The sequence below is a fragment of the Vibrio sp. 378 genome (assembly GCF_033339435.1).
The window spans coordinates 403,700-486,262 of record NZ_JAWOUO010000003.1 but is presented as its reverse complement, the minus strand read 5'-3'; the positions used below and the strand labels follow the sequence as shown (position 1 = coordinate 486,262).

The 82,563-nt window shown below is 45.5% G+C and carries 87 protein-coding genes (1 of these 87 running past the window's edge); 64 read left to right on the top strand and 23 right to left on the bottom strand.

From position 1 onward, the window contains the following. Positions 1 to 131: 131 nt before the first annotated feature. Positions 132 to 1,385 (bottom strand): uracil-xanthine permease family protein, encoded by a 1,254-nt coding sequence (locus R7Q48_RS08805; RefSeq protein ID WP_005389855.1) that lies wholly within the window; start codon positions 1,383 to 1,385, stop codon positions 132 to 134. A gap of 365 nt (positions 1,386 to 1,750) precedes the next feature. Here R7Q48_RS08805 and R7Q48_RS08800 point away from each other — a divergent pair, with 365 nt between their 5' ends. Then, positions 1,751 to 2,959 (top strand): DUF2066 domain-containing protein, encoded by a 1,209-nt coding sequence (locus tag R7Q48_RS08800; protein WP_151515044.1) that lies wholly within the window; start codon positions 1,751 to 1,753, stop codon positions 2,957 to 2,959. Between the two features lie 140 nt (positions 2,960 to 3,099). Here R7Q48_RS08800 and R7Q48_RS08795 read toward each other — a convergent pair whose 3' ends face one another. Genes R7Q48_RS08795 through R7Q48_RS08780 form a run of 4 tightly spaced genes read right to left on the bottom strand, consistent with a single transcriptional unit; the run spans position 3,100 to position 5,951 of the window. Next, positions 3,100 to 3,540, bottom strand: coding sequence for a DUF2069 domain-containing protein (locus R7Q48_RS08795; RefSeq protein WP_005380407.1), 441 nt, complete (start codon positions 3,538 to 3,540; stop codon positions 3,100 to 3,102). Positions 3,541 to 3,562: 22 nt separating this feature from the next. Further along, a complete protein-coding gene (wrbA, locus tag R7Q48_RS08790) occupies positions 3,563 to 4,132 on the bottom strand; it encodes an NAD(P)H:quinone oxidoreductase (RefSeq protein WP_012841512.1) in 570 nt (189 codons plus the stop codon). After that, the gene (arsC, locus tag R7Q48_RS08785) at positions 4,133 to 4,483 is read right to left on the bottom strand and encodes an arsenate reductase (glutaredoxin) (protein WP_005380410.1); all 351 of its coding nucleotides are present in this window, start codon (positions 4,481 to 4,483) and stop codon (positions 4,133 to 4,135) included. 16 nt (positions 4,484 to 4,499) lie between these two features. After that, a complete protein-coding gene (locus R7Q48_RS08780; RefSeq protein ID WP_213867008.1) occupies positions 4,500 to 5,951 on the bottom strand; it encodes a tetratricopeptide repeat protein in 1,452 nt (483 codons plus the stop codon). 257 nt (positions 5,952 to 6,208) lie between these two features. Between R7Q48_RS08780 and R7Q48_RS08775 the strand changes: the two genes are divergently transcribed. Both R7Q48_RS08775 and R7Q48_RS08770 read left to right on the top strand, forming a co-directional pair. Beyond that, positions 6,209 to 6,445 carry a sulfurtransferase TusA family protein gene (locus R7Q48_RS08775; protein WP_165439040.1) on the top strand — a complete coding sequence of 79 codons (237 nt, stop codon included), beginning with the start codon at positions 6,209 to 6,211 and terminating at the stop codon, positions 6,443 to 6,445. A gap of 1 nt (position 6,446) precedes the next feature. Continuing rightward, positions 6,447 to 7,520 (top strand): AI-2E family transporter, encoded by a 1,074-nt coding sequence (locus R7Q48_RS08770; protein WP_005389843.1) that lies wholly within the window; start codon positions 6,447 to 6,449, stop codon positions 7,518 to 7,520. A gap of 77 nt (positions 7,521 to 7,597) precedes the next feature. On the opposite strand, the gene bcp is transcribed toward R7Q48_RS08770, so the two are convergent. Together bcp and R7Q48_RS08760 are read right to left on the bottom strand one after the other, a co-directional pair. Then, a complete protein-coding gene (gene bcp / locus R7Q48_RS08765; protein ID WP_005380418.1) occupies positions 7,598 to 8,068 on the bottom strand; it encodes a thioredoxin-dependent thiol peroxidase in 471 nt (156 codons plus the stop codon). A gap of 16 nt (positions 8,069 to 8,084) precedes the next feature. Beyond that, entirely contained in the window at positions 8,085 to 8,627 is a 543-nt protein-coding gene (locus R7Q48_RS08760; RefSeq protein ID WP_005380420.1) for a glycine cleavage system protein R, read from the bottom strand. 475 nt (positions 8,628 to 9,102) lie between these two features. On the opposite strand from R7Q48_RS08760, the gene dapA reads away from it, so the two are divergent. Further along, complete coding sequence (gene dapA, locus R7Q48_RS08755) at positions 9,103 to 9,981, top strand: 4-hydroxy-tetrahydrodipicolinate synthase (RefSeq protein ID WP_005380422.1); 879 nt, start codon at positions 9,103 to 9,105, stop codon at positions 9,979 to 9,981. A gap of 66 nt (positions 9,982 to 10,047) precedes the next feature. Next, the gene (gene bamC, locus R7Q48_RS08750) at positions 10,048 to 11,067 is read left to right on the top strand and encodes an outer membrane protein assembly factor BamC (protein WP_005380424.1); all 1,020 of its coding nucleotides are present in this window, start codon (positions 10,048 to 10,050) and stop codon (positions 11,065 to 11,067) included. A 106-nt stretch (positions 11,068 to 11,173) separates the two neighbouring features. On the opposite strand, the gene R7Q48_RS08745 is transcribed toward bamC, so the two are convergent. The 4 genes from R7Q48_RS08745 to R7Q48_RS08730 are packed head-to-tail and all read right to left on the bottom strand — an operon-like array spanning position 11,174 to position 13,592. Further along, positions 11,174 to 11,377: a DUF2897 family protein gene (locus tag R7Q48_RS08745; protein WP_005380425.1), complete on the bottom strand. Its 204-nt coding sequence runs from the start codon at positions 11,375 to 11,377 to the stop codon at positions 11,174 to 11,176. Beyond that, a complete protein-coding gene (locus R7Q48_RS08740) occupies positions 11,374 to 12,072 on the bottom strand; it encodes a M15 family metallopeptidase (protein ID WP_318132258.1) in 699 nt (232 codons plus the stop codon). Before R7Q48_RS08740 ends, R7Q48_RS08745 begins: the two co-directional genes overlap by 4 nt. 14 nt (positions 12,073 to 12,086) lie before the next feature. Further along, positions 12,087 to 13,223, bottom strand: a complete 1,137-nt coding sequence (gene dapE, locus R7Q48_RS08735) for a succinyl-diaminopimelate desuccinylase (protein ID WP_318132257.1) — start codon at positions 13,221 to 13,223, stop codon at positions 12,087 to 12,089. Positions 13,224 to 13,241: 18 nt separating this feature from the next. Further along, the gene (locus tag R7Q48_RS08730) at positions 13,242 to 13,592 is read right to left on the bottom strand and encodes an ArsC family reductase (protein ID WP_005380431.1); all 351 of its coding nucleotides are present in this window, start codon (positions 13,590 to 13,592) and stop codon (positions 13,242 to 13,244) included. A gap of 291 nt (positions 13,593 to 13,883) precedes the next feature. On the opposite strand from R7Q48_RS08730, the gene R7Q48_RS08725 reads away from it, so the two are divergent. After that, positions 13,884 to 14,171 (top strand): winged helix-turn-helix domain-containing protein, encoded by a 288-nt coding sequence (locus R7Q48_RS08725; protein ID WP_005380433.1) that lies wholly within the window; start codon positions 13,884 to 13,886, stop codon positions 14,169 to 14,171. Positions 14,172 to 14,205: 34 nt separating this feature from the next. Here the strand turns inward: R7Q48_RS08725 and R7Q48_RS08720 are convergent, their stop codons facing one another. Next, on the bottom strand, positions 14,206 to 14,538 hold the full coding sequence (locus R7Q48_RS08720) for a DUF4156 domain-containing protein (protein WP_005380435.1): 333 nt from the start codon (positions 14,536 to 14,538) through the stop codon (positions 14,206 to 14,208). 3 nt (positions 14,539 to 14,541) lie between these two features. Beyond that, complete coding sequence (locus tag R7Q48_RS08715) at positions 14,542 to 14,895, bottom strand: DUF2956 domain-containing protein (protein ID WP_005380437.1); 354 nt, start codon at positions 14,893 to 14,895, stop codon at positions 14,542 to 14,544. Between the two features lie 144 nt (positions 14,896 to 15,039). Here R7Q48_RS08715 and R7Q48_RS08710 point away from each other — a divergent pair, with 144 nt between their 5' ends. From R7Q48_RS08710 to fliJ, 19 genes are all read left to right on the top strand, one after another. After that, a complete protein-coding gene (locus R7Q48_RS08710; protein ID WP_025768263.1) occupies positions 15,040 to 15,525 on the top strand; it encodes a DUF2919 domain-containing protein in 486 nt (161 codons plus the stop codon). A 46-nt stretch (positions 15,526 to 15,571) separates the two neighbouring features. Further along, on the top strand, positions 15,572 to 16,474 hold the full coding sequence (locus R7Q48_RS08705; RefSeq protein ID WP_005387715.1) for a Dyp-type peroxidase: 903 nt from the start codon (positions 15,572 to 15,574) through the stop codon (positions 16,472 to 16,474). 146 nt (positions 16,475 to 16,620) lie between these two features. Continuing rightward, a complete protein-coding gene (locus R7Q48_RS08700; protein ID WP_005380443.1) occupies positions 16,621 to 17,760 on the top strand; it encodes a flagellin in 1,140 nt (379 codons plus the stop codon). Further along, entirely contained in the window at positions 17,753 to 18,034 is a 282-nt protein-coding gene (locus R7Q48_RS08695; RefSeq protein ID WP_318132256.1) for a hypothetical protein, read from the top strand. The genes R7Q48_RS08700 and R7Q48_RS08695 overlap by 8 nt, the downstream gene beginning before the upstream one ends. Continuing rightward, on the top strand, positions 18,025 to 19,158 hold the full coding sequence (locus R7Q48_RS08690) for a flagellin (RefSeq protein ID WP_005380447.1): 1,134 nt from the start codon (positions 18,025 to 18,027) through the stop codon (positions 19,156 to 19,158). Before R7Q48_RS08695 ends, R7Q48_RS08690 begins: the two co-directional genes overlap by 10 nt. 288 nt (positions 19,159 to 19,446) lie before the next feature. Further along, positions 19,447 to 20,577: a flagellin gene (locus tag R7Q48_RS08685; RefSeq protein ID WP_005380449.1), complete on the top strand. Its 1,131-nt coding sequence runs from the start codon at positions 19,447 to 19,449 to the stop codon at positions 20,575 to 20,577. 92 nt (positions 20,578 to 20,669) lie between these two features. Further along, complete coding sequence (gene flaG, locus R7Q48_RS08680; protein ID WP_005380451.1) at positions 20,670 to 21,104, top strand: flagellar protein FlaG; 435 nt, start codon at positions 20,670 to 20,672, stop codon at positions 21,102 to 21,104. Positions 21,105 to 21,125: 21 nt separating this feature from the next. After that, on the top strand, positions 21,126 to 23,120 hold the full coding sequence (gene fliD, locus R7Q48_RS08675) for a flagellar filament capping protein FliD (protein WP_154205107.1): 1,995 nt from the start codon (positions 21,126 to 21,128) through the stop codon (positions 23,118 to 23,120). 3 nt (positions 23,121 to 23,123) lie between these two features. Beyond that, positions 23,124 to 23,429: a flagellar protein FliT gene (locus tag R7Q48_RS08670; protein WP_005380456.1), complete on the top strand. Its 306-nt coding sequence runs from the start codon at positions 23,124 to 23,126 to the stop codon at positions 23,427 to 23,429. Between the two features lie 12 nt (positions 23,430 to 23,441). After that, entirely contained in the window at positions 23,442 to 23,852 is a 411-nt protein-coding gene (fliS, locus tag R7Q48_RS08665; protein ID WP_005380457.1) for a flagellar export chaperone FliS, read from the top strand. A 287-nt stretch (positions 23,853 to 24,139) separates the two neighbouring features. Beyond that, positions 24,140 to 25,606, top strand: a complete 1,467-nt coding sequence (locus tag R7Q48_RS08660) for a sigma-54 dependent transcriptional regulator (RefSeq protein ID WP_005384490.1) — start codon at positions 24,140 to 24,142, stop codon at positions 25,604 to 25,606. A 199-nt stretch (positions 25,607 to 25,805) separates the two neighbouring features. After that, the gene (locus tag R7Q48_RS08655) at positions 25,806 to 26,837 is read left to right on the top strand and encodes a sensor histidine kinase (protein WP_005380459.1); all 1,032 of its coding nucleotides are present in this window, start codon (positions 25,806 to 25,808) and stop codon (positions 26,835 to 26,837) included. Between the two features lie 36 nt (positions 26,838 to 26,873). Continuing rightward, entirely contained in the window at positions 26,874 to 28,283 is a 1,410-nt protein-coding gene (locus R7Q48_RS08650; protein ID WP_318132255.1) for a sigma-54 dependent transcriptional regulator, read from the top strand. A 122-nt stretch (positions 28,284 to 28,405) separates the two neighbouring features. Next, complete coding sequence (gene fliE / locus R7Q48_RS08645) at positions 28,406 to 28,717, top strand: flagellar hook-basal body complex protein FliE (RefSeq protein ID WP_005384482.1); 312 nt, start codon at positions 28,406 to 28,408, stop codon at positions 28,715 to 28,717. Between the two features lie 14 nt (positions 28,718 to 28,731). Beyond that, positions 28,732 to 30,474 carry a flagellar basal-body MS-ring/collar protein FliF gene (fliF, locus tag R7Q48_RS08640; protein WP_005380462.1) on the top strand — a complete coding sequence of 581 codons (1,743 nt, stop codon included), beginning with the start codon at positions 28,732 to 28,734 and terminating at the stop codon, positions 30,472 to 30,474. Then, the gene (gene fliG, locus R7Q48_RS08635) at positions 30,467 to 31,522 is read left to right on the top strand and encodes a flagellar motor switch protein FliG (RefSeq protein WP_012841526.1); all 1,056 of its coding nucleotides are present in this window, start codon (positions 30,467 to 30,469) and stop codon (positions 31,520 to 31,522) included. The genes fliF and fliG overlap by 8 nt, the downstream gene beginning before the upstream one ends. A 71-nt stretch (positions 31,523 to 31,593) precedes the next feature. After that, positions 31,594 to 32,394 (top strand): flagellar assembly protein FliH, encoded by an 801-nt coding sequence (gene fliH, locus R7Q48_RS08630; RefSeq protein WP_109169799.1) that lies wholly within the window; start codon positions 31,594 to 31,596, stop codon positions 32,392 to 32,394. Positions 32,395 to 32,397: 3 nt separating this feature from the next. Then, entirely contained in the window at positions 32,398 to 33,717 is a 1,320-nt protein-coding gene (fliI, locus tag R7Q48_RS08625) for a flagellar protein export ATPase FliI (RefSeq protein WP_006741701.1), read from the top strand. A gap of 6 nt (positions 33,718 to 33,723) precedes the next feature. Then, positions 33,724 to 34,167, top strand: a complete 444-nt coding sequence (gene fliJ, locus R7Q48_RS08620; RefSeq protein ID WP_318132254.1) for a flagellar export protein FliJ — start codon at positions 33,724 to 33,726, stop codon at positions 34,165 to 34,167. A gap of 40 nt (positions 34,168 to 34,207) precedes the next feature. On the opposite strand, the gene R7Q48_RS08615 is transcribed toward fliJ, so the two are convergent. Further along, positions 34,208 to 34,522: an NIPSNAP family protein gene (locus R7Q48_RS08615; protein WP_005380475.1), complete on the bottom strand. Its 315-nt coding sequence runs from the start codon at positions 34,520 to 34,522 to the stop codon at positions 34,208 to 34,210. Between the two features lie 280 nt (positions 34,523 to 34,802). Between R7Q48_RS08615 and R7Q48_RS08610 the strand changes: the two genes are divergently transcribed. The 31 genes from R7Q48_RS08610 to R7Q48_RS08460 all read left to right on the top strand — a co-directional run bounded on the left by R7Q48_RS08610 (position 34,803) and on the right by R7Q48_RS08460 (position 63,627). Further along, entirely contained in the window at positions 34,803 to 36,656 is a 1,854-nt protein-coding gene (locus R7Q48_RS08610) for a flagellar hook-length control protein FliK (RefSeq protein ID WP_318132253.1), read from the top strand. A gap of 85 nt (positions 36,657 to 36,741) precedes the next feature. Beyond that, positions 36,742 to 37,245: a flagellar basal body-associated protein FliL gene (fliL, locus tag R7Q48_RS08605; protein ID WP_005380477.1), complete on the top strand. Its 504-nt coding sequence runs from the start codon at positions 36,742 to 36,744 to the stop codon at positions 37,243 to 37,245. A 7-nt stretch (positions 37,246 to 37,252) separates the two neighbouring features. Beyond that, positions 37,253 to 38,299: a flagellar motor switch protein FliM gene (gene fliM, locus R7Q48_RS08600; RefSeq protein WP_005380478.1), complete on the top strand. Its 1,047-nt coding sequence runs from the start codon at positions 37,253 to 37,255 to the stop codon at positions 38,297 to 38,299. Positions 38,300 to 38,357: 58 nt separating this feature from the next. After that, the gene (gene fliN / locus R7Q48_RS08595) at positions 38,358 to 38,768 is read left to right on the top strand and encodes a flagellar motor switch protein FliN (protein ID WP_005380479.1); all 411 of its coding nucleotides are present in this window, start codon (positions 38,358 to 38,360) and stop codon (positions 38,766 to 38,768) included. A gap of 1 nt (position 38,769) precedes the next feature. Continuing rightward, positions 38,770 to 39,183: a flagellar biosynthetic protein FliO gene (gene fliO, locus R7Q48_RS08590; RefSeq protein WP_025767169.1), complete on the top strand. Its 414-nt coding sequence runs from the start codon at positions 38,770 to 38,772 to the stop codon at positions 39,181 to 39,183. Further along, positions 39,170 to 40,039, top strand: a complete 870-nt coding sequence (gene fliP, locus R7Q48_RS08585; protein WP_136977001.1) for a flagellar type III secretion system pore protein FliP — start codon at positions 39,170 to 39,172, stop codon at positions 40,037 to 40,039. The genes fliO and fliP overlap by 14 nt, the downstream gene beginning before the upstream one ends. A gap of 24 nt (positions 40,040 to 40,063) precedes the next feature. Beyond that, on the top strand, positions 40,064 to 40,333 hold the full coding sequence (fliQ, locus tag R7Q48_RS08580; RefSeq protein WP_005380488.1) for a flagellar biosynthesis protein FliQ: 270 nt from the start codon (positions 40,064 to 40,066) through the stop codon (positions 40,331 to 40,333). An 8-nt stretch (positions 40,334 to 40,341) separates the two neighbouring features. Continuing rightward, positions 40,342 to 41,124: a flagellar biosynthetic protein FliR gene (gene fliR / locus R7Q48_RS08575; protein ID WP_005384463.1), complete on the top strand. Its 783-nt coding sequence runs from the start codon at positions 40,342 to 40,344 to the stop codon at positions 41,122 to 41,124. 3 nt (positions 41,125 to 41,127) lie between these two features. Beyond that, positions 41,128 to 42,258: a flagellar biosynthesis protein FlhB gene (gene flhB / locus R7Q48_RS08570; RefSeq protein ID WP_005380490.1), complete on the top strand. Its 1,131-nt coding sequence runs from the start codon at positions 41,128 to 41,130 to the stop codon at positions 42,256 to 42,258. Between the two features lie 210 nt (positions 42,259 to 42,468). Then, positions 42,469 to 44,568, top strand: a complete 2,100-nt coding sequence (gene flhA, locus R7Q48_RS08565) for a flagellar biosynthesis protein FlhA (protein WP_025998722.1) — start codon at positions 42,469 to 42,471, stop codon at positions 44,566 to 44,568. A 28-nt stretch (positions 44,569 to 44,596) separates the two neighbouring features. Further along, complete coding sequence (gene flhF / locus R7Q48_RS08560; protein WP_033907111.1) at positions 44,597 to 46,114, top strand: flagellar biosynthesis protein FlhF; 1,518 nt, start codon at positions 44,597 to 44,599, stop codon at positions 46,112 to 46,114. A 14-nt stretch (positions 46,115 to 46,128) separates the two neighbouring features. Next, positions 46,129 to 47,016: a MinD/ParA family protein gene (locus R7Q48_RS08555; RefSeq protein ID WP_005380498.1), complete on the top strand. Its 888-nt coding sequence runs from the start codon at positions 46,129 to 46,131 to the stop codon at positions 47,014 to 47,016. Next, positions 47,009 to 47,743: an RNA polymerase sigma factor FliA gene (locus R7Q48_RS08550; protein WP_005380499.1), complete on the top strand. Its 735-nt coding sequence runs from the start codon at positions 47,009 to 47,011 to the stop codon at positions 47,741 to 47,743. Before R7Q48_RS08555 ends, R7Q48_RS08550 begins: the two co-directional genes overlap by 8 nt. A gap of 45 nt (positions 47,744 to 47,788) precedes the next feature. Then, positions 47,789 to 48,157, top strand: coding sequence for a chemotaxis response regulator CheY (cheY, locus tag R7Q48_RS08545; protein ID WP_017635949.1), 369 nt, complete (start codon positions 47,789 to 47,791; stop codon positions 48,155 to 48,157). A 118-nt stretch (positions 48,158 to 48,275) separates the two neighbouring features. Next, the gene (locus tag R7Q48_RS08540) at positions 48,276 to 49,016 is read left to right on the top strand and encodes a protein phosphatase CheZ (RefSeq protein WP_005380502.1); all 741 of its coding nucleotides are present in this window, start codon (positions 48,276 to 48,278) and stop codon (positions 49,014 to 49,016) included. Between the two features lie 9 nt (positions 49,017 to 49,025). Further along, positions 49,026 to 51,260, top strand: a complete 2,235-nt coding sequence (locus R7Q48_RS08535) for a chemotaxis protein CheA (protein ID WP_138939535.1) — start codon at positions 49,026 to 49,028, stop codon at positions 51,258 to 51,260. 29 nt (positions 51,261 to 51,289) lie between these two features. Beyond that, positions 51,290 to 52,402: a protein-glutamate methylesterase/protein-glutamine glutaminase gene (locus R7Q48_RS08530; protein ID WP_005384458.1), complete on the top strand. Its 1,113-nt coding sequence runs from the start codon at positions 51,290 to 51,292 to the stop codon at positions 52,400 to 52,402. Between the two features lie 8 nt (positions 52,403 to 52,410). Next, the gene (locus tag R7Q48_RS08525; protein ID WP_318132252.1) at positions 52,411 to 53,190 is read left to right on the top strand and encodes a ParA family protein; all 780 of its coding nucleotides are present in this window, start codon (positions 52,411 to 52,413) and stop codon (positions 53,188 to 53,190) included. After that, the gene (locus R7Q48_RS08520; protein ID WP_170897468.1) at positions 53,180 to 54,244 is read left to right on the top strand and encodes a chemotaxis protein CheW; all 1,065 of its coding nucleotides are present in this window, start codon (positions 53,180 to 53,182) and stop codon (positions 54,242 to 54,244) included. The genes R7Q48_RS08525 and R7Q48_RS08520 overlap by 11 nt, the downstream gene beginning before the upstream one ends. A 35-nt stretch (positions 54,245 to 54,279) precedes the next feature. Next, entirely contained in the window at positions 54,280 to 54,774 is a 495-nt protein-coding gene (locus tag R7Q48_RS08515; RefSeq protein WP_005380507.1) for a chemotaxis protein CheW, read from the top strand. 13 nt (positions 54,775 to 54,787) lie between these two features. Then, a complete protein-coding gene (locus R7Q48_RS08510; RefSeq protein WP_031777229.1) occupies positions 54,788 to 55,282 on the top strand; it encodes a DUF2802 domain-containing protein in 495 nt (164 codons plus the stop codon). Positions 55,283 to 55,571: 289 nt separating this feature from the next. Further along, the gene (gene ccmA / locus R7Q48_RS08505; protein WP_005380511.1) at positions 55,572 to 56,189 is read left to right on the top strand and encodes a cytochrome c biogenesis heme-transporting ATPase CcmA; all 618 of its coding nucleotides are present in this window, start codon (positions 55,572 to 55,574) and stop codon (positions 56,187 to 56,189) included. A gap of 1 nt (position 56,190) precedes the next feature. After that, positions 56,191 to 56,859: a heme exporter protein CcmB gene (ccmB, locus tag R7Q48_RS08500; protein WP_005380512.1), complete on the top strand. Its 669-nt coding sequence runs from the start codon at positions 56,191 to 56,193 to the stop codon at positions 56,857 to 56,859. A gap of 109 nt (positions 56,860 to 56,968) precedes the next feature. After that, on the top strand, positions 56,969 to 57,712 hold the full coding sequence (locus R7Q48_RS08495; protein WP_005380513.1) for a heme ABC transporter permease: 744 nt from the start codon (positions 56,969 to 56,971) through the stop codon (positions 57,710 to 57,712). An 11-nt stretch (positions 57,713 to 57,723) separates the two neighbouring features. Then, positions 57,724 to 57,930 (top strand): heme exporter protein CcmD, encoded by a 207-nt coding sequence (gene ccmD, locus R7Q48_RS08490; protein WP_005380515.1) that lies wholly within the window; start codon positions 57,724 to 57,726, stop codon positions 57,928 to 57,930. Further along, entirely contained in the window at positions 57,927 to 58,412 is a 486-nt protein-coding gene (gene ccmE / locus R7Q48_RS08485; RefSeq protein ID WP_005380516.1) for a cytochrome c maturation protein CcmE, read from the top strand. Before ccmD ends, ccmE begins: the two co-directional genes overlap by 4 nt. Then, positions 58,409 to 60,385 (top strand): heme lyase CcmF/NrfE family subunit, encoded by a 1,977-nt coding sequence (locus R7Q48_RS08480; protein WP_017635943.1) that lies wholly within the window; start codon positions 58,409 to 58,411, stop codon positions 60,383 to 60,385. Before ccmE ends, R7Q48_RS08480 begins: the two co-directional genes overlap by 4 nt. Position 60,386: 1 nt before the next feature. Continuing rightward, positions 60,387 to 60,941: a DsbE family thiol:disulfide interchange protein gene (locus R7Q48_RS08475; protein WP_005380518.1), complete on the top strand. Its 555-nt coding sequence runs from the start codon at positions 60,387 to 60,389 to the stop codon at positions 60,939 to 60,941. Then, the gene (locus R7Q48_RS08470) at positions 60,938 to 61,423 is read left to right on the top strand and encodes a cytochrome c-type biogenesis protein (RefSeq protein WP_005380519.1); all 486 of its coding nucleotides are present in this window, start codon (positions 60,938 to 60,940) and stop codon (positions 61,421 to 61,423) included. The genes R7Q48_RS08475 and R7Q48_RS08470 overlap by 4 nt, the downstream gene beginning before the upstream one ends. Then, positions 61,423 to 62,637, top strand: a complete 1,215-nt coding sequence (gene ccmI, locus R7Q48_RS08465; RefSeq protein ID WP_256902985.1) for a c-type cytochrome biogenesis protein CcmI — start codon at positions 61,423 to 61,425, stop codon at positions 62,635 to 62,637. The genes R7Q48_RS08470 and ccmI overlap by 1 nt, the downstream gene beginning before the upstream one ends. 216 nt (positions 62,638 to 62,853) lie before the next feature. Beyond that, positions 62,854 to 63,627: a VacJ family lipoprotein gene (locus tag R7Q48_RS08460; RefSeq protein ID WP_005380523.1), complete on the top strand. Its 774-nt coding sequence runs from the start codon at positions 62,854 to 62,856 to the stop codon at positions 63,625 to 63,627. Positions 63,628 to 63,701: 74 nt separating this feature from the next. On the opposite strand, the gene R7Q48_RS08455 is transcribed toward R7Q48_RS08460, so the two are convergent. The 4 genes from R7Q48_RS08455 to R7Q48_RS08440 all read right to left on the bottom strand — a co-directional run bounded on the left by R7Q48_RS08455 (position 63,702) and on the right by R7Q48_RS08440 (position 68,184). Continuing rightward, on the bottom strand, positions 63,702 to 65,018 hold the full coding sequence (locus tag R7Q48_RS08455) for an outer membrane protein transport protein (RefSeq protein WP_005380525.1): 1,317 nt from the start codon (positions 65,016 to 65,018) through the stop codon (positions 63,702 to 63,704). 309 nt (positions 65,019 to 65,327) lie between these two features. Beyond that, a complete protein-coding gene (locus R7Q48_RS08450; protein WP_005384451.1) occupies positions 65,328 to 66,587 on the bottom strand; it encodes an outer membrane protein transport protein in 1,260 nt (419 codons plus the stop codon). 297 nt (positions 66,588 to 66,884) lie between these two features. Beyond that, positions 66,885 to 67,616: a DUF3379 domain-containing protein gene (locus tag R7Q48_RS08445; protein ID WP_005380527.1), complete on the bottom strand. Its 732-nt coding sequence runs from the start codon at positions 67,614 to 67,616 to the stop codon at positions 66,885 to 66,887. Then, positions 67,609 to 68,184 (bottom strand): sigma-70 family RNA polymerase sigma factor, encoded by a 576-nt coding sequence (locus R7Q48_RS08440; RefSeq protein ID WP_005380528.1) that lies wholly within the window; start codon positions 68,182 to 68,184, stop codon positions 67,609 to 67,611. Before R7Q48_RS08440 ends, R7Q48_RS08445 begins: the two co-directional genes overlap by 8 nt. 720 nt (positions 68,185 to 68,904) lie before the next feature. Between R7Q48_RS08440 and fadI the strand changes: the two genes are divergently transcribed. Together fadI and fadJ are read left to right on the top strand one after the other, a co-directional pair. Then, complete coding sequence (gene fadI, locus R7Q48_RS08435) at positions 68,905 to 70,212, top strand: acetyl-CoA C-acyltransferase FadI (protein WP_005384447.1); 1,308 nt, start codon at positions 68,905 to 68,907, stop codon at positions 70,210 to 70,212. Next, positions 70,212 to 72,323 carry a fatty acid oxidation complex subunit alpha FadJ gene (gene fadJ, locus R7Q48_RS08430; RefSeq protein ID WP_005384446.1) on the top strand — a complete coding sequence of 704 codons (2,112 nt, stop codon included), beginning with the start codon at positions 70,212 to 70,214 and terminating at the stop codon, positions 72,321 to 72,323. The genes fadI and fadJ overlap by 1 nt, the downstream gene beginning before the upstream one ends. 62 nt (positions 72,324 to 72,385) lie before the next feature. On the opposite strand, the gene R7Q48_RS08425 is transcribed toward fadJ, so the two are convergent. Both R7Q48_RS08425 and R7Q48_RS08420 read right to left on the bottom strand, forming a co-directional pair. Further along, positions 72,386 to 72,640 (bottom strand): hypothetical protein, encoded by a 255-nt coding sequence (locus R7Q48_RS08425; RefSeq protein ID WP_005384444.1) that lies wholly within the window; start codon positions 72,638 to 72,640, stop codon positions 72,386 to 72,388. Between the two features lie 167 nt (positions 72,641 to 72,807). Next, the gene (locus tag R7Q48_RS08420) at positions 72,808 to 75,585 is read right to left on the bottom strand and encodes an insulinase family protein (RefSeq protein ID WP_318132251.1); all 2,778 of its coding nucleotides are present in this window, start codon (positions 75,583 to 75,585) and stop codon (positions 72,808 to 72,810) included. 374 nt (positions 75,586 to 75,959) lie between these two features. Here R7Q48_RS08420 and sixA point away from each other — a divergent pair, with 374 nt between their 5' ends. Continuing rightward, entirely contained in the window at positions 75,960 to 76,424 is a 465-nt protein-coding gene (sixA, locus tag R7Q48_RS08415; protein WP_005380537.1) for a phosphohistidine phosphatase SixA, read from the top strand. Between the two features lie 96 nt (positions 76,425 to 76,520). Here the strand turns inward: sixA and smrB are convergent, their stop codons facing one another. Beyond that, a complete protein-coding gene (gene smrB / locus R7Q48_RS08410) occupies positions 76,521 to 77,051 on the bottom strand; it encodes an endonuclease SmrB (RefSeq protein WP_005380539.1) in 531 nt (176 codons plus the stop codon). 62 nt (positions 77,052 to 77,113) lie between these two features. Between smrB and prmB the strand changes: the two genes are divergently transcribed. Further along, entirely contained in the window at positions 77,114 to 78,046 is a 933-nt protein-coding gene (prmB, locus tag R7Q48_RS08405) for a 50S ribosomal protein L3 N(5)-glutamine methyltransferase (RefSeq protein WP_318132250.1), read from the top strand. Between the two features lie 180 nt (positions 78,047 to 78,226). Continuing rightward, positions 78,227 to 79,312, top strand: coding sequence for a chorismate synthase (gene aroC, locus R7Q48_RS08400; RefSeq protein WP_031780893.1), 1,086 nt, complete (start codon positions 78,227 to 78,229; stop codon positions 79,310 to 79,312). Between the two features lie 223 nt (positions 79,313 to 79,535). Here aroC and R7Q48_RS08395 read toward each other — a convergent pair whose 3' ends face one another. Further along, a complete protein-coding gene (locus R7Q48_RS08395) occupies positions 79,536 to 80,159 on the bottom strand; it encodes a trimeric intracellular cation channel family protein (RefSeq protein WP_005380544.1) in 624 nt (207 codons plus the stop codon). Positions 80,160 to 80,491: 332 nt separating this feature from the next. Here R7Q48_RS08395 and R7Q48_RS08390 point away from each other — a divergent pair, with 332 nt between their 5' ends. The 3 genes from R7Q48_RS08390 to R7Q48_RS08380 all read left to right on the top strand — a co-directional run bounded on the left by R7Q48_RS08390 (position 80,492) and on the right by R7Q48_RS08380 (position 81,982). Then, positions 80,492 to 81,022 carry an elongation factor P hydroxylase gene (locus tag R7Q48_RS08390; protein ID WP_005380546.1) on the top strand — a complete coding sequence of 177 codons (531 nt, stop codon included), beginning with the start codon at positions 80,492 to 80,494 and terminating at the stop codon, positions 81,020 to 81,022. Between the two features lie 25 nt (positions 81,023 to 81,047). Further along, the gene (locus R7Q48_RS08385) at positions 81,048 to 81,311 is read left to right on the top strand and encodes a YfcL family protein (protein WP_005380548.1); all 264 of its coding nucleotides are present in this window, start codon (positions 81,048 to 81,050) and stop codon (positions 81,309 to 81,311) included. 146 nt (positions 81,312 to 81,457) lie between these two features. After that, positions 81,458 to 81,982 carry an NADPH-dependent FMN reductase gene (locus R7Q48_RS08380; protein WP_005380552.1) on the top strand — a complete coding sequence of 175 codons (525 nt, stop codon included), beginning with the start codon at positions 81,458 to 81,460 and terminating at the stop codon, positions 81,980 to 81,982. A 76-nt stretch (positions 81,983 to 82,058) separates the two neighbouring features. Here R7Q48_RS08380 and mnmC read toward each other — a convergent pair whose 3' ends face one another. After that, on the bottom strand, positions 82,059 to 82,563 hold the final stretch of the coding sequence (gene mnmC / locus R7Q48_RS08375) for a bifunctional tRNA (5-methylaminomethyl-2-thiouridine)(34)-methyltransferase MnmD/FAD-dependent 5-carboxymethylaminomethyl-2-thiouridine(34) oxidoreductase MnmC (protein ID WP_256902983.1). 1,514 nt of this gene lie beyond the right edge of the window; the window shows 505 of its 2,019 coding nt (coding positions 1,515–2,019); the start codon falls outside the window, past its right edge — the gene reads right to left on this strand; its stop codon occupies positions 82,059 to 82,061.

The following is an 82,563-nucleotide window of genomic DNA, read 5'->3' as shown; positions in this document are numbered from 1 at the left end:
ATTGGCGCTGGACTAAACAAAGGCCCCCTTTTAGGGGGCTCACACAAAGCCACCTTCTTTAGAAGGTGGTAATTTACATCTACAAGAGGAGAAGAGTAAGACACGCCAACTAATAAAGCGGCGCAAACGAACTATTTCGCGCTTTCTTCTTCCATTTGCGCGTTATCCACAACGTGGTTTTCACCTAAATCGTTTGGTAGCACAAGGTTAAGAATAATTGCCACGATACCGCATAGGCTCACACCTTGTAGACTGAACTCACCAATACCGAAAGCCATACCACCAATGCCAAACACAAGTGTTACGGCAACAATCACTAGGTTACGAGACTTATGTAAATCAACGTTATTCTTGATCAGTGTGTTGAGGCCTACCGTTGCGATGGAGCCGAACAGCAGAATCATGATGCCGCCCATAACAGGAACTGGAATCGTTTGAAGAACCGCACCTAGCTTACCTACCAATGCAAGTACGATTGCGGTGATTGCTGCCCAAGTCATGATCACAGGGTTAAATGCTTTGGTTAGCATTACCGCTCCTGTTACTTCACTGTAAGTGGTGTTTGGTGGAGCACCCACCATCGAAGCTGCGATAGTTGCCACCCCGTCACCTGCGATTGTGCGGTGAAGGCCTGGTTTTTTCAGGTAGTTTTTACCTGTAACGTTTGAGATAGCAAGCATGTCACCTACGTGCTCAACCGCAGGTGCGATAGCGACAGGAATCATGAACAAAATTGCGTTGATATTGAACTCTGGCGCGGTGAAGTTTGGCATGGCTAGCCAAGCCGCTTGTTCTACGGGAGTGAAATCAACCACACCGTAGAATAGAGAAACAGAGTAACCAGCAAGAATACCACCAACAATAGGAACGAGCTTCAAAAAGCCTTTTGCAAAAACGCTGAGTACAATGGTTGTGAGCAGTGAGACCGCCGAGATAATGATCGCAGCATCACCATTAACTAGCTGTGCCGCTCCATCACCAGTTTTACCTACCGCCATGTTCACTGCTGTTGGGGCAAGGCCAAGGCCGATAACCATGATCACAGGGCCAACGACAACGGGCGGGAGAATTTTATGGATAAATCCAACACCGCGCACTTTGATCATCGCCCCTAGAGCCACATAAACTAAGCCCGCTGCCATCAAGCCGCCCATTGTTGCACCGATACCCCAAGTTTGGATACCGAACATAATAGGAGCAATAAACGCAAAAGAAGAGGCAAGGAAGATGGGAACAGAACGTTTAGTCATTAATTGGAAGAGGAGAGTACCGACACCGGCACCAAAGAGGGCTACGTTTGGATCAAGGCCAGTTAGGAGCGGCACAAGCACCAAAGCACCAAAAGCGACAAAGAGCATTTGAGCGCCTTGTAACGCGTTTTTCATAATAATTCCCTATTTTCAAGATACGCAGACAAATCCGGCGAATACTATCATCCTGCAATCGTTTGCAATGTTGCATAGATCAAACTTTCGATTGAATTTTTCCCATAAATAGCACTTTTGAGAGTTGCTTGCTTGCAAATTGTCCTCTTTTACGTGTCTTGCGTGAAGATGAAAAATGGACAGCCTAACTTGTTGAGATAGCTTAATAAGCAATGAGTTTATTATAAAAAATAGCACTGAAGCGCTGGTTGAGGCCCGAGTTAACAAAGCTGGTCATAATACAGACAATTTACTCAGTACTTACCTTGCTCAAGATTTGATAGTTGCTTATTATTCGGGTTCTTGTTCAGAGGATTATAAAAACTATGCGCTATTTAGCTCTCTTACTGATAGGTTGGTTGTCCCTACCAGTATATGCATTAACTCAGGTGGATATCTATCGTGCCGAAGTGGTTATCGACAGTGAGCAGAACGACGGTGAGTCTTTGGCTCGTCAACAAGGTATGCAGGATGTGATTGTTCGAGCGACCGGTTCTCAATCCTCTTTAAGCAATCCAGTGATTAAAAAGGCACTTAGCTCAAGTGCGCGTTACATTTCTCAACTGAGCTATGGACAGGTTGATGGAAAAGCGAGCTTAAAAATGTTGTTTAACAACGACCAAATCAGCTCTCTTTTAACACAAGCACAATTGCCATCTTGGTCGCCAAATCGTGCCAATATTTTAGTTTGGATGGTTGAAGAACAGGGTTACGATCGTAACATTGCGTGGGAACATTCTGAATCTTCAAATGTTGCAGCACTTCGTAGCGCAGCGAAACTAAGAGGCCTACCAATCACTATCCCGGTTGGGGATTTTGATGATGTAACCGGTGTTAATGTCTCTGATCTTTGGGGCGGCTTTATTGAGCCAATTGGTCAAGCCAGCCAGCGCTACCCAGCTGACGCCGTTTTGGTTGTACGAGCTCAAGGTGAACAAATTCGTTGGACACTCTACGACCAGTCGCCAACGAGAATTGTAGAAGCGCAACGTTCTCCGCGTAGCGGGTCTGCATCAGGTGCTAATGCTATTGCAGAAATGGTGGATGGCATCGCAGACTACTATGCAAGTAAGAGTGCAGTTGTGGTTTCAGGAAAGTCTTCAAAAGCGCTAGCAGTGAAAGTCCTTAATGTAACCTCTGCAACGGACTTCTTCCGTTTAGAGAATGCGTTAAAACAACTTAATTCGGTTGCGGGTACAGAGATTAAGCGTGTTCAAGGGGACGAGTTAACGCTCAACATCCACCTTTTGGCATCACAACAAGCTTTTGAGAAAGAAGCTTCTTCTATTTCTCAATTAATGGTTTTTGAAGATCCTTTAGGTGAAGTTGATGCCCCAGCTTCAACTCAAGAAGAAGAGCCATTGGTTCAGAGTAATGAAGCAAAAGACGCCGCGACGCCAAAAGAAGCGCAGCCTGAAGTACCAGTAGATATTGTGGCAGAAGCAAGTGACGAAACACAGCCAACTCAGCCGATGATTGTGGAGCCTGTCCGAGAACAGTATGACTTGATCTACGAGTGGCGCTCGGCATCGTAATCTCCTTGGTAGCGTTCCAGGCGTGAAACGCAAGGATCAAAGACCAATGTGGTAAGCATAAAAAAGAGTCGCAATAGCGACTCTTTTTGTTTTCTAAATTCGTATTCGAACCAATGATCAGTGATTGACTGCGATTGGCGTTATTTATTGAATTTCGCTTTTTCTTCTTTTTCTACTTGAGAGAGGCGTTTCAACTTAAGACCTAGCTCTTTGCCTCTCGCTCTAGCAAACAAAATATTACCAGCGAAACCGAGTGAAGTCAGTATCAGTTCCACTGCCGCAAGCCAGCGTTCACCCCCATCCACATAAAGGATGGTCAGAGCATGCAAGAAATACAGCATAAGAACAAAGTTAGCCCAAGCATGAGTGTAAGGCTTACCAGCCAAAATACCAGGCAACGGAAGTAATAGCGGAATACACCAAGCAATAGCAAGTGTTGTGCTGCTGAGGTGAGGGTGAGGGGACAACGCAAGCTGCCAAATAGCGACCCAGGCCAATAAGGCTAAGTTGCCAAATAAAGCCAGGTAACGATAGGTTTTAGCCTGTGTACCGAGTGGTGTTTGGTCTAAAGAGTCAGACATCGATTAACTATCCTTGATTTTACTAACAGACTTTTAGTTTTAACGCTGCAGTTGCCAGCCTTTTGCCTAATTGTTGTGCCAGACGAATCTCTTCACTGCTGAGGGTTGCCTCATGGCCTACACTGCTGGCGCCATACGGAGTGCCTCCGGACTGCGTAGTGTGTAGCTCTGGTTCGGCATAAGGAATGCCCAAAACCATCATCCCGTGATGCAATAAAGGGGTCATCATGCTTTGTAACGTTGTTTCTTGACCACCATGCATCGAAGAGGAAGAGGTAAAGACACAAGCTGGCTTATCGATTAAGTCACCACTGACCCATAAAGATGTAGTCTGATCCCAGAAGTGCTTTAAAGGCGCAGCCATGTTGCCAAACCAGACGGGACTGCCAAACGCTAGACCGTCGCACGTTTTCAGTTCCTCTAGAGTAACAATTGGATCAGAAGGGGAGTGTGAGTGAGGTGACAATTCTTCAACTGTACGCAAAATTGCTTGGCATTGAGGAGTCGATTCGACTCCTCTTGCTATCTGTCTTGCCAGTTGTTTTGTTGAGCCGTGACGGCTGAAATACAAAATAAGGATCTGGCAATCCATTTATAGAATATCCAACACTTGCTCTGGTGGTCGACCAATTTTCGCTTTGCCGTTGGCAACTACCACCGGACGCTCAAATAATTTTGGATTTTTCGCCATTGCTTCGAACAATTGCTCATCGCTAACAGAGTCTTCGCCTAGGCCAAGTTCTTTGTATTCGCTTTCTTTGGTGCGCATCATTTCACGTACAGATGAAAAGCCAAGTTGTGCGTACAGCGCTTTTAGCTCATCTACGTTAAGTGGTGTGTCTAGGTATTTGACGACTTCCGGTGTAACACCATTTTGCTCAAGCAGTTCAAGTGTTTGACGACTCTTTGAGCAACGAGGGTTGTGATAAATCACGACTGACATGGTTTTCTCCATTTCGTTATTGTAATGCCATGAATCGATCTCTTTGGATCATGAGTTGGTCAATACGGGCATCGTATCGAGCTTGCTCTAAGCTGCCCAACTTGGCCATTTTACTTGCTTCACTATAATATTGAATCGCTTTATTCCAGTTTGCTCGCAACGCCAAAATTTCCGCTCGCGCAGCCAACTCTTCATCACTACGTCCTAGCGCGTGGTAGCTCTTCGATATTAGGTGCCAGCCATTTGTATCTTCAGGATAGTCATGAGTGTATCTTTGAAGAACTCGCGTGGCTTGATCGTTTTTATTGTCCTCAAGTAGCGCATTGGCGTAGTTAATGGTCAATACTTTATTTTGAGGGTTCCGAGATAACGCTTTGCGGAGCATCTCGGTTGCTTTTTCTGGCTGCTTCTTCTCGATGTATAAATCCGTCATAGCGTCCAAGTAAAACGGGTTACTTGGGTCTTGTTCCAGTAACTTTTTCAAAATTGGTTCCGCTTGAGATAGGCGTTTATTGTCTAAATGCACGAGTGCTCGACCATAATCAAAAGCAGGTGTAATGTCCGCAGAGGCTTTCTTTTGGGTTCTCTCAAACCAGCTCAGGGCGGCTTGTCCATCAATGCCAGCGTAACGAGCGACAATGCGCGCGCGAGCTAGATGATAGTTTATTGAAGGCACAACACGCATTGGAGGATAGGTTCTTGCTCGCGCACGGCTATCGGTAATTCGATCTTCAGGCAGAGGGTGAGTCAGGAGCATTGGTGGCGGTTTACTCGCATAACGATACTCATCAGCAAGACGGCCAAAAAACCTTGGCATTGCTTGAACATCAAAACCGGCTTTTGCTAGTGTCGAAATACCAAAGCGATCCGCTTCTTTTTCGTTTGCACGAGTGTAGTTGATTTGACTTTGCATGTTGCCCGCGGTTGCTGCTGTAATTGCAGCCATCCCCGCTTCGGGTGAGGCAATTGAAAGCAGTAGTGCCCCCGCAAGTGCGGCTAATGTGGCCGGAGAGCGGCGTGCTTGTTCTTCCATACTCCGAGCAAGATGACGTTGTGTGACGTGCGCTATCTCGTGAGCGACAACAGAGGCCAGCTCACTTTCTGAACGAGCATGAAGAAACAACCCAGAATGCAGTGCTACATAGCCACCAAAAAACGCGAACGCGTTGATATTACGGTCGCGAATCATAAAGAAGTGGAACGGCGTTTTTACATCATTCGCATTGGCCACTAATTTGTGCCCAAGAGAGTCAATATATTCATTGATGACAGGGTCATTAACGATAGGTTTACTGGCTCTGAGCATACGCATATAGGCGTCGCCATAAATCAACTCTTGGTCTATTGAAAGCGTGCCACCAGCAGCTGTGCCAATGTCTGGCAAGTCAATGCTATTGGCATAAGTTGTCGGCGAACTGATGGCAGCAGCAAGACATAAGCAAACTAGCGAGCGAGTGCGTTTTAACATACGTTTAAAAGGTTCTCCAAAATACATAAGCATGTGGTTACAGGTCGAGAGCCTATTAACAGCGCCACATACGTTTTGGTTATCCGTGAGGATATAAGCTAACAGTAAGACCGGAAATAAATGAATTGGTTTCGTAAATTATTTTATATCCGAGCTCTTTCAGCATGTGGTTAAATCATGTCAGAAGTGCTAGCACCAGCTCAAAAAGCCGTTACAATACAACCCTATCATAAGTGCAGAGCAATACAATGGAATCCATGTTACTTGATTTGCGTGAGCAACGTTGTCCTATGGCACTGTTACTTGCAAAGCGTCATGCTGCTGAGGTCTTTCAAGGAGAAGCAAAGCAGTATCATCAACTTGTCATTCAAGTGGTGGACAACAGCTCTAAACGAGACATTGTGAACTATCTTAGTGCCCAAGGGTACTCTGTTGATTGCCAATCTACATCAGAGCACTACACATTGACTGTCTTCAATAAGGAATCCTCATAAGATGTTTGAAATGGTTAGTCGTTGGTATAAACGACGTTTCTCTGACCCTCACGCAGTAAGTCTCGTCGCGATCTTGCTGTTTGGCTTTATCACCATTTACTTCTTTGGACACTTGATTGCGCCATTACTTGTCGCGATCGTTTTGGCTTATCTACTTGAATGGCCAGTTGTCAAAATGTGTCGTATGGGCGTGCCGCGCACTTTGTCGGTTATTATCGTGATCTTGGTCTTTGTCGGGTTAATGTTAATTGCGTTGTTTGGCTTGGTTCCGACGATTTGGACTCAGGTCGGTAATCTAATTAACGATATTCCGAACATGTACAACGGGCTACAAAAGTTTATTGTCACATTGCCAGAGCGCCATCCTGAACTAGCCAATTTAGAAATAGTAGAAACCGTGGTGACGAACGCCAAAAACCAAGCACTGGGGCTGGGTGAAAGTGTCGTCAAAGGGTCGCTTGCTTCATTAGTTAGCATTGCAACGCTAGCGGTATATTTGATCTTAGTGCCACTCCTTATCTTCTTTTTGCTTAAAGACAAAGAAGAAATGCTGCGAATCGCAAGCGGTATTCTGCCGAAAAACCGTAAATTGGCGAATAAAGTTTGGCATGAAATGAACGAGCAGATATCAAATTACATTCGCGGTAAAGTGTTAGAGATTTTAATCGTGGGCGGTGTGAGCTACGTAACTTTTGCCCTTTTAGATCTTCGTTACTCGGCGTTGCTTGCCGTAGCCGTTGGTCTATCGGTTTTGATTCCTTATATCGGTGCGGCGGCTGTTACTGTACCTGTTGCTATCGTTGGTTTGTTCCAATGGGGTTTAACGCCTCCGTTTTATTGGTTGTTGCTTGCTTACGGTATTATCCAGGCGCTTGATGGTAACGTCTTGGTTCCTGTTCTGTTTTCCGAGGCAGTAAACTTACACCCAGTTGCTATCATTGTGGCTGTATTAGTCTTTGGTGGGCTATGGGGTTTTTGGGGGGTGTTCTTCGCCATTCCTTTAGCGACATTAGTCAAAGCCGTATGGCATGCATTACCAAGCACGGAAGAAAACGAACCTGTCGAACAAGAGTAGTTGTTACCAAAGGTACAATGGTTAAAAGAAAGCCCAGCAGTTTGCTGGGCTTTTTGTTTGTAGAAAAACAATAGCGTTTAAGCGTTTTCGTTTAAGTAGTTTAATACGACTTCGTGGTGATCTTTGGTTTTGAACTTGTTGAACACATGTTCGATCACGCCTTCTTCATTGATCAGAAAGCTAATGCGGTGAAGACCGTCGTATACTTTGCCCATGAATTTCTTTTCGCCCCAAACGCCGAACTGGTCAGCAACGGCATGATCTTCATCGGAAAGCAGAGTGAAGTTTAAATCATCGCGCTCGATGAACTTGCCTAGGCGCTTTACAGGATCGATGCTTACGCCGAGTACCACCACGTTATGTGCATCGAGTTCAGCTTTGATGTCACGAAGGCCTTTTGCTTGTGTAGTACAACCCGGCGTCATCGCCTTAGGGTAAAAGTAGAAAAGTACTTTCTTGCCTTTAAAGTCTTCAAGAGAAACGGTATTTCCGTCTTGGTCGAGCAAAGAGAAGGCTGGCGCTGGCGAGCCTGCTGTCAGCGTATTCATTTTGATTTCCTTTACTTTATAGTGTGTTTTTAATGAAATTCAGAGAACCTTGTACGTTGAGCGACTTACAAAGTTCATCGAAGTCTTCTTGTAACTGCATCAAATTAAAATCCGCGCTTACAGATGCAGTAATCGCAATATGAAACTGGTCAGAATCGAGTTGAATTTTCGACTTGCTGATGGTTTGCGCGCTAAGAGAGTCTAAACCAATCTGCTGATCAGCGAAGAACTTAGTAAATTTTTCAGTTAGCCCAGGGCGGTCTTCAGACTCAATAAACACTTCCATGGTGTAGCTGTTATCGAGCAGTTCGTGCGCCGCTGTGCGTTTCATGATCGTAATAAGGTCATGTTCTTGGCCAAGCAGGGGCAATTGCGTTTCAACTCGAGTCACGCTGCTGGCGTTCCCAGTCAGGAGCATGATCAGCGTAAATTCGCTGCCAAAGATAGCGATACGGCTATCGACTATGTTACAACCAGCTTGAGTAACGAGCTGTACGACTTGGTTACAAATGCCTGGACGGTCCGTTCCAACTGCTGTAAGTACCAGATGTTGCTTCATAAATGAGCTTCTTGTCCTTTCTTCAATAGAGAGATGTTAGCACAGATATTGCGAAGAAATATCGAGCCAGTTCTTTTTTAGTCTATAAAAAGCAGGAGGATGTTGAGGGGAGCGGTGGGAAATAAACAGTAAATGCAGGCTACAGGATAAACAAAACGTTTGCATGATGTGCTTGCCTATTGTCTGGCCGTTTTATTCACTTAGATCTGACTTGGCTAACAAGACCAAAGAGTATATTTTCCTTGCTTGTGCTCTTCAGTATTTTCCAAATCACTGATAGATTCTAAAGTCACTCGAAAGCCCAACACGATTATCAATATTGCCGTTAATCAAACCAAATAGAGCAATTAAGTTGCTAGACCTCTAACAACTGATAATTATTCATTCATTTGTACTTTGTAAGCGAGTTTACGCTCTTGTGTTTTTCAATCGCATTACAGTACCATGCAGAAAGAGTTAAATGAGGGAGATAAACATGTTTTCAGGAAGTATCGTAGCGCTGATTACGCCATTCAAAGCAGATGGCGAAGTAGACTTTGATGGTCTGCAAAAGCTAGTAGAGTACCACGTTGAAGCGGGTACAGACGGTATTGTGGCAGTAGGCACAACAGGTGAGTCAGCGACACTGACCATTGAAGAGCATGTGAAGGTCGTTAATAAAACTGTTGAGTTTGCCGACGGTCGCATCCCTGTGATTGCTGGCACGGGTGCAAATGCAACCCATGAGGCAGTAACATTTAGCAAATTACTGGCTGATTCTGGTATTGCTGGCTTCCTGAGTGTGACACCGTATTACAACAAACCAACTCAAGAGGGTTTGTTTCTACATTACAAAGCAATTGCCGAAGCGAGTGATGTGCCTCTAATTTTGTACAACGTACCAGGTCGTACAGCTGTTGATATGCAGCCAGAAACAGTGGCACGCTTGTCAAAGCTTGATAATATCGTAGCTCTAAAAGATGCAACGGGCGATTTGGAACGAATTGCAATTCATCGTGAACTTTGTGGCGAAGATTTTATCTTACTAAGTGGCGATGATGCGACAGGGCTGGATTTTGTGAAACTTGGCGGCAATGGTGTTATCTCGGTAACGAACAATATTGCAGCTAAAGACATGGCAGACATGTTCCATTTGGCAAGTGAAGGTAAGTACGAAGAAGCAGAAGCGATTAACCAACGCTTGATGACTCTACACAAAAACCTTTTCATCGAAGCAAGCCCTATCCCAGTAAAATGGGCAGCGCAAAAGCTTGGTTTGATTGAAGAAGGTGGTTTGCGTCTTCCTTTAACTACGCTTTCTGAAAAATCGCAGCCGATCGTCGAGCAGGCGCTAACAGACGCCCATATTTATTAAGATTGAGTTACTAGGATTGAAGTTCATACTGGGGGCCAAAGCGCCCTCGGTGTTTTAGGAGTATAGATGAAGCTTTCAAGCCAGTTAGTGTTAAGTTCATTAGCTGTATTCGTATTGACTGCCTGTTCAGGTGGTGCCAATCAACGTCGTCAAGCAAAAGATGACTTCGAGTATTTGAACTCCCCCAATTTGGGTGAGTGGAATGTCCCACAGGGTGCACAGCCTCAGTTTTACCCTAACTACGAGATCCCTCAGGGTAACTACGCTGGTGGTGTCGGTAAAGATGTCGACATTCGTCCACCTCAACAAGTCCTAGAGCTTATTCCCGGTGCACGTCTAGACCGCAGTAGTGATGGTGAAGTGACACTTTGGCTACTTCGTAAAGATGAACTAGATAAAGTTTGGCAAACGGTGCAAAACATGGTCGCGGCTAACGAGATTCCAGTTGAAAGCCAAACAGACTCTCGCATCGAGACAGGATGGGTGACTTGGGATTCGCCAGATGAAGAGCTAGAAATTGGCAGCCGATATGAAATCGTACGCGCTGAAGCAAATGGTCGACACGGCTTTAAGGTTAGCCTTATTGACTGGCGTGAAGGCAATCAAGTGAAAGAAGTAACGGCGACCAACCGTGAGCGCTACAATGTGTTCATGACGAACTTGGTCACCGCTCGCTACGATCAAGAAGTGCGTGAAGAAGCACAGCGTAAAGCGCAAGAGTTGGTTAAACAGATCCCAATCACAATGGGTAAAGACCGCAGCGGACTTCCTGTGATTATCGCGCGTGCGCAATACAACATGCTTTGGCAGCGTCTGCCTAATATTCTACCTAAGATGGGCTTTAAGATTGAAGAGCGTAGCCAGTCTCAGGGCACAATCACTGCGAAATATGCGTCTCCGGATGATGAATTCTGGAACGATATCGGCGTTAAACCAGTGGAGTTAGCCGCTGGTAAGTACACATTCTTACTTGGTGATTTAGGCAACCGTACGTCTATCAATATCACCGACTCCTCTGGCAAGCCAGTAGAAGAAGAGTTTTTGAAATCACTAGCGCCTGTATTGGCTGCAACAGTGAAGCAGTAAACAAAGCGAGCTTAACGCGGCGTGTTTACTTAATGATAGAAAAGGGACCTAGTGGTCCCTTTTTTGATGTTTAGATTAAATGTGTCGAGATGAAGCTGGTGAGTAACTAACGAGGCTCGTTTTTGTTTTTATCTTCTTCAGCGTAGCGCTGTTTATCCAATGTGTTCAGCTTATCTAAATCGTTCTTACGGCTTTTATCCATCTGACCAAACTTCATTTTTGCGGTGTATTTGAGTGCGGCAATATTACCAATGACCACGCTCAACACTACAATAATAATGACCCAAGGATTGGTTAGTATTTCTATCATAGAGCCTCCGGCGGCGTGATATTGTGAATAAATTTGGCAACGACGTTATCCAAATTATTCAGTATGACGTCAATCCCTGCAATGTTGTTGGTCTGATTTTGTTTAATCAACTGGCTGCTGAGTACATCAAGCGTCAACTGCTCGAGGCATTGCTGCCCGACAGCGCGGTGACTAATGTGCCAAGGCTCAATCGAAACGCCACCTAAATCGTGCTGATAAGGAAAGAAGAAACCGAACCGACCAAGGTTGGCTTTTAACCATTGGTAGAACGCCTGCTGGTGGCCTTCAAGATACTCCCAAGGTTCCAACTTGAGTTTGGTGTCAGCAGGCAATAAATTGCGCGCATAGACATCAAAATCACAACCCCAATGATGACGACTTCCTCCGGGCAATGCCGACCAGCGCAAAATGGCCATCAATTTCTCTTCGTCATTTAACTCTGCTTTATTCAAAGGGCGGGAGTTTATGTCGAGAATTGGCAACTCACCAGAAAACTTCCCGTTCCAGATGGCTTTTTGGCGATTAAAGTCACGAAAACCACTGGCGATTTCCATTTTGAAACCTGCTTCGGTTGCGGCATTAATCATCTTCAATAAGTCATTGACTACTTTAGGGTGAAGCATAAATGCCTTTTGCCCCACTAGTGTGGATTGAAGATGGGAATCAGTGATTCCGGTGAGTTGCTCTGGTGTCATTGTGTTCTCGCTGATTACTTCGCCAATAGGTGTTTCAACGTGTTTTCGTACATGTCCGTCAACTTTTCAAGATCGTCGACTTTCACACACTCGTTCACTTTATGAATCGTAGCGTTAACAGGGCCTAACTCTACGACTTGACCTCCCATTCGAGCAATAAAACGACCATCAGACGTACCGCCAGTTGTAAGTAGCGCTGGCTTCGTATCATTGACTTCGGCCACAGCAGCTACAACTGCGTCTAGCAGTGCGCCCGTATCGGTCAGGAATGGGTCACCGTTGAATGTCCATTTTAGGTCGTAGTCCAGCCCATGCTTGTCCAATGTTTCGGTAACACGCTGAACAATTGCGTCATTGTTAAGCTCAGTACTAAAACGTAGGTTGAACTGAACATGGAACTCGCCAGGAATAACATTAGACGCACCAGTGCCAGCCGATACATTCGGGATCTGGAAACTGGTCGGTGGGAAGTAATCATTCCCTTTGTCCCATTCTGTCGTCGCGAGTTCATGAATCGCGAGTAGAGACTCGTGCACTGGATTGCTGGCTAGGTGAGGGTAGGCCACGTGACCTTGTGTTCCTTTTACCGTTAAATCACCAGTGATGGATCCACGGCGTCCATTTTTCACTACATCGCCAACCACGTCGGTGCTGGATGGTTCACCAACAATACACATGTCGATGTTCTCACCACGTTCCATCAACGTTTCTACAACGCGAACGGTACCGTTGATAAATGGCCCTTCTTCATCTGACGTAATTAAAAAGCCAATTGAGCCTTTGTGATCTGGGTTTTCGGCGATAAAGCGTTCAACTGCAACAACCATAGCGGCGAGTGACCCTTTCATGTCAGCTGCGCCGCGGCCATACAAGTAACCATCAATAATGGTCGGTTCAAACGGATGTGTATTCCAGTGTTCCAATTTGCCAGCTGGTACCACATCGGTGTGGCCAGCAAACGCAAATAGCGGCGCTTCTGAACCACGTCGAGCCCAGAAGTTCGTGGTGTCTTCAAATACCATCACTTCAATTTCAAACCCGAGTGCTTTTAAGCGCTCGATCATCAAATCCTGACAACCTGCGTCTTCCGGCGTTACGGACTGTCTACTGATCAGATCTTTAGCAAGTGCCAATACTGGACTGTCTGTCATCCTTGAGTATTCCTTTATTTAAGAGTTGAAAATGCTAGCGTATTGATCAGCTTTAAAACCGATATGAAGTTGATCATTCACTTTTAAAATTGGGCGTTTAATCATCGCAGGGTTTTCTACCAAAAGAGCGATGGCGTTTTCCTCGTTAAGTGTGTCTTTCTGCTCTTGCGCTAATTGGCGGTAGGTTGTGCCACGTTTATTGAGCACCTGTTCCCAACCTAAAGCGCGACAAAATTCACTTACCATTTCTGCATCAATGCCTTGCTTACGGTAGTCATGGAAGTCGTAAGCAATATCCTCGGCTTCTAACCATTTCTTGGCTTTTTTGATCGTATCGCAGTTGGGAATACCAAACATGGTAATCGACATAGTGTTTCCTTTTTCTTTGTTCTATTTTTCACTGGCGCGGTTAAGACGCACTTAAGTGATTTGGGCTGTTAAAGCATCCTATCAAGAAGCAATCAAACTGACAAAATGCGGTGGAAAATATTTTCAGATAGATTGAGATAACTAATGTCACATAACTTATTTACGATGAATGCGCTATAAATCGAATAAAAATTCGTCTAAATCAAATGGAAAAGTCGAGTTATTGATCAAACGCAACACCTCGCTGAGCAAAAACGAAATAATGAATCAGCACAATTTTAGGAGGTGTCAATGGAATTGAGTCCTGTTTTTGCAAGGCGGCTATATTTGGCCTTGTTGGTGGAAAACCTAGAAAGGCCGAATGTGCCAAAGTTGATCGAAAAAACGGGGTGGCCTCGTCGTACTATTCAAGATGTACTCAAGGCGTTACCTGGGATCGGCATTGAACTCATATTCGTTCAAGATGGCCGACGTCATAATGACGGCTATTATCAACTTTCAGATTGGGGGCCTTTTGATAGCCAATGGGTTCTAGAGCGGGAGAGAGATATCGCTAGCAGTCTTGGATTTCGTGCATAAGCCAGCAATTGCTGGCTTTTTTCATATTCAGGCCTCATCCATTGCAGCGGTAGGCGGAACCCAGTACGCTAAATGAAGTGATAAAATCTTGTGGGGAAACCATAAAAACGGTGTCCGCATCGATAGCCGCTGCATTGTTTTTTAAATCGTTCATCGCGCCTTGCATCATCGCGTCATTAGTCATGAAAATGTAGTTATACCAATGGCCTTCACTTCCAGTAACTTCGCCTTTGTATTCGCATCGCTCAGGGTCGAATTGCGCGTCAATGCGAATATGAACATCTTGACTTTGAGCATGAGTAAGATGAGAAGGCATCGTGCAACCCGTTAGAAGCACGACAAAAAGTCCAAGTAACAGGCGTTTCATTAGCTATTTCCCCAATACTATGTAAGCAGCAAAGCCAATCCAGCTCAGGACAAGTAGTGTCCAAGGCAGTTTGCTTGATGAATGGTTTGGCGCATCGTCGGTGATATTGTCTTGTTCGATAATCTCTTCATGCTGACGTTGTTTTTCACGTTGCTGTTTTTTCTTCGCTTTATCGGCTTGGCGGTTGCGCTCTTTTTGTTGTTTCTTATATTGCGCGATGCCTTTTTCGATACCTTGAGCGATGAGCTTGGTTTGCTCTTTGGTTTGGCCGGGCTTTTGCGTGGATTTAGCAATTCTCATCGCTTCGGCTTGTGTTTCTTGAGAAGGCACAGGGGTGGCAGGAGTTCTTTTTTTCATGTTTCTCATCAACGTCGCTGTAAATCTTTGTTTAGTTTACCTGTGTAAGGTGCTGAAATGAACTTCAGTTCTCATCTTTGTTGGCTTGCAACTCTGAAACGATAGGTTAAAGTGACGTTTTTATCACATAAAGAAGAAGATGTTGTGCGCTATTCGTTTGACCAATATGACGCTCATGGATTTTTAAAGGCGCCGATCATTTTATGGGTGGGATGGATGTTTCTTGTGCGTTCATGGGTGGTGTTTGCCATGGCTGGTGTAAGTCGTGATAGTGGCAGTAAGCTACTCGCTATTGTTTACCCAGATTCAAGTACGTTGTATTTAGGTTTGGCGATGGGCATTCCAAGTTTGCTTCTTATGTGGTTAATGGGGCTTCGTCATCCCGACAGAGGATGGGTAAACAGAATTACTCGCTATGGTCGCGAGATCACTTTGATCTTGTGCGGTATTCAACTTGCTCAGACCATGTATCATGTGTACCTAGAACATGGAGTGTTTAATTGGGCAAACGCCCTTACCATTACCTTATTAGCTTGGTTTATGATCTATCTTCTAAATGGAAGATGGGTAAAAGACTGTTTTCATGTGCCACAATTGGCGCACGATGAACAGCAGCATTCAAAGAATTAAAAACAATAACTTCCCACTCTGGGGCAAAGTAATAGAGGAAACCTCAATGTCACAAGCTCAAACGGCGATCGTGCCAGAAGCCGGGCCATTTGCACTGTACACTCAACTCAAAGTGAACCAAAACCGTGAAAACGTATTAGAAAAACTGAAAGCACTGCCAAAGTTGGTGGAAGAGTTAAACATTACCCAGCCGGGTGCAGCGCTGACGCTTTCTATCGCATTCACAAAATCGTTTTGGGAACACCTTAATGTAGACGCGCCAGAAGAGCTTATTGATTTTACTCAACTTGGCGAAGGTGACATCGTTGCTCCAGCAACAGACGTAGATGTACTGATTCACTGTCACTCGACTCGTCACGACTTGCATTTTTACGTGTTGCGTAAGTTCCTAGAAGAGACGGCACAAGATGTCACCATTGTGGACGAAACATATGGGTACCGTTACCTTGATGCTCGTGATATGACAGACTTCATTGATGGCACAGAAAACCCGAAAGGGGAGGCTCGCGCTGATGTGGCTCTAGTAAAAGAGGGCCCATTTGCTGGAGGCAGTTATGTTATGGCTCAGCGCTTTGAACATAACCTTGCCGCTTGGAATCGATTGAATGTCAAAGCGCAAGAAAAAGTGATTGGTCGTACCAAGCCAGACTCTATCGAGCTAGAAGACGTTCCTGCTGCATCACACGTTGGTCGCGTTGATATCAAAGAAGAAGGTAAAGGTTTGAAGATTGTTCGCCACAGCTTACCATACGGGACGGTGACAGGGCCTCATGGCCTGCTGTTTATTTCTTACTGCAATACACTTCATAACATTAAAGTGATGCTAGAAAGTATGTACGGCGTGACAGATGGTAAAACAGACCAAATGCTTCGTTTCACAACAGCGGTAACTGGTGCGTACTTCTTCGCTCCTTCGCAAGAAATGCTCGCGGAGCTAGCCATCAAGTAAGTTCTCAGACTTCATTTCTTAAGCCCTCCAATGGAGGGCTTTTGTTTTCTATTTTTATTCCAATCTCTTTTCAAAAAAACACTAAACTTTTCTGTTACTTGGTCGATAAGTACTCAAAGCCTTAATTTATTTGGAGTCTGTGTCTCGTGGCTATCACCGTTAATACCAATGTGGCAGCACTCGTCGCACAGCGTCATTTGACCAGTGCAACGGATATGCTGAATCAATCCATGGAGCGTTTGTCTTCAGGGAAGCGTATTAATAGCGCAAAGGATGACGCTGCGGGTCTGCAAATATCCAACCGCTTGCAATCACAAATGCGTGGTTTGGATGTCGCGGTACGTAACGCGAATGACGGCATTTCCATCATGCAAACTGCGGAAGGCGCGATGAATGAGGTGACCAATATCATGCAACGTATGCGTGATTTGTCGCTACAGTCAGCCAATGGTTCAAACAGCAAAGCGGAGCGCACTGCACTGCAAGAAGAAGTTTCTGCTTTAAATGATGAGTTAAGTCGTATTGCAGAAACGACCTCCTTTGGCGGACGTAAATTGCTGAATGGCACATTCGGTACATCGTCTTTTCAAATCGGAGCAACGGCTGGTGAAGCGGTACAAATTGGCCTGCGGACCATGCAGCCGGAATCTTTAGGTAGCTTTTCAATGAGCTCATATCAAAGAGTCAGTTCAGATTGGACGGTTCAAAACGGAAATAATGAAATTGTTATCAGCTACCGTGATAACAATTTTGAAGAGCAGGAGATCCGTATTGAAGCTAAAGCTGGCGACGATATAGAAGAACTCGCGACTTACATTAATGGGCAAACCGATAAAGTGAAAGCGTCTGTTAATGAGGAGGGGCAACTGCAGTTACTCATGTCCCACAAGGACGCCATAAAATACCCTGGACCAACCTTCAGTGGTGGCCTGGCTGATGAGTTAGAACTTGGCAAGTATGTCACCGTAAATAGAACGGTAGATAGTATTGATATTAGCACGGTCGGTGGCGCTCAGATGGCGGTCGGCATTTTAGATGATGCTTTGAAAACGGTAGATGGCAGTCGTGCGGAGTTAGGCGCGTATCAAAACCGCTTTAATCACGCGATCAATAATCTAGATAATATCCACGAAAACTTAGCCGCTTCCAACAGTCGTATCCAAGACACTGACTATGCCAAAGAAACTACGCAAATGGTGAAGCAACAGATTTTACAACAGGTCAGTACTTCTATTCTGGCACAAGCAAAACAAGCGCCAAACCTAGCATTGACCTTGCTTGGCTGATGAACGGCCTTGCCCGAATTTAACGCAAAACCTGCCTGTATCGACAATTCGAAAAGAAGCTTTAGCGAAAAATGAAAGTTTTTTTTGCTTTTTTATCCGCTTTGTCACGATTACCCCTCCAAACGAATTATTTTCAAAAAAATCTAAAATTTTCTCTAAAGAAAACAGGGCATGCGCCGTTAATAAAAGTAACTTTGAGAGAACTACTTGGTTTTCCGAGACGTCGGAAACCGCTACACCGGAAAATCAATTGGAGAAATCACCATGGCAGTGAATGTAAACACTAACGTATCAGCGATGACCGCTCAGCGTTACCTAAACAACGCAAACTCAGCTCAACAAACTTCTATGGAGCGTTTGTCTTCAGGTTTTAAAATCAACAGCGCAAAAGATGACGCTGCGGGTCTACAAATCTCGAACCGTTTGAACGTACAAAGCCGTGGTCTGGATGTAGCGGTTCGCAACGCGAACGACGGTATCTCGATTGCACAAACTGCTGAAGGTGCAATGAACGAGACCACTAACATTCTTCAACGTATGCGTGATTTGTCTCTACAATCAGCAAACGGTTCAAACTCGAAAGCAGAGCGCGTTGCGATTCAAGAAGAAGTGACCGCGCTAAACGACGAACTAAACCGTATCGCAGAAACCACTTCTTTCGGTGGTAACAAGCTACTAAACGGCACACACGGTGCGAAATCGTTCCAAATCGGTGCAGATAACGGTGAAGCAGTGATGCTTGAGCTAAAAGACATGCGTTCAGACAACAAAATGATGGGCGGTGTGAGCTACCAAGCTGAAAGTGGTAAAGGTAAAGACTGGAACGTTGCTGAAGGTAAGAACGACCTAAAAATCAACCTAACGGACAGCTACGGCCAAGAGCAAGAAATCAACATCAGCGCAAAAGCGGGTGACGATATCGAAGAGCTTGCGACTTACATTAACGGTCAAACTGACCTAGTGAAAGCCTCAGTAGACCAAGACGGTAAACTGCAAATCTTTGCTGGCAACAACAAAGTCGAAGGCGAAGTCGAGTTTTCAGGCGGCCTATCTGGTGAGCTAGGTTTGGGCGAAGGTAAAAAAGTAACGGTAGATACTATCGACGTAACCTCAGTTGGTGGCGCACAAGAATCTGTTGCTATCATCGATGCGGCACTGAAATACGTAGACAGCCACCGCGCAGAGCTGGGTGCATTCCAGAACCGTTTCAACCACGCAATCAGCAATTTGGACAACATTAACGAGAACGTGAATGCGTCGAAGAGCCGTATCAAAGATACTGACTTCGCGAAAGAAACGACGGCAATGACCAAGTCACAAATTCTATCGCAAGCGTCAAGCTCAATCCTTGCGCAAGCGAAACAAGCGCCAAACTCAGCGCTAAGTCTGCTAGGTTAATTTCAAACCTAAGATGAGAACCTCATTGGCTCGTGGTGAGAGATGAGCGAGTAAACCCAGCTTCGGCTGGGTTTTTTTCTGTCTTTTGGGGCCCCAGGATTTCTGCGAATCACGACATTAGAGCTTCATCACATTTCAGTAAGCCAAAGAAAATAATCGCAAAAAATTGAAAATTTCTTCTAAAGGATATTCATCGGTCGCCGTTAAAGGGACTGAGAGAAATGAGATGTACCTAAGTGAGGTGAGAGACACGACGGTACATTCACTAAAGCCTTAAGGAGATCAATTATGGCGATTAACGTTAATACTAACGTTTCTGCGATGACTGCACAGCGTTACCTAAACCAGGCAGCTGACGGTCAACAAAAATCTATGGAGCGTTTGTCTTCGGGTTATAAAATCAATAGCGCGAAAGACGATGCTGCAGGTCTACAGATTTCAAACCGTTTGAATGCACAAAGCCGTGGCCTAGATATGGCAGTGAAAAACGCAAACGACGGTATTTCTATTGCACAGGTTGCTGAAGGTGCAATGAATGAATCTACCAACATCCTACAACGTATGCGTGATCTTTCGCTTCAATCGGCGAACGGCTCTAACTCAAAAGCAGAACGTGTAGCGATCCAAGAAGAAGTAACAGCGCTAAACGACGAGCTAAACCGTATTGCTGAAACTACCTCTTTCGGTGGTAACAAGCTTCTAAACGGTACTTACGGTACTCAATCTTTCCAAATCGGTGCGGACTCAGGTGAAGCCGTGATGCTTTCTATGGGTAACCTACGCTCAGACACTTCAGCAATGGGTGGTAAGAGCTACGCAGCAGAAGAGGGTAAAGACGCATCTTGGACTGTTGGTGAGAAAACAGAGTTCAAAATGAGCTACACCAACAAGCAGGGTGAAGAGAAAGAGCTATCAATCAGCGCTAAGCAAGGCGATGATATTGAGCAGCTAGCGACATACATCAACGGTCAAAACGATGATGTAAAAGCCTCTGTTGGCGAAGATGGCAAACTACAAGTATTTGCTTCTTCTCAAAAAGTTGAAGGTGATGTTGAGTTTTCTGGCAACCTAGCAGACGAGATCGGCTTTGGTGGCCCGAAAGACGTAACAGTGAAAGACATCGACGTAACCACAGTAGCTGGCTCTCAAGAAGCAGTAGCGGTTATCGACGGTGCTCTTAAGTCCGTAGACAGCCAACGAGCTTCACTCGGTGCTTTCCAAAACCGCTTCAACCACGCAATCAGCAACCTAGACAACATTAACGAGAACGTTAACGCGTCTAAAAGCCGTATTAAAGATACTGATTACGCGAAGGAAACCACTGCGATGACTAAGTCGCAAATTCTTCAGCAAGCAAGTACTTCAATCCTGGCTCAAGCGAAGCAGTCTCCATCTGCAGCGCTAAGCTTGTTGGGCTAAGTGGTAAACCCAGCCTGAGGTCAACACCTTAGTGCTGGGGCACCAAAGCGATAGATTCTATCGTTAGCCCATAAGGTGGAAGGGAGATTGTAATGGATATATCCTCCTACGCATCGAACATCCAGCCTTACGGCACGCCAAATGGCACAAAGTTTGCAAATAAAAATGGCAATGATATAGGCACGTCTAGCCCAGCAAATTCAAATGGTGAGATTTCGCCGCAAAAAGCGAAAAACACCGAATACGACTTCTCTGTTCAAGCTGCGCTCGAGATGGCTGAAAGCCGTCAAGAACTGAACAAAGAAGAACGTGAAAAATTGGTCGCGCAAATGAATGAATTTGTCACGTCCATAAACAAAGGAGTCGCATTTCGAGTGGATGAAGAATCCGGACGAGATGTGGTGACGATTTATGAAGCCAATACCGGTGACGTGATTCGTCAAATTCCTGATGAAGAAATGCTAGTGGTATTGCGTCGCCTAGCTGAGCACACAGCCAACAGCGGGTTGTTGACTGAAAAAGTGTAAGTCGTTTTTAGAGGTGATTTGATGAGTTTAGGCCCTTTGGGGATGTCTGGCGGCATGGATATTAATTCCATGGTCAGCAAAATTGTGGATGCCGAACGCGTACCAAAGCAGCAACGCATCGACAACGAACGCACGACAATTAATGCCAGTATCAGTGCTTACGGACGACTCAGAGAATCATTGGATACGATGAAAAATCTCATGGCGAACTTTCGTCAGGAGAAAGCATTTGCCGTTCGCACTGTCGAAACGACCGATGACAATATCGTATCTGCCACGGCAACCACAGATGCTATCGCTGGCAAATATGCTATCGATGTGTTGCAGCTTGCTCAGAGCCATAAAGTCGCTTCTGACGTATTGCCAGAAGACGCAAAATTTGGCCCTGGTAAGCTGCAGATTTCGCTTGGTGATGAGCGTTTTAATATCGATGTTCGTTCCCGATCTAAGCTCATCGATGTCGTACGTGGCATCAATGGCGCTAAAGATAACCCTGGCGTTCGTGCATCTCTTATTAACGACGTCGAAGGTCCACGCCTTATCCTTGCTTCTAACCTCTCTGGTAAGGATCATCAAATCAGAGTCAGTGTGGAGGCAGAAAAAGGCAACCCTCTTAAATATTTCGAATACCAAACACTTGAAGACCGCGTCAACGCGCTTGAAGAAGCTCGTTCAGCGGCGGAAGATGTCTTAGGTCCTCTTAAATTTCCGGAACAACCAGCAGAAGAGCTGGATGCAAACGGCAATCCTCTACCTCCAGAAGAGCAAAAAGCGGCAGACGATGTACAAGATGATGCATCGCAAGCGCCAATCTCTGCGGCGGGTGCAGAAGCAGCCAAAGCTGGTCAAGAAGCCATTGATGAAGCCAACCGACGCGCGAGTTTACGCCCTGAAGACAGAATTCCAGGGTGGACAGAAACTGCGTCAGGTACTTTGTTGGACTCTTATGAAGAACCAGAGCTCGAACTCGACGAAAAGGCAATAGAGAAGGCACCAGATGTACCAGGCTGGAATAATGCCGCATCGGGCACCCTAACCGATTCTTACGTTACGACGAAAGAGGCTAAGCAGCTTCTTGAGCAAGAAAAAGCGGAAATCGAGCAAAAAATTGCGAGTGAAAAGCAAGCGTTAGACGAAAAAGTGGCACGTGGTGAACTTTCCGAAGCGCAAGCTAAGCAAATTCATCGCGCTAAACTTGATCCTCAAGAACGTGAGCGTCTGGAAAAAATTGATGAAGCAGAAGCGAAAATCGCAAAGGCACAATCTGCTTTTGAAGAATACCTTGGAATGACAGAAGTACAAGCAGGGCAAGATTCAGAAGTTCTGCTTGATGGAGTGGCAAAGCTATCTAGCCACAACAATGTGATTGAAGATGCGATCGAAGGTGTTGATTTAACGCTAAAAGGCAAATCAGAACCGAATAAACCGCCTGCTGAAATTGGTGTCGAGTACGACCGTCAAAGTGTACGCAACGATATCGAAAACTTTGTGGCAGCGTATAACTCGTTTTATCAAACCTCCCAAGCGTTGGCGAGTGTGGATCCGGTAACTGGTCAAAAAGGGCCGTTGTCAGGTGACAGCACCGTACGCAGTGCAGATTCACGATTAAAATCGGTCTTTTCTACTCGAATCGATAAAGCACCTGAAAACCTAAAGTCCTTAACAGAATTTGGCATTACGACCACACGTCAAGGCACCCTAGAAATTAACTATGACATGCTAGACCGCCAGTTGAACAATAACTTCAACGAGTTAGAAAAGTTCTTCGGTGGCAACACAGGTTTTGCTAAACGAGTAGAAGATGCGATTCACGGTATCACAGGTATTACAGGCAGTATTCGTACTCGAGAAAAAAGTCTCACAGAACAAAATTACCGTTTGAGTGACGATCAAGCGGCATTAGATCGCCGCATGGAAAGCCTAGAGAAGCGTACTCATGCGAAGTTTACCGCGATGCAAGATGCGACCGGTAAAATGCAGGGCCAGTTGGGCGCTTTGATGAGTGCGTTGGGTTAATAAATGCAAAAAGAACTCATGGAAATTAGTGATATAGATCAACTAATTACGCAAGAATTAGAAAAAATTGATTTTAATGCTGAAGAAATTCTTCGCTTGGTCGATATCAGGGAACGGTTATTGCAAAACCTGTTACCAATTATTCATCAAAATCCTTTGGTTAAGCAGGATGCAGAGTGGCAAGCATTGCTAACTCGTACCAAAAGAATTGTCGAGCTGATGCAATCGGAAACGTCAAAGGTCGGAAAAGAGCTCCATAAGTTTCGTTATGGCCAGCGTTCACTTCAGCAGTACAAAAAATTTATTTAAAAGAGGATTACTATGCGCGGTTCTTTGCAAGCATACAAAAAGGTATCAGTCGACAGCCAGCTTAGCGCGGCTTCTCCGCACAAAGTCATTCAAATGCTTATGGCTGGTGCGATTGAGCGCCTTATTCAAGGTAAAGCAGCCATGCAAGCAGGCAATATTCCAGCAAAAGGTGAGCGCTTAGGTAAAGCGTTAGACATCATTATCGCGCTACGCAGCTGTCTATCTATGGATGACGGTGGTGATATTGCTTCAAACTTAGATTCACTGTATGAGTTTATGATCACGCAAATTTCTGCTGCTAACCATCAAAATGAGCCTCAGCTGATCGACGACGTTATCGACATTATCCGTGAGATCAAGTCCGCTTGGGACCAAATCCCAACAGAGTTTCATAATCTTACCGCTGCTGAAGTTGGTATTTAATAGTCAAAACAATGCGTTAAGATACTAGACGAATATATTTGTCAATTGCGCAACGAGTTGTGTAGCAAAGTTTCTATCAAGCTCACACCTCTCCATTGCTTGGTTGCCTTATTTTTATATTCAAATAAAATAGAAGCCATTAGTAGCCCTAATGGCTTTTTTGTTGCTGATTTTCCTATTTTGTCTATCGTAAATTGAGTGTGGTGGTTCTGCCTTCTTTAGCACCCAATTGCGCAAATCAAGGTTTGGCCGCAACGCACCTAAAATAAAGGCAATCATTCTTACTTATGCATGGTTTGGCAAAGCTGCTTGTAATTGATGATGACGCATCAAGTCGTTTAAATTTAAGCAATATATTGGAATTTGTTGGAGAAAATTGCGAAGCGGTCAGTTCTGATCAGCTCAGCGATGTTGATTGGTCTAGCGTATGGTCGTGCTGTATTGTTGGTAATATTCCAGCAGGTCAAGCGGCGAGTACGGTTATCTCTCATTTAAACAGCGCTTACCACATCCCTCTTCTAGTCATGGGCCGTTTTCCTTTGCCTGTTGATGATCTTCCAAATTTTGTTGGTGAACTAGAGCTGCCGCTTAATTACCCACAGCTTAGTGAAGCGTTACGCCACTGCAAAGATTTTCTGGGGCGAAAAGGAGTGAATGTTGTTGCTAGTGCACGCAAAAACACGCTTTTTCGCAGCTTAGTTGGTCAAAGTAGAGGTATTCAAGAAGTTCGACACCTGATCGAGCAAGTATCAAACACGGAAGCAAACGTGTTGATCTTAGGTGAGTCCGGTACGGGTAAAGAAGTTGTTGCGCGTAACATCCACTATCACTCTTCATACCGCGATGGCGCATTTGTACCTATTAACTGTGGTGCAATACCGCCTGAGCTCCTAGAAAGCGAATTATTTGGTCACGAAAAAGGCGCGTTTACTGGTGCGTTAACTGCCCGTAAAGGTCGATTTGAGCTCGCAGACGGTGGCACTATCTTTCTTGATGAGATTGGCGATATGCCAATGTCGATGCAAGTAAAGTTGCTTCGTGTATTGCAAGAACGCTGCTTTGAACGTGTAGGTGGCAATAGTACCATCAAGGTAAATGTTCGAGTTGTGGCGGCGACACACCGTAATCTAGAAAATATGATTGAAGAAGGCACGTTCCGAGAAGACTTGTTCTATCGTCTGAACGTGTTTCCGATTGAGATGCCAGCGCTGAAAGAGCGCAAACAAGATATACCATTGCTGCTGCAAGAACTGATGACACGTTTAGAGGCGGAGGGCGGACAACCTATCTGTTTTACACCTCGTGCAATCAACTCACTGATGGAGCATAACTGGCCGGGCAACGTACGCGAGTTGGCTAATCTTGTTGAGCGAATGATTATTCTGTATCCAAATAGCTTAGTGGATGTAAACCATCTACCAACCAAATATCGCTACAGTGACATCCCAGAGTTCCAACCAGAGAGCAATCCATTTGTTTCGGTGGAAGAGCAAGAGCGTGATGTATTCCAAGATATCTTCTCTGAAGATTTTAGCTTTGAAGATCAAGACGACCTTGATCACAGCATGAACGCCCCGCAAGCGCTGCCACCGGAAGGGGTTAATTTGAAAGAGCTGCTGGCTGATTTAGAAGTTAATATGATCAGCCAAGCATTAGAAGCGCAGGGTGGCGTTGTAGCAAGAGCGGCGGACATGCTGGGTATGCGACGTACTACGCTGGTGGAAAAAATGCGTAAGTACAACTTACAGCGCTAGGTAAAGTGAAGTTTTAAGACGATATCTGAATAATCACTTGGGCTGGTTAACATCGCTTTTCTGGCATCCAAAACCGTTATCTCTGAGTGTCAACTTATTGTCGATGGCTTAACGTCCTGATAAATATAAAAAATAGCTTGGTACGCTAATTGCTTACCAAGCTATTTTAGTTTTAGCGGCGATATTTCGACAGGCAGTAATGGATAACAACACCAATCAATCCCATTTAGATTCCGTAGAGAATCAGGTTGAGCGCTACAAACAGGTGCTCGATGTGATGCCTGCTGGAGTGATTTTGCTCGATACGTACGGAGTAGTGCGTGAAGCAAATCCAGAAGCGCACCGAATTCTTGAGATTCCACTGGTTAACGAAAAATGGTTCAACGTTATCCAGGCGGTGTTTGACCCACGTGAAGATGATGGCCATGAAGTTTCCCTGCGGAATGGCCGTAAAGTTCGACTCGCCATCTCGGCGTCCACAACAGGTCAATTGATCCTGATTACCGATTTAACCGAAACCCGTTTACTTCAAGCTCGTGTCAGTGATTTACAGCGCTTATCGTCGTTAGGACGTATGGTTGCGTCGCTTGCTCACCAAGTAAGAACGCCGCTGTCGAGCGCTATGTTATATGCATCCAATTTGGGAGCGCCAAATCTTCCTCCAGCGACAAAAGATCGCTTCCAAACCAAATTAATGGATCGACTGCACGATTTGGAAAAGCAGGTTAATGATATGCTGCTTTTTGCTAAAGGTGGTGATAATAAAGTCATTAAGCCATTTACGATTGCCCAGTTGGTAGCGGAATATCAGCCGATGGTCGAAACCGCGCTAAAAAACAACAGTATTGATTACTGCCTAGAAGTGGAAGAAGAACAAACTGAACTACTAGGCAATGCGAACGCCATTGCATCCGCATTGAGTAATCTGGTCATGAATGCGATTCAAATGTCTGGTAAAGAATCGCAAGTCGATATTTTTTTCCGCCCGGTAAATGGTGAGTTACGCATTTCTGTGCAAGACAGCGGACCGGGTGTGCCTGAAGAACTGCAAGCCAAAATCATGGAGCCATTTTTTACCACACGTTCTCAAGGAACTGGATTAGGGTTGGCAGTTGTTCAAATGGTTTGCCGTGCCCATGACGGTCGATTGGAACTTATTTCAGAGCAGGGTGATGGAGCCTGCTTCACCATGTGCATTCCGCTAGAGCGAGTGCAAACAGAAGCGCAATAAGCGGCTTTTGGTAATAACAATTTCTGGAGAATCATAATGGCGCAAAGCAAAGTGCTGATCGTAGAAGACGATGAAGGTCTTCGTGAAGCCCTAGTCGATACTCTGGCTCTGGCAGGGTATGAGTGGTTGGAAGCGGACTGTGCTGAAGGTGCACTGTTAAAGCTGAAATCGAATACGGTTGATATCGTCGTTTCTGATGTGCAAATGGCGGGTATGGGTGGCTTAGCTCTGCTCAAAAGCATCAAGCAGAATTGGCCTAACTTACCAGTATTGCTAATGACGGCGTACGCCAACATTGAAGATGCCGTGTCTGCAATGAAAGATGGCGCGATCGACTACATGGCGAAACCATTTGCACCAGAAGTGTTGCTAAATATGGTCAGTCGTTATGCACCGATAAAAAGTGATGACAACGGTGACGCTATCGTTGCTGATGAGAAAAGTCTACGTTTACTCGCGTTGGCCGATAAAGTGGCACGTACAGATGCGAATGTTATGGTGCTAGGTCCTAGTGGCTCAGGTAAAGAAGTGATGTCGCGCTATATTCACAACGCGTCAAATCGTAAAAATGGTCCTTTTGTCGCAATTAACTGTGCCGCGATTCCTGACAATATGCTCGAAGCAACACTGTTTGGCTATGAAAAGGGCGCATTTACTGGTGCTGTTCAGGCATGCCCAGGAAAGTTCGAACAAGCGCAAGGTGGCACAATCTTGCTTGATGAAATCAGCGAAATGGACTTGAACCTGCAAGCGAAGTTATTGCGTGTTCTACAAGAGCGCGAAGTAGAGCGCCTAGGCAGTCGCAAAAGCATCAAGTTAGATGTTCGTGTGTTAGCGACGAGTAACCGTGATCTTAAGCAATACGTGTCAGAAGGAAACTTCAGAGAGGACTTATATTACCGCCTGAATGTATTCCCAATTGCGTGGCCTGCACTTAAAGAACGTAAAGGCGATATTGCACCGCTTGCCAAGCATCTTGCTGAGCGTCATTGCAGCAAAATGGGCATGCCAGTGCCTCAATTCTCGACCGTTGCGTTAGAAAAACTATTGCAATACCCTTGGCCGGGTAATGTTCGTGAATTGGATAACGTGGTTCAACGAGCGCTGATATTAAGTGAAAATGGCGACATCGATGCAGAGCACATTTTGCTCGAGGGCGTAGATTGGCAAGATGCCAATAGCTTGCAACACGTGGTGCAAAATGCAGATATGGTCGTGCCCAATGTTAAGCCAGTTGCTCAAGCTGAGAGTGTCAGCCGCCCAGTAACTGGTGGAGAAGGCTTAGGCAGCGAGCTGCGCGATCAAGAATACGCCATTATTTTGGAGACTTTGGTTGAGTGTAATGGTCGACGCAAAGAAATGGCGGAGAAACTGGGTATAAGCCCTCGAACCTTGCGCTATAAGCTTGCCAAAATGCGTGATGCTGGTATAGATATCCCGAATTAACACAGACAACGGCCATAAGACAAAAAGTGTAAGTAAATTGATTGCTAATGTCTTATGGCACGTTAATTGCTGTGTCAATAATCAGTTTTGTTAATAGTCAATCTTTTGGCTTAGAGGTGCTAATGAAAATTGATGGTATTCAGGCAGAAATGCGCGCCATGATGGTAGAAGCAACCAATACGGCTCCTACTGCAAGTGGGGCGAAAGTTGGAGCAGATTTTAACGATCTCCTAACTAAAGCCATCAATAACGTAAACACACTTCAAAAAGCATCTGGTGATTTACAAACCCGTTTTGATCGTGGTGATGCCGATGTATCCCTTTCTGACGTTATGATCGCTCGTAACAAGTCTAGTGTCGCTTTTGATGCGACGGTTCAAATTCGCAATAAACTCGTTGAGGCATATAAAGACCTCATGAACATGCCAGTGTAATTTAGGTAATAAGTGTGGCAGACAAGTCTACAGATTTAACCGTCACTGAAGGCGGCTCAGATGGTGCACTGGTAGCAAGTTCCGATGTGGATGTGGAGAGTCAAAATCCAGATCTAGAGGAGCGCAGTGCGTCAAAATTCGATATGGCAGTGGGCGACCTCGATTTACTTCGTCAGGTTGTGCTTGTGCTGTCGATATCCATCTGTGTTGCATTGATCGTGATGCTGTTCTTTTGGGTCAAAGAACCGGAAATGCGCCCACTTGGTGCGTATGAGACCGAAGAATTGATCCCCGTTCTGGATTATCTGGACCAGCAGAAAATCAATTATAAGCTTGATGGCAATACTGTTTCTGTTGAATCGAGTGAGTACAACTCGATCAAACTTGGCATGGTTCGTTCCGGCGTTAACCAAGCTACAGAAGCAGGCGATGATATTTTGCTGCAAGACATGGGCTTTGGTGTTTCACAACGTCTTGAGCAAGAGCGTCTGAAACTCAGTCGAGAGCGCCAATTAGCTCAAGCAATTGAAGAGATGAAGCAAGTTCGCAAAGCACGAGTGTTATTGGCACTGCCAAAGCACAGCGTGTTTGTGCGTCATAACCAAGAAGCGTCTGCGTCGGTATTTTTGACATTGTCGACAGGCACTAACCTTAAGCAGCAAGAAGTGGATTCTATTGTCGACATGGTAGCGAGTGCCGTGCCGGGAATGAAAACTTCTCGAATTACCGTCACAGATCAGCATGGCCGCTTACTCAGCTCAGGCTCCCAAGATCCTGCTTCTGCGGCGCGACGCAAAGAACAAGAATTAGAACGCAGCCAAGAGCAAGCGCTGCGCGAAAAAATTGATTCCGTACTATTACCCATTTTAGGTTATGGCAACTATACGGCGCAGGTTGATATCCAAATGGATTTCAGTGCGGTTGAACAAACTCGCAAACGTTTTGATCCAAACACCCCTGCGACCCGCAGTGAGTACGCACTCGAAGATTACAATAACGGTAACATGGTAGCGGGTATTCCGGGTGCGTTGAGTAATCAGCCTCCAGCGGATGCCTCTATTCCGCAAGATGTGGCTCAAATGAAAGATGGTTCTGTCATGGGACAGGGTTCGGTGCGTAAAGAATCCACGCGTAACTTTGAGCTTGATACCACCATCAGCCATGAGCGTAAGCAGACGGGGACGGTTGCTCGTCAGACAGTTTCTGTTGCGATTAAGGACCGTCGTCAGGTCAACCCAGATACGGGAGAAGTGACCTATACCCCTATGTCCGAATCGGAAATTAATGCTATTCGCCAAGTCTTAATTGGTACGGTCGGTTTTGACCAAGGCCGTGGTGATTTGTTGAATGTACTGAGTGTGAAGTTTGCAGAGCCTGAGGCTGAACAGCTGGAAGAACCACCAATTTGGGAGCACCCTAACTTCAGTGACTGGGTTCGTTGGTTCGCAAGTGCATTGGTGATCATTGTTGTCGTATTGGTATTGGTTCGCCCAGCAATGAAGAAGTTGCTTAACCCTACAAGTGATGACGAAGACGAAATGTACGGACCAGACGGCTTGCCGATTGGCGCGGATGGTGAAACTAGCCTGATTGGCAGCGACATTGAAAGCAGCGAACTGTTTGAGTTTGGTTCAAGTATTGATTTGCCAAACCTTCATAAAGATGAAGATGTATTGAAAGCGGTTCGCGCTCTGGTCGCGAATGAACCTGAACTGGCTGCTCAAGTAGTGAAAAACTGGATGAATGACAATGGCTAACGATATCGTACCTCAAGATGACAACGCCGCGGGAATGCCAGTTGAGCTGGATGTCTCAACCATTACTGGCGAAGAAAAAGCAGCAATTTTGCTACTGAGCCTCAATGAACAAGATGCCGCTGGCATTATTCGTCACCTAGAGCCAAAACAGGTCCAGCGTGTAGGTAGTGCGATGGCTAAGGCGAAAGATCTCAGCCAAGACAAGGTGTCAGCCGTTCACCGTGCGTTTTTGGAGGACATCCAGAAATACACCAACATCGGCATGGGCAGCGAAGACTTCATGCGTAATGCACTGGTAGCGGCTCTTGGTGAAGACAAAGCCAACAACTTGGTTGACCAGATCCTGCTTGGTACGGGTTCAAAAGGCTTGGATTCCCTGAAATGGATGGACCCACGCCAAGTGGCGAGCATTATTGTCAATGAACACCCACAGATTCAAACAATCGTACTGTCTTATTTAGAAGCAGACCAATCTGCAGAGATTTTATCTCAGTTCCCTGAGCGCGTGCGTTTGGATCTGATGATGCGTATTGCCAACCTTGAAGAAGTTCAGCCATCGGCACTGGCAGAGCTGAACGAAATCATGGAGAAACAGTTCGCGGGTCAAGCTGGCGCTCAAGCAGCCAAGATTGGCGGCCTGAAAGCGGCAGCGGAGATCATGAACTATCTAGACAACAACGTCGAAGGTTTGTTGATGGAACAGATTCGCGATCAAGACGAAGACATGGCGACGCAAATTCAAGACTTGATGTTTGTCTTCGAAAACTTAGTCGAAGTGGACGATCAAGGTATTCAGAAATTGCTGCGTGATGTACCACAAGACGTGTTGCAAAAAGCACTTAAAGGTGCCGACGATTCTCTGCGTGAGAAGGTATTTAAGAACATGTCGAAACGAGCGGCTGAGATGATGCGTGATGACATCGAAGCGATGCCGCCAGTTCGCGTGGCGGATGTCGAAGCGGCACAGAAAGAAATCCTGGCGATCGCTCGTCGCATGGCCGATGCAGGCGAACTCATGTTGTCTGGCGGTGCGGACGAATTCTTATAATCTCTATTGCTCCGCGATTATCCTATTGCGGAGCGCCCTCACTTCTTAATCGAATACATAATAGGTAACCCATGGCTGGCGAAAGAAAACGTGGATTTATCCGTCCTGATGAAGATGATTCGATGATCGAACCACAACGTTGGGGGTTGCCTGATTACGGCGAGCCCAAAGCCAAGCAAGCAAAACAAACCGCGTTTAACTATGACCCGGGTTGGGTACCGAATCTTGAAGAGCCAGAAGAAGAGCAAGCACTTGAGCTAACCGAAGAGCAGATAGAGCTGATCAAGCAAGGCGCTTATCAGGAAGGTTTGTATCAAGGTCAAGAAGCAGGCTTTAAGCAAGGTTACGACAAAGGCAAAGAAGAAGGCCTGCAAGCGGGCCATACTGAAGGGCTGGAGCTTGGAAAAGCCGAAGGCGTGACCGCAGGTCAAGAATATATTCAGCAGCAAGTCGAAACCTTTATGAACTTAGCGAATCAGTTTGCTCAGCCGTTAGAGCTAATGAATGCTCAGGTTGAAAAGCAACTGGTGGACATGGTGCTCTGTTTAGTTAAAGAAGTCGTGCATGTCGAAGTACAAACCAACCCTCAAATTATTTTGGACACGGTTAAGCAGTCGGTTGAAGCGCTGCCAATATCAGGTCATCCCATTACCTTGCACCTGAATCCAGAAGACGTTGCGATTATTCGCTCAGCTTACGGCGAAGAAGACCTTGATTGCCGCAACTGGACGTTGGTTGCTGAGCCATCACTCAATCGAGGCGACGTCCAAATTGAAGCGGGTGAATCAAGCATTAACTACCGTATGGAAGAGCGCGTCAAAAGCGTGTTGCACAGTTTTTGTGGTGCAAACCGTCATCAAGAGGGTGAGTAATCCATGCAAGCATTGGCTGACCGTTTAAGAAACTACAAAGTTGAAGGCTTAACGACGCGCCCAGTTGCCTCTGGCAAACTGGTTCGAGTGGTTGGGTTAACGTTGGAAGCGACAGGCTGTCGCGCGCCAATTGGCAGTTTATGCTTAGTTGAGACCATGTCCGGTCAGATGGAAGCCGAGGTCGTCGGTTTTTCAGGTGATAACCTATTTTTGATGCCAAGCGAGCAAATTACGGGCATTTTGCCTGGCGCTAGAGTGACGCCATTAACCAGTGACGCTGGCTTGCCTGTTGGCATGGAGTTGCTTGGTCGCGTGATTGACGGGGTTGGTAATCCGCTTGATGGACTTGGCCCGTTGTATACCGATCATCGCGCCTCTTTTAATGCTGAGCCAATCAACCCGCTGGCTCGAAAGCCAATTTCAGAGCCACTTGATGTGGGCTTGAAAGCGATTAACGGATTATTGACGGTAGGTAAAGGTCAGCGTATCGGTCTGTTTGCCGGCTCTGGTGTGGGTAAATCGGTCACGCTTGGCATGATGACGCGAGGTACAACCGCACAAGTTGTTGTGGTCGGTCTGATAGGTGAGCGTGGACGCGAAGTTAAAGAGTTTATCGAAGAGATTTTAGGTGAGGATGGACGACGTCGCTCTGTCGTTGTGGCTGCGCCTGCCGATGCTTCACCATTGATGCGTTTGAAAGGCTGTCAAACCGCCTTAACCATTGCAGAGTACTTTCGCGATCAAGGTTTGGACGTTCTGTTATTGATGGATTCCTTGACTCGTTTTGCGCAAGCACAGCGTGAAATCGCCCTTTCTGTTGGTGAGCCGCCTGCGACAAAAGGCTATCCGCCATCTGTGTTCGCCAAGCTACCTGCTTTGGTTGAGCGTGCGGGTAACGGAAGCGCCGAACAAGGCTCAATTACGGCGTTCTTTACCGTTTTGACCGAGGGCGATGATTTACAAGACCCGATTGCGGATGCATCGCGGGCAATTCTTGATGGTCACATTGTGCTGTCACGTGAAATGGCGGATGCAGGTCATTATCCTGCGATTGACGTCGAAAAGTCGGTGAGCCGTGTTATGCCGCAAATCACCACTGAAGAACATGTTCTGATGTCGAAAGCGGTACGTCAGGTCTTGTCGATTTGCCGCAAGAACCAAGATTTGGTCTCGATTGGGGCGTACAAACCGGGCACCGATCCTGCTATCGATGGCGCGTTTACATTGAAGCCAAAGTTAGACGAATACTTACAGCAGAGTATGAAAGAATCGGTGCCATACGATATGTGCGTCAACATGCTTAGAAACATTTTGGGCGGGTGATAGCGCATGAACAATGCGATGGAGTTCCTACTTGAGCAGACTAAAGAGCGTGAAGATCAAGCCGTACTTGCGCTGAACAAAGCGCGCTCTGAACTTGAAGATTATTACCGTCAGGTTGAGCAAATCGAAAAGTATCGCCTTGATTATTGCCAACAGCTTATCGACCGTGGGCAGGCAGGCTTAACGGCAAGCGAATATGGGCATTTAAATCGCTTTCTCACCCAGCTAGACGAAACGTTATCTAAGCAGAAACAAGCAGAAAGTCATTTCAAAGAACAGGTAGAAAACTGTCAAGAATATTGGTTAACCGTGCGTAAAGAACGCAAATCCTATGAGTGGATGATAGACAAACGCGAAAAAGAGAAACAACTTGCTGAAGCTAAGCGCGAACAAAAGCAAATGGACGAGTTTTCCACCTTACTTTACAGTCGAAAACCACATCGTTTCTAAAGGTTATCGGTTCGATATTGCATTACGGTGTTGCAGTTGACTACATCTCTACCGATTCAAGTAAGGTAACTTTGATTGAGTCTTGTTCAATTAGCTCAAATACCTTCGGTCGAATCTCGCGAACCCACCACTCGTTGTATGTTTTTTCGTAGAGAGCCTGGCGTGCTTGTTCATTGTCGAACTCTCGAAGCCAAACAAAATAGTCATGTCCATCATCACCAGTGTGGACGTAAGTATTCAGTACACGCATGCCTTGTGAGCGTTGATAGGGCAACAGTTCTTCCTTCATCCAACTTAGCCACTGTTCTGTTTTGCCTGCTCTGATTCTATATTGGCGTAATTCTGTGATCTTCAAAGTGATTCCTTAATTGTTAAGCCAAGTGTCTGTTTACGCTTATCGTTTTTCAAAGTCAATCAAGTAGCTGTACATCATGTTAGGAACCAGGTTATCGGATAGTATTGTTGATGTTTGTTCCATAAACATGCCATCTATTAGCTTGCCGAGAATTGGCTCAATATTGTGGTGTGATTTTTGCATTTTAGCTGTCAGTGTCGGGTCTTTTTGACCTTAGTTTGCCGCCAGTATTGCTGCCTGCCAGCGATATACTCAGAGCCACGAGAACGAGAGTTTCTAAATGAGTGTGAATTTGTCCCATGTATCTGTGACTACCAAGACGCCAGTTTCTGATGTGTCCGCTAAAGCGTCCGCAGAGAGCACTGAGAGCAAGGGATTTTTAGAAACGTTAACCGATGCGTTTGCTGGTAAACAAAAGCCCGAAAAAGTAGCAACAGAATCGACAGTGGTTGAAGAAAAAGAAAGAGCGGATGTAGGCAGTACTTCTTCTGCTAACGTCTCGGACGAATTGTTGGCGCAAGAAAGCCAAGAATCCGTCAGTGACGAGCCCCATGGTTTTGATGAAATATCAGCAAACAAACCGAATGCAACCTTAAGTGAAGAAGCAAGTTTACAAAAGGCGAGTAACAGCACACCTTTGGAGAATGATGTTGAAGCTATTGAAAAAGTGAAATCAACATCAATCGATACGAGCAACCCATCAAATACAGTGGACGTAAAAAGCACGATGGGCGAAGGACAACAGCTTCTTGGTCGAATTGAACAAGCGAATCAAACCCTGAATGCGAGTAATGCATCCATCGATAGTGGCAAAGTTTTGCCTCAGAGCGCGAATTTAGTGCATTCGTTCCACGAGCAAGCAACCGTTTCGACACACCTTGATGAGCTGGCTTTGAATGAAACGCCATCAGTTCATTCGCTTGAACAAGCACAGATGATCCTAGGACAAGACTTAGAGCCAATTTTAGATAAGAATGGTCAACCTATCGATGTCGACAAACTTTCGCCTGAGTTTGCTGCTTGGCAAGAGCTAGCGAAACAAGCCAGCCATCCGACGGCTAAGAGCGCAGTCAGTGGTGAAGTAGCTAATGATCTGTCGCCGTTGTTAACAGACGTTGATGGTTCCAACATCGACGCGCTTCCACGAGTCTCCTTGGATGAACTTGAAATTATAGATACCAAGTTGGCGCAAGGAAAAGCACTGACTCAGCAAGAAGCTCAGATCATTGAAGGTTTGAAACAAGGAAGGATCACGGCGGATATTCCTGATCAAGACCTTGCCCAATTTGTTGCGCTCCCTAATGACATTAAACAGATTCTCGCAGAGCAACAAGTACAACATAATTTAACTCGCCAGGCTGGACCTATGGCAGTGTCTCAGCAAATCCAGCATACAGCGGCTCAAGTACCCCAGCCACAAACTGCTCATAGTGGAGATAAAGTCGCATTATCTCCAACGCCCGATATGTTGATAGCCGCGCAAGTGCCGACGTCGCTTCAGGGTGTGAAAGACGGAGAGATTAGCCAGAAAGTGATGAACGCAGCATTGGCGACTGGTGCGCTAAAGGCGACTGCGGATAAACAAGATAAGCCGGACCTCCAACATGGCTTCGCTGGACAGCTTCAGGCTATGGCAGGTCAGCAAGGAATTAATGTGCAGCAACAAGCGCGTATTGATGCTGCACCACAAGCTCAGCTTCCGTTGCAACTAACTAAAGAGCTAGCTAACGAGCAAGTTGCGGAAAAAGTGCAAATGATGATGTCGAAGAATCTGAAAAATCTCGATATTCGTCTTGATCCACCAGAGTTAGGTCGTATGCAAATTCGTATGACCATGAATAACGACGTTGCCAATGTACATTTTACAGTGAACAACCCGCAAGCTCGTGACATTATTGAACAGACGCTCCCTCGTTTGAGAGAAATGCTAGCGCAACAAGGTATGCAGCTGGCTGATTCTTCCGTCCAGCAACAAAACAGCGGGCAACAGCAAGGTAGGTATACTGCTGAACAACATGGTCAAAGCGCGCAAAGTGGCGGTTTTTCTGGACAGTCCGAAGAGGGTTTTGAATCTGATGTCAATCTGGATTTGAATGTCGCTTCAAAGCGTGATGGAATTAGTTTTTACGCATAAAAGGCCGTTTAACGGCAATGGAATACGGTTACCAAGCAACTTACTAAAACGTCTTGGTAACTCAAAAGAACAATAAGAGACAAGAATGGCAGAAGAACAGTTACAAGGGGCCGATGCGCCGAAAGGAAAAAGCAAGTTACTTATCATCATCATCGCTGTTGTAGTATTACTACTTGGTGGCGGGGCAGCGGCATTTTTTCTAATGGGCTCTGATGAACCTGCTCAGGCTGAATCGTCTCAACAGGCTCAAGTGAAGGCATCGGATGCTGCGCCCATCGCGTATGTGAATCTTCCTCAGGCATTTGTATTTAACGTTACTGGGGATAGCCGCGATAGGTTGGTTCAAATTAAAGCGCAGTTAATGGTTCGCGGTGCAGAAAATGAAGAGTTGGCGCGGTATCATTCGCCACTGATTGAAAGCTCTATGCTATCAACGTTTGCTTCCGCGACGGTTGATCAATTGCGCTCTCCTACAGGACGAGTGGAATTGCGCGATCGTGCTTCCGAAGATATCAAAGCAGCGCTGAATGCTGCGGTCGGTAAGCCAGTGATTGAAAAAGTACTGTTTACAGATTTTGTTATTCAATAGGTAAAACGTGACCGATCTATTAAGCCAAGACGAAATTGATGCGCTATTGCATGGGGTTGACGATGTTGATGACGTCGATGAACCGATAGAAAACGACACTGAGGGTGCCGTCAATTTTGATTTCTCGTCGCAAGACAGAATCGTACGTGGTCGAATGCCGACGCTCGAACTTATCAACGAGCGCTTTGCACGGCACATGCGTATTAGTCTGTTTAATATGCTGCGTAAAACGGCAGAGGTGTCGATCAATGGCGTGCAGATGATGAAGTTTGGTGAATACCAGAACACATTGTACGTGCCAACCAGTTTGAACATGGTGCGTTTTCGTCCGTTAAAAGGCACTGCGTTGATCACCATGGAGGCTCGTTTAGTCTTTATTCTGGTAGAAAACTTCTTTGGCGGTGATGGTCGATTCCACGCCAAAATCGAAGGCCGCGAATTTACCCCAACGGAACGCCGCATCATTCAGTTGTTACTGAAAATTGTATTTGAAGATTATAAAGAAGCGTGGTCGCCAGTGATGGGGGTAGAGTTCGAATATCTCGACTCTGAAGTAAACCCAAGCATGGCAAACATTGTCAGCCCGACAGAAGTGATTGTCGTGAGTTCATTCCATATAGAAGTTGACGGCGGTGGCGGCGATTTTCATGTCGTTATGCCTTACTCCATGGTTGAGCCTATCCGTGAACTATTGGATGCAGGTGTTCAGTCCGACAAGATGGAAACGGACGTTCGCTGGAGCTCAGCACTACGTGAAGAGATCATGGATTGTCCGGTTAACTTCCGCGTGAACTTGCTCGAAAAAGACATTTCTTTGCGTGATCTCATGGAGCTGCAACCGGGCGATATCATCCCGATTGAAATGCCAGAACATGCGACGATGTTTGTAGAAGACCTACCGACCTATCGCGTAAAAATGGGTCGATCGGAAGACAAATTAGCGGTGCAAATTTCTGAGGAAATTGAGCGCCCACATGTCGTCAAAACAGATTTAGCTTTCTTAGGTAAAGACATCATGTCCGAGCTTGAGAGTGAAGACGATATAGACCATTAAGATACCTTATTAAATAGACATGCTATGGCATGAGTAAGGCGTAACACAGGATAGAAAAATGGAACCAAGTGACGATCAAAAGCTAGCAGACGAATGGGCAGCCGCTCTTGGCGAAGACCCGTCTGCCCCTTCTGTAGACGTAGATGAAGTATTGGCTGCGCCACTGGAAGAGCTAAAAGACACTTCAAGCCCAATTAGCGAAGATGAGCGTCGTAAACTCGACACTATTATGGATATCCCGGTGACGATTTCGATGGAAGTCGGTCGTTCTCAAATTAGCATTCGGAACCTGTTGCAGCTTAACCAAGGTTCGGTTGTTGAGTTGGATCGTCTAGCCGGTGAGTCGCTCGACGTATTGGTTAACGGTACTTTGATTGCTCACGGCGAAGTCGTGGTCGTCAACGATAAGTTTGGTATCCGTTTGACGGATGTGATCAGCCAAACTGAACGAATTAAGAAGCTGCGTTAAGATGAGTCGTTCAATCAAAATGCGATTGAAGCAAATCACTGGAGCACTGAGCTTAATGCTAAGTGCTCCTTGTGCATTTGCTGCCGCACCAAATAATCTGGATCTTGCGACGACACTTGGCTCGCTTGTGCTTGTAATCGGCGTGATTCTTTTGCTGGCTTGGTTGCTGAAACGTATGCAAGTGCCAGCGATGGGACAACAAAAGGGCTTGCGTATAGTGAGTCAGTTGCCAGTGGGTACAAAAGAAAGAATCGCAGTAGTTCAAGTGGGTGAAGAACAGTTTTTGGTTGGGATTACTAGCCAATCGATCCAAACTTTAGCCAAGTTAGATAAGCCACTGAAAGAGGAAGAGTTGGCGACCAATGCTTTTGCGACTCAATTTAGCCAGCTGATCAAAAAACATGACAAAGGGTAATCCAATTCGTTTGCTCCTGAGTACGTTGTTACTTTTTGTCGGCGTGCTGTTTTCTTCATTTACCTTTGCTGAAGCAGAGGAGTCAGCGCTGCCAGATAACTTAGCCGATGGAAGTAGTGTTACAGTTCAGGCTATGCAAAGTGATACTGGTGCTAGCCGTTCTATGTCCGTTTCTAGTGGCGGTGGTATTCCAGCATTCACCATGACCACGAACCCTGATGGCAGTGAAGACTACTCAGTTACACTACAAATTTTAGCGTTAATGACCATGCTTGGCTTCTTGCCTGCCATGGTGATTCTGATGACCTCGTTCACTCGAATTGTGGTGGTAATGTCGATATTGCGTCAGGCAATGGGTTTGCAACAAACGCCTTCTAATCAGGTTATTATTGGTATTGCGCTGTTTTTGACCTTTTTTGTTATGTCTCCTGTCCTGAACGAAATCAACGACAAAGCTGTTCAGCCTTATTTGAACGAGCAAGTCACGGCGCGAGAAGCGTTTGATGCTGCACAAGCGCCAATGAAAGCATTCATGCTTAAACAGACGCGAATCAAAGATTTGGAGACGTTTGTAACCATGTCAGGAGAGCAAGTCGAGAATCCAGAAGATGTATCGATGGCGGTATTGATTCCGGCTTTTATCACCTCAGAGCTAAAAACTGCATTCCAAATTGGCTTTATGCTCTTCTTGCCGTTTTTGATTATTGACCTTGTAGTCGCTTCGGTACTGATGGCAATGGGTATGATGATGTTGTCACCAATGATTGTTTCGTTGCCGTTCAAGTTGATGTTGTTCGTATTGGTCGATGGTTGGAACTTGATACTCTCGACACTTGCGGGCAGCTTTGCCCTTTAGATAAGCGCAGATAGAGGATAAGACATGACACCAGAAATGTTTGTCGAGCTTTTCCGTGAAGCACTTTGGATGGTGCTTATCATGGTCTGCGCTATTATCATCCCAAGCTTGCTTATCGGCCTTGTAGTCGCGATTTTTCAAGCTGCGACATCCATCAACGAACAAACATTGAGCTTCTTACCGCGTTTGATTGTCACGCTTTTGGCCCTGATGCTGTTTGGGCATTGGATGACGCAAATGTTGATGGAATATTTCTATGGCTTGATTGAACGCTTACCTCAGGTGCTTTATTAGAGGCGCCTATGGAGTACCCCACTAGCGTTGTCTTAGATTGGATCGCAAACTACTTCTGGCCCTATGTTCGTATCTCATCCATGTTGATGGTGATGACAGTAACCGGGGCCCGATTTGTTTCGCCAAGAATCCGCCTTTACCTCGGTTTAGCCATCACTTTCGCTGTCATGCCAGCCATCCCCGCCGTACCTCAAGACATTGAGCTACTCTCGTTTCGTGGCTTCATGACCATTGCCGAGCAAATGATCATCGGCATAGCGATGGGTATGGTTACTCAATTTATGATTCAAACCTTTGTCCTACTTGGTCAAATATTGGGTATGCAATCAAGTTTGGGCTTTGCTTCTATGGTTGATCCCGCAAATGGTCAGAACACGCCATTGCTTGGCCAGTTATTCATGTTCTTAACGACAATGTTTTTCCTTGCCACCGATGGACACTTAAAAATGCTGCAATTGGTGGTGTTCAGTTTTAAAACTTTGCCGATTGGCTCCGGCTCGCTCAACGCGGTTGATTTCCGTGAAATGGCAGGCTGGCTTGGTATTATGTTCCAAACGGCACTGAGTATGTCTCTATCTGGCATTATTGCGCTACTGACCATTAACTTGTCGTTTGGTGTAATGACCCGTGCCGCACCACAGCTGAATATCTTCTCGCTTGGTTTTGCTTTTGCTTTGATGGTGGGTCTATTACTTTGTTGGTACATACTGGCTGGTCTATACAGTCATTATGAAATGTTCTGGACAGTGGGTGAGGCGCAGATTTGTCGGCTTATTCGCTTGGAGTGCTAAGATTTGGCAGAATCAGACGGTCAGGAACGCACCGAAGAAGCCACGCCCCGACGGTTACAACAAGCCAGAGAAAAGGGGCAGGTCGCTCGATCTAAAGAGCTGGCATCAGCATCTGTGTTGATCGTTGGCGCCATTTCATTGATGTGGTTTGGCGAGGCGTTAGCACGTTCATTGTTTTCCATCATGAGCCGTTTATTTGATCTTCAACGAGAAGAGATTTTCGATACTGCAAAACTGTTTGATATCGCTTTGGGCGCGATGAGTGATTTGTTGTTCCCACTATTTTTGGTGTTAGCGACATTGTTTACCGCCGCCATGATTGGAGCAGCAGGTGTGGGAGGAATCAGTTTTTCTGCCCAAGCGGCCATGCCCAAGCTGTCGAAAATGAATCCGCTTAGCGGTTTAAAGCGAATGGTTGGCATGCAAAGCTGGGTAGAGTTGATCAAATCAATCCTTAAAGTGGTTCTGGTCACTGGTGTCGCCATCTATTTGATCCAAGCATCGCAGGCCGATCTGATTCAATTGAGTATGGATGTGTATCCGCAAAACATCTTCCATGCTTTAGATATTTTGCTGAACTTTATTTTGCTGATCAGTTGCTCGCTATTGATTGTGGTTGCCATCGATATTCCATTTCAAATTTGGCAGCACGCCGATCAGTTAAAAATGACCAAGCAAGAAGTCAAAGACGAATACAAAGAGACTGAAGGTAAGCCGGAAGTGAAAGGCCGTATTCGTATGTTGCAAAGGGAAGCAGCTCAACGTCGAATGATGGCGGATGTTCCTCAAGCTGATGTTATTGTTACTAACCCAGAGCACTTCTCGGTAGCGCTTCGTTATAAACAGAAGACAGACCGTGCGCCAGTCGTGATCGCTAAAGGTACTGACCACATGGCGATGAAGATTCGAGAAGTCGCCCGCGAACACGACATTACGATTGTGCCCGCACCACCTTTGGCTCGTGCGTTGTACCACACGACAGAGCTCGAGCAAGAGATCCCCGATGGGTTATTTACTGCCGTCGCTCAGGTTTTGGCATTTGTATTCCAATTGAAGCAATACCGAAAACGAGGTGGACAGCGTCCCAAAATTCAAGATTATGATTTGCCAATCCCACCCGAACACCGCCATTGATACGAAAAGCGGTAAAGCCTTAAAAAAGCTCGTTTGATCAAAAGCTAAGCTCTATTTGAGTGTTTAGTCATTATTTTGGCGCTAATTATGGTACATAGATTGCTTAAAACGCTTTAATTATCAACCCTACCTAAACTTTTAGGCTAAAGCGGTCGCGTATTAATAGTAAGAGCTTACGTGACGCTTCAATCGATTGAGATCTCTCGCAGTATGAAGTTAAGCCTGCCGTTTGCAGATAAATTGCCACGAATCCCTCAACGTGAAATGCCAGCTATTGGTGCTCCGGTGATGGTTTTGGCCACCCTAGCGATGGTGGTACTGCCGATTCCAGCATTTTTGCTGGATATGTTCTTCACCTTTAACATCGCGCTGTCGATGGTGGTGTTGTTAGTGACCGTTTACACACGTCGCCCTTTGGACTTCGCTGCTTTTCCAACGGTATTGCTGATCGCCACGTTGCTCCGCTTGGCTTTGAACGTTGCCTCGACTCGTGTCGTCTTACTGCATGGTCATGAAGGCGGTAATGCGGCAGGTAACGTAATTGAGGCGTTCGGTAACGTCGTTATTGGTGGTAACTACGCGGTCGGCCTAGTGGTTTTCCTCATCTTAATGATCATCAACTTTATGGTGGTGACCAAAGGTGCGGGTCGTATCTCTGAGGTAAGTGCTCGCTTTACGCTTGATGCGTTGCCGGGTAAGCAAATGGCGATTGATGCCGACTTGAATGCCGGATTGATAGACCAAGAGCAGGCAAGAGTTCGTCGTTTTGAAGTGACCAAAGAAGCGGATTTCTATGGCTCGATGGATGGTGCCTCGAAGTTCGTAAAAGGTGACGCGATTGCCGGTATTTTGATTCTGTTTATCAACATCGTCGGCGGTCTGTCGATCGGTATGGCGCAGTATGGATTGGGTTTCGGTGAAGCGATTGAAATCTATACCTTACTGACAATCGGTGATGGTTTGGTCGCACAAATCCCATCGCTATTGCTGTCGATTGCAGCGGCAATGATGGTGACGCGCCAAAACACCGATGAAGACATGGGGGAACAACTGGTCTTCCAGATGTTCGACAACCCAAAAGCGCTGATGATTACTGCGGCTATTCTTGGTGTGATGGGCATCGTACCGGGCATGCCACACTTTGCGTTTTTGAGCCTGGCAGTCGCGGCCGGTGCAGCGGCATATTTCATCGACAAACGGCAGAAGCAGAAAGCGAAAGAGCCCGCTTTACCAGCAACAGCAGACGAAGGTACAGAACCTTCCTCACAGCGCGAACTGTCTTGGGATGACGTCCAGCCAGTCGATATTATTGGCTTGGAAGTCGGTTATCGCTTAATCCCTTTGGTGGACAGAGACCAAGGTGGGGAACTGTTAGAGCGCGTAAAAGGCGTGCGTAAAAAGTTATCGCAAGATTTTGGGTTCCTAATTCCAGCGGTTCATATTCGTGACAATCTTGAGCTGACCCCAAACAGTTACCGAATTACATTGATGGGGGTTGCGGTGGGCGAAGCAGAGATTCGTCCGGATCAAGAGCTAGCGATTAACCCAGGTCAGGTGTATGGCATGATTGATGGTGAGCCAACCATTGACCCCGCTTTTGGACTGGAAGCCGTATGGATCCGAGAAGATCAGCGTGAGCACGCGCAGGCTCTGGGTTATACGGTTGTTGATTCATCAACGGTATTAGCGACACACCTAAGCCAGCTATTGACCAACAACGCATCACAGCTAATTGGCCATGAAGAAGTAGAGAATTTATTAGAAATGTTGGGACGCAGCGCGCCTAAGTTGGTCGAGAACTTTGTTCCTGACCAATTACCATTAGGTGTAGTGGTGAAAGTCCTACAAAACTTGTTAAACGAGGCCATTCCAATCCGCGATATTCGCACGATTGTTCAAACTTTGGCTGAGTACTCAAGTAAGAGTCAAGAAGCTGACATATTGACGGCAGCAGTTCGAATTAGTCTTAAACGTCTAATTGTTCAAGAAATCAATGGTATAGAGCCTGAGTTACCAGTGATTACTTTGATTCCCGAACTGGAACAAATATTGCATCAAACTATGCAAGCATCAGGAGGCGAATCCGCGGGGATTGAACCGGGACTCGCTGAGCGATTGCAATCTTCACTAAGCCAAGCGACACAGGAACAAGAACTGAAAGGCGAACCTGCCGTTCTGCTTACTTCTGGTGTATTACGCTCGACGTTGGCGAAATTTGTGAAGAACACAATACCTAATCTCCGGGTACTGTCTTACCAAGAAATCCCGGATGAAAAACAGATCAGAATTGTGCAAGCCGTGGGTAACTGATCTCACGTATCATTAATGGATTCATAGTTTGAAAATAAAGCGATTTTTTGCCAAAGACATGAGAACGGCGCTGCTCCAAGTGAAAGAGGAGTTAGGCGCGGAAGCGGTGATCATGTCAAACAAGAAAGTGGCTGGTGGAGTAGCGATTGTTGCAGCGATAGATAGTGAATCTAATCCGTCTCAAGCAAGCGCAGCGTCACAGCAAAATCGCGGTGCTTCTCAATCGAATCGCTATAACGAACATCGTCAAATGTCATCGTCTTCTGCTGATCGTTACCAAGATCGTCATTTAGATGAAGATAAAATTAGCCTGAACAGTAATAACAGTAACAATGAAAAAACAGGCTCAATGACGCAGCGATTCGCTAATATGCTTAAGCAATATAGCGGTGGTGCAGCAGATGCTGACGACCACGTAGCGGAAAATGAAGATTCGCTCTCTGCTTTGCTGCAACGCCAAAATAAGCATCGCGACGGCTACAACCAAGAAAAGCCAGCGCCATATCAACCAGATTCACCTTTGGCGAAGCTAATCGCACAGGACAATCGATTTGAACGTCCGACGCCCAAGCTGGACCCGACGCGCTATGACCGACGTCGCCCAAGTGATGAGCGTGACGAATCGGCCGATGAGCTAGAAAGCATGCGCGAAGAGATGACGTCAATTCGTCGTCTGTTGGAGCACCAAGTTTCTGGCCTGATGTGGCAAGAAGTAGAACGCCGTGAGCCGCTAAGAGCGATGCTGATTAAGCGCTTAGAGCGAATGGGCGTTTCTCCGGAGTTAGCAGACCAGATGGCCTGTTATATCCCGGAAGATACAAAGCCAGCGCGAGCGTGGAAAGCGTTATTGTCGCTGGTGGCGGATCAAATCAATATTCCTAAACAGGACATTTTAAAACGTGGTGGCGTAGTCGCATTGTTGGGTCCGACGGGGGTTGGGAAAACAACAACCGTAGCGAAACTCGCAGCACGCGCAGCCATGGAATACGGTGCCGACAATGTGGCCCTTGTGACAACAGATACATATCGCATAGGTGCACATGAGCAACTCTCAATTTACGGAAGAATCATGGGTTGTCCCGTAAGAGTTGCTAAAGATTCTAACGAGTTAGCCGATGTTATATATCAGCTAAGAAACAGAAGACTGATTTTGGTCGATACGGCAGGGATGGGGCAACGAGATGTGAGGCTTTCCGAGCAGCTCGACACTCTAATGCAAGAGAGCGGGGAAGTGATTCACAGCTACCTTGTTTTGCCGGCTACCGCACAACGTCGTGTTCTACAAGAAACGCTGGATCACTTCCGACGTATACCACTTTCGGGTTGTATTATGACGAAGCTTGATGAGTCATTAAGCCTAGGCGAATTCATCAGTGTAGTGATTCAAAACGCAATGCCAGTAGCTTACATCGCTAATGGTCAGCGCGTACCAGAAGACATTGTGATAGCGCAACCAAAATATATGCTTGCGAAAGCAAATGAACTGTTAGAGAAGTCGACAGAGAACGAACCTCACTTTTGGAACAGTGACAGTGAAGGACTCTAAGGCGGCGGACTACTATGACTGAGAATATGATACACGATCAAGCAAGCGGCCTCCGTCGCTTAACACAACCATCGTTGACCAAAGTGATTGCTGTTACTGGCGGCAAAGGTGGTGTGGGGAAATCAAACGTAACACTGGGTCTGGCGATTTGTATGGCTCGCCAAGGCAAGAAGGTGATGGTTCTCGACGCTGATTTAGGTCTGGCCAATGTGGACGTGATGCTAGGAATTCGTGCAAAACGTAATCTAGGACATGTCTTAGCGGGTGAATGTGAGCTAAAAGATGCGATTGTTGAAGGGCCTTATGGTATAAAGATAATTCCTGCAACTTCTGGCACACAGAGCATGACAGAGCTTTCTCACGCTCAGCATGCCGGACTCATCCGAGCATTTGGTAGTCTTGAAGACGAAATGGATGTCCTGCTGATTGATACCGCTGCTGGTATCTCTGACATGGTAATCAGTTTTTCGCGAGCAGCTCAAGATGTGGTTGTAGTTGTGTGTGATGAACCGACGTCAATCACAGATGCCTATGCATTAATCAAGCTGTTGAGTAAAGAACACCAAGTTCAACGCTTTAAAGTTGTAGCAAATATGGTCAGAAGCTACCGTGAAGGGCGAGAATTGTTTGCAAAGTTGACACTAGTCACAGAGCGATTCTTGAATGTTAGCCTTGAACTCGTAGCATGTATTCCATTAGATGATAAAGTACGACAGGCTGTAAAAAGACAAAAAATTGTCGTTGATGCGTTCCCACGCTCGCCTGCCGCTTTAGCTATCAGCTCACTAGCAAACAAAGCGTTGACGTGGCCACTACCGAAAACACCAAGTGGACACTTGGAATTTTTTGTGGAAAGGTTGCTAAATCGTACCGAATTCGCAGAGGACCCTTTTGGTGAATAAAGCGATAACCTATGACCAACATGGCAAATTTAATAGCCAGCAGGCGTTCATTGAACGTTATTCAGTGTTGGTTAAGCGCATTGCTCACCACCTACTAGGCCGTTTACCGCCGAGTGTTCAGGTAGAGGATTTAATTCAGGCCGGCATGATCGGTCTTATCGAAGCTCAGCAGAATTATGATGGTTCTAAAGGTGCGAGCTTTGAAACTTATGCAGGTATCCGTATTCGTGGCGCAATGTTAGATGACATGCGTAAAGGCGATTGGGTACCGCGTTCTGTTCATAAAAATAATCGAGAGATTAACCAAGCGATTGCGGAGCTGGAAGGCGAATTAAATCGAGATCCTACTGATTCTGAAGTAGCCACGCATCTCGGTATGACACTGGATCAATATCATAGTGCTCTTACCGATATCAACTGCTCAAAATTAGTCGGTATTGAAGATTTAGGCGTTTCTGATGATGTGATTTCACCGGCGGATGAAACCGATGACAGCAACCCATTCAAAGGGGTAGTTGATGAATCATTTCGAAAAGCACTGGTTGAATCAATAAAACAGCTTCCAGAGCGTGAAGCTTTGGTTCTTTCGCTTTATTATGATGAAGAACTCAATTTGAAAGAAATTGGCGATGTGTTAGGCGTAAGCGAATCTCGCGTAAGTCAAATACTGAGTCAAGCGATGCAACGTTTACGTACCAAGCTCAGTGCGTGGACACAAAATGACTAAAAACACTGATTTTACGATTCAGTGGAGGCAATTTTGAATAAAAACATGAAGATCCTTATTGTTGATGATTTCTCAACAATGCGCCGTATTGTTAAAAACCTGCTTCGTGACTTGGGTTTCAATAACACTCAAGAAGCGGACGATGGTTTAACCGCATTACCAATGCTGAAAAAAGGTGACTTCGATTTTGTTGTAACTGACTGGAACATGCCAGGTATGCAAGGCATCGATTTGCTTAAACACATCCGCGCGGATGCAGAACTTAAGCATCTGCCAGTTCTAATGATCACGGCTGAAGCGAAGCGTGAGCAGATCATTGAAGCTGCTCAAGCAGGTGTAAACGGCTACATTGTTAAGCCATTTACTGCTGCAACATTAAAAGAAAAATTAGATAAAATTTTCGAGCGTTTATAACTCTCTCTTTCTCTTTGTTATTCGAGTCATTCATACCAATTATTAAATACCTATTAAATGACTCGTTTAGCGTTTTCAAAGTGATAAGAAGAACTAAACGTAAAAGGGTCTATTCAGAATGATCTCACTAGAGCAGGCGAAGTCACTCGTTCAAATGCTAGAAAACGGGGAACAAGACCAAGCCAATATGCTTGTTGCCTCGATCTACGAAGGTGCCGATAACCCAATGCTGCAAGAAATTGGAGCGTTAACTCGAGACCTTCACGAATCACTCAAGCAGTTCAGTCTCGATCAGCGCATGACCGAAATTGCGAAAGACGAAATCCCTAACGCTAGGGATCGTCTCAATTATGTGATCGAGAAGACAGAGCTTGCAGCCAACAAAACAATGGATGCGGTCGACTGCTGCCTTCCTATCGCTGACAACCTGCATGATTGCCTTCTAAAAGTTCGTCCTCAATGGAATGAACTCATGCACGGGCGCATAGAATTAAGCGAATTTAAAGCACTGTGCCACCGAATCGACGGGCTATTAGTGCAAGTCGAAGGTGACAGCACTGAATTGCGCGGCCAGTTGACCGAAATTCTCATGGCGCAAGACTTCCAAGACCTAACTGGCCAAATCATTCGCCGCGTAATTACGTTGGTTAATGAAGTAGAAGGCCGCTTAGTGGAAATCCTAACCGTATTCTCTGGAAATAAACTTGAAGAACACATTCAAGTTTTGTCAGAACCGGCAGATAAAAAGAATACACAAACAAGCGAAGCCGAAGGCCCGATTCTTCATCCAGAACTGAGAGAAGATGCGGTTTCATCGCAGGACGAAGTCGATGACTTGTTGTCCAGTCTTGGATTTTAAAGGTAACGTATGAGCTACGATTTAGACGAAGATATTCTTCAGGACTTTCTCATTGAGGCTGGGGAAATTCTCGAGCTGCTTTCTGAGCAGTTGGTTGAATTGGAAAATAACCCAGAAGACAAAGACTTACTTAATGCTATTTTCCGCGGGTTTCATACCGTAAAAGGCGGTGCCGGCTTCCTTTCATTGGCAGAGCTAGTCGATACTTGTCATGGTGCGGAGAACGTGTTCGACGTTTTACGAAACGGTCAACGCACGGTAACGCAAAACTTAATGGATACGATGCTAAAAGCCTTGGATACGGTTAATACCCAGTTCCAGGCTGTTCAAGATCGTGAGCCGTTAGAAGCTGCGGACCCTGAGCTTCTTGAAGAACTTCATCGTCTATGCAAACCTGAGTCAGAAGATGAAGTAGCGGCAACCGTAATTGAAGAACCAGTGGCTACTCCAGAACCTATTATTCCCGAGCCTATCATCGAAGAACCTGCTGCACCGTCAGCACCATCAAGTGTCGGCTCTGTTGATGAAATTACCCAAGACGAATTCGAAAAGCTACTGGATGAGCTTCATGGTAAAGGTTCAGCGCCAGGCACCTCAATGTCTGCGACACCTACAACGCCATCTGAACCGCCTCAATCGAGTGCACCATCAGTTGAAAGTGGTGATATCACTGATGATGAGTTTGAACGTTTACTCGATGAACTGCACGGTGTAGGAAAAAGCCCTTCTACGGCAGAGGCTGCTGCATCTGTACCAGTAGAGCCACCTAAAGCGGCAGAGCCTTCCGCTCCAGTGTCATCTTCATCAAATCAAGACAGTGACTTAATGACGGACGAAGAGTTCGAAAAGTTACTAGATGAGCTACATGGTTCAGGTAAAGGTCCAACGCTAGAAGAATTGGACATGGCAACGAAGCCAGCGTCAGCAAACGTAGAGCAAAGCCCTGCGAAACCTGAGCCTGTTGCTAAGCCAGCACCCGTTCAAGCAGCGCCAGCACCAAAGCCAGAATCTAAACCAGTCGCGGTAAAAGAAGAAGCCAAAGCACCAGCGGTTAAAAAACCTCAGGCTGAAGCAACCGTTCGTGTTGATACCTCGACACTTGATACCATCATGAACATGGTGGGTGAGCTCGTATTGGTTCGAAACCGCCTATTAAGCCTTGGTTTGAATAGCGACAACGAAGAGATGTCCAAAGCGGTCGCTAATCTTGACGTGGTAACTGCGGATCTACAAGGCGCGGTAATGAAAACGCGTATGCAGCCAATTAAGAAAGTGTTTGGCCGCTTCCCACGCGTTGTTCGTGACTTGGCTCGTAACCTAAATAAAGACATCGTGCTAGAAATGCGCGGTGAAGAAACCGATCTCGATAAGAACCTTGTAGAAGCATTGGCCGATCCGTTGATTCACTTGGTGCGTAACTCGGTTGATCACGGTATTGAAATGCCAGACGCACGCGCGAAGGCCGGCAAATCACGCACAGGTAAAGTGATTTTGTCAGCATCGCAAGAAGGGGACCATATTGAACTATCCATCGTAGATGATGGTGGCGGTATGGACCCGAACAAACTGCGTGGCATCGCGGTGAAGCGTGGCATGATGGATGAAGATGCGGCGGCACGTTTAACGGACAAAGAGTGCTTCAACCTTATCTTCGCACCTGGTTTCTCAAGTAAAGATAAAATTTCTGACATCTCTGGTCGTGGTGTGGGTATGGACGTGGTTAAGACGGCGATCAATACCTTAAACGGTTCAATCGATATCGATTCTGAGCTAGGCAAGGGCACTAAGATTACGATCAAAGTACCACTAACGTTAGCGATTTTACCGACTCTGATGGTTGGTGTTGGCGGTCATCCTTTTGCTCTACCACTGGCTTCGGTGAGTGAAATTTTCCACTTGGATCTTAGTCGTACAAACGTGGTAGATGGTCAACTGACGATCATTGTGCGTGAGAAATCTATCCCACTATTTTACTTACAAAACTGGTTGGCATCCAAATCGCAAAACGTCCAAGAGCGTACTGGTCACGGTCACGTGGTGATTGTACAGATTGGTAACCAGCGCGTTGGTTTTGTTGTGGATACGCTTATTGGTCAAGAAGAAGTGGTTATTAAGCCACTCGATAATCTATTACAGGGCACTCCAGGTATGGCTGGTGCGACAATTACTAGCGATGGCCATATTGCATTAATTCTAGATGTGCCTGATTTACTTAAGCGATATGCTGCGGCTTCACGCCTTTAAGCAAAGCTGACGTTATTAAAAGGAATAAGATGGCGATTAAAGTACTAGTCGTTGATGATTCGAGTTTTTTCCGACGTCGCGTGAGCGAAATCATCAACTCAGAATCGCGCCTAGAAGTGATTGACGTTGCGGTAAATGGTAGAGAGGCGGTTGAGAAAGCCAAATCTCTCAAACCTGACGTCATTACGATGGATATTGAAATGCCAGTGATGGATGGCATTACAGCTGTACGTGAAATAATGGCCGCTGCTCCAACGCCAATTCTAATGTTTTCGTCCCTGACCCACGACGGGGCGAAAGCTACGCTTGATGCGCTAGATGCGGGCGCATTGGACTTCTTACCGAAAAAGTTTGAGGACATTGCGCGTAACCGTGAAGAAGCGGTGTCATTACTTCAACAGCGTGTGATTCAGATTGCCTCGAAGCGCGCTTTCATGCGTCGACCTATCGCTCGCCCAACAGCGAGTACCAGCACGACTACTCGACCATTAGGTTCAAGAACGGCTTCACCTGTGACTCCAACACCAACTCGACCTGCTGCGACAAAGTACCGTGCTTCTGGTAAGAAGTATCAACTGACGGCAATTGGCACATCAACAGGTGGCCCCGTTGCTCTACAAAAAATTCTGACGCGTTTGCCGATGAACTATCCGCATCCGATTGTATTGATTCAACACATGCCAGCAACGTTTACTGCTGCGTTTGCCAGTCGTTTGAACACCTTGTGTAAGATTCAAGTGAAAGAAGCACAAGATGGCGATGTGTTACAGCCCGGTGTGGCATACCTTGCACCAGGTGGGAAACAAATGATGGTGGATGGACGAGCGGGCGCTGCTCGTCTTCGCATTATTGATGGCGGCGACCGCATGAACTACAAACCATGTGTGGATGTGACTTTTGGTTCTGCCGCAAAAGTATATGGCGACAAAGTGCTCTCTTTAGTGTTGACAGGCATGGGTGCAGACGGTCGTGAGGGCGCTCGCATGTTGAAGTCTTCAGGCTCAACAATTTGGGCACAAGATGAAGAAAGTTGTGTTGTTTATGGAATGCCCCAAGCGGTTGCTAAAGCAGGCATTTCTTCAGAAGATTTACCGCTTGACCGCATTGCTGAACGCATGTTGGTGGAAGTTGGCCTAGCTTAGGATTCATCATGATTGTTTGGAGTGTAGCTAACCAGAAAGGAGGCGTGGGTAAAACCACCTCAACAGTGACATTAGCGGGCTTATTGAGCCAGAAAGGCCATCGAGTATTGATGGTTGATACTGATCCTCACGCCTCACTGACTACTTATCTCGGTTATGATCCTGATGCAGTAACTTCGAGCCTATTTGATTTATTCCAGTTGAAGACGTTTTCTCGTGAGACGGTTAAACCGTTGATTTTAGAAACAGAGCTGGAAGGAATGGATATCATTCCCGCGCATATGTCCCTTGCCACGCTTGATCGCGTAATGGGTAATCGCAGTGGTATGGGATTAATCTTAAAACGGGCGCTGCAAACTGTCTCACAAGACTATGACTATGTGTTGATTGACTGTCCGCCAATCCTTGGCGTGATGATGGTGAACGCGTTGGCAGCCAGTGACAGAATTTTGATTCCTGTTCAAACAGAGTTTTTGGCGATGAAAGGTCTAGAGCGCATGATGCGTACGCTAACCATTATGCAAAAATCTCGCCCGGGCGGTTTCAAAGTGGCTATCGTCCCAACCATGTACGATAAGCGCACGAAAGCGTCATTGCAGACATTGATGCAACTGAAAAAAGATTACCCAAATCAAGTGTGGACCTCAGCGGTGCCTATTGATACCAAGTTCCGCGATGCCAGTTTAAAGCACTTGCCAGCGTCGCATTTTGCATCTGGTAGCCGTGGTGTGTTTGCCTATAAACAGCTACTGATTTACCTGGAGAGGTTGGCGTTCGATGAGCAGTAATGATGTGCTGTCCAGTGAACAAGCACTTGATGACTACTTTAATGCATTACTGGATGATGAAACTGAAATAACGACTCTTGAGGAAGACCTTGACCTATTGGCTCAAGAGGTATCATCTGCAGAGCCAGAGCCAGAGCCAGAGCCAGAGCCAGAGCCAGAGCCAGAGCCAGAGCCAGAGCCAGAGCCAGAATTGCAGCTACAATACTCGGAGCCAGAAACGTACCAGTTTCAAGAAACATATCCGCCAGAGTTGGAAGCTCCAAACCTGGAAGATGTTCAAAGGCTATTAAGTCAGCTTGAAGCAAGCAACCCAGTGGCAGAGTTGGATATTGATAGTATTCTTGAACAAAATACGATTGATATTGCAGCAGAGATAAAAGCGGCTGAGCCTGAGGTACAAACCTTTAGTGAGGTGCCTGAGCTTCAGGGTGTTGAGGAAATACAGGACTGGGTGATTGATGAGCCAGTTTTTGAAGAAGCTCAACCAGAGGTGGATGAACCTCACGCAGTGATCGAACAAAGTATCAATATAGAATCGAACGTCGATACTGAACTCGAAACACAAGCAGATTCCGATATACCAACGGTCTGGGAAAGCACGAAGCGAAGTGAGGACTTCCAAGTTCTTTACTTTGATGTGAATGGTGTCACGTTTGCTGTACCTCTTGATGAGTTAGGTGGTATTCATCGCATTAGCGAGCTTAACCATTTGATAGGAAAACCCGCCTGGTATTTGGGGCTACAAACAAATCGCGAGCAACAGTTTGATGTCGTCGATACCGCGAAATGGGTGATGGCAGATAAGCTTCGTGATGATAGCTATAAAGATAACTACCAATATGTCGTCATGCTTGGTGAGAGCATGTGGGGGTTGGCCAGTAACCAATTAATGGGGACGGAAACGCTTAATATCGACAAGGTTCGCTGGCGTGAGCAGGCGGGTAAACGCCCTTGGCTAGCGGGCATGGTAAAAGAAAAAATGTGTGCCTTAATTCATGTCCAGGCGCTCATTGACATGCTAAACGCCGGTTTAGATGTCAAATCACTGAATTAGATTTAAGTCGGGAACGACATTAACGAGGATTAACTATGTCTCAAGCTTTTGAAGTAGAAGTGAAGAAAGATGCATCGAATGACGAAGTTCTTCAGTGGGTGACGTTCCAGCTAGAAGAAGAAACGTACGGCATCAACGTAATGCAAGTTCGTGAAGTACTTCGTTATACTGAAATTGCCCCTGTTCCAGGTGCACCAGATTATGTACTTGGTATCATCAACCTACGCGGTAATGTAGTTACTGTTATCGATACACGTTCACGTTTTGGCCTGATGGAAGGCGAAGTCACCGACAACACTCGTATTATTGTGATCGAGTCTGAGCGTCAAGTGATTGGTATCTTAGTAGATAGCGTGGCAGAAGTCGTTTATCTGCGTTCTTCTGAAATTGATACGACGCCTTCAGTTGGTACCGACGAGAGTGCGAAGTTCATCCAGGGTGTGAGCAACCGTGACGGCAAGCTTCTTATCCTTGTGGATTTGAACAAGCTGCTAACAGATGACGAGTGGGACGAGATGGCTCACCTTTAATGGCTGAATGATGATGGCTGAAGAGACTCTTTTATCTGCCCCATTCCTTGCGGGTGGCGTCGCTTTTATCGTGTTGGTATTGGTTGTTTTGCAACTGCGGATTCGCTCGGGGTTACAAAAGCAGTTAGATCAACAACGAGCTCAATCTCGACACGCAGATAAAGAAGTGCAAAAGTTGAGTAAGCAGTTACTCGAAGTGCGCTCGGTTGTCGTTGGTCTTGGACAAAAAGTGACGGAGCAACAAGACATTATTCAGCACTTAAACGAGAGAATTCGCGAACTCGAACACGCTGATACTGATGGTCGCTTGTACAGTCGCGCTTCTAAAATGGTACAGCTTGGCGCTGATATCAACGAGCTGATTGAAGAGTGCGAACTACCAAAAGCCGAAGCTGAGTTGATGCTTTCACTGCAGAAGAAACTGGCGGGGAAAGAGAAGATTCCACCATTAAGTGGTCAGCCATCAGATGACGCAGAATATCCAACGCGTGGACGTCGTCGACGCTAAAGGTTATCAAGCGATAAAAAGAGGCGTTATTACGCCTCTTTTTTTGTTTTTAGACTCTAATGCTCTTCTTAAATACAACCCTAGACAACCTTCAGTCGATCTTGCTCTTAGTTCTGGCCTCTCAAATTCAAAATGAGCGCTTATAACTACTTATAGTTAATTTTATTAAAGTGTGATGATTAATTAACAAAAATACATGAACTTACATGTAACCTAGCCCTCTTATCCTGTTTTGTCATAACTAAGCTGTGCTAATATAGCGGCTCGTTCATTTTTTAGTTGAAGCTCTATGTTAGAAGTGTCTAACCTGACAGCAATCCGTGATGAAAGGGTTCTGTTTGAAAACCTGCAGTTTGAAATTAAGCCTGGTGAATTGGTCCAGATCGAAGGGCGTAATGGTACTGGTAAAACTACATTGCTACGGATTGTGACAGGGTTAGGTGATAGAGAAGAAGGTGTCATTAAATGGAAAGGCGAAGAGGTTGAAAAATCTCGTGATGTTTTCCATCAAGATCTGCTTTTCTTAGGACATCAAACAGGAGTGAAACGAGAGCTTACCGCATTAGAAAACTTACGTTTTTATCAATCTATTCAAAATAATCGCTCTTCAGACGAAGAAATCTTTATCGCTTTGACTCAAGTAGGATTAGCTGGTCGAGAAGATGTGCCTGTAGCACAACTTTCCGCAGGTCAGCAACGACGAGTCGCATTGGCAAGGTTATGGCTCAGTAAGCAAATTTTATGGATCTTAGATGAGCCGTTGACTGCCATTGATAAGCAAGGTGTCAAGGTGCTTGAATCTTTGTTCGCAAGTCATGCTGATAATGGCGGTATTGTTGTGTTGACGACGCATCAAGATATGTTTGCGGACAGCCCGAAACTTAGAAAAATAAAGCTGGGTGACTGATATGATTTCCTCGATGACCACCATCATTCGTCGTGAGCTCCTAATCGCATTTCGCCGTCAGGCAGACATTCTGAACCCGCTGTGGTTCTTTATTATTGTCATTACTCTCTTTCCTCTGAGTATTGGACCAGAGCCTAATTTGTTAGCACGTATTGCAGCGGGCATCGTTTGGGTTGCCGCATTGCTGTCCGCCTTATTATCATTAGAGCGTCTATTTCGTGATGATTTTCAAGACGGTGCACTAGAACAAATGATGCTAATGCCGATTCCATTGCAACTTGTAGTGGTTTCAAAGGTCATAGCACATTGGTTGTTAACAGGGTTACCTCTGATTTTAATTAGCCCATTATTGGCGGTTTTACTTTCGCTCGACTTCAATACTTGGCTATCGGTTGTATTAACCTTGATGATCGGTACACCAACACTAAGTTTTATTGGCGCCATTGGTGTGGCGTTGACTGTTGGGTTGCAAAAGGGTGGTGTTCTTTTGAGTTTGCTTATTCTTCCGCTCTACATCCCAATTTTGATTTTCGCAACATCGGCAATTGATGCTGCCGCACTCGGTATGGCGTATAACGGTCAACTAGCGATTTTAGGTGCGATGCTAATGGGGGCGATGACATTAACGCCTTTTGCCATCAGTGCCGCATTACGAGTTAGTGTCAACTAACTCAATAAAGTGCCAATGAAGCGGCGCTTGATCAAAGAATTATTATTAAAGCACTGCTACGGTCTCAACCCTTTAGACAGTGTCCCTGAAGTAAGAGTGAGAACAAAACATGTGGAAATGGCTACATCCTTATGCCAAGCCAGAAGCAGCTTATCGTTTGAGTGGTAAGTTTCTGCCTTGGTTTTCTGTATTGGCCCTCGTATGCTTATCGGTTGGTACGGTTTGGGGGCTTGCATTTGCGCCTTCAGATTACCAACAAGGTGACAGTTTCCGAATCATCTACATTCATGTCCCATCAGCTATTTGGTCTATGGGCGTTTATATGTCGATGGCGATCGCTGCATTTATTGGCCTAGTATGGCAAGTTCGCCTATCTGATATGGCGGCACTTGCGATGGCTCCGATTGGTGCAGTATTTACTTTTATTGCTCTACTTACAGGTGCTGTTTGGGGCAAGCCTATGTGGGGCACTTGGTGGGTATGGGATGCCCGTCTTACATCTGAATTGATTCTGCTATTTCTCTACCTTGGTGTGATTGCGCTCTACCATGCGTTTGACGATCAAAAAACCGCTGCAAAAGCCGCTGGTATCTTAGCGATCGTAGGCGTAGTAAACCTACCTATCATTCACTTTTCCGTGGAATGGTGGAACACGCTTCATCAAGGTGCGACGATCACGAAATTTGAGCAACCTTCTATTTCATCCGACATGCTTTGGCCGTTATTGCTGAACATCTTTGGCTTTGCGTTCTTCTTTGGTGCCGTGACGATGGTCCGTTTTCGTAACGAAATCATCAGTAAAGAAAGTCACCGCCCCTGGGTGCGCAAACTCGCAACAGAACAAACTCAGTGAGGTAACTGATAATGCATTTTGAATCTCTGAGCGACTTTTTTGCCATGGGTGGCTACGCATCATACGTATGGAGTGCGTTTGGTATTACTTTCTTATCCATGCTGATTCTTCTGATCACTAGCCTTCGCCGCGGTGATGCATTATTGAAAGAAGTGAAAGCAAAAATTGACCGTCAAGCTCGTATCGACGCAGCGAAGAACATGGAGAACACCTTATGAACCCGAGACGTAAAAAGAGGCTAGGTATTGTACTAGCGATCTTTATCGGTATTAGTGCCACCATTGGTTTGATACTTTATGCGCTTAACCAAAATATGGACCTTTTCTATACTCCAACGGAATTGGTTAATGGTAAGCCAGATGGCACCAAGCCAGAAGTAGGCCAGCGTCTGCGTATCGGTGGAATGGTGGTTGTGGGCTCAGTTCGTCGAGATCCTAATTCTTTGAAAGTGAGTTTTGACCTGCACGATGTCGGTCCGAAAGTGACGATTACCTATGACGGTATTCTTCCTGACTTGTTCCGTGAAGGGCAGGGTATTGTTGCTCAAGGTGTACTGAAAGATGCCACGACAGTTGAGGCATTTGAGGTCCTAGCGAAGCACGATGAAGAATACATGCCACCAGAAATTGCAGAAGCGATGAAGAAAACGCATGAACCGCTTCAATATAGCACCGAACAGAAACAAGGAAGCGGCCAATGATTGCTGAAATCGGTCACTTTGCTCTCATTCTTTCGCTTGCAATGGCTGTGCTGTTGAGCGTATTGCCATTGTGGGGAGCATCGAATAATAACACCATGCTCATGAACACAGCGCGACCGCTATCTTGGTCTATGTTCCTGATGCTGTTGTTCTCTTTCGCCATTTTATGTTGGGGATTTTATACCAACGACTTCACGTTACAGTATGTAGCGAGCAACTCGAATAGTCAGCTTCCTTGGTACTACCGTTTAACCGCAGTATGGGGTGCGCACGAAGGTTCACTGTTGCTATGGGTTTTAATCCAAGCTGCTTGGACTGTCGCTGTAGCGACGTTTAGTCGTGGTATGCCGCAAGAGTCGGTTGCACGTGTACTTGCTGTTATGGGCATGATCTCAGTGGGTTTCCTACTGTTTATCATCCTAACGTCAAACCCATTCTTACGTACGTTACCGTTCTTCCCGGTTGACGGACGTGACTTGAACCCTCTGCTTCAAGACCCTGGTTTGATTGTTCACCCGCCAATGCTTTACATGGGCTATGTTGGTTTCTCGGTTGCATTCTCTTTTGCTATCGCATCCCTAATGACCGGACGCCTTGATACGGCTTGGGCTCGTTGGTCTCGTCCTTGGACAACCGCAGCATGGGTATTCTTAACACTTGGTATCGCACTAGGTTCTTGGTGGGCTTACTACGAACTTGGCTGGGGTGGCTGGTGGTTCTGGGACCCAGTAGAAAACGCATCATTCATGCCTTGGTTAGCGGGTACCGCATTAATGCACTCTCTTGCCGTGACAGAAAAACGCGGCACATTTAAAGCGTGGACGGTACTATTGGCAATCTCTGCATTTTCGTTGAGTTTGTTGGGCACCTTCTTAGTCCGTTCCGGTATTTTAGTATCGGTGCACGCGTTCGCGTCTGACCCGTCGCGCGGTATGTTTATTCTAGGCTTCCTCGTTTTCGTTATCGGCGGCTCTTTATTGCTGTTTGCCGTAAAAGGGGCAGCAGTGCGTGTACGAGGTAACTTCGACTTAGTCTCACGTGAAAATGCGCTCTTAGCCAACAACGTATTACTTATCGCCGCTCTTGTTGTGGTGTTAGTGGGGACACTGTTGCCGCTCGTACACAAGCAGCTTGGTTTGGGGTCGGTCTCTATCGGTGCGCCATTCTTTGACATGCTATTTGCGTGGTTAATGATGCCATTTGCTTTCCTGCTTGGTATTGGCCCTCTTATTCGTTGGAAGCGAGACAATTTATCTAAACTTGTGAAACCAATGCTCGTTTCAGGTGTTCTTGCTTTCGCCTTGGCCGCGCTATGCGTGTACCTATTTGCCGATTTCTTCTCAACCATGGCTTACATTGGTTGGGTGATGGCGATTTGGATTATTGCGATGCATGGCTTTGAACTGTACGAGCGCGCAACGCACCGTCATAGCTTTAGTGAAGGTGTTCGCAAGCTGCAACGTAGCCACTGGGCAATGATGTTGGGTCATGTTGGTCTGGCGGTATCTGTTATCGGTATTGCGATGGTACAGAACTACAGCATCGAGCGTGATGTACGTTTAGCACCTGGCGAACACTTCCAAATTCAAGGCTATGATTTCTACTTCTCAGGCTTGCGTGATAAAGATGGTCCAAACTACGATGGCTACATCGCAGACTTTGAGATCACACATGATGGCAAATACGTGAATACGCTTCACGCAGAGAAGCGCTTCTACCGTACGGCTAAGTCTATGATGACTGAAGCAGCCATTGACCGTGGTATTAGCCGCGACCTATACATTGCAATGGGTGAACGTTTAGACGACAACCGATCTTGGGCTGTTCGTATTTACTATAAACCGTTCGTTCGTTGGATTTGGGCTGGCTCTTTGATTATGGCATTAGGCGGCGCACTAGCGATTTCTGATAAACGCTACCGCTTCCGTAAATCGCCGAAGAAAAACGCGAAGTCAAAAGAGCAGGAGGCATAACATGAATAAGAAAATCTTATTTATTCCGCTTGTCGCTTTCATGATTCTAGCGGGCATTTTCGCAACCCAATTAATGCGTAACCAAGAGGGCGATGATCCAACTAAATTGGAGTCGGTTTTGGTTGGCAAGCCAGTTCCTGAATTTCATTTAGAAGACCTGGCTGAGCCTGGAAAACAGTACGACCAATCAATTTTTAAAGGTGAACCGTTGCTCTTGAACGTTTGGGCAACGTGGTGCCCAACGTGTTATGCAGAGCATAAATACCTAAACGAATTGGCGGGTAAGGGCGTTAAGATCATCGGTATGAATTACAAAGATGATCGTAATAAAGCAATAGGTTGGCTGAATGATCTCGGCAACCCGTACTTGATCAGCCTATTTGATGGCAGTGGTATGCTTGGCCTTGACCTTGGCGTTTATGGTGCTCCAGAAACATTCATTATTGATGCAAATGGTGTGATTCGCTATCGCCATGTAGGGGATGTAAACCCACGTAATTGGTCAGAAACACTGGAGCCGCTTTACAACAAATTGGTTGAGGAGGCGAAGCAATGAGAAAGCTAATTCTTGCCGTTTTTGCTGCGATGACATTATCTCTTGCTGCTCATGCGGCCATTGAAGTGTACGAGTTTGATAATTTGGAACAAGAACAGCAGTTCAAAGAGTTAAGCCATACGCTCCGTTGCCCTAAATGTCAGAACAACACGATCTCGGATTCTAACGCTGAACTTGCTCAGGACTTACGCCATAAGGTGTACGAAATGACCAAAGAAGGTAAGTCCAAAGATGAGATTGTTGATTACATGATCGCCCGTTACGGTAACTTCGTGACTTACAACCCACCATTTACGGTCGCGACTGCGATTTTGTGGCTAGGGCCACTCGCTGTAGTACTGGGTGGTTTTGGTTTGATTGTACTGCGTAGCCGTAAATCTAAAGTTAAGGCAAAAGCGAGCAGTGACGAGCAATGGGATGAGCAAAAAGAAGCTCGTTTAAAAGCATTGCTTGAAGAAGAGAACAACGGAGATAAGAAGTAATGACACTATTTTGGATTTCCACCGTTGCTCTCACGCTTATTGCTTGTGCGCTGGTGGCTTTGCCGCTGCTTAAACAAAAAGCGAACAATGATGATGTGTTACGCGATGAGCTCAACAAGGCATTTTATAAAGACCGACTATCTGAGCTTGCAGAAGAAACTGACGAAGGTCTGGTTGAAAGTGAAGAAGAACTGATTTCTGATCTAAAGCAATCACTGCTTGACGATATCCCTGGTGATAAAGCGCAAAAAGAAACCAAGGTTTCTCCAATCGCGGTTTTAGTTCCATCGGTAATTCTGACGGTGGTGCTGAGCTATGGTTTGTATTATAAATTTGGCGCGTCAGACGATATTGTTCAATGGCAAGAAGTGTCTGCAAATCTACCTGAGTTATCGAAAAAGCTGATGTCGGCTTCTTCTGAGCCGCTGAGTGACGATGAAATGGCGGATTTGACCCTAGCCCTTCGAACTCGCTTACATTACCAGCCGGAAGACTCGACAGGTTGGTTACTGCTAGGTCGTATTGCGTTAGCAAATCGTGATGTCACCACAGCTATCGATGCGATGGAAAAATCGTACCGCCTAGAGCCAAAAGACCCAGATGTGATGTTGGGTTATGCACAAGCTCTGATGCTGTCTCAAGAGGAAATGGATCAAGCGACGGCTCGCTCATTACTCGGCAAGCTGATGCAGCAAGACTTTGTCGATCTGCGTGTGTTTTCTTTGTTAGCGTTCGATGCGTTTGAGCGTCAAGACTTCCCGGCAGCCATCAAGTACTGGGGAATCATGCAGCAAATGATTGGTCCAGAAGATAGCCGCTACGAGATGTTATCACGCAGTATTGAGAGTGCTCGTAAGCAAATGGGCGAAGCGGTTTCACCGGATAAGAGTGTAGCTGTGACAATTAATGTGGCACCAAATGCTCAGTTGGATCCAAACGCAGTTCTGATTGTGTCAGTACATCGTTCAGATGGCTCCCCAATGCCTGTGGCTGCTGCTCGTTATCCGCTAGGTACTTTCCCTCGCACAGTCGTATTAGATGATGGCAATGCCATGATGCAAGGGCAAAAGTTATCTTCACTCGATAAGCTAATCGTCCGTGTGCGTGTAGATTCTGACGGTAACGTAGCAACGCGTGATCAAGATTGGCACGGAGAAAGTGACGTCGTTGAATTTGGCGCACCAGTAGAAGTGACCATTGATCAGCAGTATTAATTGTTAACATCTGTCTCTGAAACATGACAACGAGGTAGAGTCAGTTGCCTTTAGTGGTATGACTCTAAACGATCGAGTAGAATACCGAAGGCCAGCGATTGCTGGCCTTTATTTATTCCCATATCTGAGTCATCTTTACTATGTATCCTGCTCAACATACGTACAATGGTTAATCGGGGTGACTTAGGTACATTAATAGTCGTTATGGAAAATAAAATGTATAACAAGGGTAAATCTACCTTCTTGTTGCTGTTAGCCGTTGGACTGGTTGGCTGTTCAAGTGCGCCTGATGAAGCAGTAACAGGACAAGAAACAAATCAAACGACTTCTGATGTGTATGACCCGTTGGAAGGCTTTAACCGAACCATGTGGGAACTCAACTACGAATATTTAGATCCGTATTTGGTTCGTCCTGTATCACTTGCGTATGTAGAATACACGCCAGTTCCTATTCGTTCTGGTATCGCTAACTTCTTATCGAACTTAGATGAGCCAGCAAGCATGGTTAATAACTTAATCATGGGTAATGGTACGAAAGCCGTGGACCACTTTAACCGTTTTTGGATTAACTCGACGTTCGGTATTTTCGGTTTATTCGATATTGCAAGTGCCGCGGGTATTACGAAGTACGACGAGAAAGCGTTCAGTGATGCAGTAGGCCACTATGGTGTTGGAAATGGTCCTTACTTCATGGTTCCAGGTTATGGTCCGTATACCTTACGTGAAGTGACAGATACCGTAGATAGTACGTATTTACCCCTATCTTATCTCAACTTCTGGGCGAGTTTGGGTAAGTGGGCGTTTGAAGGCATGGAGAAGCGTGCTTTATTAGTGCCGCAAGAAGCGCAGCTAGACTCATCGCCGGATCCATATATTCTTACTCGTGATGTTTATATCCAGCGTCAAAACTTTAAAGCAGAAGTTGAAACGGTAGAAGAAGTTAACATCGAAGAAGAAGAGTATTTAGACGAATACCTAGAAGACTTTTAAGCGTTGTTCTTCACAATAGAGAAATGAAAAAAGGCTTAGCTGATGCTAAGCCTTTTTTGTATTTTGCAGCTTGGTTAGAAACGGTAGTTTGCTTGAACACCGATTAGCCAAACATTACCCGTAGTTTCGCCTACGAATTGGCCGCCGACTTGTTCTGCAGTGTCGTCTGACTTGTAACCACGAGACTCAACGATTGGTGCGTCTTTCGCAAAAATATAGGTGAAGCCAGCGTCTAGGCTGAAGTCTTTCGTCCAATCGTACGTTGCGCCAATACTTAGCCAAGTGCGGTCAGTTTCTGGAATAGTAATCGTGCGGTTTTTGTCGCTTACCGCTGAAGTATCGTATGCAATACCAGTGCGTAGCGCTAGCTTAGGATCAAGCTGGTAAGTAGCACCAACAGCAAAGCGATAGTTGTCTTCCCAGTTTTCTACTTTAACCATATGCGTGCCAGCAGTATTTAGACGTGCTTCCAATTTCTCGAAAGAGCTCCAATCCGTCCAGTTAACGCTTGCGTGTAACGCAAGTTGGTCTGTTACTTGGTGGAAGCTTGCCAACTCAGCCGTTGCAGGCAGGTTTAGATACATGTAGCCGTTGTCGCGTTCAGAAGTACCGAAGCCAAAACCAAGACCTTCAGCATGGCCTTCAAGCTTCAGTTCAACTTCAGATTTGTACGCGAAGCCGATACGGTTATTTTCATTGATCTGCCATGCTGTACCAACTTGCCAGCCCCAAGCGGTATCGTCACCTTCCATGTATTTTAGAGCGGTACCTTGAGGAACACTGATTGGTTGATTAGTTTCAGGATTTAACCCTACAACGTTATTCTTAGGAGCTGCTGCGCCAAAGCTGCCTTCGCCGATGATGTAACGGATACCACCACCAACGCTGATTGATTCATTGACTTTGTAAGCTGCGTTTAAGTTCGCTTCCATTGTCGTTACGCTTGCTTCGTTACCGAAGTGCGATGCACCAAAGCCTTTACCTAAATCGGTTTCCATGCCGTAGTTGGTGCCAAATGCCAAACCAATCGCGAATTTCTCATTATATTGGTGTGATAGGTAGAAGTTTGGAATGATTGCATCATGTGCGAAGTCATCTGAAGATGCAGAAGAAGTGCTACCGTGGAAGTTTACATCACCTTCAATATCAATATTTGGGTTCACATAGATTGCACCAACGGACACTTGAGTGCCTTCCAAATAAGTTAGCATTGCTGGGTTACGCCATTGTGCACTTGCGTTGTCAGCCATTGCAGCTTCACCAGCATATGCTCGACCTAGGCCTGTTGCAGAATATTCAGCAAGTTGGAAACCTGCTGCGTTAGCCATGCCCGTTGTGCCAAGTAGGCTTAATGCCACTGCTGTTGATAGAAGAGTCTTGTTGGTTTTCATTCGAATGTTCGCTGATTTGTTTATAACGTGGGACGAAAGTTTAAAGGTAGAGTTTTTACTTTAGAAATGAAAATCCAGCGTAAGTGGTCTTTTGAAATATTATCCTTTCAAATGTTATTTTTGCGGTTTAATAATCTAACTGTGAAAGGCTTGTAAACGGAATTCAGCGAACAGCTGTGCGTCCTAATTGTGAGATTTAGATACACGTGTTCACTCAAATTGAGTGAGCAATAAATCGCAGATATGAAAAAAGGCTGGAAATCCAGCCTTTTATATAAAGTATTTTTCTACTAACTAACAGCGAAGCGTTTAGAAGCTACGGCTGTATTGTAAGCCGAATAGAATTGCATCAGCATGAGTTGTTGCTGTTACACCGGTAGAAAGACCAGGAGCTAATTGAGTATTCTCATTAACTTTTACATCTTCACCTAACAAGTACGTGAAGCCAAAATCGATGTTTGAGCTATTATCAATATGGTAAGAGAAACCTGTGGAGAACCACTGGCGATCTGAGTCTGGTACCGAGATAGACGTTACTTTATCTTGAGCGCTTGTGTCGTACATGTAACCAGCACGAAGTGTCCAGTTGTTGTTTAGGTAGTAAGTACCACCAATTGCGTAGTGCCAGCCATCTTGCCATTGATAGTCTTTCGAGTAACCACCTTTAAGTAAACCCTGATTTAGGTTCTCAAAATCAATTTGGTCGAAATCTTTCCAACCGATGTATTGGATGCTGTAGTGTACAGCAAACTTAGTGTCTTGGATTTTGTGGAAACCAGAAAACTCGGCCATATCTGGTAGAGGTAGCGTGATTTCCTGACCTTTGTCGTCTTTTGCCGTAAATTCAGGGCTGTAACGATACGCTAGACCAAAACGGTTGTTTTCATCTAGTTCGTACACAGTACCTACGTTAAAACCAACAGCCCAACCATCAGCTTTATCTACGTCCAGAATTTTTTGACCGCCAACCCTTGGGACTGAAGAGCTAGTTGTACGCTTCATTGTGCCTTGGCCGTAGATTAAATCTAAACCAGCACCAAAGCTCCATTGTTCGTTTAAACGGTAAGAACCCGCCAATCCAAAGTTGAAGCTTTTTACATCCGTAAGACCACCGTACTCTGTTGCGGTGTAGTTATCTGAAAATTCAGTTTTAGTGCCGAAATTAGAGTATGCGTTTACGCCCCATGCAAACTTGTCATTTACTGGAACGATTAGGTGAATGTTTGGAGCTATTGACGTATCACCCACATCATCAGTATCAGCAACACTTACAGTATTGGAGCCCAAAGGAGTATTAACGTTATATTTCGCATCTTTCACTTCAATCATTGAAGTAATGCTTTCGAAACCTAGCGACAGTTCCATTTTATCAAACAGAGCCATTGCTGCTGGGTTACGAGCCATTACTGCTGCATTATCTGCGATTACTGCATCACCAGCAAATGCACGGCCGATGCCAGTTGCTGATTGAGCGTTGATTTGGAAACCCGCTGCCATCGATTGACCTGAGGCAAAAGCTACCGTTACTGCTAGGAGAGTCTTTTTAAACAGACGCGTGTTCTGAGTCATTTGTTTTTCCTTATTAGATTCGTCTCTTTGGACGATAAATTGAGCTTTTGCTCAGTGGCGCAGATAGTAGTATCAATAATTGCTTGGACAAATCCGACCATTGGATAAAATTGAATAAAAATTGCAGAAATGATGTCTAAAAGACGGGAAATTGCACTTAAAATGCATAATTTAGAGTTTAAGCTCTAAATGGTATAGCGATGGTGAATGTTTTGCGTTCTATTTATACAAAAATGCCGCTAAATAAGATCATTTAGCGGCATTTAACCTTTTGAAGGCTGGAAATCGTCGAAGTTGTTACATCGGCTTAATCATTGATGCAAGAGTCGTAGCGATAGCATCAATATTTTCACCTTCTTCCCCGACTAAAATCAGGCTTGAACTCCCGACGGGCTGAACGATTCCGGTCATGCCATCCTTATTAAAGTCGGTACTTTGTTCGCTTGGAATACCAGTAATAAATAACGTTACTTTACCTTTTGGACCTTGGAACACCATATGCACCGCATTGGATTCACCAAAACCGCAGTGGTTTAGGTAGTAAACGTGATATGGAAAGTTTTCACTAAACTGGTAATGAAATGGCGACATTTTCGCATTAATTTGCGAGCTCGGTACATCCTCATCAAGATGACGAACAAACGGTTCTTCATGAATAACGTGTTTCATCGCGGTATCCGCTAAACTGGCTTGTGCTGGAGACACCAAAACATTTCCCCAGTTTACTTGACCAACTAATAACCCTGCGGTGAACGCAATAGAAGCAGCAAGTGCCATTGCTTTGCGGACAAAGTTTGGTCTTACGACCTTCTCTTCATCAAGTGCACTCGACGTCTGGCTAAATAAAATCTTATCTGCGAGATCTTCGGGTACATCCACATTCATGGCTTGTTTAATTTTTACATCGAGATCCAAAACGTCATCAACAAACTTATTGTTGGCGTCGCTACCAGCTAAAGCTTGCAGAATCTCTTCATCCTTTTGTTTTGGATCCGACAAAATACGACGACGAAATTCTAAATCATCCATTCTTTTGTCCTCTCTTGGTATCTTGAGAATCCAACATCTCTTTAAGTTGATTACGAGCGCGAAATAGTCGAGTCATCACTGTGTTTTTATTTAAATCAAGAATGTCGCCAATTTCTTCTCCACTGAAACCACCGACAACTTGGAGAAATAAAGGCTCACGATATTCAACATCGAGCTTCATGATCTGTGCCTGCAGCCATTCTTGCTGATGATGTGAGTCATCGCTGACTTTAGCATCATTGCCGTAATCATCGATATCAACTAAATCAAATTGTTTACGTTCGAAGCGGCGCGCATTTTCTCGTCTCAATATTGTGATGAGCCAAGACTTGGCAGCTTTTTCGTCTTGGAGGCTATCGAGTGACTTCCAAGCTCTAAGACAGGTTTCCTGAACTAGATCTTCCGCGACCGCTTTATCTTTGCACAACCAATATGCGTAGCGGTACAAGTCACGATGATACCCTCGGACGAGCGCTTCGTATTTTCTTTGCTTGTCCATATCAGAGTTGACCGGACTGTTGGAATTTTTCTTTCCAAACATTTTTAATATGGCCACAGGAGCCTCCATCCTCGCTCTGTGAGTTTCTTATTTGTTCTGAGCATGACTTTACTTGCTTCATCGCTTAGCGGTTTTGGTTGCAGGATTTGTCATGCAACCCCTTTGACACAATAAGCCATGTGGTTACCTAAAAGTGTATACGCAAATGTCAGATATCATCGAACACGAATTGATATATATTGTTAACAATATCATCATTAGTAATCAATGGCTTGGATAAGTTCACTCGATGGAGCATTAAAAGGGACTTCTGATGGTGGATTCTTGAATTATTTTGAATCAATAATCGCTCTAGGTGAGCTTAAAACTCGTAAAATCACTATAAAATTGATCTATTTCAAAATATCAAGCAGTGAAGGGGTTATAGTACACCTTGTCATCTCGTTAGTCATTGCGACTAACATGTTGAGCAAGATGACACTTCCTTTTGAAGGCTGACTTTACTTTCTCCTAATCAGGAAACTGATTACTTTTCAATTGGCGTAAGTTAATTGTTTTATAGATATTCCGACCACACAGTTATGTGTGGTTTTTTTTTGCTTCGATTTTACTTTCCGTATACCTCTTACCGTTTTAACTCTCTATAGTTAACCATTAGTAATCGCATAAGAATCAAAGAAGTAGAGTAATTGAACTACTTGCTTCACGTTTATTTAAACGCACGTTTGATAAATTTAACAAATTAATTACAATGCATCAGGTCAGACCTCTTGTATTTAAGGAGAAACAATGGGCAAGCAGGAAGTAAAAACACGCAATGGTGAGCGTGTCGCTATTGTCGCGGGGCTTCGAACTCCCTTTGCTCGTCAAAGCACGGAATTTAGCCAAGTGCCAGCGGTCGATTTAGGGAAAATGGTAGTAAGCGAAATGCTTGCTCGAACAGATATTGATCCGAAGCTAATCGAACAAGTGGTATTTGGACAAGTAGTACAAATGCCTGAAGCGCCAAACATCGCACGAGAAATCGTGTTAGGCACTGGTATGAACATCCATACTGATGCATACAGTGTGACTCGAGCGTGTGCGACGAGTTTTCAAGCGGCGGTTAATGTCGCAGAAAGCATCATGGCGGGAACCATCGATATTGGTATTGCTGGCGGTGCAGACTCTTCTTCCGTCCTGCCTATTGGCGTATCAAAGAAACTGGCCGCTAATCTGCTTGCTCTTAGTAAGACAAAAACAATGGGTCAGAAGCTTAGTATCCTCAAAAACTTGAGCTTTAAAGACCTGATGCCAGTGCCACCAGCAGTAGCAGAGTACTCTACGGGTTTATCCATGGGACAAACTGCAGAGCAAATGGCTAAAACACATGGTATTTCTCGCGCAGAACAGGATGCGCTTGCACATCGTTCTCATACGCTGGCTTCTCAGGCTTGGAAAGAAGGAAAAATCCAAGATGAAGTGATGACGGCTTTCCCTGAACCATACAAAAAATGGATTTCGGAAGACAACAATATCCGTCATGACTCAACGGTTGAGGGATACGCGAAATTGCGACCTGCGTTTGATCGTCAGTATGGCAGTGTTACGGCAGCGAACAGTACGCCATTGACTGATGGTGGTGCGGCAGTGATGTTGATGCGAGAAGGTAAAGCGAAAGAGCTCGGAATGGAGATCCTTGGTTACATCCGAGGTTATGCATTCTCTGCTATCGGCGTGGAAAAGGACATGCTGATGGGGCCGACTTATGCCACAGCGAAAGTGCTTGAAAATACAGGCTTGGAACTGTCAGACCTGACGTTGATCGACATGCACGAGGCCTTTGCTGCTCAAGCATTGGCGAATGTGAAGATGTTTGCTTCCGATAAGTTTGCTCAAGAAAACCTTGGTCGCTCAAAAGCGATTGGTGAAATTGATATGGATAAGTTCAACGTGCTTGGCGGATCAATTGCTTATGGTCACCCATTTGCTGCGACTGGTGCGCGTATGATGACGCAAACCCTACGAGAGCTAAAACGCCGTGGCGGTGGTATTGCATTGAATACTGCATGTGCTGCTGGTGGTCTTGGTGCGGCAATGATTCTGGAGGTTGAGTAATGAGCGAGCAAAAAGCATTTAGTCTAAAGGTTGATGAGCAAAATATTGCTTGGTTAGCCATCGATGTTCCTAATGAAAAAATGAATACGCTGCAGGCGGCTTTTGCTGACGAAATGAAAGAAATTTTTGCTCAGCTAAAAGACTCCAGTGGTATTAAAGGGATGATCATCCACTCCCTAAAACCGGACAATTTTGTTGCGGGTGCTGATGTTCGAATGCTAGAAGCATGCACCACAGCAAGTGAAGCGGAAGCCTTAGCAAGGCAAGGTCAGGAGTTGTTCCAGCAGCTATCGGACTTACCTTATCCTGTCGTTGCGGCTATTCATGGCCCATGTTTGGGCGGTGGTTTAGAACTGGCTCTTGCATGTGATTATCGTGTTTGTACGGATTCTGACAAAACGCGTTTAGGTCTGCCAGAAGTACAACTTGGTTTATTGCCAGGTTCTGGTGGTACTCAGCGTCTGCCACGTTTGATTGGCCTGTTACCGTCGTTGGACTTGATCCTGACGGGTAAACAACTTCGTGCGAAGAAAGCTAAAAAATTGGGCGTTGTGGACGCCTGTGTGCCTGACACCATTTTGCTCGACGTAGCAAAACAGTTTATCGACAAAGGTAAAAACAAGGGCACGAAAAAGCTATCGACGAAAGAAAAGGTGATGTCTGGTAGCGGGCTAGGGCGCAAGTTTGTATTTGAGCAAGCTGCGAAGAAAACGAATCAAAAAACTCGCGGTAACTATCCAGCAACGGTTGCAATTCTAGAAGTTATTCAACATGGCTTAGAGAAAGGCTTCGCTAAAGGTCAAGAACTTGAAGCGAAGCGCTTCGGTGAGCTTGTGATGAGCTCAGAGTCAAAAGCGCTCCGTTCGATCTTCTTTGCCACAACAGAAATGAAGAAAGAAAATGGCACGGATGCGAAACCAGCACCAGTTCATAAAGTTGGTGTGCTTGGTGGTGGTCTGATGGGTGCCGGAATCAGCCATGTGTCTGTTGCAAAAGCAAAAGTACCTGTTCGCATCAAAGACGTTAGCAACGATGGCGTTTTAAATGCGCTCAACTACAACTACAAGTTATTTGAGAAACAGCGCAAACGTCGCATTCTATCCAAGGCCGATCTGCAAGCGAAAATGCTGCAACTGTCTGGTGGTGTCGATTTTACCAGTTTTAATCATATTGATGTCGTAATTGAAGCCGTTTTTGAAGACTTAGATCTTAAGCAAAAAATGGTGGCGGACATTGAAGCAAACGCTAAGACAGAAACTATCTTTGCGACCAATACTTCTTCGTTGCCTATCCACAAAATTGCAGAAAAAGCGGAGCGTCCAGAAAACGTAGTGGGTTTGCATTACTTCAGCCCGGTAGAAAAAATGCCGTTGGTGGAAGTGATTCCGCATGAAACGACGTCAGATGAAACCGTTTCAACAGTTGTTGCACTTGCTAAGAAGCAAGGTAAAACCCCGATCGTAGTGAAAGACAAAGCGGGCTTTTACGTGAACCGCATTCTTGCTCCATACATGAACGAAGCGGCGCATATTTTGTTGGCTAACGAACCGATCGAAAAGATTGATACGGCGTTGCTTGATTTTGGTTTCCCTGTTGGCCCGATTACCTTGTTGGATGAAGTTGGTGTCGACATTGGCGCGAAAATTATGCCGATCCTGGTTAATGAGTTAGGTGACCGATTCAAAGGGCCGGATGTGTTTGATATCTTGTTAAATGATGGACGTAAAGGACGCAAGAGTGGTAAGGGGTTTTACACTTACAAGGGCAAGAAGAAAGATGTCGACAAATCGGTTTACAAACTGCTTAAGCTCGACCCTGAATCTAAGCTAAGCGATAACGATATTGCGTTGCGCTGTGTGCTGCCAATGCTGAATGAAGCGGTACGTTGTTTGGATGATGGCATCATTCGCTCGCCACGTGACGGTGATATTGGCGCGATATTTGGTATTGGTTTCCCACCGTTCTTGGGTGGCCCGTTCCGTTACATGGACCAATTTGGTATTAAGGAGCTCGTAGAGAAAATGAATGAGTTTGCATCGAAATATGGCGATCGTTACGCGCCATGTGATGGTTTGCTCACTCGAGCTGGTGAAGGGACAACGTTCTATTAAACGTTGCTTCGGTAGAGAAAAAGGCTTGCCAGTGGCAAGCCTTTTTCATAAAGAAGAAATGGTTACTTCTTCTTGTCTTTCTTATCTTTATTGTGGCCTTTACCAGGGTTGTCGTCCCCATGAACGCTGCTATTACCTTTTTTGTCTTTATCATTCCACTGTTTTGAAGAGCAATCATCTGATTTGATGGATACATTGTCTCCGCTAAGGCGCACACAGTCGTCACTTAGTTCGAAACCATCGCCTTTGACTGAGATTTCAGCGTGAGCAGATGCCAATGGCAGTATAAGAGCCACAAGTAAAAGTGCTTTTTTCATGATTACCTCATTAAGTTATTTTTAGTGCGGTAATTAGAGCATAAGCCGCAATGGCGCAATTTCAATTTTCTGCCAATTATGGTGCCGATTCAATCTATGAGACCGACAACCTCATGGGTTTGTAGGTTCATTCTAGTAATCGACAATTTTATTTCTGCGCAACTAGATCACCCCAAGCCGCAATCTTTTGGCCGAAGTTGGAACTCTTCAATCGATCCTATTTCTTGTCCTAGATGGATGCGCGGAGCCTCCGAATGCGCTTGACCTTGAGAGTGCATGATCAAACGATTTGCAGTACGAGGTTTCAATTCGTTCACAACGAAGCGAATCATGTCTGCGCGCGTCAGCTTCTTCAACTCCGCCAGTACCTTGTCACGTTGGTTAAACTCAGTGTCCTTATTTCCTATCGCAACCCAAAGACGTTGAGCCCGTCCTCGAAGTGTGGTGTCCGGCGTTGCTATTTGGTTCCACAAGCCGCGCTTACTGCTGTGCCATTGGTAATCGTTTAACTCTAACAACACCATATAAAAGGCATTTAAAAACTCATCGATTGAGGTAACCAGCTCGGCAGGTGCTGCATTAGGTGACTGCACATACAGTACAATACCAGGGTGACGATTTAGCGGCATATTGCCAGTGCCTACCATGTAACCTAATTGCTGCTTGGTACGGATTTCGTGGAAAAACGTTGCCGACATAAGGTGATTGGCCAATGAGTATAGCGCGATACTACGAGGCTCAATATCCTCGCACTGGTGGTAAATAACGACCGCGGAATCTTGCTGGTTACAATGCACCTCACGTTGAAAACTGCCATTTTTACCTAGCATAATGAGCGGACGAAGTGCCTCTTCATAACGTTGCTCGTTAACTCTTAGAGCATCCTTCAAGGTCGTAGCCATGTCATGGGCTTGCTGGCGTTGCCAGTCTCCGTAAACAAACATTTCAACGTGCAGTTCTGCAAGAATGGATTCTACGAATACCGAGAGTTCATCGACTTCGATTTCTTCTAGCGCTTCGACTAAGGTTGCGAAAGGCGGGTTATTGGGTTGAAGTAACCCAGTAAGTGCGTTAAACAGCTGCGAAATAGGGCGATCTTGTGAAGCATTTCTCCAGTTTCGTAACAGTTGTTGTTTGATGGTTTCAAAGCGAGCAGGGCTGAAATCTCGAGAAGCAAAACGGTGCAGAATCATTTCTAGCAACTGAGGCAGCTTTTGACTGAACCCTGAGAGGGTTAAGGTCACGCCACCTTGGTGAGCGTACATGTTGTAACCCATCCCTGCGATTTCTGCTTGATAGGTTTCTTTTGCTAGCGAATCGAGGAACATCTCTACACATAAGCGCGTTTTGACGATGTTCTTTGGTGATGCAACGGCATGAGAGCTGTCGATAGCGACATAAACGACACCTTTAGGCACGCGAAATTCGTCATCTTGCAAATGCCACAGCCGAAACCCTTCGAGATCCTCAATCAACTCTGGCAGCGAATCACCATTTTCGAGTGGCATGGGGTCGAGGTCGTAGCAAATATAAGGGTTCTTTTTCGGTAAGACGAATTGCCAGCTTGGGTCGATTTGTTGATAGAAACGACGTTGGTCCTCACTAAAAGGTGTGACGGAGTACGGGGTAAAGTACCATTCGGCAGTACGGTTGTATTCCAGGCCTTTAGCAATCAAAGTGACGCGTACATTATCGATGGTTAAGTATCGCAGCAATGAACGCTGTAACTCCTCATCGTAGCCCGCCATTTTGTAGTCACCATAAACCGTGTCTTCCGGTTGATAGTGCTGCATGTTGATCACCAGATGGCTGACGAGATCCATTGGGCGCGATGGCTCTTGGAAGCGGAAAGCCGATTCTAAGACCGCTTGTTTTTCGAGATAGCGCCATTCATCTAACCCGTCTTGTTTGATCATCGAGAGGTATTGAAAAACCGCTTGAACGATATCATCAACATGATCTAAGCCGTTTGGCGTCAGGGTGCAGCTTACGGTAAAGTCTCGGTAGTTACTGCCACTCGCGCCGCCGCCCGCTGAGAGAGAGGTAATCCAGCCTTTTTCTTTGAGTTGAAGCATCAAACTGCCTTCTCCTTCATAACCCAACAGGTGAGCAAAGTAGGAGAGTGGCTTCACGCTATAATGCGCATCCATTCCCGGCATGGGGAATGTGAGAATCAGTTTACGGAACTCTTTGAGCGGCTCGACTTGAACCAAAATGCCCGTGCTTTCCTCAGTGCCGATCGGTACATCAATCGATTTTCCACGAAGATGGTGATTTGGGATGTCGGCAAACATGGCTTCTACCCAAGCTTGCTGTTCATCGAGCGGCTGTGGCCCAAATAGAGTCAGTGTCATCAAATCGGCGGAATACTGAGAGTGGTGAAACTCCACAATTTCGTCGCGGATGGATTTACCATCTCGGTCGCCAAGAGTATCTAAGTTTCCGACAGAGAATTTTGAAAACGGGTGCTCTGGATTGATGACTTCTTTGTTAACTTGATACAGGCGACGAGAATCATCATTGAGTTTGAGCTTGTATTCGGAGTCGACAGCCTGGCGTTCTTTGTCTAATGCTTCTTCGTTAAACAAAGGTGCGGTAAAAAATTGGCTAAATCGATCTAAGGCACTTTCAAAGGCATTTGGAGCAATATTGAAAAAGAAACAAGTGTGCTCTGTACCAGTCCAAGCGTTGTTTGTTCCACCGTGTTGGCTAATATAGCTTTGAAACTCGCCCACTTTAGGGTATTTTTCCGTACCCCAAAAAAGCATGTGTTCTAAATAGTGTGCCAGACCTTGGCGATCGTTTGGGTCGTCGAAGTGTCCAACGTTCACTGCCAGAGCAGCTGCCGACTGTTGAGCTGTATCGGAATGAATCAGCAGTACACGCAGTTCATTGCTCAAGGTAATGTAGCGGTATTGATTTGAATCGTTAGGACTTAGATGCACGATGCGTCTCCAGATTTCGCATTACAGTAATTTAGGCTCCCCTCGCGGGGGGCGCAAAGTTTGCGTTTCGACAAATACTGCTTGCCGTATTTTTGTTATTCGTAGACTTCTGCACAGGCCCATCGCGTTTGCGTATGGGGAAGAACTGTTTGAGTGAATGCTCTGAACTCATTGCACAGTTAAATAGTGTGATGAACTGAGTACACTCTTTTAATAGATTGTTAAGAAAGTCGCTATCTTTAACAAGCGAATTGGTATAATGAACAGATAATTATATCAGTATTTTTGTTTCGTCATTGTTAAAGTTAGCCCCGTCTATCTAATAAAGATAGCAGTCAACCTTTTGGTAGCGTTAGCTATCCCTAGGAAATAACATGAAAATATTCATCATGCGTCACGGTGAAGCCGAGCATTTTGCAGATTCAGACGCAGCACGACAATTGACCCCAAGAGGCAGAGTCGAATCAGAAGCGGTTGCGAGAGCCTGTAAAGAACAGGGTTTTGCGCAATTCGATAAAGTGTTGGTGAGTCCGTACATTAGAGCTCAACAAACTTGGCAAGAGATCAGTGCGTATTTCTCTGCAAAAAGCATTGAAACTTGTGAAGATATTACACCTTATGGCCAGTCCGAGCATGTCTTCGATTTCGCAAGTGCGTTAATCGAAGTCGAACAATTGGACTCGCTTTTGTTCGTATCGCATTTGCCTTTGGTCGGTTATCTGACTTCAGAGTTTGTAAAAGACATGACACCACCGATGTTTCCTACATCAGGCCTAGTGTGCATTGAATATGATTTACAAACACAAAATGGTGAAGTGCTATGGCATATTACGCCATAAGTGTCTAAACCAAAATAAGCGTTTGCAAATTAGAGACAGAATAAGAAAGGCAGGAGATCCCTGCCTTTTCGTTTCGTCGTGTCTACAGCAAGCTTGTTACTTTTCAGGAATTGAAAGCAACACTAACAACGCACCATCACCACCAAATTCTAGTGGCGCTTGGTGAAAAGCCATAACGTCAGGATGCTGTGCTAACCAAAGTGGGGCTTTCTGTTTCAGGATGTGTTTCCCAATACCATGTTGCACACACGCACAATGAATCTCGTTTTTGATGCAATAGGCTATCATCGCACCAAGCTCGCGTTTTGCTTCTTGCTGTGTCATGCCGTGCATATCGAGGAACACGTCCGGTACATACACGCCACGACGTAGACGTTTGACTTCATAAGTGGAGACGTCGTCACGTGCATAACGAGTTGGACCTTCATCGTTTAATAGAGGGACAAACTCGTCTGAAAAGTAAAATTCAGAGTCACTCGCTTCACGGTTGGAGCGCTTGATTTCTTTTTGCTTAGTATTTTTTTTTGGTTGCTGGATTATGGTATCCTGTCGCAACTTTTTTACGCCCTGTACTGCTTCCTGAAACAAGGCGAAATCGTCATCGTTCTCGGTGTCTTTTTTGCTCATTAGGTAAACAATTTCATTAATAAACTTTATTGGCAGTATTGTAGCGCTTTTCGGAGGCAATTTTGGATAAGATTTTTGTAGAAGAAGCGGTATCGGAGCTGCATACCCTTCAAGATATGATTCGTTGGACGGTAAGCCGCTTTAATGCAGCGAACCTGTTTTACGGTCATGGTACTGATAATGCGTGGGATGAAGCAGTTCAGCTTATCCTGCCAACCTTATACTTGCCGATTGATGTGCCTCCGCACGTATTGAACTCTCGCCTAACGACAAGCGAGCGTCTGCGTATTGTTGAGCACGTAGTAAAACGCATCAACGAGCGTACGCCAACAGCATACCTAACCAACAAAGCATGGTTCTGCGGTCTTGAGTTCTTCGTTGATGAGCGTGTACTTGTGCCACGTTCTCCTATCGGCGAATTGATTCAAGCGGAATTCCAACCTTGGTTGGTGGAAGAACCTACGCGCATCATGGACCTATGTACGGGTTCTGGTTGTATCGCGATTGCTTGTGCGCACGCTTTCCCTGAAGCAGAAGTGGATGCGATCGACATCTCTACAGATGCTCTACAAGTGGCTGAGCAAAACGTACAAGATCACGGCATGGAGCAGCAAGTGTTCCCAATTCGCTCTGATTTGTTCCGTGATCTTCCAAAAGAGAAATACAATCTAATCGTGTCCAACCCACCATATGTGGATGAAGAAGACATGAACAGCCTGCCAGATGAGTTCACGCATGAGCCTGAGCTTGGGCTAGCTGCGGGTACGGATGGTCTAAAACTAGTGCGTCGTATTCTTGCTAACGCGCCAGATTATCTAACAGATAACGGTATTCTTATTTGTGAAGTCGGAAACTCAATGATTCATATGATGGAACAGTACCCAGAGATTCCATTTACTTGGATTGAGTTCGAGAACGGCGGTCATGGCGTATTTATGCTAACGCGTGACCAGCTGGTTGAGTGTGCAGAAGAGTTTAAACTGTACAAAGACTAATAGAGTCTTGCACTAAACATTAAAACACCGAGCTTTATGCTCGGTGTTTTTTTATGCATACCTCGCCGATATTAACTCTTTACATCAAAACGTAATAAAGCCACTATGAATCCACGAAGAATTGGAAAGCAGCTATGCTCTGTTTTGAGAGAGCGTGGCGATAAAAAACTTGAGGAAGTAATGGCAGGAAACAGTATCGGACAACATTTCCGAGTGACGACATTCGGGGAAAGTCACGGTATCGCACTGGGATGTATCGTAGACGGATGTCCTCCGGGGTTGGAAATTACAGAAGCAGATCTACAAATCGATCTCGACCGCCGTCGTCCAGGCACATCACGTTACACCACACAACGTCGTGAACCGGATGAAGTTAAAATTCTTTCTGGTGTTTTTGAAGGCAAAACCACGGGCACATCGATCGGTTTGCTAATTGAAAACACCGATCAGCGCTCAAAAGACTACTCTGACATCAAAGATAAGTTCAGACCGGGTCATGCTGATTACACTTACCACCAAAAATATGGCATCCGCGACTATCGCGGTGGCGGCCGTTCTTCAGCTCGTGAAACCGCAATGCGTGTGGCTGCTGGTGCAATCGCGAAGAAATACTTAAAAGATGAGTTTGGTGTTGAGATTCGTGCTTACTTGTCACAAATGGGTGATGTATCTATCGACAAGGTAGATTGGAACGAAATCGAGAACAATGCATTCTTCTGCCCTGATGCTGACAAAGTAGAAGCATTTGACCAACTTATCCGTGACCTGAAAAAAGAAGGCGACTCTATTGGCGCAAAAATCCAGGTTGTGGCAACTAACGTGCCTGTTGGTCTTGGGGAACCCGTATTTGACCGTTTGGATGCAGACATCGCGCACGCACTAATGAGCATCAACGCGGTGAAAGGCGTGGAAATCGGAGACGGTTTCGAGGTGGTAAACCAAAAAGGCAGTCAGCACCGTGATACGCTTGCTCCTGAAGGTTTTGGTAGTAATCATGCGGGTGGCATTCTTGGTGGTATCTCGACTGGTCAAGACATTGTCGCAAACATTGCGCTTAAGCCAACATCAAGTATCACTGTGCCGGGTGAGACCATCACAAAAGAAGGTGAACCAACTCAGTTGATCACCAAAGGTCGTCATGACCCATGTGTGGGTATTCGTGCTGTGCCTATCGCAGAAGCGATGCTGGCTATTGTGGTGATGGATCATTTACTACGCCACCGTGGTCAAAACCATGGCGTAACAACTGAAACACCGAAGATTTAAGAGCTTTGTGTCATTCCAGCGAGCTATAGCTAGACTAGGAATCTAATTTCAGCACGATGAAAAGAGAAAGAAACATCTCTGACAACAGAGTGCTCGGATAATATATCCTGAATCATGCTCCTTCGTCGCTGTTCAGGATGACTGAATATAAAATTATGCCACTCACTGAATCGCGGGTGGCACAATTTTATCAGGCAACCTTTTTTGTTTAAGTAGTTTTTGCTTAATGAATCGAGCCTTCGGTTTCCAAATGGAAAGAAGGCAGACGCCACTTAAAGCGTACCGCAGCCATACGCAACATGTAACCAGTAACCAGTGTAATAATAGTGGCAGTGACATCGGGAACATTGAATTCTAATAGCGCTAAGTACATTCCTGATGCGATAAGAGCGACAGAAGCGTAAAGCTCTTCATGCAGTACCAATGGTGTTTGGCGACAGATTAAGTCGCGAAGTAGCCCACCGAATACACCAGTTACTAACGCTGAAACCATACAAATACCAGGGTGCAAGCCCATGCCCATCGCAATTTTTGTTCCGATGATACTAAACACGATTAAACCTAATGCATCGAGGCGAATGAACAGACCTTTCAGCTTAATCACCCATTTCGCTAAACCTGTTGTTAGCACACCTGCAACACACGTAATTGCAAGGAACTCTGGGTTTTTTACCCAACCAAGAGGGTAGTGGCCTAATAGAATGTCACGTACGGTGCCACCACCAATGGCCGTTGCGCTGGCCACCAACATAACACCAAACCAGTCCATCTTTCTTCTACCAGCACTTAACGCACCTGTCATGGCTTCAGCCGTGATACCAATGATATACAACACACTTAGCAACATAGGGAAACACTCAACGTAAAAAGTCACTACGTTCTACGAGAATCAGCGTAGGCGAAGTAACAACACTTACAAACGGTTCTATCTCTCTTAAAAAGTGATTAAAACCAGCAACATGCTTGTAATCAAACGGCTTAAAAATAGCGGTTTGAACGGCATCAAAATAAGGCGAGAGTGTAGTGGTAAATAAGTACGCTGACGAATGAGAAATTGTATGGAGAAAGCGATGTTCAGATAAATTCAACTAATAACCAAAAATGTGGGGTTGCCTTTACCTCATAGCTAAAAACAGCGACAATATGCAGCGCATGTCAAACTGAAGTACAAACTCGACGATGACCCACGAATACCAAGACTTAATCACCATTTTTAATGACACCTTTTTAGAACAATTTAATACGAAATTAGAGTTAGGTGGTGATGAGCCTATTTATCTTCCTGCTGATGATGAACACCCTCATCATCGGATTATTTTTGCTCGGGGTTTTTACGCCTCTGCTTTACACGAGATTTCGCATTGGTGTGTGGCTGGTCCAGAGCGTCGTTTGCTGGAAGATTTTGGCTATTGGTATGAACCCGATGGGCGAACAGCAGAAGTTCAAGCGGAGTTTGAGAAAGTTGAAGTGCGACCTCAAGCTTATGAATGGATTCTGGCACAAAGCGCTGGCTTCCCTTTTACGGTGAGTTGTGACAATCTACACGGCGATTTTGAACCAGATAGGCTCGGCTTTATGAAAAAAGTGCATAAAGAAGTGCTAGGTATTTTGGACGTTGGCTTGCCTTTGCGAGTGAAAATGCTTTCTGATGCCCTGCGCGCATTTTATCAAACTAAGCCACTGGAAGCGTCGGACTTTTGCGTTAAATAACCACTAATAACCTCAGAGATACACCATGATTATTGAATTTGAAGAAAAACTACTGGAACTGATTGATGCTCGAATTGAAACAGCATCTGACGATGAATTGTTTGCTGGTGGTTATTTACGTGGTCACATCTCTTTATCCGCGGCGTCTTGTGAAGAAGAAGGGATTAGCGATATTACTGAGCTGAAGTCACGCATTGAGAGCAGCTTAGAAGATGCGCGTACCGAGTTAAGCCCGGCCGATCGCGTGATTGTCAGTGATTTGTGGCAAGAGCTCCAGGCTCAGGCTTAATCCCTAAGCAGCGTTCTCCCTTTATTTAATCCTAGTCATTTACTACTTCGAAAAATTCGAACCTCTCCATAAAATTTTTGTGGTTGTAGCGAAACTGTTCAACTTTTATTCTGATCAGCATAAAACGTGAACAAAGGATTACAACCATGAAAATTGTCGCATTTGGTGCATCTACCAGCTCTACCTCAATCAACAAACTACTTGCTACATACGCAGCAAATCAAGTCGAAGGCGCTCAAGTGAATGTTCTAGACTTAAACGATTATCAAGCGCCAATGTTTAGCGAGGACAAAGAGAAAGAAATAGGTCAAGCTGAAGGGGCTGTCGCGTTTTTACGTGACTTGGCGGAGGCTGACGCTCTCGTTGTTTCCTTCGCAGAGCATAACGGTTCGTACCCAGCGGCCTATAAAAACTTGTTCGATTGGGCGACGCGCATTGAGCGTAATGTATTTCAAAACAAACCTGTCGTTTATTTAGCAACTTCCCCAGGTCCCGGTGGTGCACAAAGTGTTCTTGCGGCGGCGACAGGTTCTGCTCAATTTTTTGGCGCGGATGTAAAGGCATCGTTATCTGTGCCGAGCTTCTACGAAAATTTTGACGTGGAATCGGGTAAGGTTGTAAACCCAGAAGTGGCAGAGCAAGTGAAACAGGCAGTTGCACTGCTGAAGTAATCTCAGTACGAGCAACTTAGTGAGTTAGCGATTCCCGACACGTATCTGTGTCGGGAATTAAAACGAGAGAATACTCTTACAGCTCGGTAATGGCTTTGCCTTTTCTTAGTTTACGAACCCACATTCGACTTGGGTGAAGTTCGGTCAATACATCAACAGGTAATGGCAGCGGGTCCCCACAGATCTGGGAGGCCAACACTTCAGCTAATAGTGGTGCAGAGCTCAGTCCACGAGATCCTAAACCTAAAAAGCAGAATAGGTTAGGGTACTGATGAATGGTTTCTACCTCTTCTGCTTTTTGATTTTGTAAGTTGGCGTATTGCGTTTTGATCGTCTCAAAGTCACCCACATTTCCGACAAATGGTAAGTGATCTCGGCTAACACAACGAATACCTTGGCGAGATTGATTACCAGTGATATCTACCTCTTTTGCCCATGTTTGATTCGGTACACATTTCACTAGCTTTTCCGCATTATCTTTTTGGGCGTTTTCATCAAATTCGTAGTCAAGGTGACTGCGGTCGTAGCTTGCACCGATACACAAGTGTTGATTACTTGGGTTAACAGGTGTCATGTAACCG

What these genes read in the sequence shown, in the direction of transcription:
- R7Q48_RS08740 (WP_318132258.1), bottom strand. Translation starts at nt 12,072, where the DNA reads ATGACACCAGAGCAACTCACCGGAATCACTGATTCCCATCTTCAATCC.
- fliE (WP_005384482.1), top strand. Translation starts at nt 28,406, where the DNA reads ATGAAAATTGATGGTATTCAGGCAGAAATGCGCGCCATGATGGTAGAA.
- R7Q48_RS08670 (WP_005380456.1), top strand. Translation starts at nt 23,124, where the DNA reads ATGCAAAAAGAACTCATGGAAATTAGTGATATAGATCAACTAATTACG.
- R7Q48_RS08515 (WP_005380507.1), top strand. Translation starts at nt 54,280, where the DNA reads ATGTCTCAAGCTTTTGAAGTAGAAGTGAAGAAAGATGCATCGAATGAC.
- flhA (WP_025998722.1), top strand. Translation starts at nt 42,469, where the DNA reads ATGAAGTTAAGCCTGCCGTTTGCAGATAAATTGCCACGAATCCCTCAA.
- R7Q48_RS08690 (WP_005380447.1), top strand. Translation starts at nt 18,025, where the DNA reads ATGGCAGTGAATGTAAACACTAACGTATCAGCGATGACCGCTCAGCGT.
- fliH (WP_109169799.1), top strand. Translation starts at nt 31,594, where the DNA reads ATGGCTGGCGAAAGAAAACGTGGATTTATCCGTCCTGATGAAGATGAT.
- R7Q48_RS08470 (WP_005380519.1), top strand. Translation starts at nt 60,938, where the DNA reads ATGAGAAAGCTAATTCTTGCCGTTTTTGCTGCGATGACATTATCTCTT.
- R7Q48_RS08800 (WP_151515044.1), top strand. Translation starts at nt 1,751, where the DNA reads ATGCGCTATTTAGCTCTCTTACTGATAGGTTGGTTGTCCCTACCAGTA.
- R7Q48_RS08535 (WP_138939535.1), top strand. Translation starts at nt 49,026, where the DNA reads ATGAGCTACGATTTAGACGAAGATATTCTTCAGGACTTTCTCATTGAG.
- ccmA (WP_005380511.1), top strand. Translation starts at nt 55,572, where the DNA reads ATGTTAGAAGTGTCTAACCTGACAGCAATCCGTGATGAAAGGGTTCTG.
- R7Q48_RS08685 (WP_005380449.1), top strand. Translation starts at nt 19,447, where the DNA reads ATGGCGATTAACGTTAATACTAACGTTTCTGCGATGACTGCACAGCGT.
- R7Q48_RS08555 (WP_005380498.1), top strand. Translation starts at nt 46,129, where the DNA reads ATGACTGAGAATATGATACACGATCAAGCAAGCGGCCTCCGTCGCTTA.
- R7Q48_RS08720 (WP_005380435.1), bottom strand. Translation starts at nt 14,538, where the DNA reads ATGAAACGCCTGTTACTTGGACTTTTTGTCGTGCTTCTAACGGGTTGC.
- fliG (WP_012841526.1), top strand. Translation starts at nt 30,467, where the DNA reads ATGGCTAACGATATCGTACCTCAAGATGACAACGCCGCGGGAATGCCA.
- R7Q48_RS08510 (WP_031777229.1), top strand. Translation starts at nt 54,788, where the DNA reads ATGGCTGAAGAGACTCTTTTATCTGCCCCATTCCTTGCGGGTGGCGTC.
- R7Q48_RS08730 (WP_005380431.1), bottom strand. Translation starts at nt 13,592, where the DNA reads ATGTCGATTACCATGTTTGGTATTCCCAACTGCGATACGATCAAAAAA.
- R7Q48_RS08780 (WP_213867008.1), bottom strand. Translation starts at nt 5,951, where the DNA reads ATGTTAAAACGCACTCGCTCGCTAGTTTGCTTATGTCTTGCTGCTGCC.
- R7Q48_RS08705 (WP_005387715.1), top strand. Translation starts at nt 15,572, where the DNA reads ATGTCACAAGCTCAAACGGCGATCGTGCCAGAAGCCGGGCCATTTGCA.
- R7Q48_RS08775 (WP_165439040.1), top strand. Translation starts at nt 6,209, where the DNA reads ATGTTACTTGATTTGCGTGAGCAACGTTGTCCTATGGCACTGTTACTT.
- wrbA (WP_012841512.1), bottom strand. Translation starts at nt 4,132, where the DNA reads ATGGATTGCCAGATCCTTATTTTGTATTTCAGCCGTCACGGCTCAACA.
- smrB (WP_005380539.1), bottom strand. Translation starts at nt 77,051, where the DNA reads ATGAGCAAAAAAGACACCGAGAACGATGACGATTTCGCCTTGTTTCAG.
- aroC (WP_031780893.1), top strand. Translation starts at nt 78,227, where the DNA reads ATGGCAGGAAACAGTATCGGACAACATTTCCGAGTGACGACATTCGGG.
- fliD (WP_154205107.1), top strand. Translation starts at nt 21,126, where the DNA reads ATGAGTTTAGGCCCTTTGGGGATGTCTGGCGGCATGGATATTAATTCC.
- fliL (WP_005380477.1), top strand. Translation starts at nt 36,742, where the DNA reads ATGGCAGAAGAACAGTTACAAGGGGCCGATGCGCCGAAAGGAAAAAGC.
- ccmB (WP_005380512.1), top strand. Translation starts at nt 56,191, where the DNA reads ATGATTTCCTCGATGACCACCATCATTCGTCGTGAGCTCCTAATCGCA.
- R7Q48_RS08650 (WP_318132255.1), top strand. Translation starts at nt 26,874, where the DNA reads ATGGCGCAAAGCAAAGTGCTGATCGTAGAAGACGATGAAGGTCTTCGT.
- bamC (WP_005380424.1), top strand. Translation starts at nt 10,048, where the DNA reads ATGAAGCTTTCAAGCCAGTTAGTGTTAAGTTCATTAGCTGTATTCGTA.
- cheY (WP_017635949.1), top strand. Translation starts at nt 47,789, where the DNA reads ATGAAGATCCTTATTGTTGATGATTTCTCAACAATGCGCCGTATTGTT.
- R7Q48_RS08385 (WP_005380548.1), top strand. Translation starts at nt 81,048, where the DNA reads ATGATTATTGAATTTGAAGAAAAACTACTGGAACTGATTGATGCTCGA.
- R7Q48_RS08495 (WP_005380513.1), top strand. Translation starts at nt 56,969, where the DNA reads ATGTGGAAATGGCTACATCCTTATGCCAAGCCAGAAGCAGCTTATCGT.
- R7Q48_RS08660 (WP_005384490.1), top strand. Translation starts at nt 24,140, where the DNA reads ATGCATGGTTTGGCAAAGCTGCTTGTAATTGATGATGACGCATCAAGT.
- flaG (WP_005380451.1), top strand. Translation starts at nt 20,670, where the DNA reads ATGGATATATCCTCCTACGCATCGAACATCCAGCCTTACGGCACGCCA.
- fliQ (WP_005380488.1), top strand. Translation starts at nt 40,064, where the DNA reads ATGACACCAGAAATGTTTGTCGAGCTTTTCCGTGAAGCACTTTGGATG.
- R7Q48_RS08450 (WP_005384451.1), bottom strand. Translation starts at nt 66,587, where the DNA reads ATGACTCAGAACACGCGTCTGTTTAAAAAGACTCTCCTAGCAGTAACG.
- dapA (WP_005380422.1), top strand. Translation starts at nt 9,103, where the DNA reads ATGTTTTCAGGAAGTATCGTAGCGCTGATTACGCCATTCAAAGCAGAT.
- R7Q48_RS08445 (WP_005380527.1), bottom strand. Translation starts at nt 67,616, where the DNA reads ATGGATGATTTAGAATTTCGTCGTCGTATTTTGTCGGATCCAAAACAA.
- R7Q48_RS08520 (WP_170897468.1), top strand. Translation starts at nt 53,180, where the DNA reads ATGAGCAGTAATGATGTGCTGTCCAGTGAACAAGCACTTGATGACTAC.
- R7Q48_RS08540 (WP_005380502.1), top strand. Translation starts at nt 48,276, where the DNA reads ATGATCTCACTAGAGCAGGCGAAGTCACTCGTTCAAATGCTAGAAAAC.
- R7Q48_RS08610 (WP_318132253.1), top strand. Translation starts at nt 34,803, where the DNA reads ATGAGTGTGAATTTGTCCCATGTATCTGTGACTACCAAGACGCCAGTT.
- R7Q48_RS08455 (WP_005380525.1), bottom strand. Translation starts at nt 65,018, where the DNA reads ATGAAAACCAACAAGACTCTTCTATCAACAGCAGTGGCATTAAGCCTA.
- sixA (WP_005380537.1), top strand. Translation starts at nt 75,960, where the DNA reads ATGAAAATATTCATCATGCGTCACGGTGAAGCCGAGCATTTTGCAGAT.
- R7Q48_RS08745 (WP_005380425.1), bottom strand. Translation starts at nt 11,377, where the DNA reads ATGATAGAAATACTAACCAATCCTTGGGTCATTATTATTGTAGTGTTG.
- bcp (WP_005380418.1), bottom strand. Translation starts at nt 8,068, where the DNA reads ATGAATACGCTGACAGCAGGCTCGCCAGCGCCAGCCTTCTCTTTGCTC.
- R7Q48_RS08380 (WP_005380552.1), top strand. Translation starts at nt 81,458, where the DNA reads ATGAAAATTGTCGCATTTGGTGCATCTACCAGCTCTACCTCAATCAAC.
- ccmE (WP_005380516.1), top strand. Translation starts at nt 57,927, where the DNA reads ATGAACCCGAGACGTAAAAAGAGGCTAGGTATTGTACTAGCGATCTTT.
- fliR (WP_005384463.1), top strand. Translation starts at nt 40,342, where the DNA reads ATGGAGTACCCCACTAGCGTTGTCTTAGATTGGATCGCAAACTACTTC.
- R7Q48_RS08715 (WP_005380437.1), bottom strand. Translation starts at nt 14,895, where the DNA reads ATGAAAAAAAGAACTCCTGCCACCCCTGTGCCTTCTCAAGAAACACAA.
- R7Q48_RS08460 (WP_005380523.1), top strand. Translation starts at nt 62,854, where the DNA reads ATGTATAACAAGGGTAAATCTACCTTCTTGTTGCTGTTAGCCGTTGGA.
- R7Q48_RS08805 (WP_005389855.1), bottom strand. Translation starts at nt 1,385, where the DNA reads ATGAAAAACGCGTTACAAGGCGCTCAAATGCTCTTTGTCGCTTTTGGT.
- R7Q48_RS08795 (WP_005380407.1), bottom strand. Translation starts at nt 3,540, where the DNA reads ATGTCTGACTCTTTAGACCAAACACCACTCGGTACACAGGCTAAAACC.
- fliO (WP_025767169.1), top strand. Translation starts at nt 38,770, where the DNA reads ATGAGTCGTTCAATCAAAATGCGATTGAAGCAAATCACTGGAGCACTG.
- R7Q48_RS08770 (WP_005389843.1), top strand. Translation starts at nt 6,447, where the DNA reads ATGTTTGAAATGGTTAGTCGTTGGTATAAACGACGTTTCTCTGACCCT.
- R7Q48_RS08530 (WP_005384458.1), top strand. Translation starts at nt 51,290, where the DNA reads ATGGCGATTAAAGTACTAGTCGTTGATGATTCGAGTTTTTTCCGACGT.
- R7Q48_RS08440 (WP_005380528.1), bottom strand. Translation starts at nt 68,184, where the DNA reads ATGGAGGCTCCTGTGGCCATATTAAAAATGTTTGGAAAGAAAAATTCC.
- R7Q48_RS08525 (WP_318132252.1), top strand. Translation starts at nt 52,411, where the DNA reads ATGATTGTTTGGAGTGTAGCTAACCAGAAAGGAGGCGTGGGTAAAACC.
- arsC (WP_005380410.1), bottom strand. Translation starts at nt 4,483, where the DNA reads ATGTCAGTCGTGATTTATCACAACCCTCGTTGCTCAAAGAGTCGTCAA.
- ccmI (WP_256902985.1), top strand. Translation starts at nt 61,423, where the DNA reads ATGACACTATTTTGGATTTCCACCGTTGCTCTCACGCTTATTGCTTGT.
- R7Q48_RS08425 (WP_005384444.1), bottom strand. Translation starts at nt 72,640, where the DNA reads ATGAAAAAAGCACTTTTACTTGTGGCTCTTATACTGCCATTGGCATCT.
- R7Q48_RS08655 (WP_005380459.1), top strand. Translation starts at nt 25,806, where the DNA reads ATGGATAACAACACCAATCAATCCCATTTAGATTCCGTAGAGAATCAG.
- ccmD (WP_005380515.1), top strand. Translation starts at nt 57,724, where the DNA reads ATGCATTTTGAATCTCTGAGCGACTTTTTTGCCATGGGTGGCTACGCA.
- fliS (WP_005380457.1), top strand. Translation starts at nt 23,442, where the DNA reads ATGCGCGGTTCTTTGCAAGCATACAAAAAGGTATCAGTCGACAGCCAG.
- fliP (WP_136977001.1), top strand. Translation starts at nt 39,170, where the DNA reads ATGACAAAGGGTAATCCAATTCGTTTGCTCCTGAGTACGTTGTTACTT.
- R7Q48_RS08395 (WP_005380544.1), bottom strand. Translation starts at nt 80,159, where the DNA reads ATGTTGCTAAGTGTGTTGTATATCATTGGTATCACGGCTGAAGCCATG.
- fliN (WP_005380479.1), top strand. Translation starts at nt 38,358, where the DNA reads ATGGAACCAAGTGACGATCAAAAGCTAGCAGACGAATGGGCAGCCGCT.
- fadJ (WP_005384446.1), top strand. Translation starts at nt 70,212, where the DNA reads ATGAGCGAGCAAAAAGCATTTAGTCTAAAGGTTGATGAGCAAAATATT.
- R7Q48_RS08390 (WP_005380546.1), top strand. Translation starts at nt 80,492, where the DNA reads ATGACCCACGAATACCAAGACTTAATCACCATTTTTAATGACACCTTT.
- dapE (WP_318132257.1), bottom strand. Translation starts at nt 13,223, where the DNA reads ATGACAGACAGTCCAGTATTGGCACTTGCTAAAGATCTGATCAGTAGA.
- R7Q48_RS08480 (WP_017635943.1), top strand. Translation starts at nt 58,409, where the DNA reads ATGATTGCTGAAATCGGTCACTTTGCTCTCATTCTTTCGCTTGCAATG.
- R7Q48_RS08760 (WP_005380420.1), bottom strand. Translation starts at nt 8,627, where the DNA reads ATGAAGCAACATCTGGTACTTACAGCAGTTGGAACGGACCGTCCAGGC.
- fliI (WP_006741701.1), top strand. Translation starts at nt 32,398, where the DNA reads ATGCAAGCATTGGCTGACCGTTTAAGAAACTACAAAGTTGAAGGCTTA.
- fadI (WP_005384447.1), top strand. Translation starts at nt 68,905, where the DNA reads ATGGGCAAGCAGGAAGTAAAAACACGCAATGGTGAGCGTGTCGCTATT.
- R7Q48_RS08475 (WP_005380518.1), top strand. Translation starts at nt 60,387, where the DNA reads ATGAATAAGAAAATCTTATTTATTCCGCTTGTCGCTTTCATGATTCTA.
- fliJ (WP_318132254.1), top strand. Translation starts at nt 33,724, where the DNA reads ATGAACAATGCGATGGAGTTCCTACTTGAGCAGACTAAAGAGCGTGAA.
- R7Q48_RS08725 (WP_005380433.1), top strand. Translation starts at nt 13,884, where the DNA reads ATGGAATTGAGTCCTGTTTTTGCAAGGCGGCTATATTTGGCCTTGTTG.